The organism is Sphingobium sufflavum (assembly GCF_021403115.1).
Lineage (GTDB): Bacteria > Pseudomonadota > Alphaproteobacteria > Sphingomonadales > Sphingomonadaceae > Sphingobium > Sphingobium sufflavum.
In genome coordinates this window covers 228,680-317,998 of record NZ_JAJSSH010000004.1, presented here as the reverse complement: position 1 = coordinate 317,998, position 89,319 = coordinate 228,680, and the positions used below count along the sequence as shown (strand labels likewise).

General features: G+C 65.3%; 73 protein-coding genes (1 of these 73 running past the window's edge). 36 read left to right on the top strand and 37 right to left on the bottom strand.

The features are described 5' to 3' along the window. Nucleotides 1-269: 269 nt before the first annotated feature. A complete protein-coding gene (locus LWE61_RS09070) occupies nucleotides 270-800 on the top strand; it encodes a hypothetical protein (protein ID WP_234149736.1) in 531 nt (176 codons plus the stop codon). Between the two features lie 273 nt (nucleotides 801-1,073). Here the strand turns inward: LWE61_RS09070 and LWE61_RS09065 are convergent, their stop codons facing one another. Both LWE61_RS09065 and LWE61_RS09060 read right to left on the bottom strand, forming a co-directional pair. Continuing rightward, a complete protein-coding gene (locus tag LWE61_RS09065; protein ID WP_234149735.1) occupies nucleotides 1,074-1,907 on the bottom strand; it encodes a flagellin N-terminal helical domain-containing protein in 834 nt (277 codons plus the stop codon). Nucleotides 1,908-2,182: 275 nt separating this feature from the next. Next, on the bottom strand, nucleotides 2,183-3,127 hold the full coding sequence (locus LWE61_RS09060; RefSeq protein ID WP_234149734.1) for a LysR family transcriptional regulator: 945 nt from the start codon (nucleotides 3,125-3,127) through the stop codon (nucleotides 2,183-2,185). Between the two features lie 158 nt (nucleotides 3,128-3,285). On the opposite strand from LWE61_RS09060, the gene LWE61_RS09055 reads away from it, so the two are divergent. Continuing rightward, the gene (locus LWE61_RS09055; protein WP_234149733.1) at nucleotides 3,286-3,846 is read left to right on the top strand and encodes a UGSC family (seleno)protein; all 561 of its coding nucleotides are present in this window, start codon (nucleotides 3,286-3,288) and stop codon (nucleotides 3,844-3,846) included. Next, nucleotides 3,843-5,006 carry a hypothetical protein gene (locus LWE61_RS09050; RefSeq protein WP_234149732.1) on the top strand — a complete coding sequence of 388 codons (1,164 nt, stop codon included), beginning with the start codon at nucleotides 3,843-3,845 and terminating at the stop codon, nucleotides 5,004-5,006. The genes LWE61_RS09055 and LWE61_RS09050 overlap by 4 nt, the downstream gene beginning before the upstream one ends. 101 nt (nucleotides 5,007-5,107) lie before the next feature. Here the strand turns inward: LWE61_RS09050 and LWE61_RS09045 are convergent, their stop codons facing one another. Together LWE61_RS09045 and LWE61_RS09040 are read right to left on the bottom strand one after the other, a co-directional pair. Further along, nucleotides 5,108-6,487, bottom strand: coding sequence for a TonB-dependent receptor domain-containing protein (locus tag LWE61_RS09045; protein WP_234149731.1), 1,380 nt, complete (start codon nucleotides 6,485-6,487; stop codon nucleotides 5,108-5,110). Continuing rightward, nucleotides 6,376-7,455, bottom strand: a complete 1,080-nt coding sequence (locus LWE61_RS09040) for a TonB-dependent receptor plug domain-containing protein (RefSeq protein ID WP_234149730.1) — start codon at nucleotides 7,453-7,455, stop codon at nucleotides 6,376-6,378. The genes LWE61_RS09045 and LWE61_RS09040 overlap by 112 nt, the downstream gene beginning before the upstream one ends. Nucleotides 7,456-7,859: 404 nt before the next feature. Between LWE61_RS09040 and LWE61_RS09035 the strand changes: the two genes are divergently transcribed. Beyond that, complete coding sequence (locus LWE61_RS09035; protein ID WP_234149729.1) at nucleotides 7,860-9,308, top strand: MATE family efflux transporter; 1,449 nt, start codon at nucleotides 7,860-7,862, stop codon at nucleotides 9,306-9,308. 997 nt (nucleotides 9,309-10,305) lie between these two features. On the opposite strand, the gene LWE61_RS09030 is transcribed toward LWE61_RS09035, so the two are convergent. The 3 genes from LWE61_RS09030 to LWE61_RS09020 all read right to left on the bottom strand — a co-directional run bounded on the left by LWE61_RS09030 (nucleotide 10,306) and on the right by LWE61_RS09020 (nucleotide 14,134). After that, the gene (locus LWE61_RS09030) at nucleotides 10,306-11,577 is read right to left on the bottom strand and encodes a replication initiator protein A (RefSeq protein WP_234149728.1); all 1,272 of its coding nucleotides are present in this window, start codon (nucleotides 11,575-11,577) and stop codon (nucleotides 10,306-10,308) included. Between the two features lie 218 nt (nucleotides 11,578-11,795). Continuing rightward, nucleotides 11,796-12,854 (bottom strand): ParB/RepB/Spo0J family partition protein, encoded by a 1,059-nt coding sequence (locus LWE61_RS09025; protein ID WP_234149727.1) that lies wholly within the window; start codon nucleotides 12,852-12,854, stop codon nucleotides 11,796-11,798. A gap of 83 nt (nucleotides 12,855-12,937) precedes the next feature. After that, nucleotides 12,938-14,134: an AAA family ATPase gene (locus tag LWE61_RS09020; protein WP_234149726.1), complete on the bottom strand. Its 1,197-nt coding sequence runs from the start codon at nucleotides 14,132-14,134 to the stop codon at nucleotides 12,938-12,940. Nucleotides 14,135-14,628: 494 nt separating this feature from the next. Between LWE61_RS09020 and LWE61_RS09015 the strand changes: the two genes are divergently transcribed. Continuing rightward, nucleotides 14,629-15,738: a hypothetical protein gene (locus LWE61_RS09015; protein ID WP_234149725.1), complete on the top strand. Its 1,110-nt coding sequence runs from the start codon at nucleotides 14,629-14,631 to the stop codon at nucleotides 15,736-15,738. Between the two features lie 288 nt (nucleotides 15,739-16,026). After that, nucleotides 16,027-16,452, top strand: a complete 426-nt coding sequence (locus tag LWE61_RS09010) for a hypothetical protein (RefSeq protein ID WP_234149724.1) — start codon at nucleotides 16,027-16,029, stop codon at nucleotides 16,450-16,452. A gap of 106 nt (nucleotides 16,453-16,558) precedes the next feature. Here LWE61_RS09010 and LWE61_RS09005 read toward each other — a convergent pair whose 3' ends face one another. The 8 genes from LWE61_RS09005 to LWE61_RS08980 form a co-directional block, all read right to left on the bottom strand. Next, a complete protein-coding gene (locus tag LWE61_RS09005; protein ID WP_234149723.1) occupies nucleotides 16,559-16,921 on the bottom strand; it encodes a response regulator in 363 nt (120 codons plus the stop codon). A gap of 130 nt (nucleotides 16,922-17,051) precedes the next feature. After that, nucleotides 17,052-17,255 (bottom strand): rhodanese-like domain-containing protein, encoded by a 204-nt coding sequence (locus LWE61_RS20945; protein ID WP_407696217.1) that lies wholly within the window; start codon nucleotides 17,253-17,255, stop codon nucleotides 17,052-17,054. Continuing rightward, a complete protein-coding gene (locus LWE61_RS09000; RefSeq protein ID WP_407696216.1) occupies nucleotides 17,224-18,087 on the bottom strand; it encodes a rhodanese-like domain-containing protein in 864 nt (287 codons plus the stop codon). Before LWE61_RS09000 ends, LWE61_RS20945 begins: the two co-directional genes overlap by 32 nt. Before the next feature lie 3 nt (nucleotides 18,088-18,090). After that, entirely contained in the window at nucleotides 18,091-18,258 is a 168-nt protein-coding gene (locus tag LWE61_RS20940) for a rhodanese-like domain-containing protein (RefSeq protein ID WP_407696215.1), read from the bottom strand. Further along, entirely contained in the window at nucleotides 18,255-18,872 is a 618-nt protein-coding gene (locus tag LWE61_RS08995) for a cysteine dioxygenase family protein (protein ID WP_234149722.1), read from the bottom strand. The genes LWE61_RS20940 and LWE61_RS08995 overlap by 4 nt, the downstream gene beginning before the upstream one ends. Further along, on the bottom strand, nucleotides 18,869-20,359 hold the full coding sequence (locus LWE61_RS08990; RefSeq protein WP_234149721.1) for an amidase: 1,491 nt from the start codon (nucleotides 20,357-20,359) through the stop codon (nucleotides 18,869-18,871). The genes LWE61_RS08995 and LWE61_RS08990 overlap by 4 nt, the downstream gene beginning before the upstream one ends. A 19-nt stretch (nucleotides 20,360-20,378) precedes the next feature. Further along, nucleotides 20,379-21,647, bottom strand: a complete 1,269-nt coding sequence (locus LWE61_RS08985; protein WP_234149720.1) for an MFS transporter — start codon at nucleotides 21,645-21,647, stop codon at nucleotides 20,379-20,381. Next, nucleotides 21,644-24,013: a TonB-dependent receptor gene (locus tag LWE61_RS08980; RefSeq protein WP_234149719.1), complete on the bottom strand. Its 2,370-nt coding sequence runs from the start codon at nucleotides 24,011-24,013 to the stop codon at nucleotides 21,644-21,646. Before LWE61_RS08980 ends, LWE61_RS08985 begins: the two co-directional genes overlap by 4 nt. Nucleotides 24,014-24,433: 420 nt before the next feature. Between LWE61_RS08980 and LWE61_RS08975 the strand changes: the two genes are divergently transcribed. Genes LWE61_RS08975 through LWE61_RS08965 form a run of 3 tightly spaced genes read left to right on the top strand, consistent with a single transcriptional unit; the run spans nucleotide 24,434 to nucleotide 28,381 of the window. Further along, nucleotides 24,434-25,993 (top strand): pyridoxal phosphate-dependent decarboxylase family protein, encoded by a 1,560-nt coding sequence (locus LWE61_RS08975; RefSeq protein WP_234149718.1) that lies wholly within the window; start codon nucleotides 24,434-24,436, stop codon nucleotides 25,991-25,993. After that, nucleotides 25,990-27,774, top strand: a complete 1,785-nt coding sequence (locus LWE61_RS08970) for a phenylacetate--CoA ligase family protein (RefSeq protein WP_234149717.1) — start codon at nucleotides 25,990-25,992, stop codon at nucleotides 27,772-27,774. Before LWE61_RS08975 ends, LWE61_RS08970 begins: the two co-directional genes overlap by 4 nt. A gap of 34 nt (nucleotides 27,775-27,808) precedes the next feature. Beyond that, nucleotides 27,809-28,381 (top strand): cysteine hydrolase family protein, encoded by a 573-nt coding sequence (locus LWE61_RS08965; RefSeq protein WP_234149716.1) that lies wholly within the window; start codon nucleotides 27,809-27,811, stop codon nucleotides 28,379-28,381. Here the strand turns inward: LWE61_RS08965 and qhpR are convergent. From qhpR to LWE61_RS08940, 5 genes are all read right to left on the bottom strand, one after another. Beyond that, nucleotides 28,370-29,377, bottom strand: coding sequence for an AraC-like transcriptional regulator QhpR (gene qhpR / locus LWE61_RS08960; protein ID WP_234149715.1), 1,008 nt, complete (start codon nucleotides 29,375-29,377; stop codon nucleotides 28,370-28,372). The genes LWE61_RS08965 and qhpR overlap by 12 nt on opposite strands. A gap of 432 nt (nucleotides 29,378-29,809) precedes the next feature. Beyond that, entirely contained in the window at nucleotides 29,810-32,263 is a 2,454-nt protein-coding gene (locus LWE61_RS08955; RefSeq protein ID WP_234149714.1) for a TonB-dependent receptor, read from the bottom strand. Between the two features lie 200 nt (nucleotides 32,264-32,463). Continuing rightward, nucleotides 32,464-32,967: a MarR family winged helix-turn-helix transcriptional regulator gene (locus LWE61_RS08950; RefSeq protein WP_234149713.1), complete on the bottom strand. Its 504-nt coding sequence runs from the start codon at nucleotides 32,965-32,967 to the stop codon at nucleotides 32,464-32,466. 266 nt (nucleotides 32,968-33,233) lie between these two features. Next, nucleotides 33,234-34,541, bottom strand: a complete 1,308-nt coding sequence (locus LWE61_RS08945) for an NtaA/DmoA family FMN-dependent monooxygenase (RefSeq protein ID WP_234149712.1) — start codon at nucleotides 34,539-34,541, stop codon at nucleotides 33,234-33,236. Nucleotides 34,542-34,640: 99 nt separating this feature from the next. Beyond that, nucleotides 34,641-35,690 (bottom strand): ABC transporter substrate-binding protein, encoded by a 1,050-nt coding sequence (locus LWE61_RS08940; protein WP_234149711.1) that lies wholly within the window; start codon nucleotides 35,688-35,690, stop codon nucleotides 34,641-34,643. Nucleotides 35,691-35,888: 198 nt separating this feature from the next. Between LWE61_RS08940 and LWE61_RS08935 the strand changes: the two genes are divergently transcribed. The 3 genes from LWE61_RS08935 to LWE61_RS08925 all read left to right on the top strand — a co-directional run bounded on the left by LWE61_RS08935 (nucleotide 35,889) and on the right by LWE61_RS08925 (nucleotide 39,653). Beyond that, entirely contained in the window at nucleotides 35,889-37,163 is a 1,275-nt protein-coding gene (locus LWE61_RS08935) for an acyl-CoA dehydrogenase family protein (protein WP_234149710.1), read from the top strand. 111 nt (nucleotides 37,164-37,274) lie between these two features. After that, entirely contained in the window at nucleotides 37,275-38,306 is a 1,032-nt protein-coding gene (locus LWE61_RS08930) for a LysR substrate-binding domain-containing protein (RefSeq protein WP_234149709.1), read from the top strand. A 294-nt stretch (nucleotides 38,307-38,600) separates the two neighbouring features. Then, nucleotides 38,601-39,653: an aliphatic sulfonate ABC transporter substrate-binding protein gene (locus tag LWE61_RS08925; protein ID WP_234149708.1), complete on the top strand. Its 1,053-nt coding sequence runs from the start codon at nucleotides 38,601-38,603 to the stop codon at nucleotides 39,651-39,653. A gap of 79 nt (nucleotides 39,654-39,732) precedes the next feature. On the opposite strand, the gene LWE61_RS08920 is transcribed toward LWE61_RS08925, so the two are convergent. Beyond that, nucleotides 39,733-40,179: a MarR family winged helix-turn-helix transcriptional regulator gene (locus LWE61_RS08920; RefSeq protein WP_234149707.1), complete on the bottom strand. Its 447-nt coding sequence runs from the start codon at nucleotides 40,177-40,179 to the stop codon at nucleotides 39,733-39,735. Nucleotides 40,180-40,284: 105 nt separating this feature from the next. Between LWE61_RS08920 and LWE61_RS08915 the strand changes: the two genes are divergently transcribed. Then, nucleotides 40,285-41,865: an alpha/beta hydrolase domain-containing protein gene (locus tag LWE61_RS08915; protein WP_234149706.1), complete on the top strand. Its 1,581-nt coding sequence runs from the start codon at nucleotides 40,285-40,287 to the stop codon at nucleotides 41,863-41,865. A 393-nt stretch (nucleotides 41,866-42,258) separates the two neighbouring features. Then, nucleotides 42,259-44,655 carry a TonB-dependent receptor gene (locus tag LWE61_RS08910; protein ID WP_234149705.1) on the top strand — a complete coding sequence of 799 codons (2,397 nt, stop codon included), beginning with the start codon at nucleotides 42,259-42,261 and terminating at the stop codon, nucleotides 44,653-44,655. Between the two features lie 174 nt (nucleotides 44,656-44,829). On the opposite strand, the gene LWE61_RS08905 is transcribed toward LWE61_RS08910, so the two are convergent. The 3 genes from LWE61_RS08905 to LWE61_RS08895 all read right to left on the bottom strand — a co-directional run bounded on the left by LWE61_RS08905 (nucleotide 44,830) and on the right by LWE61_RS08895 (nucleotide 47,903). Continuing rightward, nucleotides 44,830-46,491, bottom strand: coding sequence for a pilus assembly protein TadG-related protein (locus LWE61_RS08905; protein ID WP_234149704.1), 1,662 nt, complete (start codon nucleotides 46,489-46,491; stop codon nucleotides 44,830-44,832). Further along, nucleotides 46,488-46,931, bottom strand: coding sequence for a TadE/TadG family type IV pilus assembly protein (locus LWE61_RS08900; protein ID WP_234149703.1), 444 nt, complete (start codon nucleotides 46,929-46,931; stop codon nucleotides 46,488-46,490). Before LWE61_RS08900 ends, LWE61_RS08905 begins: the two co-directional genes overlap by 4 nt. A 255-nt stretch (nucleotides 46,932-47,186) precedes the next feature. Next, nucleotides 47,187-47,903, bottom strand: a complete 717-nt coding sequence (locus LWE61_RS08895; protein ID WP_234149702.1) for an alpha/beta fold hydrolase — start codon at nucleotides 47,901-47,903, stop codon at nucleotides 47,187-47,189. 130 nt (nucleotides 47,904-48,033) lie between these two features. On the opposite strand from LWE61_RS08895, the gene LWE61_RS08890 reads away from it, so the two are divergent. The 3 genes from LWE61_RS08890 (at nucleotide 48,034) to LWE61_RS08880 (ending at nucleotide 49,772) form a co-directional block, all read left to right on the top strand. Beyond that, nucleotides 48,034-48,660 carry a TetR/AcrR family transcriptional regulator gene (locus LWE61_RS08890; protein ID WP_234149701.1) on the top strand — a complete coding sequence of 209 codons (627 nt, stop codon included), beginning with the start codon at nucleotides 48,034-48,036 and terminating at the stop codon, nucleotides 48,658-48,660. Next, a complete protein-coding gene (locus tag LWE61_RS08885; RefSeq protein WP_326490626.1) occupies nucleotides 48,654-49,211 on the top strand; it encodes a pseudouridine synthase in 558 nt (185 codons plus the stop codon). Before LWE61_RS08890 ends, LWE61_RS08885 begins: the two co-directional genes overlap by 7 nt. Nucleotides 49,212-49,319: 108 nt before the next feature. Then, the gene (locus tag LWE61_RS08880) at nucleotides 49,320-49,772 is read left to right on the top strand and encodes a hypothetical protein (protein ID WP_234149699.1); all 453 of its coding nucleotides are present in this window, start codon (nucleotides 49,320-49,322) and stop codon (nucleotides 49,770-49,772) included. 25 nt (nucleotides 49,773-49,797) lie between these two features. Here LWE61_RS08880 and LWE61_RS08875 read toward each other — a convergent pair whose 3' ends face one another. The 5 genes from LWE61_RS08875 to LWE61_RS08855 form a co-directional block, all read right to left on the bottom strand. After that, nucleotides 49,798-50,940, bottom strand: a complete 1,143-nt coding sequence (locus tag LWE61_RS08875) for a cupin domain-containing protein (protein WP_234149698.1) — start codon at nucleotides 50,938-50,940, stop codon at nucleotides 49,798-49,800. 209 nt (nucleotides 50,941-51,149) lie between these two features. Beyond that, nucleotides 51,150-52,178, bottom strand: coding sequence for a DUF2332 domain-containing protein (locus LWE61_RS08870; protein ID WP_234149697.1), 1,029 nt, complete (start codon nucleotides 52,176-52,178; stop codon nucleotides 51,150-51,152). A gap of 58 nt (nucleotides 52,179-52,236) precedes the next feature. Further along, nucleotides 52,237-52,428 (bottom strand): hypothetical protein, encoded by a 192-nt coding sequence (locus tag LWE61_RS08865; RefSeq protein WP_234149696.1) that lies wholly within the window; start codon nucleotides 52,426-52,428, stop codon nucleotides 52,237-52,239. A gap of 206 nt (nucleotides 52,429-52,634) precedes the next feature. Further along, nucleotides 52,635-54,479, bottom strand: coding sequence for a methyl-accepting chemotaxis protein (locus tag LWE61_RS08860; RefSeq protein ID WP_234149695.1), 1,845 nt, complete (start codon nucleotides 54,477-54,479; stop codon nucleotides 52,635-52,637). 102 nt (nucleotides 54,480-54,581) lie between these two features. After that, nucleotides 54,582-54,836: a hypothetical protein gene (locus LWE61_RS08855; RefSeq protein ID WP_234149694.1), complete on the bottom strand. Its 255-nt coding sequence runs from the start codon at nucleotides 54,834-54,836 to the stop codon at nucleotides 54,582-54,584. A 303-nt stretch (nucleotides 54,837-55,139) separates the two neighbouring features. On the opposite strand from LWE61_RS08855, the gene LWE61_RS08850 reads away from it, so the two are divergent. The 5 genes from LWE61_RS08850 to LWE61_RS08830 all read left to right on the top strand — a co-directional run bounded on the left by LWE61_RS08850 (nucleotide 55,140) and on the right by LWE61_RS08830 (nucleotide 60,566). Next, complete coding sequence (locus LWE61_RS08850) at nucleotides 55,140-55,676, top strand: DUF2478 domain-containing protein (protein ID WP_234149693.1); 537 nt, start codon at nucleotides 55,140-55,142, stop codon at nucleotides 55,674-55,676. A 267-nt stretch (nucleotides 55,677-55,943) separates the two neighbouring features. Continuing rightward, entirely contained in the window at nucleotides 55,944-56,483 is a 540-nt protein-coding gene (locus tag LWE61_RS08845) for a nuclear transport factor 2 family protein (RefSeq protein WP_234149692.1), read from the top strand. A gap of 128 nt (nucleotides 56,484-56,611) precedes the next feature. Continuing rightward, nucleotides 56,612-57,367: a trehalose-phosphatase gene (gene otsB / locus LWE61_RS08840; RefSeq protein ID WP_234149691.1), complete on the top strand. Its 756-nt coding sequence runs from the start codon at nucleotides 56,612-56,614 to the stop codon at nucleotides 57,365-57,367. Next, complete coding sequence (locus tag LWE61_RS08835) at nucleotides 57,364-59,163, top strand: glycoside hydrolase family 15 protein (protein ID WP_234149690.1); 1,800 nt, start codon at nucleotides 57,364-57,366, stop codon at nucleotides 59,161-59,163. Before otsB ends, LWE61_RS08835 begins: the two co-directional genes overlap by 4 nt. Then, on the top strand, nucleotides 59,160-60,566 hold the full coding sequence (locus LWE61_RS08830; RefSeq protein WP_234149689.1) for an alpha,alpha-trehalose-phosphate synthase (UDP-forming): 1,407 nt from the start codon (nucleotides 59,160-59,162) through the stop codon (nucleotides 60,564-60,566). The genes LWE61_RS08835 and LWE61_RS08830 overlap by 4 nt, the downstream gene beginning before the upstream one ends. 4 nt (nucleotides 60,567-60,570) lie before the next feature. Here the strand turns inward: LWE61_RS08830 and LWE61_RS08825 are convergent, their stop codons facing one another. From LWE61_RS08825 to LWE61_RS08815, 3 genes are all read right to left on the bottom strand, one after another. Beyond that, the gene (locus LWE61_RS08825; protein WP_234149688.1) at nucleotides 60,571-61,032 is read right to left on the bottom strand and encodes a nuclear transport factor 2 family protein; all 462 of its coding nucleotides are present in this window, start codon (nucleotides 61,030-61,032) and stop codon (nucleotides 60,571-60,573) included. Between the two features lie 171 nt (nucleotides 61,033-61,203). After that, nucleotides 61,204-63,303 carry a hydantoinase/oxoprolinase family protein gene (locus LWE61_RS08820; RefSeq protein ID WP_234149687.1) on the bottom strand — a complete coding sequence of 700 codons (2,100 nt, stop codon included), beginning with the start codon at nucleotides 63,301-63,303 and terminating at the stop codon, nucleotides 61,204-61,206. Nucleotides 63,304-63,426: 123 nt separating this feature from the next. Continuing rightward, complete coding sequence (locus LWE61_RS08815; RefSeq protein ID WP_234149686.1) at nucleotides 63,427-65,244, bottom strand: hydantoinase B/oxoprolinase family protein; 1,818 nt, start codon at nucleotides 65,242-65,244, stop codon at nucleotides 63,427-63,429. A gap of 230 nt (nucleotides 65,245-65,474) precedes the next feature. Between LWE61_RS08815 and LWE61_RS08810 the strand changes: the two genes are divergently transcribed. Continuing rightward, a complete protein-coding gene (locus LWE61_RS08810) occupies nucleotides 65,475-65,795 on the top strand; it encodes a hypothetical protein (RefSeq protein ID WP_234149685.1) in 321 nt (106 codons plus the stop codon). Nucleotides 65,796-65,876: 81 nt separating this feature from the next. Here LWE61_RS08810 and LWE61_RS08805 read toward each other — a convergent pair whose 3' ends face one another. Then, nucleotides 65,877-66,368: an EF-hand domain-containing protein gene (locus tag LWE61_RS08805; RefSeq protein ID WP_234149684.1), complete on the bottom strand. Its 492-nt coding sequence runs from the start codon at nucleotides 66,366-66,368 to the stop codon at nucleotides 65,877-65,879. A 71-nt stretch (nucleotides 66,369-66,439) separates the two neighbouring features. Then, complete coding sequence (locus LWE61_RS08800; protein WP_234149683.1) at nucleotides 66,440-67,258, bottom strand: DUF4198 domain-containing protein; 819 nt, start codon at nucleotides 67,256-67,258, stop codon at nucleotides 66,440-66,442. 157 nt (nucleotides 67,259-67,415) lie between these two features. Here LWE61_RS08800 and LWE61_RS08795 point away from each other — a divergent pair, with 157 nt between their 5' ends. Continuing rightward, nucleotides 67,416-69,512: a TonB-dependent receptor domain-containing protein gene (locus LWE61_RS08795; RefSeq protein ID WP_234149682.1), complete on the top strand. Its 2,097-nt coding sequence runs from the start codon at nucleotides 67,416-67,418 to the stop codon at nucleotides 69,510-69,512. Nucleotides 69,513-69,519: 7 nt separating this feature from the next. Beyond that, nucleotides 69,520-70,344 (top strand): energy transducer TonB, encoded by an 825-nt coding sequence (locus tag LWE61_RS08790; protein ID WP_234149681.1) that lies wholly within the window; start codon nucleotides 69,520-69,522, stop codon nucleotides 70,342-70,344. 120 nt (nucleotides 70,345-70,464) lie between these two features. Here the strand turns inward: LWE61_RS08790 and LWE61_RS08785 are convergent, their stop codons facing one another. Then, complete coding sequence (locus LWE61_RS08785) at nucleotides 70,465-73,863, bottom strand: acyl-[ACP]--phospholipid O-acyltransferase (RefSeq protein WP_234149680.1); 3,399 nt, start codon at nucleotides 73,861-73,863, stop codon at nucleotides 70,465-70,467. 274 nt (nucleotides 73,864-74,137) lie between these two features. Here LWE61_RS08785 and LWE61_RS08780 point away from each other — a divergent pair, with 274 nt between their 5' ends. The 6 genes from LWE61_RS08780 (at nucleotide 74,138) to LWE61_RS08755 (ending at nucleotide 80,704) form a co-directional block, all read left to right on the top strand. Beyond that, nucleotides 74,138-74,365 (top strand): DUF2934 domain-containing protein, encoded by a 228-nt coding sequence (locus LWE61_RS08780; protein ID WP_234149679.1) that lies wholly within the window; start codon nucleotides 74,138-74,140, stop codon nucleotides 74,363-74,365. 121 nt (nucleotides 74,366-74,486) lie between these two features. Next, nucleotides 74,487-76,367 carry an ABC-F family ATP-binding cassette domain-containing protein gene (locus LWE61_RS08775; protein WP_234149678.1) on the top strand — a complete coding sequence of 627 codons (1,881 nt, stop codon included), beginning with the start codon at nucleotides 74,487-74,489 and terminating at the stop codon, nucleotides 76,365-76,367. Between the two features lie 177 nt (nucleotides 76,368-76,544). After that, a complete protein-coding gene (locus LWE61_RS08770; protein ID WP_234149677.1) occupies nucleotides 76,545-77,864 on the top strand; it encodes an Hsp70 family protein in 1,320 nt (439 codons plus the stop codon). Then, on the top strand, nucleotides 77,861-78,322 hold the full coding sequence (locus tag LWE61_RS08765; protein WP_234149676.1) for a GreA/GreB family elongation factor: 462 nt from the start codon (nucleotides 77,861-77,863) through the stop codon (nucleotides 78,320-78,322). The genes LWE61_RS08770 and LWE61_RS08765 overlap by 4 nt, the downstream gene beginning before the upstream one ends. A gap of 64 nt (nucleotides 78,323-78,386) precedes the next feature. Next, nucleotides 78,387-80,219 carry a DEAD/DEAH box helicase gene (locus tag LWE61_RS08760; protein WP_234149675.1) on the top strand — a complete coding sequence of 611 codons (1,833 nt, stop codon included), beginning with the start codon at nucleotides 78,387-78,389 and terminating at the stop codon, nucleotides 80,217-80,219. Between the two features lie 35 nt (nucleotides 80,220-80,254). Next, entirely contained in the window at nucleotides 80,255-80,704 is a 450-nt protein-coding gene (locus tag LWE61_RS08755; RefSeq protein WP_234149741.1) for a YaiI/YqxD family protein, read from the top strand. Nucleotides 80,705-81,452: 748 nt separating this feature from the next. On the opposite strand, the gene LWE61_RS08750 is transcribed toward LWE61_RS08755, so the two are convergent. Further along, complete coding sequence (locus tag LWE61_RS08750) at nucleotides 81,453-82,127, bottom strand: Hpt domain-containing protein (protein WP_234149674.1); 675 nt, start codon at nucleotides 82,125-82,127, stop codon at nucleotides 81,453-81,455. A gap of 95 nt (nucleotides 82,128-82,222) precedes the next feature. On the opposite strand from LWE61_RS08750, the gene LWE61_RS08745 reads away from it, so the two are divergent. From LWE61_RS08745 to LWE61_RS08730, 4 genes are all read left to right on the top strand, one after another. After that, nucleotides 82,223-82,855, top strand: coding sequence for a response regulator transcription factor (locus LWE61_RS08745; protein ID WP_234149673.1), 633 nt, complete (start codon nucleotides 82,223-82,225; stop codon nucleotides 82,853-82,855). A gap of 3 nt (nucleotides 82,856-82,858) precedes the next feature. Beyond that, nucleotides 82,859-85,384 carry a CHASE3 domain-containing protein gene (locus LWE61_RS08740; protein ID WP_234149672.1) on the top strand — a complete coding sequence of 842 codons (2,526 nt, stop codon included), beginning with the start codon at nucleotides 82,859-82,861 and terminating at the stop codon, nucleotides 85,382-85,384. Further along, complete coding sequence (locus LWE61_RS08735; RefSeq protein ID WP_234149671.1) at nucleotides 85,374-85,769, top strand: response regulator; 396 nt, start codon at nucleotides 85,374-85,376, stop codon at nucleotides 85,767-85,769. Before LWE61_RS08740 ends, LWE61_RS08735 begins: the two co-directional genes overlap by 11 nt. 171 nt (nucleotides 85,770-85,940) lie before the next feature. Next, nucleotides 85,941-87,047, top strand: coding sequence for an FkbM family methyltransferase (locus LWE61_RS08730; RefSeq protein WP_234149670.1), 1,107 nt, complete (start codon nucleotides 85,941-85,943; stop codon nucleotides 87,045-87,047). A gap of 110 nt (nucleotides 87,048-87,157) precedes the next feature. On the opposite strand, the gene LWE61_RS08725 is transcribed toward LWE61_RS08730, so the two are convergent. Continuing rightward, a complete protein-coding gene (locus LWE61_RS08725; protein ID WP_234149669.1) occupies nucleotides 87,158-88,480 on the bottom strand; it encodes a methyl-accepting chemotaxis protein in 1,323 nt (440 codons plus the stop codon). Between the two features lie 405 nt (nucleotides 88,481-88,885). On the opposite strand from LWE61_RS08725, the gene LWE61_RS08720 reads away from it, so the two are divergent. Continuing rightward, nucleotides 88,886-89,319, top strand: the start of a protein-coding gene (locus LWE61_RS08720; protein WP_234149668.1) for a diacylglycerol/lipid kinase family protein. It continues 460 nt past the right edge of the window; 434 of the gene's 894 nt are visible here — the first part of the coding sequence; its start codon is at nucleotides 88,886-88,888; its stop codon lies beyond the right edge, outside the window.

Genomic DNA, 89,319 nt, shown 5'->3' with positions numbered 1-89,319 from the left:
TAAGCAATGGCCCGCTTCGCTACGCCCTACGGGCTCCGCTGCACAGGCCATTGCTCAACCCGCGCTCATGCGCAAAAACGATGCCGAGACTCTAATCGCAACCGGATGAAGGTTGGGGGTCAGGTCAAGATGGGTCAAAGATATTTTTTATTCACCGCTCATTCCAAGAGTATTTTAGTGCAATATTCATAACGCGGTATAAGGGTAACGAGAGTTTTAAAGTTCACGACGCAATTTATAGGGCGGGTTTATCAGAGAACGTTGCCCCCATGGTCTTTGAACTTGATCAGGCACAACTTGAGCGTGAATGGGTGCTGCCGGTTCTGAATAACTTCCTAACAAAACATGGCGAAAAGAGCATTGCTCTATGGAATGAAGTTCTATTTGATATCGTGATATCATATAATATCATCAAGACTCCAGACAGCGAGGATGTTTTATTCGGTGGATATGGGTGGGCACCGAATAGCTGGGGTGGCCCTCTCAGAACATTAGCTATTCTATATGGGCTTCCAGTAGATGCAGGCGCTATTATCCACAGCAGAATGTTGAAGACAGAATTTTCTAATTTGTCGGACGCAAAGTTGAAAGGTTACAACTTTCCAGATTCAGTCGTCGAATTGTTCGAAAGTTCGGAATTGAGCATTTCCAACCTCAGTATCACGAATGAGGAAATGGAGTGGGCGATGGCTACCGAAATACCTCAGCGCGTTATGGATGTGATCAATGACCTTCGGCATCTCCAGGTAGAAGTCTCGGAACGGGTGGCACAACGGATGGCTATATCGATATTCGACTAAGATTGTGCAGCCTACGGCATCGAAGTGTTTTATCCGCTATCGACTACTGACGGTTAAGTACCGACGAGCAGTTCTCGTTTAGATTTTCGAACACCTTAAATGGAGCGAATGGCCGGTTGTGGGAAAAGGAATTGCCTTCCGGAGCGGCATTCATTGGCGCAAACCGGCCCTCCTCCCCCACACACACAGAAACGGCGCGTCCTTGCGGCGCGCCGTTCAGCCTGCATCTGTCCCCGTCTAACCGCCGCGCGCCATACCCGCGCCGCCGGAACCTTACCCGCGCAGCAGGCTCATCACGCCCTGCTGGCTCTGGTTGGCCTGCGCCAGCATTGCGGTGCTGGCCTGTGACAGGATCTGGCTCTTGGCCATGCTGGTGCTTTCGACCGCGAAATTGGTGTCCTCGATCCGCGAACGGGCCTCGGTCAGGTTGGTGGTCGATGTGACCAGGTTGTTGATCGTCGATTCCAGCCGGCTCTGGAACGCACCCAGGTTGGCGCGCGCCGTCGTCAGTTCGTTGATCGCGTCATTATACTGGTCGATGGAGATGGTGTTGAGCGGCGATACCGTCGACGTGAAGTTGATGATGCCCGCCAGGTCCGACCCGGACGAGAAATTCTGGATGCTCATCACCACCGTGTCGCTGCTGCCGGCGCCGATCTGGATGCTGATGTCCTGGCTGGTGCCGGCGGTGCCGCCCAGCAGGCTGATGCCGTTGAACTTGGCGTTGTCGACGACATTGATGATCTGATAGGCGAGCTGCTCCTGCTCCGCCTTGATGTTCGCCTTGCTCTCGCTGTCGTTGGTGCCGTTGGCCGACTGCACCGCCAGTTCGCGCATACGCTGCAACATGTTGCCGATTTCGCCCAGCGCGCCTTCCGCGGTCTGCGCCAGCGATATGCCGTCGTTCGCGTTGCGCGCCGCCATGGTCATGCCCCGGATTTCGGAGGTCATCTTGGTGGCGATGGCCAGGCCCGCGGCATCGTCCTTGGCCGAGTTGATGCGCCGGCCGGAGGAGAGGCGCTCCATCGCGGTCTGGAGATCGGACGACGCCTTGTTGGAGGCGTTCTGGGCGCGGACAGCGGCGATGTTGGTATTGATTGCGGTCATGTCTCAGTCCCTTGCCGCTCCTGTTGGCCGTCTTGCCAGCGAGCGTCACAAGCTTCCTTAAAGCGATTTCGTGGTTAAATTTTTGCTAACGGGGGGCATTTTTTTTGCATTTGGGCCTAAACTTTTGCTCTTTGCGGTCGTGGGGGTGCCCAAAATCGCGTTTTTCGGGGTGCAAAATGCCCCAAACCCCGCATCCCGGCGGCTTTCCCCCTCTTTCAAACCACCCTTCCGGTTGGTCATGTTGAAACCATGGAGCAGCGAGGGACGAACCCGCGCTATTCCCCATCGGGCGTCGGATACCCTGCCGCATCCTCATTGCGCGCCTCATGCCACGCCCGAACACGCGCCCGGAACGCTTTCCTGAGCGGCCGGGCCAGCGGCGACAGCGACCGGCGGGCGAGGCTGGTCATCACCACCCGCACTTCCGGCGCGGGCTGGCCATCGGGCCGGGGCAACTCGCGCAGCCACCCCGCCTCCAGCGCCTCCGAAGCGGCAAAGGCACTGGAAAACCAGATGGCATCCGTCGCCGCCGTGATCCCGGCCAGCGAGCTGAAATCCTCGATAACCTGCGGCGCGCCACGCACATGCGCCGCGATCTCCGGCGGCAGTGGCAGGCCAGCCCAACTGGACCGCACGACCGGATAGCGTTCCGCCATCTGCCCATCACCCATGCCGCCGCCTTGCAGCAAAGGATGCCCGTTCCGCACGATCAGGCAGAGCGGAAAATGGCCGAGCAAGTCGATCCGCGCCTGACTGGTATCGGGCAATAGCCCATCCTGACTGACGAAGAATTCGATCTCCCCCGCCAGCAGCAGGCCCCACAATGCCGCCACGTCGCGCACAACCACTTCATGCACCACATCCGGGGCCTCTGTGATCCGCTCCGACAAGACACCGGTCAGCAGCGCGCGGGCAGGCATCGGCGCCATGCCAAAGCGGATGCGACCAGCCCCGCCCTGCGCACTGCGGTGCGATTGCCGCTCCAGATCCTCCGCGTCGGCTACGAGTAGCCCCGCCCGCTCCGCTACCAGCCGTCCTTGCGGCGTCAGTTCCACCCCGCCCCGGTCACGGTCGAACAGCCGCAGATCAAGCTGTCGCTCCAGCGCCTGGATCGACCGGCTCAGCGTCGGCTGGGAAATGCCCAGTTCCTCCGCCGCCCGCGCATAATTCAGGCGGCGGGCCAGCACCGCCAGATGACGCAAGTTGCGCAGCTCGAGCATTTGATACGCCAGACGTATTAAAATGGACCTCCAAATACATTGGACGTTACAGACCACCTCTGCAAGCATGCTGCCACAAGAACAGGCGAACAGCTGGGCGATTGATGGAGAGCGTGATAAAGCCGCCCCTCCCCTGTCGCCCCAATAGGAGGCGAAACATGGCGCTTATCAAAGTTCTCGACCCCACTGCCAAGCGGATGGACGATAATGCCAGCCCCGGTCCCGACGCAGGATCGCTGACGGGCAAGCGCATCGGCTTTCGCCTCGATCAGATATGGCGCTGCTGGGACTGGATCAGCGAAAACTGGGCAGACAAGTTCCGCGAAGCAGGCGCAGAGGTCAGTTTCTGGCGTTCCACCAACCGTTCCGGCGAGGAAGGAGAGGAACAGGCCCGCTCTCTCGACGCATGGCTGAAGAGCGTGGATATCGTTATTTCCGGCCTCGCCAATTGCGGTAGTTGCACCGGCTGGACTATCCGCGACGCCGTTGCCGCCGCGAACACCGGCGTTCCCACGGTTGCGGTCGCGACAAAGAATTTTGAGGATTTCGCTCATGAACTGGCCGCGCGCGGTGGCCGTTCGGGTTTGCGTGTCCATGTCCTCCCCTACCCGCTTAACGAACTTTCGCGCGAAGAGGTCGATCCGGTCGCCGAAGCCTATTTCGAGGGCCTTCTAACCGTCATGGGCGCTTCCCTGACCGAAAAGGAAATTGCGGCATGAGCATCCATCTCATCAAGCCGTCGAACCGCACGACCACCGCTCCCAAGACCCTCGTCAGCCGCGACTGCGGCCCGGCGGGCTGCGAGGTCGACTGGCTGACGAGCAAGCGCGTCGAAGTGGAGGACAGCATCGAGGCTTTTACCGAGGCATCGGTGGAACTGGGCTGGGGCGATGGCCTGCCCCTCATCCCGCCGACCGACGCGCGGGTCCGCACCTTCCTCAGCGAGAATGACCGCTACCCTGACGAACTCATCGCCCGCATGCCGGACAATTCGGAATGTACGGTCGAAAAAATCGTCATCAACGCCGTCATGGCCGGAGCGCCTGCGGAATCCCTCGAACTCATCATCGCCGCCATCGAGGCGATCAGCGAGCCGGATTTCGAACTTTATGGGGTCAATGCCACCACAGCGCCCGTCTACCCCGGCTTCATCGTCAACGGACCGATCCGCGACGCGCTGAGAATTCCCTACAGCTATGGCTGTGCGGGCGGCGTGTCCACACGGGCTAACGCCATCGGCCGCGCCATCCGCCTGATCATGCGTAATGTCGCCGGGCAGGTGGCAGGCGTCACCACCCAGACGACGTTCGGCTCGCCGGGTCGTCTCGGCGGCCTGATCCTGGGCGAATGGGAGGAGAAATCCCCCTGGGCCCCGCTGGCGGAGCGCCGCGCAGGGTTGGCCGGCAACGCCGTTACGGCGTTCAGCACCATGGGCACGATGAACATCCTCGACACCACCTCGTCGGGCGCACTGGCGTTTCTGGAGATGATCGGCAAGTCGGTCAGCTATGCAGGGGCCAACTGCTATTCCCCTTCGATGGAATATTCGGAGATGACGATCGGCATTAACCCAATCTGTGCGGAGATCATTGCCAAGGAACTTGCCACTATCGAGGACGTGCAGGAAGTCCTGTGGAACCATGCCGCCGTCCCCGCCGAATGGTTCCAGAAGCTGCACCGTGACCAGTTGGAAGCACAGGGCCGCGTCCGCTCTGATGGCCGGGTCTATGCTACGCCAGAGCCCAAGGATCTGGTTCTCTTCGTCTGCGGCGGTCTGGGCGGCCTGCACGCGCTGGGCCTGCACAGTTTTGGCAGTTCGCTGGCCCAGACCAAGGGCATAGCCCAGGCCGAACCTGCAGAGGCTCAGGCGGCCGAATAAGATGAAAGCAGGGGATGACTGCGCACGGATGGTGACGCAGCCTCCCCTGCCCTCTGCAGTTACACAAAGGGCCGGGCGCAATAGCGGCCCGGCCCTTGCCATTAGAAATCGAACCGGACCGAAGCCGATGCGGTGCGGGCGTTGATGCCCTGAACCATCACGATGCCGCTGGCGGGAAGCGTCGGCACGGACGCCGCCGAAATGCCCTTGGCATTGAACAGGTTGTTCACATTCAGCGATACAGTGACCCGCGGGGCCGGGCGAACCTGAACGAACGGATTCACGGTCACATAGCCGGGCAGCTTCAACTGGTTCGCATCCTGGGCAAAAAGCGAGGTCAGGCCATAGACATTAGCGCCCAGGCTGAACAATTCGGTGTCCATCATCGGCGTCACAAACCCGAACAGCTTTGGTTGGCCACCCGGCGTCTTGCCATTCATCGTCGGGTTGATCGCGTCCTTTTCGATCTCACCCTTGGTATAGGTAGCGCCAGCGGTAATACTAAAGATATCCGTACGATAGCCGCCCTCGAACTCAAAGCCACAGGTCTTGTACTGGCGATCGATGATCGGGCCGAAATAGACCTGATGCTCCAGCGTGCTGGCCCAGAAAGCGGTCAGTTTCAGCGTCAGGCCCGATTTGCGATATTTCACGCCTGCTTCGGCCTGCTTCACATAGTCGATCAGAGCGCCCGGATTAGCCAGCCCACCATTGACGGTGCTGATCGCGGGGCTGAACAGGAGCCGGTCGGAATTGACGCGCGCGCCGCGGCTGTAGCGGGCAAAGACCGCCAGAGGCTCGGAAACGCGGAAGTTCACGCCTGCCGAGTAGGACATATAGTTATAGGTATAATCGACCGGCGCGCTGCTGGTCAGCGGGATGATGCCGACCTTGCGTTCCGGCGCGGAGATCACGCCGTCGCCGTTGATGTCGCGAGCGACAGAGCCTGAGGCACCATTGACCTGTGAGCTATAGATCGTGCCGTTCGCGCCACCGAAGTCATAGCGCAGGCTGCCACCGACCGAGAAACGGTCCCAGCGATAGTTGAGCGAGCCGAACGCCGCATTGGTATCATATTCGACGTTCAGGCGCTTACGCGGAATGCCACCAAAGAAGGTCGCATCATAGGCATAGACGCCCTTTTCGTTGAGCGGCACACGGGTCGCCGTTGTGACGTTCAGCAAGGCGGCGCTGCCATCGCCCAGCACTTCGCTGATTTGCGACGTGTTGGTGGATACGGTGTCGATCTTCTGGTTGGACTTGTAGAAGCCCGCCGTCGTCGTCAGTTCACCGCTGCCCAACTGCCAGAGCTTGCTGGCGCGCAGGTCGTTGGTGAAATTGTTGAAGCTGCGCAGTTCATTGTCACTGGTTATGATCGCTGCGGCGAGGCCTTTGCCGTTGAGCGCGGCAGGATTGGTGATTGTCTGTCCGGCATTGGGGCCGGTCGCATAGCTGAGCGTCGCCCCCGGTCCGCCGAACATCGGAGCGATCGTAGATGCATGTTTACCACCGCCGGATAAATACCGCCATAGCTGCCGCTGATGTCAGAATAGCGGAACTTCTCGGTCAGAACCCAGCCGCCTAGATCAATCTGCGCCTCGACACCCACCGACTTGACCAGTGAATGTTGTCCCTCGCGAACATCTTTGACGATCGGGCTGTTGTTGCCGTCCAGCATAAGGTTATCGAGGTGATAGCGCGACAGCAGCGTGTCCTTGCTGACATTGAAGCCCGGCAGATATTCGAATTTCGGATCGGCATTGGTGCCCGTCGCACGAATCGGAGCAGGCAGGTAGACCGGGGTGCGATCATCCAGAAATTTGACGTTGAAGCAGATATAACCGCCCGTGAAGGTCTTGGTGATGCTGAACTTGGGCTGGCCGCCCCTGTTACCATCATAGCCGACGCGGCGCGGCCCCTCGCCTTGACGATAGAAACCGCCGATGTGGAAGCGCAGACTGTCGCTGATCTTCGCGCCATAGTCGAAATCGGTGCGATACTCCTCATAGTCGAGGCCCGTGCTGACCATCAGCGATCCCCCCTCGACCTCGCCGGTCTTGGAGATCAGGTTGATGACGCCGCCGGGCGAGTTAGAGGAGAACGTCGAGGCAGAACCTCCCCGGATAGCCTCAATCTGCGACAGGTTGAGGTCTGCGCGCAGGAACTGGTCCGCGCCGCCGGTAATCATGTCACCAAACTCAACGACGGGCAGACCATCTTCCTGGATTTGCAGGAACTTTGCGCCACTGGATGCCATAGGAAGGCCGCGGATGGTGACGTTGGCGCTGGTTTCGCCCGACGTCACTTCGGCGCGAACGCCGGGGATGTTGTGGAACAGTTCGCCCAGCGAGTGCGCTGACAGCTTGCTGATTTGACCTTCACGGATGGAACAGGTGGAGGTGGCGCTGTCAAGGCGATCGCGGCCACGCGCAACGCCTGTCGTCACCATCTCGCTATCGTCCGCCTTCTTGGCGCTGAACGTCGCGCTATCCTTTGCGGGAGCGGCCTCCGCCCCGGCCGATGTCGCGAGTGCGCGTGGTGCAACCGTCAGCAGAAGATGCGAGAATTTCATCGCTATTGCCGAAGGCGGATCAATCCATCCAGCTCCCATGGTCTCCATGGGCCTGCCACGCGAAAGCCGAATACAGACGCAAAGACGTGAGAAGCAAAAATTGCGTGAACCCCCGTGCGTCTCCCGCTAACCGATCAGTACGATACTCTTGCGTAGCCATTCTTGGTCCAACAAGGCTGCAATATGGACGTTTCGGGGTTATGCTTGGGTGCCATTCGGATGCTCTGTAACCCCTGGGTGGGCCATCCGCCTTCTTCCTCTCACAACTGGGCGATAGCAACGTGAACCGGACAAGCACCAAGGCCGCACCCAATCTGATTGAAGGCCCGATCCTGCGGACCCTATTCTTCTTTGCTCTACCCACGCTGGGATCCAATATACTCCAATCGATAAACGGGTCGATAAACGCCGTATGGGTTGGGCAATATCTGGGCGCTGCAGGACTGGCCGCGACCGCCAATGCAAACCTGATCATGTTTATGATGTTAAGCCTAGTGTTCGGCTTTGGCATGGCGACGACTATCCTGATCGGCCAGAATATCGGGCGCCGGGATATTACAGCCATGCGCAGGGCGTTCGGTACGGGACTGAGCCTTTTCTTGATGTTGGGTATAGCCAGTGCTGTTCTGGGCTGGTTGATCTCTCCCGTGCTGCTGCACGTTCTGGTCACTCCACCTCAAGTTTATCCGGGGGCCCTGACATATTTGCGAGTGATGTTTCTGGGCCTCCCATTCGCGCTACTAACCGTTTATTTTGCCATGTCGCTGCGTGGAGTCGGAGACAGCATGACTCCGCTCTATTTGCAAATTCCTGGCATGTTGCTGGATATCATCCTCAATCCTCTGTTGATCCGAGGGATGTTCGGCCTTCCGCAGCTCGGGATAGAGGGTGCCGCTCTCGCCACCATGCTGGCTAACCTCTTCTCCTTCCTGTTGATGATTGTTGTCATCTATCGCCATGACCTAATGGTGCGGTTGCGGGGGGCGGAATGGCGTTATCTGTTGCCGGAATGGACGCTCGTGCGGGTAATATTGGCGAAAGGCATTCCCATGGGCCTCCAGATGATCGTAGTCGCAGGGTCTGCCATCACCCTTTTGGGCTTCGTTAATGCGGAAGGGATGGCCTTTGTCGCGGCTTATGGCGCCACGACGCAGATATGGACCTATATCCAGATGCCCGGCATCGCCGTAGGTATGGCCGTGAGCGCGATGGCTGCGCAGAATATTGGTGCGAGCCGTTGGGATCGGGTCAGTGCCATCGCACGAGCGGGGCTGATTACGAATATCGTCCTGACCGGTATGCTGGTTATCGTCATCGCTCTCTTTGAAGTGCAGATATTGAAGCTGTTCCTGCCAACGGACTTCGAGGCGCTAGAGATTGGCCGCACCATCGGTTTGATTGTTAACTGGAGTTTCGTCCTGATCGGGGCGACTATGGTGTGGACAGGGATTACTCGTGCGAATGGTGCGACGCTTATGCCCTTGCTGATTATCTCTGTGGCCTATCTGCCTGGACGATTAGGTAGCGTGTTGTTGCTAAAACCACTGATTGGATCAGACGCGATCTGGTGGAGCTATCCTATCGGTGGTGTCATTTCCGTGTTGCTGACGGGAAGTTATTACCGTTGGGGTGACTGGCGTGGATTAACTCTGGCAGTATCAGCAGAGGAAGCTGGTGAGATGGTCCAAGCAGAAGCAGACCCTGCGGGGCGGATGCTACCGAACGCATAGAGTTATACGAGAGGATGGAAATGAGGGTTCTGCAAGGTGGAAAGCCCCTCCTCCCTTCCAAGAAAAAGCCAATATATCCTGATAGTTATGAGGTTTATCTCTAAGGTTAAAGAGTTAAGGCACTAGGGATACCTTGCGAATCGCGATGAATCCGCGATTCGGCCCTTCTAGCTCGTTCCTAAAATGTCGAAGAAATGTCCCCGAAATGTCGGTGCTGTCGTTCCTGATGTGTCGGGCCTCCGTTCCCGATGGAGCGACATCCGTTCCTCTTGTGTCGAAGCTAGCCATATATGGTGGTCGAGAGGCGGCGCATTGAATCACTTCACATCAACAGTGAGGCAAGGTGGTTCAATTGCTTGTGGCAAAATGGACGGTTGGAAGGTGGAAGCGGCCGCTGGATCGGAGAGATGCAAGAAACCCGACACTTCAGGAACAGGCCGATATCGTAAAATATAATTCCGGTGAACCAATGGGAATGTCCGACCAAGGACGCAGGATATGAGGGAGGCATACCTTATGAGATTCCTTCCGGCGATGGATGTGGTTGCGCCCCTGCACTGCCCTCTTCGTAAGAAGAAAATTGCCACCGGGCCGATCTTGTTCTGCTGTCCTCGCTTCAGAGGACGCACAGTAGGGCATAGACGGTAATGCTTGGTGAGAAAGGCTGTAAGCACAAGGCTTGGGGACGGCAGGTCTGACGGACGTCAGTCGCAGTCTGAGCTTCTCGGCGGCTATCGCGTTTGCAGGGTAATAAAAACGAAACCGTATAGGCCATGATGCGCTCTTCTGTGTGAGCGTGCAGCAATAGGCCTGCAATTCTGACCGGTATGGGCAGTAGCCGATACGCTAATGTTTGCGCATATAAACCGGTGAACGGGCAAACAGGAGCTACCCACGTTAGGGTGTAAGGGGGAAGCTTGGGGGAGTTCGCAACACCGCAGGCGAAAGAATAAAAAGGGAAAGCACGAGCCGTATGACAATGGCCGATCCGCGCAGGTCAGCGGTGTCGATTCTTTTCATGGAAGCGACGGACAAAGCCGATAAAGGCTTTCTGATAGTTGACTGGGGTGCGGGTAGCATCGCCATCGATCCAGTCGCGAAACTCCTGGTGAAGTGTTTGATAATCCCAGCCCGGACACTCGGCACGCAGGATCGCTAGCGTAGCGTCGGTCATCTCTCCAGCCGTCGCGCGCGTCGCCATTCTGATGACGCTGCGGCGCATCAGGGTGCTGACATCAGCGACGGGCATTGCCTCATCCATAGACGCACGTGGGGAGGGGGCAGAGACGGAGATGGACGCGGCTGATTTGGAATTGGTGGGGAGAGCGGAAGTCGAGTTGGTGGTCGGGGTCTGTAATGAACTGGAGTGCACAGTTGAGGCAGATTTCCGGGCAGAAGCGGTACGCTGTGTGGAAAGTGTACTGCTCCCAGATTCGTCCCGGCGGCGCATGCGGACAGAGGGTTCACGCTTGCCGCTCGCCTGCTCCATCTCAAGGCGATAACCGGGCAAGGGATCGCGCTCTGCAATCTTGGCGATTTCGAACTTGAAGCGACGATACTGCCCCTCAGCCCCAGACTTTTCGAACAAGGTGGGCATGGAAATAGCAAAGCCTGCTTCACCCGCGCCGCCTGCGTGCTTGCGTGCTACTTTGTAAAGCCAGCGTTCGCGTCCGCCGGTCAGGTCGAAATAGGCGCGGTCGATGGACAGGACGCCGCCTTTCATCAGCACGCCCTCATAGAACCAGTTGCTCAGTTCGATGGTCATCCCGCGCGATCGTTCGGTTTTTTCATCGACCAACTGAGTCCAGCCGTCGAGCCAGCTGAAGGTTGCTTCCCGCCGGTTTTCGGCGCGGATATTGGTTTTGATTGTGGTCGAGACGAGTCGGTCGAGAGATTGGCCCAGCAACTCATAAGCACGGCCAGTCGTCGGGCGGTTGATTGCTCGAAGCAGATCATAGGGCATAAGATGCAGCTTGCGAGGAACGTCGTTGAGGCCACGGCGTGCCATGTCAGCCAGCGTCGATGCACAATAAATCAGGATGTCCGCGTCCCAGATAGTCGCCATGCCATAATCGGGATTGGCCGATACATGGACCCATGTTTTCCCGTCGGGGGAGTGATAATCGATCGGTTTCACCCGTTTTGATTTGGCTAGGGAGAAGAAAGGGCGCTCCATCATTTCGCGCTGGTCACGCATGGGGAGGTCGACGACATAGGGCAGGAAAAGGTCGAACTGGTCGTTGATGCCGGGTTTGGAGGAGATGGTCATGGCAGGCGGCATCCGGTCAGGAGAGAGGAATATGGTGCGAATAGGAAAGGGGACGACAACCAAGGAGCAGGGCGATGGCGGCCGCGAACCTGTAGTTTGGATTCAACGTTTCCCCGGGGAAACAGGTCTCTGATGGCACGACCCCACACAATGCCCTTGCCCCTCCATGGTCAACTTCCCACCGTTAAGGAGAAAGACGAGGCGGATCGTGAGTTTCTTCAACGGTGTAGGCCCCGGCCACACTCTTCCAAATGCCGTAGTGCGGCGCGCAGAGCATCGATAATCTCATCCTCGTTTGCCCCGGAACCGGAGTGCAGCCGAATGGTGACGCCTTGCCGATTGGCCGACTGGATAGAGAGCAGGGTACGGCCATGACGGCTGAGGGCCGCATAGGGTTCGGATCGGTCGACCTGGATGGTGGGCGCCGCAAGTAGCCGCTTGAGCACATCAGCGGCTGGAATTGGGGCGTTTTCCTCTTCGCGTAGCGCTTTTTGTTCAACAGCGATACGGCGGGCAACAGCGGCGATGGCCTTGGCCGCTTCCCGGTCGTCTAACGCTTGCGCCAAGGTGTAAGCGGGCTTGAGTTGCACATCGGAGGGAGAGGCGAAGGCCGCGATGACTGCATCGGGGATGCCCGCGACCTTGATCATCTTGGACAGCCAGCCCTTAGATAACTTTAGTCGTTCCGCCATGCGAGTCAGATGACTGCCGTAATGGGCCTTCAGGGCTTCGGCATAATTACGCGCCCTTTCGAGATCCGACACATCTTTACGTGCGCGGTTTTCCAAGTCGGCGAGGCGGAAGGCGGCCTCGTCATCCAGTTGTGCGACTTGTGCCACAAACTGCATATCGGGATAGCTGTGTTTACGCAGCCAACTGATCGACCAGTGACGGCGGGTGCCCGCGATAACTTCGAAATCATGGTCTGGGTCATCCTCCACGCGGCGTACGACGGCGGGGACTTTCTGCCCGCCCTCCGCTACGATGGAGTCGATCAGTTCCGCGCAGTTCTCCGCATTGAGGTCAGCATAATGTCGCGCGTTGCCCGTCCAGATGCGAACGCGTGCCGGGTTGAGGAGCAATTGGGTGACCTGCCGCACTTCGCCCGAGGCAACACGAGCAAGGGCGGATTCGCGGCCAAGCAGAGTGGTTCCGCGCGTCCGTTCCGGGCGGAGAGAAGCCACGTCAGGCGCCTTTTCCTCTGGCACAGCAACGGCGTTTGCGTCCACTTCGTCCGAAAGGAGGGCCGCAAGATAATCGGACTGCTTACGTGCCATGGGAAACCTCCAGATGGGGCAGGGCGCGCGTACCTATGCCATTGGGGTGGCTGTAGGACAGGCTGTTGGATGCCGTGAGGAGGTCAGGCTGCATTGACAATATCCTCTTCTCGCGCTGGGGTAACGCGGCCCCAGCTCTGCCGGACAAGCGCCTCGACTTGACCGAGAGCCTCATCAAGATTGGCACGGCACCGCTTGTGGGTGCGTGGCGTGCCAATCGGTCGTTCCAGTTCATAGACGCTCATCATGCGCAGCGCGGCATGGCTGATTTCCGCGCTTTCTAATATGGGAACGGGAAGGAGGGCGGGGCCGAAACTTTGCTCCAATATGGCGCGGACCATCGCATGGCTGGGGTCATTGGCGTCATATTTGGAACAGATCAGGCGAATGAATTGATAGTCCACATCGATGCCAGCTTGTCGCAACTGGGCTAGCACCTGATCCATCATCGATAGGAACTGCACTGTCGAGCAGAAGTCCGGAGTGGTCGCGGCCAGCGGGACGAGCAGGGCGTTGGCGGCCTGCATCACGGCGAGGCTGATCGTCCCCAGCGCTGGAGGCGGATCGAGCAGCACGATATCATAGTTGCGTGCGAGGTCGGCCAGTCCTTTCTTGAGCTTGCGGAAGCGTGCGGCAAGGACAGAGCCGCCATCGCTGCCTGCCGCCGCCAGTTCATATTCCACGTCGAACAGTTCGAGGTTGGACGGGATGAGGTCGACATTGGGCCATGCCGTATGCTTGACTGCATAAAGCAGGTCCGTCTGGGTTGGGTCGATCGAGAGATATGGGTAGAGAGTCTCCTCCCGCTGGATATTGAAGTGCGGGTTGAATCCGAACAGGGTGGTGGTGGTGGCCTGGCTGTCGCAATCGACCACCAGCACGCGATACCCCTGCACCGCGAAATAATGGGCGAGGTGGCAGGTCACGGTAGACTTGCCGACGCCGCCTTTGAAATTCTGCACTGCGACGATAGCTGGTATGTCGAGCGGCGCACGCTCGGGTGAGGCTCCCAGAACAGATCGCATGTTGAGCAGCTCTTCTACGGTGTAGCCGGGACGGCGGCCATTTTCGGTCGGTGGAGCAGGGGGGAGACGACCATCGTCCTCCGCCATACGAATACGGTTGGTTGAGCAGCCGAGAAGCTGCGCTGCCTCGGCGATGCCGAAGCGGACATTCAACTCCTTGCGGCTTTCGGGTAAGAAAGCCTTGCGTCGGAGGCGCTCGATCATTTTCTCACCCGCTTCCGCGAGATCGCCGATTTGATCTATGACTGCGTTCATTCTGAGCCTCAACGCTAGAATTGAATAATATTATTGCGCCATATCGCAAATTTCATTCAATTTGACAATGGGGGTGATCTTTTTGCCTTGCTTTAAAGCTTCAGGATGAGCATCCTTGATCGATGCTAAGGGCGCATGCCTCTATTTTCGATTTTAAAGGCCGTCAGGCCGTCATGGGTTGGCGAGATACCCACGGGTTACGGATTGCGTATAGTTGCGCTCCTGTGGCGTTTGGCGGGAACGAATTTTTGCCAACTTTGCCATCTGGTCAATGGTAAAGCCACGGTTGGTCGGATCTTCAAAGGAAGATTTTGGCCTCTACGCTCCCGGATGATTCGCAAGTTCGTAAGGGCCATCATCTTGTGGCAAGACCTTTGCTTCTTCGTTCAGGCCTGTTCCATCGGCAAAGCGAAGGTGCGGAGCAGGGCGCATAGGTCGGTCTGACGGCTGGTCGCCCGGCCTCTGGCCCGGATACCACGGGGCTGAAGGCGCTGGTGCTGGCCTATCCCACCGGTACTACGGGGATCGAGCTGGGATTCGGTCCCTATTGCTGGGAAATCGGCTGGGGTTATCAGGGTGCTGGCGATGCGCGCGACGCCGCCAATGCAGACTACACGGAAAAGCGCGACGCGCTCCAATCGGTCGCAGATGGCAATGGAGCGGGTGCGCGACCGAAAAAGCTCGCTGGTGGCACTCGTGCGGCCCGTGCTCGCTGGAAGTCCGCGAACAAAGATGCGACCAAGGCGCGCACGGCGGCCCGCGCGGACATCAAACGGCTGCGCCCTCCGCCCACGTCGCGCCTGTCTGGCGATTATTGGGGGAAGGAGGAAGATGACGGCCTTGACCTGACGGTGCTTGTCAATGATCGGGCGATCGGCTGGTCGGAGTTGAAGCAGCAGTATAAGAGCGCGGCGACGGCTTTGAAATGCGTCAACGACATTCTGCACTTCAGTAAGGGCATCAAGGATAATCTGATGCTCGCCTTTGCATTTCTGAACGATTATTCTCCTTCCATCGTGCGCCCCTCGGCCTCCCTGTCGCTGGAGGTGATGACCATCGACCTGTTCCTGGGCCACAAGCTGACAGGTTCGGATTCGCTCAAGGGCGACCGCTGGCGTGCGCTGCAACCCTATTGGGATGTGGAGGTGGCGGCGAAGCTGCTCGAAATATCGGGCAGCATCGGCGTCACGGTGGGGCGCAGCCTGCTCGGAACGGGCGCGTCGGTGGAGCTTTCGGTAACGGCGACCGGCACCGCGACGGTGGCCTATGAGGCAAAGGGGCGGTCGCTGGCCTTCCCGCCCGCAGGGTTCGAACATGAACTCAAGGCAATCGGCACCATCACCCTGTCCAGCACGCTGATCGGCAAGGCGACATTTCTGTGGTTCGAGGTCGGTGCGGCGGGTGGTGCAGCGGCGGGGGGGGGCGTGCGCTGGCTGGGGTCGTGCGAACCGCGCAACCTGCTGGATTTCGGACAATGGGACAAACGACTGCTCGGTGATCCCATCGTCGCCACTATCTTCTACCGATCCGCGTTCAGCAAGAACAAGACCAAGCAATATGTCTTGTGGGGTGGCACTTCGCCAAAGGATGACGCGTCAGGATGAGCGACCTTCTCTACATGGAGCTGGATTGTGAGGGTCTGGTCGGGGAGGTGCGGATCAACGACATTCCCGTCGTTCCCGTCAAGCCTATGCCGTTCCGGGCCTATCTGCCGGTTCCGTCCTACATTGTGCAGGGCGCGAACCGGCTGGAGGTGCGGCTGCGCGTGGTGGGGCCGCCGCGCCTGTTGCTGCGCATCGCGCTGTTCGACGATGGCGAGGAGTTTTTCGTAGGCGCCGGGCGCGATCTGGCGCGAATAGACCGTCCGTCCCCCGGGCGAGGAGCCGGTCGCCATGACCTTTACCAGCCCGGTTGGCCCGTTGGTCTGGGCCTGGGATACCTGCCGCCGCTGGCCCGGTATCGACGCTGCCATGGATCAGGCACATCCTTATATAGAGCGGGTGGTGGATGCCTGGCGCAACCGCGACGCAGGGTGGCTGATCGCCGCTGCAAAGCCCAAGCATCACGACATGGCGCGGGCTTTCCCCAACCGCACTCTGGCCGCGATAGAGGCGGTGGTCGTGGAGGATATTACCACCCAGTTGCCGATTACCACACTGCGCCCGATTGCAGCGTCGCGTCTTTGCGCCGATGGCAGGTGGTTGCTGTTGCTCGATCCCGCTGGCGAGGATTTGTTGCAGGGGCGTGATGAGGATGGGCCGTTTGGCTGGTCTGCCGCGATCGGTCGCCGGGACGATGGCTGGGCGATCATTCGATAAGAGCATTTTGCTGGCCGCAAAGGGCATCCGTCGCCTCGCCAGCGGGATGCGCACAGGTCATTTGGTAATGTTCTGACGCCGTGACCCTGGCGTCCCACTCGCTCCCTCAATGCTGGGTGATGAGCAACCTCTCGATCTGTTGGGTCAATTGCGTCCAGCGATAGGGCTTGGCGATGAATGCCCCATGATCCGGCAGTTCGTCATCCGACAGGTCGACATGGCCGGATGTCAGTAGCAGGCGGATCGTGGGCCATCGCCCATGCACGCGCGTCGCCAGTTCGATGCCGTCCATCGGGCCGGGCATGCGGATGTCGGTGAACAGCAGGGCGATGGTGCTGCCATGTTCCAATATGTCCATGGCTTCGTCGGCGTCTTCTGCCTCGATCACGTCATAGCCCGCATCCATCAGCACTTCCGCGCCTATTTCACGGATCAGCGGCTCGTCCTCGACAATCATGATCGTCGTCATGTGCCTCTCCTGCACCGCCCCGGAGGACAGAACGGATAAGGTGCACTGCCGTTCCGGCGACAGAAGTCCGCGATCGCTGCCGGTCGTGAAAAGTGGGCGTCATATCCCACCGCATGTTTCGCCGCTGCCTTCAGGCGATGATCCGGAATCCATGCGTGCCGTCACGGGCAAGCTGCGCGACCAGCCCATATTCCCAGTCGAGATAGGCCTGCATCGCCTCCGCCCGATTGTCCGTCCCTTCATAGGGGCGCTTGTACCGCCCGTCCAGGCCGCGCGGCGGCGGTGCGTCGTCGGGGCCGGTTTCAAGCGCCGACGGCCAGTCGGCCTCCAGCACGAATATGTCCCAGCCCTGTTGGGCGAGCCAGGAAGCGGTCATCGTGGCGCGTGGCCCCAGATCGTCCGACAGGATGATCCGTGCGCCCCGGACCGGCGCGAAATGATCCGTCTCCTGCACCAGTTGCCCGCCCGGCGCATGGCGAAATCCGGGGCGGTGCCCGGCGGCATAGGGCGCGGGCTGGCCACGTCGTAGAGATAATGGGTGCGGGTATCATCCGCCCGGATGCGGGCCAGTTCCGCGCGGCGGACCGCGCCGCCGCGACAGACGCCGGATCGACCGGGCCATGGCCGCGCGCCTGCCCCCTCTCCAGCGCCTGCCCGGCGAGGGTCCAGCCGATGGTGCCGTTGCGCAGCGCAAAGACCGGATTGGGCACGCCCGCGTTGACTAGCGATTGCGCACCGATGATCGACCGGGTGCGGCCCGCGCAATTGACGATGATAGTGGTGGTGGGGTTGGGCGCTATGGCGCGGGCGTGCAGCACCAGCTCCGCGCCCGGTACGCTGGTGGCGGTCGGGATGCTCATGACCGTATATTCTTCCGGCCGGCGGGCGTCGACGATCCGGATGTCAGCCCCCTCCCGGATCAGCGCCTGCACGGTTTCGGCGGGCAGGGAGGGGGTGTGGCGGACATGCTCGACCAGTTCGCCAAAAGCCTTGGCATAGCTGTTGACGTCCGCAAACAGTTCCTGGCCCGCATCGCGCCAGCCGGACAGGCCGCCCGCCAGCGAGAAAAGGCGGGTAAAGCCCAGCGTCGCGAACGCCGCCAACGCCGGTGCCACCAGCCCTTCGCCATCGTCATAGAGGATGACGGGCACATCCGGCCGGGGCATGCGCTAGCGCGCCTCCACCGCGATGCGGTCCAGCGGAACCTGCGCAGCAAACAGGGGATGGCCCAGCGCAAAGGCCGCCTCGTCGCGCAGGTCGATGAGCGCCAGTTCCTCACCCGCCAGCAGCATGGCGCGGACCTCCGCCGGGGAGAGGGTGGCGACGGAGCCGCTCATGCGCTGGGCGCCCAAAGGTTGGGCAGCCGGTCGTTGCTATAGCCGGAGACGAAGGGTTTGGGCGTGCCGTCCGGCTGATAGGTCGCGCGTTCGACCCGGCCGATATTGCCGCCATAGACATGGATGCTGATTGCGGGCGTATCGGCGCTGGCGTTGGCGACCCGGTGGAGCTCGCCCGCGTCGCCGGGAACGAAGCTATCGACCCGCCCCGCCTCCAGCCGTTGCAGTGAGGTAGGGTGCAGGCGGCCATCGGTCCCGCGCCGGAAATGTTCGACCTGTTCCGCGCCGCGCAGCACGCCGACCAGTCCCCAGAGGCGATGGTCGTGGATCGGGGTGGACTGGCCCGGACCCCAGACGAAACTGACGATGCTGAACCGCTCGCCACTGTCGCAATGGAGGAGATAATGCTGGTAGCGGTCGGGATCGGTGCGCGCATAGGCGTCGGGCAGCCAGTCGGGCGCGGCGAGCAGGGCGGCCAGCAGCGGCGCCCCCCGCGTGACGGTCGCCTGGTCGTCCAGCCGCTCGTCCAGAAGGGCAGCGAAGGCGCGGATAAAGTGGCGGAGCGGGGCGAGGCCGGTCGTTGCCGCCTTCCTTTCTGCGATACGGGTGTTCATGGCTGGCCGAGCGATTCCAGCGGGCGCGGCGCCTGTCCCGCATCGGCGATCAGGGGCCGCCGGTCGGCCCATGGTCGCGCCGCCTCCAGCTCCGCGGCGACGCGCAGCAGCCGTCCCTCCGCCCCCAGCGGCCCGGCGATCTGCACCCCGATGGGCAGGCCGTCGGTCCAGACCAGCGGCACCGTCGCGGCGGGCAGGCCCGCGCAATTATAGGGGGAGGTGAAGATGGTGTGGTTGTACAGAATCTCGAAATAGGCGTCGAGGTCGGGCGACTGCATGTCGATGGTGCGCAGCGGCAGGGGCGGGTCGGCCAGCGTCGGGGTCAGCAGCAGGTCATAGCGTTCGAAGAACTGGCCAAAGGCGCGCGAGACGCGGTGGATGGTGGTTATCGCCCAGGCCAGATCCTGCCCCGTATAGACGCGGCCCTCCGCCCCCCATGCCCAGGTGACCGGCTCCACATCGGTCTCCGTCGCCGGGCGGCCCAGCGCGATGCCGCGCGCGGCCAGTCCATTGGCGGTGTTCGACGCGACGATGATGCGGGTCGCCTGTTTCAGCGCGGACAGGTCGATGTCTGGGCGGGCCTCCTCCACCTCATGCCCCAGATCATTGAGCAGAGCCGCGACATTGCGCGCGGCGACGGTGGGGAGGGGGTGCACTCCCTTGCCGTCATGGCCGACCGTTTGCAGCGCGATGCGCAGCCGCCGGGTCGGGCGGTCCAGCGCGTCGAGGAAGCTACCCGCCTGCGCCGGGACGGAATAGGGGTCGCCCGGTTCTGCGCCATGGGTGGCGTCGAGAAAGGCGGCGCTGTCACGCACGCTGCGGGTGATGACATGATGGACCGACAGGCCGTTCCAGCCCTCCCCTATGTCGGGGCCGAAGGGGGTGCGGCCCCGGCTGGGCTTAAGCCCGAACAGACCGGTGTTGGCGGACGGCACGCGGATGGAGCCGCCGCCGTCGGTGGCATGGGCGGCGGGCACGATCCCGGCGGCGACGGCGACCGCCGCGCCGCCGCTCGACCCGCCGGGGCTGTGCGCCGGGTTCCAGGGGTTGAGCGTCGGGCCATGGGCGGCGGGCGCGGTTTCGCTGGCCAGCCCGTTTTCGGCGGTGTTGGTAAAGCCCAGCAACAGCAGCCCCGCCGCGCGGTATCGGCGCGTGATCGTGGAATCCCGCACGGCGACATGGCTCTGCCAGAAACGGCTGCCGTTGGAGCTTTGCTCGCCACCAACCTGTATGCTGCTGTCCTTGACCAGGAAGGGCACGCCCGCAAAGGGCCGTACCCGGCCATCCTCGCCATAGAGGTTGAGGCGCAGCGCATCCCGCCGCGCGCTGTCGTAGAGCGTATGGACGACGGCGTTCAGCGCGGGATTATGCGTCGCAATCCGGGCGATGGCACTTTCCAGCACCTCCGTCGCGGAGACGCTGCCGGTGCGGATCAACCGGGCGAGGCCCAGCGCATCATGGCGGTCATAGTCAGCAAGGATGGACATGGGGTGGCTCCTTGAAAGGTCAGGCTTTGGCGGGCCGGGATTCTGGGGAGGGCCGGGGTTCGGGCTGGGAGCGGGGCTGCCCAGTGTCGGATTGACCGATGCCGGGTTGAGGAGCGCGGGACGGGGCCAGAGCCAGAAGCAACAGCGTCGAACCGAGCAGGAAGAACAGGGTCAGGCTGATCATCGCGGGCAGGCCGCCCGCATGCTGGATCACGCCACCCGCCAGCAGCGGACCGATGGCCAGACCGCCGCCGATCGCCATGTTTGTCAGCCCCATCAACCGCCCGCCGGGGTCGAGGGCGGCGACCCGGCCAAGGATGAAGGGCAGGGTGAAGGTGGACGCGCCCTTGAGCAGGCAGGCCGCCGCCCCAAAGCGCAGCAGGGACGGTTCGTGCAGCAGGAGCGCGACCGACAGGCCGATCAGCGCATAGCCGATGACGAGCACCGCCTGCCCCTTGCGCGCCGCCAGCAGCGTGGCAAGGAACGCGCCCGCGATGCCGAACAGCGAGCCGATGGCCAGCACCGTGCCGCTGGCGATGGCGTCCGACCCGCCCGTGCGCGCGATGGCCGCCATGAACGGCCAGACGCCGCCATAGCCGATATAATAGAGGAGAATGCCGCCGACGCCGATGGCGATGAGGCGCGGCGCGGTGCGTGCGCCCTTTGCCGCCGGTCCGTCGGGGGCGACGGTCGCCGGCAACTGGCGCAGCAGAAGGCTCGCCGCCGTCATCAGTCCGGCGAGGAGGAGATAGAGGGCGGCCAGGCCGAATAGCGCGAAGAGCCGGGGTAGCAGGGTGAGGAGCGCCGCGCCCACCACCAGTTGCCCTAGCACCCACAGGCCGAACAGCCGCTCGCTCTGCCGCGACCGCCCGGCCAGCGTCATGCTCAGCACCATCAGAGATCCGCCCGACAGCGCCGAAAGGGCGCGCAGCGGCAGCAGCCATGGCAGGCTGGTCACCTGTGTGGACAGGAGGTTGGCGAGGATGAACAGCGCCATGGCGACCGCCGCCGCGCGCCGCCATGGCACCTGTTTCAGCCACCACAGCGCGGGCAGGGTGGCAAGGCACATGCCCCCCTGCTCGACCGTGAAATAGAGGCCGATGGCGGACGGGGACAGGCCCCAGCCGCTGGTGAGTTCCGCCGCGATGGCGGGCGCGGCGAGCAGGGCGGTGGCGGTGATTGCCGCCAGCCCCACCACTGGCGCGGTGTCGGGTGGCAGGCGCCAGCGCGGCTGCCACCCTTCGCCATATTGTCTCGCCGTTGAGTCTCCGGCGACAGGCCCCGTCACAGGGCGACGCTCATTCGCACGCCAAAGGTGGCGGGCGACCCCACGACGCGCAGGTAATTGCTGTTCCCGCCGATCCCGGCATAGTTGTAATAATATTTGTCGAAGATATTCCGGCCCCACAGGCCGAAGTGCCAGGCTCCGTCGCGGTCGCCCAGCGTCAGTTGCGCATTGACCAGGTCATAGCCGGGCGTCTGCTGGAAGACATTGCCCGCGCCCGACGTGCTGGACCGATAGAGATAATCGACCCCCGCCTTGACGAACAGGCTGGACCCCACCTCCACCCGATAGCTGGGCGAGACGTTGATCGACCAGCGCGGCGTGTTGGGCAGGGCGATCCCCGCCGCATCATAGGTGCGCACGGTGGGGAAGCCGCTGAGCGGGCTGACCGCCGTCCAGCGCAGGATTTTCGATTCCAGCCATGTCCCGCTCGCCTCGATCGACGCACCGGGCAGGGGTGTCCAGCGCAGCAGCGCGTCCACGCCATAGATGCGCGATTTGGGGATATTGGTGATGCCGGTGATATTGCCGACAAAGGTGACGGCGGTACCGTTGGTCTGCTTGTTGCGATAATCATAATAGAAAGCGGACGCCTCCGCATAGAAGCCAAGGTCGCGCAGGGTCGCCTTCACGCCCGCCTCATAGGCGATCAGACGCTCGGCGCGATAGGCCGACTGCTGGCTCTTCAGATTGGCGTTGGCGCCGTTGAACCCGCCCGATTTGAAGCCGGTGGAGACATTGGCGTAGAGCAATGTGCCGGGCGCGGCTTCATATTCCACGCCGCCCTTGCCCATCCATTTGGTCGTAGCCGCCCGCTCTTCTGCATCCGCGAAGGTGCCATAGGTGGGGGAGCCGGTCCGGTCGTCATAGACGCTGCACCCGCCCGGCGGGATGTTGGCGGGCACGGGCAGGCCTTGCCCCCGGATGACATTGGGGATCAGGATGGTGTTGACGAAGCCGGTCAGCGATCCGTCGAGATCATAGGTGCAACCCGCAAAGCGCCGCGTCTCCCGTGTGACCCGCACTCCACCGATCAGGGTCAGCCCCTGCGTCACACGCGCTTCGCCATGGGCGAAGCCCGCCAGGCTGGTGGTCTTTTGCCGATAGCGGGTGTTGAGCGCGTTGATCCCCAGTACATTGCCGAAAAAGCTGTCCGGCATGAAGAAGCGATAATCCTCCCGCACCCGGTCGCTGCTGTAATAGCCGCCGAGGATCCAGCTCAGCCCGTCCTGTGCATTCTGGTCGGCGAGGCGGACCTCCTGGGAGAAGGCGGAAATGTCGCTGATGTTGCGGGCATTGGAGTCGCTCTGGTCCGCGCCGTCGAAATCGTTCGTCTCATCCCGCTTGAAATGGTCATAGGCGGTGATCGATGTCAGCGTCAGGCCGCCCAGCGCCAGGTTGAGCGTGCCGGACACGCCCTCCTGCCGGTTGTTGCGGTGGGGGCGAAAGGCCGGGGTCCAGTCGGCCACGCGATTGTCGCCGCTGGAGAAGCGGACCGTGCCGGTGGTCGCGCGCGCCTGCGCCCCCGCTAGTCCGATCTGGTGGCCATCCACCGGGGTCGGCGCCACATTGTCGCTGTCATCGTCGATCCAGTAGCCGCGCAGCAGGAGGCTGCTGTCCGGCGCAAGGTCGATATTGACCTGCCCGCGCAACGAGATCTGGCTCTTGTCACCCAGTGGCTTGTCATTGGGCCGGGACAGGCTGCGCTGCCACCCGCTGGAGATGTTCGCTGCGCCCGCCAGACGCACCTGCACGCCGTTGCTCACCGGGCCGCTGACGAACCCTTCCGCATTGGTGGTGTAGAAGCTGCCATATTCGATGGACGCGCCCGCGTGGAAATCGCGGGTCGGCTTGGCGGCGATCAGGTTGATCTGTCCCGCCGTGGTGTTGCGGCCATACAGGTCGCCCTGCGGCCCCTTCAGCACCTCGATCCGTTCCAGGTCGAAAAAGGCGCCCCGGCTCATCACCGGATAAGGAATGGCGACTTCGTCGGCGTACAGGCCGACGGTGCTGGACGAATTGACGAAGTAATTTTCGAACCCGACGCCGCGCAACGTGTAGTTGGGCACGCCATAGCCGCTGTCCTTGACGAACAGGCCGGGCATCACCTGCCAGAGCTGGTCGGCGGTGGTGATCCCCTTTTCGGAGAGGGTTTCGCCGGAAATGGCGGTGATGGCGATGCCGATGCTGCTGGCGGTCTGGCTGCGCCGCTGCGCGGTGACGATGATGTCGCCGCTGGCCTGACCGCCTTCCACAGCGGTGGCATCCGCCGTTTCCGCCGTCTTCGCATGGGCGACAGCGGACAGTGCCAGCGCGGCGGCCGTCAAGGCCCAGCGCGTCAGGCGCGTGCCGCGCGTCCCTGTCGTCATTCCCCTCGGTCGTACATACTCGTCATTCACCACGTCCATGTCCCCCGTCTGACGCCGCGGCGCCGGTTGTTCGCAGGGCGAGCGCCATTGCGCTGCATCCCGCCGGACAGACCATGGCGGGACGGCGGGGGCGTGACTTGACATAGCTGGCCAAGATGTTGCGCCTGCGTTGACCTTGGAAAAAGCGCAGCCTAATCCTGTGCTTACTCCACGGGGAGCCGGATTTTTGCACGACCCGCAACAGGGTGGAGCTGCCTTTCCCGCCTTTTTGGGCCGCAGATCCACGAATCCACGATCGAAGGTGGATGCTCGCGGGCCGCATCCTGAACCAGTTCAGCCTTGCATGCCGACCGGGCCTGTGCGGCGCCCCGATGGGCGTTCGTGGTGCGGTGCAGCATGTCCTGACTAAGGGAGATCGCCATGAACAGCATGCCTTTCGCCATCCGTGCCCATAGCGCAACGAACCCTGCTTCCTGTTCCTCCGCGCCGCAGGGTGCGACCGGGGCCTTCACCGATGCCTTCGGTGTTGATCGGCTGACCGAAGCGGTGGGGATCGCCACGGACAAGCTGACCCGGATGCTGGATTCTGACGCGCTGGAGGGGGTCAGCCTGGAACGGCCGCAGGATTTGCTGGCGGAGGCGCGGGCGTTGATGACCACGCAGGAGAGCGACAGCTTCGACGCGGAACGCTTCTCCGACATCCTCGACCTGTACATCCGCACCGGCGTCAAGCTGAACAGCCGGGGCTATATGGCGCGGCAATTCTCCTCCGTCGCGCCTGTCACCGCTGCTTTCGACCTGGTCAGCGCCATGGCTCCGCAACCGGCGTCCTTCTATGAGGTGGGGCAGCTCGCGAATGTCGCGGACAAGATCATCGCGGAGGAGTTCGGGCGACGCATCGGCTGGGAGACCGGCCGGTTCGATATGGTCAGCACGTCCGGCGCGTCGCTGGCCAACATGACCGCCGTGCTGGTCGCCCGCAACCGCCGCCTTGCCGATAGCTGGAAGGCGGGGGTTGGAGACGGTGCGGGCGGTCGCCCGGCCATCGCAATGGGGGAGGATGCCCATTTTTCCGTCAGCCGGATCGGCGGCATCATCGGCATTGGCGAGGACCAGATCGTCCGCCTGCCGCTTGATGCCCGGCGGCGCATCTGCGCGAAGGGCGCGGCTGCCGCGCTGGATGCCGCTGCGGCGCGCGGGCTGGACGTCTTCTGCATCGTGGCGGCGGCGGGCACGACCTCCGTCGGGGCCAATGATCCGCTGGAGGCGCTGGCCCATCTGGCGCGCGAACGGGGGGCGTGGCTGCATGTCGATGCGGCGCATAATGGCGCCTTCCTGCTGTCCGACCGGCTGCGCGGGCGGCTGGCGGGGATCGAGCTGGCCGACAGCTTCTGCCTCGACGCGCACAAGACGCTGTTCGTGCCCGCCATGTGTACCTTGCTCTTCTATCGCGAGCGGGGGCTGGCGGCGACGGCCTTCCCGCAAAAGGCGAGCTATGTCCTCGACCCGCAGGAGGATGAGATGAGCCGGTTCGAGAGCGGTACGCAGAATTTCGAATGTACCAAGCGGCCCGCCATCCTCAACCTCTGGCTGGCATGGGCGTTGTTCGGGCGGCGCTTCTTCGAGGAGAAGCTGGACTATCTGACGGAGCTGACGGATTTTGCACATGACCAACTGAATGACCTGTGTGATTTCGCCGTGGCGCACCGGCCGGAATCCAACATCCTGTGCTTCACCCACCGGCCGCCGGGGGTTGCCGCCGCCGATCTGGGCCGGTTGCAACTGGAACTGCGCAACCGCATCCGCGCGGACGGGCGCTATTTCATCTCCAAGGTCGATCTGGACGGTGAGACGGTGTTGCGCATCGTGTTGATGAACCACCGGATCGGCCGGGCCGACATCGCCGGGCTGGTCGAAGAGATCCGCCAGCAGGCCGCCGCGATCATCGCCGACTGGACGCGGCAGGGGGTGGCGGCATGAGCGGGCTGTTGAACGTGGGTGCGGGCGCAGATGCCGGTGCCGGTGCGGGCTCGGGCGCAGATGCCGGTGCGGGCGCAGAGGCGGGCAGCGCCGCGGCCTCCCATGCCTCCCATCTCTCCCATGCGGCCGATCCCGTGCCTTCCCACCCCGCTTCCCCCACCGCCATGGCGGGCGACCCCGCATCCTCTCATCCGGCGTCTTCCCCTGCCATGCCGGGCGATCCCCCACCGCCCCCGTCCGCCGCGCCGCATCCCGCCCCCGCCGAACTGGTGCGGGAAGCGGCGCGGGCGTTGGCGGAGGCGGTGCTGCCCGACGCGCAGCTCCAGCCGCGCAGCGTCGACGATGTGCTGGCCCTGCCGACGTTCCTGACGGCACTGCACGCGGCGGAGAAGCGGACGAACACGCCCATCGACCGGCTGTCCCTGCCCGTACAGCAGGCGCTGGTGCAGCGCAGGCTCCGCCAACTCGTGGCGATCAGCCGGGTCAATCCGCTGTGGCGAGACCGGATCGCGGGCGCGGTCGGCACCGATCCCGTGGCGGATTTCGATGCCTTCCAGTCGCTGCCCCTGACCGACAAGGAATTGTCGCGCATCTATTATGCGGAGGACCGGCCGGGGCTGGTCGTGCCGGTGGAGCGGGGCGGGTACCAGGTCGCGACCAGCGGCGGCACGGCGTCGGGCAAGCCGAGCGAGATCGTCTATCCGCTCGACGAACTGTGGGACACCTATGCATGGGCAGGCGCCTTTCTGGGCCGCCATGTCGTGGCGCCCCACATGCCCGGCGATGGTCCCCACTGGGTCGCCACCACGCTGGCCGACCATATGATGTGGAGCAGCAGCACCATGGTCGGCGGGGTGTTGCAGCGGATACCGGGCATCAACTTCATCGGCGCGGGCGCGATCGACCGCCATGTCTTTGGCCGCATCCTCGCCTATCCGGGGGCCAAGGCGATCATGGGCACCAGCCGCAGCATCGCGGATCTGGTCAGCCACGCCAACCACCTGTCGCCGGAGGAGCGGGCGAGCTTCCGCGTCGCCCTCTATGGCAGCGGCGAGATACAGCCGCGCGTGCGGGCCGACCTGAAAGCCGCCTATCCCAACCTGTCCATCCTCAGCTTCTTCGCCGCGATGCAGGCGGAGACGATCGGCCTGCAACTGGAGGTGGACTCGCCCGTGCTGACGGCGGTGCCGGGCCTGCATCTGGTGGAGGTGGTGGACGAACAGGGCCGATGGGTGGACGTGGGGGAGGAGGGCGAACTGGTCGTCACCCGCCTGTTCGGCCATGGCGCGCCCGTCCTGCGCTATCGCCTCGGCGACCGGGTCGTCCGGCGGGAGGACCGGCAGACGGCGGCGCTGAACGCGGTGCAATTCGAATATGTCGGGCGTAGCAGCGACCGTTTCGCCATCGGCCCGCTGGGCTTTTTCGCGACGGACGCGCTGGGAGGCATTGCCGTCAACCTGCGCCGCCGGGGCCTGCTGGACATAGAGGGGGAGGCGGAGGATGTGCAGATCCGGCTGGACCATGCGGCCCGCACGTTCCGGCTGATCGTGGTGACGCCCAACGCGGAGTCACTCGCCGGGCAGGCCGCCAGCGTCGCCGCGTCGCGCGCGCTGGTGACGGGGCTGGTCCGGTCGCTGGGCGCGCGCTGCGATGCCGCCGGGGCGTTGAACGCGCTGATGAACGGCGGCTATCGCTTCACCCTCTCGCTCCTGACGCCGGGTGCGCCCGGCCTGCACCTGACGGAGGTCGGCAAGGTGCCGCTCCTCGTCGAAACCCGCTGAACATCCAAGAGACAATCCAACAGAAAGGCAGACCATGGCACAGCACGCCCTCATCCTCATCGACCTGCAACAGGATTATTTCCCCGGCGGCCGCTTCCCGCTGGTGGATGTGGAGGCCGCGGCGGGGCAGGCCGCCAGCCTGCTGGATGCCGCGCGGCGCAGCGGAACGCCGGTCATCCATGTCCGCCATGAATTTCCCGGTGAGGATGCGCCCTTCTTTGTCCGGGGGACGCCGGGCGTGGCCATCCACCCCCTGGTCGCGCCGCAGGGGGTGGAGCCGGTCATCACCAAGGCTTTCCCCAACGCCTTTCGCGACACCGACCTCCAGACGCTGATCGACGATCTGGGGGTGGAGGCGGTCGTGCTGGCGGGGGCGATGGCGCATATCTGCGTCGATTCCACCGCACGGGCGGCGGCCGATCTGGGCCTCTCCGTCACCGTCATCCATGATGCGGTGGCGACGCGCGACCTGAGCTTTGGCGACGTGGAGGTTCCGGCGCGGCAGGTCCATGCCGCCTTCCTCGCCGCGCTGGGTTTTGGCATCGCCGCCGTCCAGTCGGCACAGGAGTATCGGGAGAGCCTCTCCGTCGCCGCCTCAGAAGGCTGAGGCGACGCTGCGTCCCGCCTGCTGGAAGATATGCGGCGGCATGCCGCTCCAGCGGGAAAAGGCGCGGGTGAAGGCGCTGTGCTCCGAATAGCCGAGGCGCAGCGCCATGTCCGCGATGGACACGGTGCGGCGCAGGCTGAATTGCAGCGCCGCCTGCCGCATCCGGCAGGCGTAGAGGATCTGCTGGAAGGAGCTGTTCTCCTCCGCCAGCTTGCGCCGCAGGGTGCGGGTGGACATGCCCAATTCCCCGGCGATATGCTCCTGGTCCAGTGTGTCGGACCCCAGATGACGATAGACGGCGGTCCGCACCCGCAGCTCGATGCTCATCGCCCGGCGCTTGCGCACCATGTTGCGGTTCAGCGCGCGATAGTCGGGCGGGATCACATCGCCGCTGGCGACCAGCGGCAGCGCCATGAAATGGGCCGGAAAGCGGATGCTGTTGCTGTCCGCATTGTCGGAACAGGCGACGCCAGTGCGGCGGCACAGCTCCGCGGCGATGGCCGGGTCGTCGCTTTCCAGCGCGACCTGCACCTGATCCCAGCCAAAGCCGATGGCCCGGCGCAGCAGTTGCGCGATGATCGACAGGGTGAACAGCGCGTCCTGCTGGCGCGGCCAGATTTCGGGGTCGAGGATGCGATAGCTCAGCACGACCTGATCGGCATCCTGCCGCAATTCGAACTCGGCGGCGTCCTGCATCAGGCTGAAATAGTCGATGATGCGCCGCAGGCCGCTGCCCAGCGTTGAGGCGGAGAGCATGGCGCTGCCCACCTCGCCCAGCAGGCGCAGGTCATAGCGTTCGCCCACCGACCAGCCCAGATCGCGCAGGGACGCGGTGGTAGCGATGGTTTCGAGCGCGCTGACGAACTGGCCCAGCGGCACAACCCCGTCCTGCGCCTGCGCCATCAGCCGGTCCGCTTCGCCATGGCTGACGTGCAACTGGTCGCAGACGGTCGCCCAGGATTGCAACGCGCTCACACAGACAGTCAGCTTGTGCATGGTCGATTCCCTCACCATCCGTCGCGTATGGGCGACCCATGTAATATCTCTAGCATATTGGTAGAGTCACAGGGGGCAAAGTAGAAAAACTTCGCTTCCGCCAATCATTACAATGGGGTGGGGCAGGCTAACCTGCTGTCGCGGGGGACGGGGCGGCAGGATCCTCTCCTGCACCCTGCAAAAAGACGGCCGGTGGAAAGTCCGCCGGCCGCTTCAAGTCAGGGAAAAAGGGATGCCGGGGGCATGATCCGATCCGCAGGGGCCGGACCATGCTTCCGTCGTCTTGTGCGCCTGCGCCCTCCGGGGGGGCAGGCGCACAGGAACTGCGCCTGGAGCCTTTGCGGAGCGGATGGAATCCTCTGCTGACTGGGCCAACGCGGCCGATCAACAGTCCAGAGCCGTCGAGCCGATGCGATCGGATCGGACCCCGCTCTAGCGCGAACCGAAGGCGAAGCGGGCGGTCAGGCCGAACTCACGCGGGCCGACGAGGCCGGGCGAGCTGGGGTTGCCCAGGCCGATATATTCGGACGTGGCGGTGGTGGTGCCCACTGTCGTGAACATCGCGCCGTTGGTCGTGGCCAGCACCGTGTCGTTGCGGAAGATATTCTTGCCGTACAGCGTGAATTCCCACGCCCCATTCTCCGCCCGGACACCGGCATAGAGGTTGAGGCGGCCATAGGAGCCATAATCGTCGTAGATGTTGGCGGCGTCATTCTGCGAACTGCCGCTGTAGGTGAACAGGCCGCGGACAAAGGCGTCCGCGCCGTTGCTGACCGGCAGCGAATATTCGGCCTGCACGTTGGCGCCCCATGGGGAGGCGTTGGACGAGCGGAAGTTGACCTTGCAGACCGACACATTCTGGCCCGTCCCGGTCGGTCCGACCACCGCACCGAGCGCCGCCGCCGAGGGCGCGCCGCCCGTGTCGGGCACGCCATCGCCGTTGAGGTCGAGGCAGGGCACATTGCCGTTCTTGATCTTGCCCAGCGCATAGGAGCCGTTGAGCGTCAGGTTGAAGCGCTTGCTGGGGCGCCAGTCGATCTCCGCCTCCACGCCGTTGACCTGCACGGGCACGGGCGCGACGAAATTGCTCTGCGCGACGCGCGGATTGCCGGCCACTGAGTCATAATGCAGGTAAAAGACGCCCGACGAGGACCGATAGGGATAGTTGACGAAGTCCTGCCGATAGGCCGCGACGTTCAGCTTGAGCGTGTCGCGCAGGAATTCCGACTTGAAGCCGATTTCATAGGAGTTGGACGTTTCTGGCGGGGTCACGAGGAAGCTGGTTTCCAGCGCGGAGGTGCGGGCGCTCTGCGGGAAGCGCACGACATTGTTGCCGGGCCGGAAGGACGTGCCGAAATTGGCATAGACCATGAAGTCGTCGCTGAAGCGATGCTTGGCGTTGGCGGAATAGATCCACTTCTTGAACGTGCGCGGGTTGGGCGCGCCGAACAGCAGTTCGATCGGCGTGCCGCTGGTGATGAGCGGGCGCAGGTCGGTCGCGGTGGTCAGTTGCGGTGCGGTGGTGCCGGCGGGCAGGACGACGGTGAACAGGCGCGAGTCGCTGTTGACCTCGATATGACGGGCACCGCCGGAAAATTCTGTCCGCTCGCCCAGATGCAGCACCACGTTGCCGAAGAAGGATTCTTCCTTGACCAGCGAGGTGCGCAGCGTGGGCGAGAAGGCGAAGACCGGAGCATCCGCGGTGCCGCCGGAAACCCGGCCCGTGACCAGATAGCTTGGCGTGTTCGCCTTATATTTGAAATAGCCGACGACATAGTCGAACAGGCCGAACACCAGTTCCTCGTTCTGCAAACGCACTTCGTGCGTGTCCATCTTGGAATCATTGGTGGTGCAGGTGCCGCAGAAGACGCCGTTGACCTTGTTGGCGTCGTCGCCGATCCCAAAGCTGTTGATGAATTGCCGGGTGTGCTGGCCGGCATAATAGAGCCGCTGTCCGGCAAAACCGGCCGACGCCTTCCAGGTGAAGATGTCGTAGATGCTCCGCGTAATCTGTGCGCCCTTCTGGATGCCCAGACGGTCCTCCGGCCGGATCGTCACCGGGCAGGCCGGGGCGGCGGCGGAGAATTGGTTGAAGCAGGCGGCCTGGTTGAACTGGCGCGCGCTCTGTTCGATATGCTGGTACACGGCCTCGCCGTTCAGCCAGTCGGTCGGTTCGGCGCGCAGGAAGACACGGCCCGCCGTGGAACGGGCATAAGGGGACAGCGGGCTATTGATGCTGCGGACCCGGCTGCCTTCATCGCGCGAGGCAAGGCCCGCGACGCGGATCGCCAGCTTGCCGGGAATGATGGGCAGGCTGACGGCGCCATTGACGTTCAGCCCGTTGATGTCGGTGACGGTGCCCATGACATAGCCGCCGGCATCGTACAGATGCGGCTTCTTGTGCTGGATGGTGATGGAACCGGACGGCGACGCCTTGCCGCGCAACGTACCCTGCGGGCCGCGCAGTACCTCGATCTGGCCGATGTCGAACAGCGCGTTGAAGATCGCGCCGGAGGTCATCGGCGTGTCGTTGAGATAATATTCGATGGTGCCGAAGGCGCCGCTGGCGTTCACGTCGAAATTGACGCCGCGCACCGACGATGTGGTGCCGATGCCATTGCTGTTGCTGGTCATCGCCAGGCCGGGGACGACCGACTGAATATCCTTGAAGTCGCGCAGGTTGAGCTGGCTGATCTTCTCCGACGTCACGGCGTTGACCACCAGCGGCACGTCCTGCGCGCTTTCGTCGCGGCGGCGGGCCTCCACGATGATGGTTTCGGTTTCGACGGTTTCGCCCTGGGCCGGACCCTGGGTCTGGGCCGATGCAGCGGTGTTGAGCGCGATCAGGCTGACGCTCGCAAAGGCGAGCCTGGTAATCAGGTTCATGACATCCTCCCCAATGTCGGCTGGCCTGTGCCAGTCCGAATTTACAGGGCCGGTGAATTCCTATACACCCAGCGGGAAGGGCATCCCCGGCCTCTGAAGGAAGCTTCTCATCCTCAGTTGAAAAGTTCAACCATTATTGGAGCGATGGTGCATTATTTTGTGCGATCTGTGCCGTAATGGCCACAGATCGCCGCGTTTCCCTAAGATTTTGGCTGGTTTTTGAGAAAGCTGACGCAGGAATGATGCATTTTCTGGAGGAGGTGGAAGAGCTGTTCCAGATCCTGCGGGGTCACGCCGGCGAGCATCCCGCCCTCCAGCTCGCGAATATCCCGCGCCAGCTCCTCCAGCCGCCTCTCCCCCTCCGCCGTGGGGCGCAGTTCGTAGCGGCGGTGATCGACCTTCGACCGGGTGCGGGTCGCCCAGCCGCGTTCCTCCAGACTGTCGATCAGGCTGACGATGATCGACTTGTCCCGCCCGGTGCGCGCCGCAATATCCTTTTGCGAGATGCCGGGATGGGCGACGATCAGGCCGAGGCAGGAGATCATGCCGGGACGCAGGTGCATGGCCTTGGAGACATGCGCGAAGCCGCGTAGCAACAAGGTGTCGACCCGGCGCAACTGCACGCTGGCAAGGCCATCGAGCACGCCGATGCCCTCCGCCTCGTTGATGACGAGCTGGGTGGGGTTGGACATCTGCTTCTTCACGCGCCGTCTTTCACGCACAATCTCTCCGCCTGCCCCTTATCCCTTGCGGTCGGGCCTGTCCGGACGGCGCCGGACGGCCAAGGCATATTGCATCCGGTCACGGTTGCAAGGGGCGGTGGTGAGACAGTTCGCGCAGAAAGGGCGCGCAAAAAGGGGGTAGGCAGAAAGAGACCGGAGACGGGCGCGTGGGCGTGCCCGGTCCGGGGGAGAGGCCCGCCGCCGGTGGCGGGCGGCCTCCCCGCGCCGCCGCCGTCCGTCGGATGGGGTCAGGCCGGGTGGGGCAGGCCGTAGCGTTCGCGGATGGTGTCGCCCACATATTCGCGCGGATAGACGCCGCGGTCCTGAAGGATGGGGATCACCTTGTCGACGAATTCGATGATGTCGTCGGGCGCGCGCGGCGGCTGGAGCGTGTAGCCGTCGACGGAGCCATCGGCCCACAGGTCGATGATCTGGTCGGCCACCTCCTCCGCCGTGCCGAGGAGGAGGCGGTGATTGCCCTCCGACCGCCGCACGGCCTCCCGCGCGGTCAGGCTATCGTGGGTAAGGAGATCGACGAGGCCGAGGGTGAAGCCCAGCGCCTGCTGCCGGTTGGGATCGGGCACGAAGTCGGCAGGGTTGAGCGGCGCGTCGGGATCGAAGGTCGCGGGGTCCAGCCCGTGCGCCTCCACGAAGCGGGCGAGCAGGCCGTCCTCCGACCCTGCGCCGCTGAACAGTTCATGCTTGCGCAGCGCCGCCTCCCGGCTGTCCGCGACGATCGCGACAAGGCCGGGCATCAGGCGGATGGAGGACGGATCGCGGCCATAGGTGACGGCGAGATCGCGCACCTTCTTGCCCAGCGCATGACCGGCCCCGCGCGACAGGACATTGGCGTAGAGGACTTCGCCATGGCGGGCGGCGAGGTCGATGCCGCCCTCCGACGCGCCGGCCTGTGCGATGACGGGGTGCCCTTGCAGGCTGCGCGGCACGTTGAGGGGGCCGCGCACGTAGAAATGGGCGCCGTCATGGTCGATGGTATGGGCGGAGGAGTCGTCCCAGAACTGGTCGTCCGGCACTTCGCCCTCCCGGCTGCGGTCCCAGCTTGCCCACAGTTTCTTGGCGACGTCGACGAACTCGACCGCGCGGGGATAGCGCACCTCGCGCGGGGGCAGGGGATCGCGGCCGAAATTGGCGGCGACTTCCGGCACGAAGTTGGAGACGATGTTGATGACCAGCCGCCCGCCGGACATGATGTCCACCGACTGCGCCCGCCGCGCCAGATTATAGGGCGAGTTGAAGGTGGAGGAGACGGTCGCGACAAAGCCGATGTCGGGCACCTGCGCCGTCAGCGCGGTGGCGAGGATCAGCGGGTCGATGGTCTGCCCCGGACGGGAATCCCGGCCCAGCCGCAGGAGCGGCATGTCCGACACGAACACCGCGTCGAACACGCCGCGATGCGCGATGCGGGCGAGGCGCAGATAATGGTCGGGATTGGCGATGTCCTTGACGCTGCCGGACCGATATTTCCAGGCGTTCGGCAGATAGCCCGTGGGATTGATGCCGACGTTGAGATTGAGCCGGCGGTGGGACGTCGCCATGGGCGGCCTTTCGAATGGATGGGATGGGAAAGAGGGAGCGCCGCCGCAGCGACGGGTCGCAGTATCGCCGCGACGGCGCTCTGAGGTGGAGGCCGGGCGTCAGGCGGCTTGCAGGCGTCGCGCGGCCTCCAGCGGACGGGGGTCGATCCACGCCGCCGCATCGAAATCGGCGGGGATGAACCCCCATTCGAGCAGGAAATCCTTGAAATGGGCGAGGGCGGCCACCTCCTCCTCGTCCAGCGTCAGGCGCAGGTGGCGATGCACGTCGGGACCGTTGGCGGCCCAGATCGCCTGTTCCGACACGCCGATTTCCCGCGCGATGAAGCGGACGGCGTCATCGGGATGGGCCTGTGCCCAGTCGCCCACGCGCGCGACCGTCTCGACCAGATCGGCGACGAGGTCGGGCCGCTCCTCCAGGAACAGCGGGTCGACGGTGAGCGGGCGCGGCGTGCCATTGTTGATGCGGATCTTCGCATCCGGGTGAAAGCCGAAGTCGGACACGATGGTCGCGCCGAACTGGCTGGCGAGGACCAGCCCCTCCGCCCCCTTGACGAAGAAGGCGTCGATCTCGCCCCGCGCCAGCGCCAGCAATTCGTCGCCATAGGGATAGCGACGGTTGAGGCCATGATAGCTGTCGCCGCCGCTCTGGTGCAGGCCCGGAAGCAGGGGCGCGCGGTTGGTGTCGATATAGACCAGCTCCACATCCTGCGCGGTCAGCCCGGCGAGGGAGAGGGCGGAGACGATGCCCTTGGTCGCGGTGATCCGCTGAAAATCCACGATCGGCCCGGCGGGCTTGCGTGGGATGCCGATGCGGCGCCCCTTCAACCGCTCACCGCTGGCGATGCCGGAGGAGGGCAGGGCGAGGATCGCCTGAAACTCGTCCGTCCGGGTGATGCCGACGATGCGCGTCTCCCGCCCGCCGGACCGCGCCCAGATCGGCGGGATATTGCCGCCCTGCCGGAAGGACCAGTCGAGCGCATGGGTGTAATGGCTGTCGCGCACCGCCGGGTCGGCGCTGTCGCGGATGGAGGTGACGCCCACGCCATGCGCGGCAAAGCTCTTGTCGATCCAGCCGAGCTGGACCGCCAGCGAGAGCGGGGTGGGGGCGGGGCAGCGGGTGTACCAGACGGCGGTGGGCGTCGTGCTCATGGGATCGGCCTCCGAGGGAGTGTGAGGGAACGGCGAGAAAGACATCCGGGGCCTTGGCGGGCACCGGAGGGAAAGGGGAGACAGGGAGGGAGGCGAGTCCATCCGCGCCTTGTCAATTTCAATAGTCTATAATACAGCTAGGAAATATGTGTAAATATCATCTGGCGGTCGACGGGCCGCCCCCGGAGAAGAATTTCGATGCCGACCGAGCTTTTGGAACCCGTACCCGCCGCTTCCGCTGCTGCCCCCGTTACGCCTGATTCGGCCCCTGCGCCGCGGCTGAGCCGGGAGGAGATATTGGCGGGCCTGCCCGCCGTGGCGGCGCGCGTCGCGGAAGGCGCGGCGGAGCGGGAGCGGGAGGGGCGCCTGCCGCACGAGCTGTTCCGCTATCTGCGCACCACCGGCATCACCTGGCTGCGCGTGCCGCAATCGCTGGGCGGGCCGGGCGGCAGCACGTCGGACCAGATCGAGGTGACCTGCGCCATCGCCGCCGCCGACTCCGGCGTGGCGCATGCGCTGCGGGGCCATTTCGGCTTTCTGGAGTCGATCGGGCTGGACCCGGACGGCGACACCAGCCGCCAGTTCGCGGGCGAGGTGCTGGCCGGCAAGCTGTTCGGCGGCGCGAACATGGAGATCGGCACGCCGCGCCCCAACATGATCCGCACGACGCTGCACCGGGAAGGCGACCATTACCGCCTCAACGGCCATAAATATTATGCCACCGGCGCGATCTTCGCCGACTACACCAGCTTCAGCGCGGTGGACGAGGAGGGCAAGCCGACCGGCGTCCTGATCCCCGCCGGGCGCGAGGGGGTGGAGATACGGGACGACTGGGACGGCATGGGCCAGCGGCTGAGCGCCAGTGGCAGCGTCTTCCTGAACAATGTGCGGGTCGAGGCGCATGAGGTCGGCGCGCGCCGGGGCGCGGGCAGCCCCTTCGTCAAGCGGCATGGCGCGGTGCGCGCGCAGCTGCACCTTTATGCCGTGGTGGCGGGCATCGCGCGTAACGTGCTGTCGGACGCGATCGCCTATGTCCGGGGGCAGGCGCGCTCGGCCAAACATTCGGCGTCGGCCACGGCGGGCGGCGACCATTTCGTGCAGTTGGCGGTGGGTGAGATCGCGGCCCTGTCGCACACCATCGACGCGCTGGTCGCGGAGACGGCGCGGGGGCTGGACGCATCCGCCGCTGCGATCCTCTCCAACGCGGCGGACATAGAGGATGTCGTGTTCGCGATGCAGCTGGCCAACAGCAAGGGGCAGTTCATGATCGGCAAGCTGGCGCTGCGCGCGGCGGAGTTGCTGTTCGACACGGGCGGCGGATCGGCGACGGCGCGGGGCCGCAATTTCGACCGGCACTGGCGCAATGTGCGGACGCTGTGCAACCACAACCCCGCCTCCCTGCGGGGCCGGGTGCTGGGCGATTATTACCTCAACGGCGTGCGCGACGACTTCGACGAAGGCCGGGTATTCTGACGCCGTTACGGCGCGCGGGCCGGCGGTCCATCGGCGCGGTTCGGGCGATCGTCCGGGCCGACGCCGGGACGGGAGCGCGCGCCGCCTTGCCGTCATCCACAGGGGATGGGGATGAATTTCCAGCAATTGCGATATGTGCGATCCGCGATCCAGAACGGCCTGAACCTGACGGAGGTCGCCAACACGCTGTTCACCTCCCAGTCCGGGGTCAGCAAGCAGATCAAGGAGCTGGAGGCCGAACTGGGCGTCGAGATCTTCGTGCGCCGGGGCAAGCGGCTGGTCGGCCTGACCAAGGCGGGGGAAGATGTGGCGGGCGTGATCGACCGGCTGCTGGCGGAGGCCGACAACCTCAAGCGCCTGTCGGAACACTATAAGCAGAGCGACAAGGGGCGGCTGGTCATCGCGACCACCCATAACCAGGCGCGCTATGCCCTGCCGCGCGTCATCGCCCGCTTCACCCGCCTGTTCCCCGACGTGGAGGTGGAGTTGCGGCAGGGGACGCCCAAATATGTGGTGCAGACGCTGCTGCGCGGCGTCGCGGACGTGGGCATCGCGACGGAGACGGTGGAGGACAGCCCGGAACTGACCACCTATAGCTGCTATAGCTGGGAGCATGTCGTGGTGGTGCCGCCGGGCCATCCGCTGACGCAGTTGCCGACGCCGACGCTGCACGACATCGCCCGCTATCCGCTGGTCACTTATAATGCCGGTTTTTCGGGCCGGTCGCAGATTGACGCGGCGTTCGAGGCGGCGGGCATCGTGCCCGAAATCCGGCTGACCGCGATGGATGCGGACGTTATCAAGACCTATGTCGGCATCGGCATGGGGGTCGGCATCGTCGCGGAAATGGCGGCGGTCGCGGACCCGTGCGACGATCTGGTGACGGTGCGTGGCTCCAACGCCTTTTTCGCGCCCAAGGTGACGAAGATCGCGGTGCGGCGCGGCGCTCTGCTGCGCAATTACAGCTATCGGCTGATCGAGATGCTGGCCCCGCACCTCGACTATGCGGTGCTGACCGGGACGGCGCGGCGGCCTGCGGCGGACCGGGAACCGCCGGTGCCGCGCTTTGCCGACCGGGCCGATCTGCACCGGGCGGAGGAGGAGCCTCCCCGGCTGGCCGCGCAGGGTAGCGGGGCGTCCTGAATCTGTCCGGTGCCTCCCGCCGGATGGAATCGCCGCGTGCCAATCCGGGTCTGGCAAAGTCCGTACCCGCCTATCCATGCGACGGCATATTCGTTGGTGGCGAAGGGTGCGCGATCTAGAACAGGTTCCGATCCGATTGCATCGGTTCGGCTGTTTCAGTCTGTTGATTTGGCACGTTTTCCGAGTCCGCGGATGATCCCATCTGCTTCGGAAACATAATGGCCTTATTCCCCTCATCCGGCGGGCCGCGCGGCGGCGCCATCGGTTCATCGTCCCCCAGAAAAGGAAGCTGTCATGTCTCAACCCGATACGATCTGGTACACGCGCTGCGGCGTTCCGACGACATCCGGCGTCGCCCAGCATTATCGCTGGCTGCATCAGGAATTCGCCCGGTCGGGCATCGCGGTGGAGTCGATCCGCGCGTCGGACGACCCGGCGGTTCGCCTCTCCCACTTTGACCATAATGTCGCCAACAGCTTTCGCGAGGGCGGCAATGTCCCGCCGCTGTGGGCGCGCGGCAATGGGCAGGATACGGTGCTGGTCGGCATCACCTGGATCGACGAGGAGCAGTTGATCTTCGTCCGCGACGACAGCCCGATCCGGTCGGTCGATCAGTTGCGCGGCGCAAGGCTGGCCATCCCGCAGCGGGGCGGGCAGGTGGTCGACGTCGGCCGGGCGCAGGATCTGCGCGGCCTGCTGACCGCGCTGCAGATTGCCGGGATCGGCCGTGACGAGGTGACGTTCGTGGACCTGACCAACGAGCGCGCGCCCGACCTGCGCGAGGCGGCGAACGCCAGCCTCTCCCACTGGACCAGCGCGGTGGCGCAGTCGCTGCTGGATGGCACCAGCGATGCCATCTATGCCAAGGGCGCGTTCAGCGCGACCCTGATCGAGCGGCACGGTTTCCGCCCGATCCTGGACATCAACGAGCAGGCGGACCCCATCCTGCGCGTCAATGCCGGCACACCGCGCCCGGTGACCGTCAGCGGCGAGCTGGCCCGCAACCACCCGGAGATTGTCGCGCGCTATCTGGCGGTGCTGCAAAAGACGGCGGCATGGGCGCTGACCCATCCGGCGGAGGTGGTGCGCGCCATCGCGGCGGAAACCGGCGCGACGGAGGCGGCGGTGAAGCGCGGATTCGGTCCCAGGCTGCACGAACGGTTCAGCGTCGCCCTCTCGCCGCTCTATGTGCAGGGCCTGCGCCACCAGAAGGATTTTCTGGTGCAGGAAGGTTTCATCACCGACTTCGACTTCGACAGCTGGATCGACGAGCGGCCGCTGACGCTGGCGGCCGATCTGGTGGACGCGGTGACGCTGGACGAGGCCGCACCAGCGGCGGCGGCCTGATCGCGGTCTTGTGACGGGAGGGGGCGGGGCCATCGGTCCTGCCCCCTTCGTCGTTCCGGGGCGAGCGTTCTGCGCCGCCCTATTTCAGCGGCCTGTCCCGAATCCGCTGGCATAATTGCATCAGGACGGCGCGCTCCGCCGCGTCGATGTCGCCGAAGAAATGCTCCTCATGCGCGCGGGTCGCCGCGTCGATGCGCCCGTGCAGCGCCACGCCGTCGGGCGTCAGGTGCAGGGCATGGGTGCGGCCGTCCGCCACCTCCCGCCGGACCAGCCCCGCATCCACCAGACCCGCGACGACCGGCACCATATTGGTGCGCGTGACGCCCAGCGCCCGGCCGATCTCCGCCTGGTTGCAACCGGGATTGGCCTCCACGAAGCGCAGGATGATCGCCTCCGTCAGGCGCACGCCCAGCCCCTCGAACGCCTCATTCAGGCCGGTGAGCGTGTGCATCGACGCCCGGCGGAGCTGATAGCCGAGAAGATGGTCGAGCGGGTCGCGGAGCGGCGGGGAAACGGGGGCTTTCATGATTCCGCCTTATCCCCGCACAGCCATATTGCAAACAAATGGTAATCAATATACCAATCGGGGCGACGGCCATGAAGCTGTCGCGTGGAGAGGAAGGATAGTGCGATGCAGGACCGATGGACTCGGATGCTGGGGGGTGCCCTGTGTGGTGCGGCGTGCGGCGCGGCGTTGACCCTGTCCCTGACGGCGGCGCAGGCGCAAACTCCGCCCGCCCCCGCAAAGGCCCCCGCCGCACAATCCCCCACGGTCAAGGCGGTTCCCGGCAAGCCGGTCCTGCTGATCGGCGGCTATGACCTGTCCGCGCTCGGCTATCAGGCCAGCGAATATTTCGTAAATGGCACGGCGACCTCCTATCGCCTGCCCGGTGCGGCGACCGGCGATGGCCAGTGGGACGTGACACCCGCCGCGAAAGCCGATTATGCGACGCGCATCGTGGTGATCCTGCCCACCGACGCGGCGAAATTCAACGGCACGGTGCTGGTCGAATGGCTGAACGTGACGGGCGGGCAGGACACGCCCGCCGATTGGATGGTCGCGCACCGCGAGATCGTCCGCAAGGGCTATGGCTATGTCGCCGTCTCCGCGCAGAAGGTGGGCGTCGAGGGTGGCGACACGCCGATGCAGGCGGGCGGCAAGCCACTGAAAGTCTCCAGCCCCGAACGCTATGGCAGCCTGTCACACCCCGGCGACGCCTTCTCCTACGACATATTCTCGCAGGCGGGCGCCCTGCTGAAGGCGCCGGGCGCAAGCGGCCTGCTGGGCAGCCTGATGCCCCGGCGGGTCGTGGCGCTGGGCGAGTCCCAGTCGGCGGCGTTCCTGACCACCTATGTCAATGCGGTGGACCCGCTGGCGAAGGTGTATGACGGCTTCCTGGTCCATTCGCGCTTTGGCAGCAGCGCGGCGGTGGACGGCAGCCGCATGATCGAGGGACCGGGCGCGATGCCCAAGCATGTGCGTTTCCGCCGCGACCTGCGCGTGCCGGTGCTGACCGTGATTACGGAGACGGACCTGCTGGGCGCGCGCCTTTCCGGCTATCATGCCTCGCGCCAGCCCGACACGGACCGGCTGCGGGTCTGGGAAATCGCGGGTGCGGCCCATGCCGACGGCTATCTGTTCGGCGGGTCGTTCATCGATTCCGGGTTGCGCAGCAACGCGGAGCTGGCGCGCATCTTCGTACCCTCCACCCGGTCGATGGCGGGGGCGATGGACAAGCCCTATAACCCCGGCATGACGCAGCATTATGTGGTGCAGGCGGCGCTGGCGGGTCTCGACGGCTGGCTGCGCAGCGGCAAAGCCCCGGCGAGCACGCCCCGGCTGGAACTGGCGACCGGCGGTACGGAGGGTGTGGCGCCGACGCTGGCCGTGGATGCCAACGGCCTGGCGAAGGGCGGCATCCGCACGCCATGGGTGGACGTGCCGACGATGCGGATGACGGGCTATGGCAATAGCGGCTCGTTCGTCGCGATGCTGGCCGGCGTGGGTGAGGCGTTCGACGCGGCGAAGCTGGCGCAGCTCTATCCGCAGGGCAAGGCCGACTATGTGGGGCGTTTCGACAAGGCGCTGGATGCCGCGATCCGTGCGGGCCATATCCTGCCGGAAGACCGGGCGGAGATAGCGGAGATCGCCGCGATCAATTTCGGAGCGCAGCCCCAGTCGGGACCGGCGGCGACGCCCGCCGCGCACTGACGGGATGACGGGACCGGCTCGCCGCGCGATGGTGCGGCGGCGGGCCGGTCCTGCATCGACCCCAAATCAAGGGGTGGTGGCAACTGAACCGAAAATGGCACAGTGGGCCGAAAATCATGCACCATGTGGCTCATTACGGTCCGAACGAGGCCAGGCGGCGTTGACATGCCTGTCGGTTCGCCGCAGAATTTGGAAGCAGGCACGACCGACCGGCGAAGAAACGGCGGTTGTGCCCGGACAGTCAAGAGAATGACGTCCATAGGGAGGAGTCGCCGATTGCATGGCGTGCAAAACGATCATACTCATATGATGTAAGTAAGATGCGCCGTTCAGGCGACGCATCGGCGAAATTTATAATAAAAATACTACAATAATGATTTCAGGGAGAGTGATATGAAGAAGATAGCCGTTCTGGCTGCCCTTTCTGGCGCCAGTATCATGGTCATGACTGCCGCAACGCCCGTGATGGCGCAGCAGTCCGGGGCCACCGTCGCCGAAGACATCATCGTTACCGCCCGCCGCAAGGACGAAACCGCGCAGGACGTGCCGCTGGTCGTCAATGCCGTCACGGCGGATACGCTCCAGAAGCTGAACATCCGCGATTTTCGCGACATTTCGACCGTGGTGCCCGGCCTGCAACTGAGCACCAACGCCAATGGCATCGGCACCACTTCGTCGGTGCGCGGCGTCAATTATGATGTGAACGCCAGCGGCAACAACGGCACCATCGAATTCTACCTCAACGATGCGCCGCTGGCGTCCGGCATCCTGTTCCAGTCGATGTTCGATGTCGGCCAGATCGAGGTGCTGCGCGGGCCGCAGGGCACGCTGCGCGGTCGCGCTTCGCCGTCCGGCTCCATCACCGTGACCAGCCACCGGCCCAATTTGCAGGAACTGGGCGGTTATGTGTCGGCCAATATCAACGACCTGCACGGTGCGAACCTGAACGGCGCGCTCAACATCCCGATCATCAAGGACGTGCTGGCCATCCGCGTCGCGGGCATCGTGGAGAAGAATGAAGGCAACCGCATCCGCAGCATCAACGACCCGGCCTTCGTCCCCTATAACCGCTTCTCCGCCTTTGCCAGCTATCAGGGGATGGTGGTCAACAGCCGCATCTTCGACCAGCGCGAGTCCGTCAATGTGGTGGACGGCACGCAACCCGCCAGCCCCGTGACGATCCGCGCGGAAGACCGGCGGGGCGTGACCGATGCGCCGCGCCGCATCCGGCAGAAGTTCGACATCTACAACTGGCAGGGCGAATATCGCTTCGCCGGGCAGAAGGTGAATTATGTCGGCTCCTACACCAAGCAGCATCTGGTCTCGTTCCAGCCCAGCGACACGGGCGATTTCTTTGGCGCGGCCTATCCGTCGTCGCCGCTGAACTTCCAGACCTTTGGCCAGGCGACCGACACCTACAGTATGCAGGAGTCGCACGAATTGCGGCTGTCGTCTGACGAGCAACTGTTCGGCATGGTCGACTATGTCGTGGGCGGTTTCGTCAACCGGCTGGAATCGCCGACCAACCTGACCACGCAGACGCCGTTCTTCGCGGCCTTCGCGCCCTCTCCGGCGGCGGCCACGCCGACGAGCTGCCTTGCGCCGACGACCTGCTCCAGCATCATCACCACGCCGATCACGCGCGGCGGGCGGACCATCGAGCGGTCGCTGTTCGGCAACCTGACCGTGCATCTGGGCGATGCGACGGAAATCTCCGGCGGCCTGCGCTACATCAACTACAAGTCCTACGCTTTCCTGACCATCAACGGGGCGATGATTCCCGACGCGAAGGAGGACGTGAATTTCAACACGGTCATCTACTCCGGGTCGGTGAAGCATAATTTCACCGAGAATCTGATGGCCTATGCCAGCATTGGCAGCAGCTGGCGCCCCGGTCTCAGCGTCACCGGCGATTTCAGCCTCAACCGCACCGCGCTGGAAAACAGCTTTCTGATCCTGTCGCCGGAAAAGTCGAAGTCCTATGAAATCGGCTTCAAGTCGAGCTTCCTCGACAAGCGGCTGCGCCTGAACGTTTCGGCCTTTCACCAGGACTTCCAGAATTATCCGTTCCGCGTTCCCGGCAGCGGCGTATTCTATGTCAGCAACGACCTCAGCCGCACGGGTCCGGTGGACTCGGTCAAGAGCTTCAACTTCGTCGGCGCGGTGCCGGTGAAGGTGGACGGCGTGGAGGGCGAGCTGGCCTTCCGGGCTTCCGACGCCTGGAACTTCGGCGTGCAGGCGAGCTATGCGCGCGGCAAGGTGCAAAATGGCCTGGTGCCGTGCAACGACTATAGCCCGCGCGACGGCGTGCCCGACAGCAACAGCTCGGTCCCGACGGTGCAGGGCATCCGTACCGCCACGGGCGGCGACAATATCTCCGGCTGCCGGACCAATGTGCGCTCCTCCTACGCGCCCCTGTTCTCCGCCAATCTCCAGTCGGAATATTCGCTGCCCGTCAGTGGATCGGCGGATGGCTATCTGCGCGGCCTCGTCACCTATTATGGCGACAGCCAGAACGACCCGACCAACGCCGTGGACGATGTGAAGGCCTATGCGCTGGTCAACCTCTACGCCGGTGTCCGGGACAATTCGGGGGCGTGGGAAGTGTCGATTTATGGCAAGAATATCTTCAACACCCAGCGCGTTCTGTCGCGCAGCAGCACGGCGCTGACCACCTCCTATGCCACGGCATTGGGTGGCCAGACGGGCACCACCAGCTATCGGGAGATCTCGATGACGGCACCGCAGGAGTTCGGCGTCAATCTCCGCTATGCCTTCGGTTCGCGCTAAGGCCCTTTGACGGGGACCGGCCGGGTTTCGCGCCCGGCCGGTCCCCGCTCTTTTCCCGGATGTGGAGGATGCGCCCTGCGGGGCGCTTTTTTGGGGGAAGGGCGGGCGAGGGGGCGTCTTGGCCAATGGTGGGAGTCGTGGGGGGGGGGCGGCCCGACGCAGCCTTGCGCGCCTCTACGCCACCAGTGCGGGGACGCCGCATCGTATCTGGTCCACGCGCACATCGGCGGACCCGACCTTGACCCCCAAAATCCCTGTCACTTCGTTCAGCAATGTGTCGAGCACCGGCGTCAGCGACAATAATTGCCCGACGACCGCGCTGACCAGTGGCCCGCCGTTCAGGGTGATGCCCAATGTGGTGACGCTGACCTGCACATTCTGGGCGAGGGAGGTGGCGAGGCCGGCGGTCAGGTCGTTGGTGGTGACGGTGCGGGTGCGGTGGGCGGCGATGTCCGCCTTGGTGAAATTCACGCTCTGCGCCGCCATGCCGCCCAGCGCGATATTGGCATAGGCGTTGATGCGCGTGCCGAGGATGTTGACGAGGGTTGCGACCTGCTTGGTCGGGACGATCGCGAAATTGGGGACGGCGGCGGCGTCCACTTCCGCCAGCGCGACGGACCCGACGGAGGGGGTGACGGCCAGCGTCACGCCGTCGCTCGACGGGGTGCCGCAGCGTATGTCGGACAGCCGCGCCTCCGCCGCCGCCAGTTCGATATAGAGCGGGATGTTGAGCGAGGCGATGCCGGGCAGGATGACGTTCGCCCGGACGTCGAGGTAGATGCGGATCGCCGCCGTGCGGACCACCACATCCTTTGACCGGGTGACGGTCAGCCAGGGGGAGGAGACGCTGCTGCCCCCCGCCAGAATCAGCTTCACCCCCGCCAGCCCCGGCACGGTGAGGTTGAGCGTCGAATCATACGAGCCGCCCTTCGCATCGCCCAGAACGGAGCGCAGGAAGGAGAAGAGATCGACCTGCAACAGCCCGGCGTTGGTCCCCGCCGCCGTGGCGTCGCCGATCGGTCCGAGGTCGATGAGGCGTGACAGGCGGGTGGTCGTGTTGGGCAGGACGCCCGCGATGCCGTTGAGGATGGTGGCGGTGTAGCCGTCCGGCGCGGCGTCGGCCATGGCGCGCACCACCTGCGCCAGTGGGATATGCGCGCCGAACAGGTCGGCATAGCTGGACCCCTGCATGTTGAGGCGCAGGCGCAGCGCATCGGCAAAGCGCAATATGTCGACATTGGCGGAGGCAAGCTGCCCCGTCTCGATCAGCGACAGGTTGAGGTTGACCCCGGCGAGGGAGGACAGGAGCTGGTTGGCGACCCCGCCGGACAGGCCGACGAGGCGGGTGCCGATGGTGAAGGCGGCCATGTTGACCCGCGCCGCCGTCGCCTGTGTGCGGATGACCAGCCCGGACTTGCCGGTCAGCAGGCGACCGAAGAAAAGGGGGACGGTGCGCTCCACGGTCACGCGGGTGGCGGTCGGCGCGCTGGTGCCGGGGACGAAGCGGGCGCCGGTGTCGACCGCCACGTCGCGCGCATATTGCCCCGGCGTGATCGCGGCGAGGGAGACGCCCGGCACACCGCTGCGGTCGATCAGGGCGCGGGCGGACAAGGAGCCGCCATCGTCGAGGTCGCCCTGCGCCGCCGCCAGCGCCGCCGCATCGGCCACGCCCTGAAGCTGGCGCTTGGCCAGGAACAGCGACCCCACATCCACCGCGACCGCCGCCGCCCCCGCCAGCGCCATCAGCGCGGCGGCCAGCAAGACGACCGCCGACCCGCGACTGTCCCGCCACAGCGCCGCCCGTCGCAGGCGGGAGAGGGTGGCAAGGCGCCTCATAGCACGCTCAGCTTGACCACCGACGCACGCCGGATCGGGCCGGGCGGTAGCGGGATGAGCGAGGAGCCGAACAGGGTGGAACGCGGCGCGTCATAGGTGACGGTCACGGTATAATAGCCGTCGCTGGTCTGGGTCGCGGTGGCGACGAGGGCGGGGCTGACCAGATTGGTGCTGGCGCCGAGGCTGCGCGTCACCGTCTGGGCGACGATGGTGGTGCGCTCCCCATCGGTCAGGCCCGCCAGCGCGGCGCGCGCGCCCTCGTTCGCGGCCTGCTGCACGACATGGGCGGCCATGAACCATGTGCCATAGGTCAATATGCCGATCAGGAAGAGGACGAGGATCGGCAGGGTCAGCGCCGCCTCGATCAATATCGCGCCCCGCGCATCGGCCAGCAATGCGGGGCGTCGGGCGCGTGCGGCGGGGGTGGGGGACTTCGGCATTGGGTCATCATAGACGCCATGGTCAAAGCCCTGCCTAGCAGGCGAAAGGGGCGATCCGCGCAAACTGCGTAGTTCGGATCGGGCGCGGCGGCGGCCATCGGCAGGCGCCGCCGCGTGCGGGCAAGAGGGTTAACGGGTTCCTAAAGATGGGGCGGTCCCGTTTCGCCAATAATGTGCAAAAGGCACCGGGCGGCGGAGCCGGGCCGTCGGATCGCTCCCCGGTCCATCGAGTCTTTTTTCGACGCCGGGCCGCGGTCACCCCATGGATGCGGCGACCTTCTCCAGCTTGTCCGCCACCCAGTCCGGTTCCGACAGCATCAGGTCATGGCCGGTGTCCACGTCCCACACGCGCCCGTCCGATCGGGCGTGCATCGCCTCCATGTCGCGGCCGGGCTTGGTGATGGAACAGATGATATGGCTTTCGGGGATGGCGCGCATGACGGCCTCGTTGCGAAAAACCAGCTTCTGTTCGAAACAGGCCCAGGGGTGCGGGGTCAGGCGCGGCGCCATCCACGCCTGCACCGCCGGATCCTGCACGCCATAGAAATGATGCTCCGAATCCGGGAAGAGGAACAGCTCAATGCCGTCCACGATGCGCGATTGCCGGCGCGCCTCGCCCACCATCGGCGCGATCTCCGCCAGCGCGTCGCCGTCGTTCGGATAGGCGGCGTCGAGGTAGACGCGGTGTCCGACCCGGTCCGGCGCGCGGTCGGCGACCCCGGTGATGACCATGCCGCCATAGCTGTGGCCGACGAGGATGACGTCGCGTAGATCCTCATAATGCAGCAATTGCACCACGTCGTTGATGTGGAAATCCAGGTCGATGTCGGGGCGCAGCAGGTGCGACCGTTCGCCGAGGCCCGTGAGCGTGGGCGCGTAGACATCATGCCCCTGCCGCGCCAGCAACCGCGCGACCGGCTGATAACACCAGCCGCCATGGCCGCCGCCATGCACCAGAACAAAGGTCGCCATCATTATCCTCCCAATATGTTGTCAGGTGAAAACGTAATGGAAGGGCAGACGTTGTCAACTGACTACTTTGTGTTCTGTCCCTGTGCGAAGGGGGCTTGCGGTGAGGGCGGGCCGCCGTCTAACTGCGTCCATGGAAGCGGCAGAAACCTCCCCGCGCCGGAGGGATTCCGTCGCCACCAAGGCCCGGATACTGGCCGCCGCCAAGCAATGCTTCGCGCAGGTCGGCTATGCGGGCACGGGCATCCGCGACATCGCGGCGCGGGCGGGGGTCAGCTATACGCTGCTGGGCCGCTATTATGGGTCGAAGGCGGGGCTGCTGGAGGCGGCGCTGGTCGACAGCATCGGCATTGCGCCGGTGATGGCGGCGGAACGGTCGGGCTTCGGAGAAAATCTGGCCCGGCTCATAACCCAGAGTCTGGACGATATGCAGCCCATCGCCATGACCATATTGTCCGCCGCCGATCCCGATGCGCGGCTGATCGCGACGCGGGTGGTGGATGCGCTGGTGGTGGAGCCGCTGGCGGCGTGGATCGGCGCGCCCCATGCGCGGGAGCGGGCGGTCGCGATCACCATGCTGGGCGGCGGCTTCGTCATCTATTCGCGGCAATTGCCGTTGCTGGGCGGTCCCGTCGGCATGGATCACCCCTCCGCCCGCTGGCTGGCCCGGTCGGTGCAGGATGTGGTGGACAGGACTGAGGGATGGGACGGCGCGGCGACGGTCCTGCCCGGTGTCGCGGGCGGCCGCGCGCCATGCTGATCCTGTTCAACAAGCCCTATGACGTGTTGTCGCAGTTCACCGACCGAGGGACGCAGACGGGGGGCACGCCGACGGCGCGTCCGACCCTGTCCGCCTTCATCGCCGTGCCGGGCGTCTATCCCGCCGGGCGGCTGGACCGGGACAGCGAGGGGCTGTTGCTGCTGACCGACGACGGGCGATTGCAGGCGCGGATCGCGGACCCGAAATTCAAGATGCCCAAGACCTATCTGGTGCAGGTGGAGGGCGATGTGCAGGCGGCGGCGCTGGAGCGGCTGCGGCGGGGGGTCGAACTGAACGACGGCCTGACCCGCCCCGCTCTGGTGGAGCGGATCGACCCGCCCGCGCTATGGCCGCGCGACCCGCCGGTGCGTTTCCGCAAGAGCGTGCCGGATTGCTGGCTGCGCCTGACTATCCATGAGGGGCGCAACCGGCAGGTGCGGCGGATGACCGCGGCGGTGGGGCATCCCACGCTGCGGCTGGTGCGGTGGAGCATCGGGGAATGGACGCTCGACGGGATAGAGCCGGGGACGTGGCGGGAGGCGACGGGGTAGGGGAGAGGGATGGGGAGGCTGGTGTGTGGTATCGAACATTTTTGGACGTTCGTCTGCCATTTGCCGCCGCTCACTTGCAGACATTCGCACGTGAAGTAGAAGGAGGAAATGATTGAACATCCTCCATCATCTTTTGGCCAATTTGCTGAATGGCTGGGAGCCAAGATCGCCGTCGTTGGCGCGATCTGTATTTCAATTGCGCTTTTGTCGTCACCATTGGGCTTGGCATACAGCGTCCCACTCTCTCTAGCCGCTGCTGTTATGTTTCTGATCGCCCAGATTTTCATAGTGCGTTGGATGTTTGGTGCAGGGATGAAGTCGACCAAGGACTTAGGGTTTGGTTCGAACCGGCAGGCGTTAAAATATGGGCTGTTCATGAAAGGGTTAGATTGGCGCCTTTCTGCTGTCGCAATTTACGGACTCGTCTCCTCTCTCGTACTCGGCTTTTTTGGCATGGGGCAATTTGTGTCAGGCGCCATGCTCCTTTCATTTGCGACTTTCGGGGCGGTAACTCAGGCGATGCGCCTCAACCGCTTTTGGCCTGTTGACACCAAAATCTGACAGTCCCCTTCCCCCGAACCCCGCCTCAATCCTCCTCGCCAAACGCCAGGCTGCCCTGGTTGACAAGGTCTGCGATCAGGTCGAGCGCCCTGTCGGACAGGTCCGCGCCCGGCGTCACCCCATCCCCTGCGCACACCGCCTCCGCCAGAGCCGCCGCGTCGCCGGTGCAGTCGAACGTCTCGCCATCGACGAACAGCAGGACGCCCTCCGCCTGCCGGATGAAGGCGAAGCGGCTGGCTGGGTTGCGGCAGAGCGGCTGACCGTCGGAGAGGGCGTCGCGCACATCGTCTGCGCCGATCCATTGCTCCGGCTCCCAGTCCACATCGGGATATTTGGGCGTGCTGTTATATTCGCCGAACCAGCGGGCGAAGGCATCCCGGTCCTGCAACCGCTCCGTCACCATCGCGTGCAGCCGGGCGAGGGCGTCCGCGCCGATCTCCCCCGGATTGGCCTGCCGCGCGAGGCCGGGGTCGCCATAGCGATCCTCCTCCTGCAACTCCGCGAGCAGATGGTCGCACCAATGGGCCATCAGTTCGGTGCGCGCGGGGGCGCGAAAGCCGATGGAATAGGTCATGCAGTCGTCGCCCACCGCCACGCCGTCATGGGCGAAGCGCGGCGGGACATAGAGGATGTCGCCGGGGCCGAGAACCCATTCGTCCACCGCCTCGAACTCCGCCAGCAGGCGCAGGTCGTCGTGCGGCAGGAGGGGGCTGGCATGGTCGCACAGCGGCCCGACGCGCCAGCGACGCTGGCCCAGCCCCTGGACCAAGAACACGTCATACTGGTCGAAATGCGGCCCGACGCCGCCGCCGTCCGCGGCATAGCTGACCATCACATCGTCGATGCGCCAGTTGGGGATGAAGCGGAACGGGTCGATCAGCGCCGCAACCTCCGGCACATGATGATCGACCGCCTGCACCAGCAGGGTCCATGCGCTCTTGCCCAGCGTGGCGAAACGATCCTCCGCCAGCGGTCCCTGTTCCAGTTTCCAGTCGCCGCCCGCCTGCGTGACCAGCCGCGATTCCACCCCGGCCTCGCACGCCAGCCCGGCCAGTTCGTCCGGGTCGAGGGGGTTGTGCCAGTCGGCCCAGGGGTTGCGGATCAGCAGCGGCTTTTGCTGCCAATAGTCGCGCAGGAACAGGTCGGTGTCGAAGTCGGTCAGTTGCATGGCACTCACGCGGCATGAGGAAATGCCGGGCGATGCGCCATGCAGGATGGCAGGACCGGGCCGCGCGGGGATAGCGCAAGCGGCGCGGCGGGGCTAGGGCCGCTTTGGGTCCGACTGTCTGATCTGCCGCCTTGTCCGGGTCAGCGTCCGGGTCAGCGTCCGGGTCGGCGGAGGGCGTACCTCCGCTGCGAAAACGGTTCCCGCCCCTTTCAGTCGAGCCACTGCACCCAGTCGCCATAGGGGTGGCAGGTCGCCAGATGGCGGGTCGCGCCGTCGGGCCAGCAGGTCAGCAGCAGATGGACCTCGCGGCGGTCGCGCGTCCATTCGAAGCTGATCCAGGCCAGCGGGCGCTCCGCCGTGGCGCGCTCACCCGCGCGGCGGATGCTGCTCTCCACGATCATCCGGTCGGTGTCGTTCAGATATTGCAGGACCATCGAATGGAAGACGGTGCGGCACTCGCCCGCCTGTTGCGGCTGGGCCAGTTGCCGGGCGATCCAGCCGACGGCATTGGCGCAGTCGACCTGTGGCGGGAATTGCCGCGCCAGGTCGAGCGCATGTTCGAGGCGCTTGGCCCGTTCGCGCTGGTCCGCCCAGATGAAGGACAGGAGCCGCTCGCGCGTCGCCGCGTCGAGGGGGTTGAGCGGGCTGAGGTCGACGCCGCGTGCGCGGGCGACCTCCACCGGGGCAAAGGGCGGCGGGCTGCCGCGCCACGCCGGGGCGACATGCACCGGGGAGGTGGGCGTGCCCGCGATCACCCCGCCCAGATCATAGGCATATCGGGCGAGGTTGAGGTTGAGGCCGCAACTGGACCCCAGTTCCAGCAGGTCGAAGGTGCAGCCGGTCGCCCGCTGCGCCACCATCAGCGCGGCGAGGATGGCGGCGGCGCGGCCGACCTCGTTCGTCTGCGGCGGGTCGAGCATCCAGGTGGCGATGAAGCCGTCGGCGGCGGACAGGGCGTTGCCGATGGCGCCATCGAAATCATCATGCTCACGATTGTAGAGGGCGCTGAGCGACGGCAGCCGACCCTGCCGGGCGAGCGCGTGGAGCGCGCCGTTGAAGCGCATGGCGATGGCGGCGGCGGCGGGGTTGCCCGGCCAGTTGGCGATCAGGGCGGCGGTCTGCGGCGCGTTGGGCAACTGGCGCTGCCCCGCTTCCAGCACCGCCGCGACGAACGGCGAGCCGAGCATGCGCGTGACCTCGGCCTGACGCAGCAGTTCGGCATTACTGATTTTCGCCATCATATTCATTGTGCGTATCTTTCGGCGCGGATTGCGGACCCATGCATGTCGTATCAGGTCACCCGGTCCGGCGGGTTGCCCCTCCGGCGACTGCCTGCGCCGGTCCGTCCGGTCGCGTCACAGCCTCTGCGATGACATTCATCCCCTCCCGATGAATTGCTGCCTTTGACAGGCTATTCTTGCCCATTCCCGCCACCCGGTCGTCGCCCGTCTTGCGGGGCGTCCGTCCGAAACGGGCTGTGCGATTCATTCGTAGGTAGACATCCTTAATCTTGGGTTAAATCAGCGACATGGCTTTACGGCGGCCGGACGGAAAAGCGCGGTTTTGCGTCCGGCCGCGCAAGACAGGGGGGCTGGGGCCGTCACCCAAAAAAAAATCCCTCCCGGCATGACACCGGGAGGGATAGAGAAAACCGTTCCTGCGCGAGGGGTGATACCCAACCCCCCACGACGGGATCAGAATTCGTTCCAGTCCTCGTCCTCGCTGGCGGACAGGGCGAGATTGCCGCTGACCTGGGGCAGGGGACGGGGCGCCGCGGCCCGTGCGACCGGAGCCGGGGGCGGAGGCGCTGCGCGGGTCGGCGCACGATGCTGCGCCCTGCCGAACTGCGCGGACTTGAGCTGGAAGCGATCGACCAGCAGCGCCAGCTCGTCGGCTTCCGCCGCCAGGTTGCGCGCGGCGGCCGTGCTTTCCTCGACCATGGCCGCATTCTGCTGCGTCATCTTGTCCATGTCGGTCACGGCGCTGTTGACCTGGCGCAGGTTGGTGGCCTGCGTTTCCGTGCCATTGGCGATGTCCGCGATCAGCGTGTTCACATCGCCGATCTTGGTGCGGATGCTGTCGAGCATCTTGCCGGTCTCACCGACCAGGCTGACGCCGTGCGACACCTGCACCGAGCTTTTGGTGATGAGATCCTTGATGTCCTTGGCCGCGTCGGCGGACCGTTGGGCCAGCGCCCGGACCTCGTTGGCGACGACCGCAAAGCCCTTGCCCGCATCGCCCGCTCGCGCCGCCTCGACGCCCGCGTTCAGGGCGAGGAGGTTGGTCTGGAAAGCGATGCCGTCGATCACCGTGATGATCTGGCCGATTTCCTGCGAGCTTTTCTCGATCGCGTCCATGGCGTTCACAGCCTTGGTGACGACGGAGCCGCCCTCGGTCGCGTCCTTATGGGCGGAGCTGATCGCGCCGCGCACTTCGGCCGCACCGCGGGCCGTCTCGCTGACCATGCCGGTGACCTGATCCATCGCGGCGGTTGTCTCCTCCAGGGAGGCGGCCTGCTGCTCGGTCCGGCGGGAGAGATCCTCCGACGCGGACCGGATTTCGGTCGAGCCGCTGTGGACGCTCTGGGCGGAGCTGGCGACGCGCGACAGGCTTTGCTCCAGACCTTCCACCGTGCGGTTGAACGACTGGCGCAGCCGGTCATAATCGCCCGCGAACGGCTGGTTGATCGTATAGGTCATGTCGCCGGAGGCGAGCGCCTCCAGGCCGGTGCCCAGTGCTTCGACCACATGTTCCTGCACCGTGTCGGCCTTGGACTTGGCGACGGCGGCGTCGCGGAAGACGAGCACGGCGCGGGCCATGTCGCCCAGTTCGTCGGCGCGGTCGGCGTCGGGCACGTTTATGGAATTATGACCGGCGGCCAGTTCGGCCATGGCGCTGGTCAGGCCGCTGATCGGGCGTGCGATCATCCGGCTCAGCATCATCGCCAGCGTGATGGCGATACCCATCAGGGCGACGCCGCCGATGACCAGCACGATCATCGCTGTGGTGATCGCGGTTTCCTGGCGAACGCCATTTTCCTCGATCAGCTTCGTCTCGGCGTCGCGGATACCGCGCAGCGGCAGCACCGCCGCGCTGACCAGAACCGCCTTGCCGGCGGTGCGAACCGCTTCCTGCGCCTCGTCACGCTGGCCGCTGCGGACCTGTGCGATCAGCCGGTCGCCCCAGTTCTTGCGCCATGCAAGGGTTTCCTTGCGGGATTCCAGCACCAGCGCCTTCTTCTCCGGGTCGGTGATCAGACTCTCCAGTTCCGCGGAGGTCTTGTCATACTCGTCGCGGCCCTCGTCATAGGATTTGAGGTAGCTCGCATCGCCGGTGACGAGATAGCCACGAAGCTGGCTGTTCTGGCGCAGGATCGCCGTGTCCAGCGCCAATGCCTTCGCATGGATGGACTGGCTGAGGTTGTTACCGTCGGTCGCCGACTGGATCATCGTCATGTTCGTGAAGAACACGATCATCATGACGGCGGCCGAAGCACAGATGACGAAGAAGGCCAGGCCCAGCTTCCGGGGAATGTTCATAGATTTGAACATTGGTTTCGCTTTCGCATTAGGGGGTATCACTATGTCCGGTCCGGCAGGGATCACGCCGACACTTGTCGGACCGGGGCTACTTTTGTTTGCCTAGAGGATGAACCTCATGGGCGTCGGGGTCGTGCGGTCCGGGACGGAGGGGTCCGCCACGGTGAGGAAACGGCTATGGTCCGGCCGGTCGCGGTCACGCGCCACGGCGAAAGAGGCGGGATCATCCGCGCGCAGGGTCTGCGTCGCCACGATCCGGCCCTGCCCAGCGCTCGCGAACACGGCCGCTATACGGGCTTGCGCCGGTGCGAGGAGGGCCAGTGGTGCGACACCAAAAAGAAAATAGGCGAATTTCATGATCGTCCCTGCGCTCTCGTATGATTTCGAGATTAGACAGTCAGTAGGGGGGATTGGTTAAATAACCCCTTACCGTAAGGGGTTGTGCGCGCTGAAAGCCGCCGAAGGGGCATTTTTCGGAATGAAAAGAGGCGGCTTGCGCGCGGGGAGCGGGCCAGCCGCGCGGGCGCGCGCAACGGCCCGGCGCGCCATTCCCGGCGGCGGCGGCGCTGCCGGTGGAGCGACCCGGCAGCATTGGCGATCCGCGCCGCGACCGCTATGGCGGGGTCTGACGCCGTCCCGTCCGGGCGGCAGGAGCGAAGGATGGACGGTTCCACCAGGCCGATTGCAGTCGTTCAGGGCGCGGAAGGCGCGGTCATTCAGCGGATTTTCCGCAGATTGGCCGACCGCTGGATGCCGGACCTGCGCCTTGTCGGGGTGGTGGAGGAACCGCCGGTCGAGGACGGGCCGAATCGCGGTCCGGGCTATTTGCGGACACTGGCCGACGGCGGTCATTATCCTCTGTTCCAGCATCTGGGCGCGGCGGCGACGGGCTGTTCGCTCGATCCGGCGGGGGCGGTCGCGGCGGGCGAGGCGGTGCGGCGGCACATCGCGATGGGGTGCGATCTCGTCCTGCTCAGCAAGTTCGGCAAGATGGAGGCGGAGCAGCGGTCCGGCCTGCTGCCCGCCTTTGTCGACGCGGTGGAGCAGGGCATCCCCGTGCTGACCTCCGTCGCGCCGCGCTATGACGACGGCTGGACGCGCTTCGCCGACCCCTTCTTCGTGCGCCTGCCCGCCGACGAAGGGGCGATCGAGGCGTGGTGGGCGGCGGTGCGCCAGCGGCCGGAGCAGGCCGCATAGGGCCAGTCGGTATCCAGTGCGGACGGCCCGCACATGGCCGAGGCTAGGCCGGTGCCTTGCTCCAGAACTCTTGGAAAACCGACGTTTTCGGCGTGTCATCTTCCGAATGGCGATCCGCCCCAATCCTGTCCGTCCTCCTGATGAGAGTCAGTGTGACGGGGTTGGAAGGACTGCGCCCCCAAGTCTCCGCTCGATACCGCCTTCAGGGGTTGACCGGGCGCCGCCGCTGGTCTTCTCCTGCGCGCAGGATCTGGAGAGAGGACGCCGATGGACGCTGCACTGGAAAGCCGCCTGCGCGACATGGCGGACCGGGAGGAGATCTGGCAGGTGCTGCTGCGCTATGCGCGTGGCCTCGACCGGATGGACGCCGAACTCGCCCGATCCTGCTATTTCGACGATGCGATAGAGGATCATGGCCGCTTCATCGGCGCGCCGGACGATTTCATCGCCTGGGCCGACCGGGTGGCGCTGATGTATCGGTCCACCCAGCACAGCATCACCAACCATTTTTGCGAACTGGATGGCGAAAACGCCTGGTGCGAGACCTATTATCTGTTCACCGGGGTCAGCGAGACGCCGCCGCATTTCCTGTCCACCGGCCGCTACATCGACCATTTCCAGCGGCGCGGCGGGGAGTGGCGGATCGCCAACCGGGTGTGCATCGTGGAGGGGACGTTCGACCTGCCCGACGCGGCGGCGGCGGCTGCGCTGCCGCCAGCCTATGGGCCGGGCGAAACCTGCCCCGCCAGCCGCGACCGCAGCGATATCAGTTACCACCGGCCCCCCATCCCACGCCGCCCCCGCTGAGGCCGGTTTCCGGCATTTTCCTGTCGTTTCCCGCCGTTTCTGCGGCGGTGCAGCAATTTTTCGGGAAACTTTCGTCCGTTCCGCTGGTTCAATGATCGGTGCCCGGTCACAGAACATTGGAGAAGCGCATGACGACGGAGGCGCAGGCGACCCGCCTGCCACCGCCAGAGCCGGTCGATGTCGGCCGATCCAGCCTCCTCCTGGATTTCGACGGCACGCTCGTTTCCCTTCAGGACGACCCCCATGCCGTGGTGGTGGATGCCGGACTGGCCGGGCTGCTCACCCGGCTGGCGGCACGGTTCGACGGGCGTGTCGCCATCGTCAGTGGGCGGTCGCTGGCCGACCTCGACCGGTTGCTGGGTCCGGTGGGCCGGTTGCTCGCCCTGAGCGGCAGCCATGGGTGCGAGCATCGCTGGGAGGGGGTCGACGCCCGGCCCGTCCGTCCGCCGACGCTGGAGATTGCCGCCGCCCGCATGGAGCGGTTCGCCAGCCTCCATCCCGGCGTCCTGCTGGAACGCAAGAGTTTCGGCGTCGGCCTGCACTATCGCCGCGCGCCGGAGCATGAGGATGCGGCCATCGCCCTCGCGCAGGGCATCGCGGCGGAGACGGGACTGGCCTATCAGCCGGGCAACCGGATGGCGGAGGTGCGCGTGCCGGGCAGCGACAAGGGCGTGGCCGTATCGCTGCTGATGCAGCACGCGCCGATGGCGGGCACGATCCCCATCTTTCTGGGCGATGACGAGACGGACGAACCGGGTCTGGCGGCGGCGGTGGCGCTGGGCGGCATGGCCGTCGCTGTAGGAACGCGGCGCTCCGCGAGCGCGCGCCACGCTCTGGCCGATGTGGAGGCCGTGCGCGGCTGGTTGAAGGAATTATGTCTATGACAGCGTCGCTGGAACTCTGGCCGATCGGCAATTGTCAGGTGTCGGCACTGGTGGACCGGGCGGGGCGCTTTGTCTGGGGCTGCGTGCCACGCGTGGATGGAGAGCCGGTGTTCTGCTCCCTCCTCGACGACAGGCCGGCGGGCGGGGCGGAGGGTGCACGCGGTTTCTGGGAAATCGACCTGGAGAATGGCGTTTCGACCGAGCAGCATTATGAACGTAACACGCCGGTCCTGATTACCCGCCATGCGGATGCGGACGGCAATGCGATAGAGGTGGTGGATTTCTGCCCGCGCTTCTCCCGCATGGGGCGCATGTATCGGCCGGTGGCGATGGTCCGCATCGTGCGGCCGGTCAGCGGCAGCCCGCGCGTTCGCATCCGCCTGCGCCCCGCGCGCAAATGGGGCGGGGCGGATGCCACGCACACGCGCGGCTCCAACCATATCCGCTATGTGATCGACGAGATGGTGCTGCGCCTGACCACCACCGCCCCCATAGGCTGGGTCGAGGATGAGCGCATGTTCCGCGTCGAGAAGCCGCTCTATTTCTTCCTTGGCCCCGACGAGAGTTTCTCCGGCGACATCCAGCGGGGGGTGGAGGAGATGCTGGAGCTGACCATGAAGGAATGGCGGCACTGGGTACGCGGCCTCGCGACCCCGGTGGAGTGGCAGGAGGCGGTGATCCGGTCGGCCATCACCCTGAAACTGTGCCAGCATGAGGAGACGGGCGCCATCGTCGCGGCGCTGACCACCTCCATCCCCGAACATGCAGGGTCGGGCCGCAACTGGGACTATCGCTATTGCTGGATACGCGACGCCTATTTCACCGTGCAGGCGCTGAACCGGCTGGGCGCGCTGGACGTGCTGGAGGGCTATCTGGCCTTTCTGCGCAATATCGTGGACAACGCGAAGGGCGGGCATATCCAGCCGCTCTATGGCGTGGGCGGGGAAGCCAGCCTGCCCGAATGGATCGCGCCCGACCTGCCCGGCTATCGCGGCATGGGGCCGGTGCGCGTCGGCAACCAGGCGGCGGAACAGATACAGCATGACGCCTATGGCCAGATCGTGCTGTCCAACGCGCAGGCCTTTTTCGACCAGCGGCTGTATCGCATGGCGGGCCTCGATGATTTTCGCGCGCTGGAGAAGGTGGGCGAGCGCGCATGGGCCGCGCGGGAGGTGGCCGACGCGGGCCTGTGGGAATTGCGGACCAAGAGCCATGTCCACACCTATAGCGTCGCCATGTGCTGGGCGGCGTGCGACCGGCTGGCCAATGCGGCGGACGCGCTGGGGCTGGCCGACCGGCGCGATTTCTGGCGGGAGCGGGCGGAGAGCATCCGCGCCCTCATCATCGACAAGGCATGGCGGCCGGATACGCGCCGCATTTCCGCGACATTCGGCGGGGACGACCTCGACGCCAGCCTCATCCAGTTGCTCGACCTGCGCTTCCTGACGCCGGAGGACGAGCGGTTCCGCGACACGCTGACCGCGGTGGAGGAGGGGCTGCGCCGTGGCCCCTATATGCTGCGCTACGCCAGCGAGGATGATTTCGGCCTGCCCGAAAGCGCGTTCAACGTCTGCACCTTCTGGCTGATCGAGGCGCTGCACGCGACCGGCCGGGATGCGGAGGCGCGGGTGCTGTTCGAAGAGATGCTGCACCGGCGCACGGCGGCGGGCCTGCTGGCGGAGGACATCGACCCGGCCAATGGCGAATTGTGGGGCAATTACCCGCAGACCTATTCTCTGGTCGGTCTCATCAACTGCGCAGCCCTGCTGAGCAAGCCGTGGAGCGCGGTTCGGTGAGCAGGCTGATTATCATCTCCAACCGTGTTTCCCCGGCGACGGGGGAAGGGGGCGGCAATCAGGGCGGGCTGGCGGTCGCCCTGTCGGCGGCGCTCCGGGAGAGCAACGGCCTGTGGTTCGGATGGTCGGGGGAGGAGACGGAGACCTTCACCGGCGCGATCAATTTCCAGCGGGCGGATGGCGTGGCAACCGCGACCATCGACCTGGAAGCGCAGGACATCGACGAATATTACAATGGCTTCGCCAACCAGACGCTGTGGCCACTGTTCCATTATCGCATCGACCTGGCGGAGTTCGAGCGCGGTTTTGCTGGCGGCTATGAGCGGGTCAATGCGCGCTTTGCCGACACGGTGTCGCCATTGCTGGACAAGGACGACCTGATCTGGGTCCATGACTATCATCTGATGCCGCTCGGCCGCGAACTGCGCCGCCGCGATTTCGCCAACCGCATCGGTTTCTTCCTGCATATTCCGTGGCCGCCGATGCGCCTGCTGGTGTCGCTGCCCAGCCATAGGGAGCTGGTGGAATCGCTGTTCAGCTATGATGTGGTGGGGTTCCAGACGCGGGATTCGCTGGAGGCCTTCATCGACTATGTGAACGGCCAGATGGAACTGACCGTCGACGCCGACGGCATGGTCGAGTTTCAGGGGCACAAGGTCCATCTGATCGCCTGTCCCATCGGTGTGGACTGCGAACAATTCCGGCGGGCGTCGGAGGGTGAGGCCGCCGCCGCGATGCGCGCGCGCATGACCGCCAGCGCCAACGACCGCACGATGATTATCGGGGTCGACCGGCTGGATTATTCCAAGGGGCTGGCTGAGCGTTTCCTTGGCTATGAGCGGTTCCTGTCCGCCCGCCCGGAAATGCATGGCAAGGTCTTCCTGCTCCAGATCGCGCCGCCGTCGCGCGGGGACGTGACCAGCTATCAGGAGATACGGTCGTCGCTCGACAATCTGTCGGGGCGGATCAACGGGGAGTTTTCCGACGCGGAATGGGTGCCGCTGCGCTATGTTAATCGCGGCTATCCGCGCGACGAGCTGGCGGGCATGTACCGGGCGGCCCGCATCGGCCTCGTCACCCCTTTACGCGACGGCATGAACCTGGTGGCCAAGGAATATGTGGTGGCGCAGGATGCCGAGGACCCCGGCGTCCTGATCCTGTCGCGCTTTGCCGGGGCGGCGGAGCAGTTGCTGGACGCGCTCCTCATCAACCCGCACAGCCCGGAGGAGATTGCCGACGCCATCGCGCAGGCGCTGGCCATGCCGCTGGCCGAACGCCGCCGCCGCTGGCAGTCGCTGTTCGAGACGGTGTGCAGTCAGGACGTGATGTGGTGGTGGCGCGAGTTCACCCGCGTGCTGGAGGCGGTGCCGCAACCCTCACCAAGCGAGGCGGCGGAGGGCTGACGCCCTATCCGGGGCGGCGATAGATGGTGAAGATGCGCTTGCTGAACAGCCAGACGCCCGCTTCCTCCCGAAAGCTGTCCTGATATTCGCCGAACACTTCCGCGCCGGCGGGCCATGTGCGGCTGCTCATCAGGCTGGTGGCGGTCGCGGTGTCGCCGTCCACGTCGATCAGCAGGTTGCGGATCATCGGGAAGACGTGGAAGCCCGCCCGCGTCGATCCCATCACATAGGCGCGGATCGCATCCCGCCCCACGCTGCGCGCGCGCGTGGTGAAGTCGGTGGGGGCGCCGGGGTCCGTGTCGCGGATCAGGAATTCGCCATCCGGCGTGAACAGCGCGTCGCACGCCTCCGGCTGGCGCGCGCGGATGTGGAGCGCGTAACGATGGACCAGATCGGCGATGGCGCCGCGCGCCTCCAGCAGGCGGATGCGGGTCGCAAGATCGGATGGGCTGCCGGTGTCGGCCATGGCTGTCTCTCCCTCCCTCCGATGGCTAGACGGCTGGGCGGGGGCGGTCGAGAGGCAAGACGGCGCGCGCCGCCTTGATCGTTCGTGCGATATGGCAAGCCGGATCAGGGGCCGGTCCGACAGGTGTCGGCTGGGTTGCTCCAGTCTCTTGACCCACCTCACAAGCGCGCTTCACGGAAAACCCATCACGCCCAAGGCATCGAGTTTGACCAGCCGATAGTCCCCCGCATCGTCCAGCCGCGCCTGCCAGCCGGGATAGACGGCGATGGTGGTGAAGCTTTCCTCGATGATCGCGGGGCCGGTGACATGATGGCCGGGTTTCAGGTCGGGACCGGCGAAGATGCCCACCGGCTCATAGCCCCGGCCAAGGTTGGCGCGGCGTTGCCGGGCGGGAGCGGCGGCGACGGGCGGGGCGGTGAAGCCCGCGACCACCATCGGCGACGGCGTCTCGACGGAGGTGGTGAGGCGGATGCCCGTCACCTCCGGCATCTCATCCTCACGGACATGGCCATATTCCGCCATATGCCGTTCGTTGAAGGAGCGGATGGCGAGGTCGCGGAGCGTCTCGTCGACGAAGGACAGGTCGTCGAGGCCCTGCGTCACCCGCGCGTCGAAGCTGAGCGACCAGTTCTGCCCCGGATAGCGCATGTTCATCTGGTAGCGCGCGGTCACGCTGTCCGCCGGGAAACCGGCCTGCGTGAAATAGCCCTTTGCCCGCGCCGCGAGGTCGGCCCACAGGGTACGGACCCGCGCGATGTCGAGCGTGTCTGCGGCCGCGATATGGGAGCGTTCCTCGTCGATGCGCGGGTCCGCGACCAGCGTGCCCAGCGCGGAGAAGGTGGGGGAGGCGCGGGGGACCAGCACCGTCTCTATGCCCAGCTCGTCCGCCTGCGTGCAGGCGAAGGCGGGGCCGTTGCCGCCATAGGCCAGCATCACCATGTCCTGTGGCGCGATGCCCTTGCCCGCCGTGATGCGGCGCACGCCCAGCGTCATGTTGGCGTTGACGATGCGCCAGCAGTCGAAAGCGGCGTCCTCCGCTCCATAGCCCATGTCGGCGCCGATGGCGGCAAAGGCGTCCTCCACGCCGCGGCGGGTCAGGGAGAAGCTGCCCCCGGCAAACACGGCCTCGTCCGACAATATGCCCAGCATCAGCAGCGCGTCGGTGATGGTCGGTTGCGACCCGCCCCGGCCATAGCAGATGGGGCCGGGCGATGCGCCCGCCGACGCGGGACCGACCGCGATCTCCCCCTTGTGCACATGGCAGATGGAGCCGCCGCCCGCGCCCAGCGTCTCCACCTGCACCATCGGCACGCCGACGAGGTAGCGGTGATGCATGTTCCAGCCCGCCACGGCCGGGGCCGCGCCGTCCAGCACCATGGAAATGTCGTAGCTGGTGCCGCCCATGTCGACGCACAGGATGTTGCGATGCCCCTTGGCCGTGCCGACATGGGCGGAGCCGATGACGCCGCCCGCCGGTCCCGACGCCAGCACGCGGATGGGCGCGCCCTGGATATAGTCGCGCGTCATCACGCCGCCGGACGCCTGCATGACCATCAACTGTTTCGCATAGCCCGCATCGCGCACCCGCCTGACGAGATTCTCCAGATAATGGGTGACGCGCGGCGCGACATAGGCGTTCACGACCGTGGTGCTGGTGCGGTCATATTCGGGCGCGCGGGGCAGCACCTCATGGCTTTTCGACACCTGCACGCCGGGCAGCTCCTGCGCGACGATCTGCGCCACGCGCTGCTCGTGCTGCGGGTTCACGAAGGAGAAGAGGAAGCTGATCGCGACCGATTCCACGCCCTGTTTGGCGAGGCGGCGGCACTGGGCGCGCACGGCCGCCTCGTCCAGCGGCTGGTGAACGGTGCCATCGTGCAGGATGCGCTCCGGCACGGTCAGGCGGCGGCGGCGCGGCGTGATCTGCACCGGCGGGGCCAGGCGCAGATCCCATATATCCTCCTTATACCCGCGCCGATATTCCATCTCGTCGCGGAAACCCTCCGTGGTGATGAGGCCGGTGACCGCCCCGTTCATCTCGATCAGCGTGTTGTCCGCGATGGTCGTGCCATGGACCACCGCATCGCACGCGCCGAGGAAGTCCGCGAGGGGGAGATTTTCCATCTCCGCCAGCTTCGACAGGCCATTCATCACGCCGATGGAGCGGTCCTCCGGCGTCGAGAGATTCTTGAATAATGTGACCTCGCGGTCCTTCAGCAGGGCGAAGTCGGTGAAGGTGCCGCCGATGTCGATGCCGACCCTGTAACCCATGCGAATCCTCTCTGAGCCATTGATGCCCGCTCCCGTTCCGGGAGGGGTGGGATGGGGTTTGCAGCTTCAAGGGGACAGCCCCCACCCCCGGCCCCTCCCCATTGGGCGGGGTGAATGAAATGGCTATTCCGCCGCCACCGCCATGCTCATGGCGTCGCGGCGGGCGCGGGTGGCGGCGGTGTCGACGGCGAGGTCATACTCCTCCACCGTGCCGGTGAAGACGACGCCATAGCGGTCGCGGGCGCGGGCGACGGAGATGATCTCGTCCAGCACATCCTCGCGCACCGCCTCCGGGTCGCGGTCCGTCGCGGGGCCGAAGCCCGCGCCGCCACCATATTGATAGGCCATCACCGACCCTTCCGGCAGTTGCGCGGTGGCGGACAGGTCGATGCGATATTCGTCGGGCGCGCCGACGCGAAACCGGTTGGAGTAGGGGCTGGCGTCGTCGCCGCCGCACAGGCCGCGCAGGGGATGATCGTGCGTGACCATCCATGTCATCGCCATGACGGGCTGTGTCACCTGCTTGGAATTCAGGCTGCCCGGCTGGCCGCGCCAGCGTCCGGCACCCTCCGAATCCTGCGTCATTTCGCGGCTGATGTTGACGATGGGGAACCGGCTTTCGGCATCCTCCACCTGGGAGAGGAGCAGGTTGCCCAGCGCGGCGGGGCAACTGCCCCAGCCGTCGATGCCCTGCACCGCGCTGGTGTCGCAGGTGCGCGAGTCCACGCCCTGATCCATCCACATCCGGCCCTGCGGGTCGAAGCCGATGACGGCGTTGGGCATGCCCATCTTGTACACCTGCGGCGCGGAGCGGTCCGGCACGATGGCGGACAGGGCGACGCAGACCGCCTCCGTAATCTCGCACGCGGGGTGGAAGCTGCCGAGCGCGGCGGGCTTGTTGGGCGGGGGCTGGGCGATGCAGCCTTCCGGGATCAGCATATCGACGGCGTGGAAAAAGCCCTCATTCTTCACGATGGTCGGGTCCATCGCGGCCACCACCTGCGTCATGATATAGGAGCGGCTGTTGCCGAAGGTGTTCCACACGCCGACAAGGCTCTGTCGGTCGTCGGTGCCGGTGAGGTCGACGGTGAGCTGGTCGCCCGCGACGGTGCAGGCGACATGGACGCGAATGTCCTTCGTCCCTGCCGTGTCATGGTCGATGAACACGTCCGCTTCATAAACGCCGTCGGGCCAGCCCGCGACCACCTCCCGCACGCGCTTCTCGCTCTGGTCGATGCTGTGGTTGATCGCGGCGCGGATCGCGTCCGCCCCCCATTTGGCGACCAGCCCCTGGAGCAGCCGCACCGCATATTGCACGCCGGAGATCATGGCGGCGAGGTCGCCCGCAAAGCTGGCGAAGCGATTGTTGCGCGTCACCAGCTTGATGACGTCCTTGCGATGCTCGCCCCTGTGGACCAGCTTCAGGCAGGGGATGGCCAGCCCTTCGGTAAAGATGTCGGTGGCCTCCAGCGTGAAGCCGCCGGGGTCTTTGCCGCCCGTGTCGCCCTGATGCGCCTGAAGGCACTGGACGAGCAGCAGCTTGCCGCTCTCGTCGAACACCGGGGCATAGACGTTATAGTCGGGCAGGTGGCCGCCGCCATAGTCCGGGTCGTTGCCCAGGAAAACGTCGCCCGGTCCCCAGTCGAACTCGTCGAACATCTCCAGCCCGTACCGCACCGTCATCTGGCTGACGAAGGTCAGGTGCGGCGTGCCGATGGCGGACCCGGCCAGGCGGCCATGCGCGTCCACGATGCAGGCGTTGCGCTCGTTCGACTGGTTGATGATGGGGGAGGATGCGGCGCGGCCGAGATGGGTCGCCGCCTCGAAACAGATCGTTTCCATCCCGCCGCGAATGATGCTGGCGGTGACGGGGTCGATATTCGCCTGCGTGGGCAGGGGCGGGCGGTGCGCGGCGAGCCGTCTGTTCAGTTCGAAAGACATGGGTGCCGCTCCTCCTCGCCGGTCGCCGCCGCGCTCTTGCGGTGCGGGGCATCATCCGAACCTCACCATAGAGGCGCGCGGCGGGCCGTCTGGACAGAAGGCGCGGCGCGAGTGGCAATTGGCGAAGGGGGCGGGGCGGTCAGCGGGCGGCACAGGTGCGGGATGGCCGTAGTAAGGTCGCCGCCCGATGGGAAAGCCGGGCTGGCATCCGCAGGAGCGTCGATCTACCCATGGGACAGAACCGGGCGGAGGCCGCGATCATGGATGATGGTTATAACAGCCGCTATCGCAATGGCGGGACGGCAGGAGGGCTGCTGGGTTGCCTGTCCGCTGTCCTTGTCGGCATCCCGTTGATGGGTGGGGCCTTTGTCGCCAGCATCATCGGCGACTGCATCCCCGAAGCGCCGTGCCACAAAGCGATCGACTGGTTCCTGATGGGACCGGCCATCGCGATCACGATCGCGGTCGGATTTGGCAATCGCTGGCTGGTCAACCGGCTGGTGCGTTGGTGGCGCGACCGGGGGCTGCACCGCCCCGATCACGGCGGATAGAGCGCGCACCAGCGGTTCGACTCCGCCCGGACCGGCGCGGAGTGGTGCGGCGGTCCGGGCGAAGGGGGGCAGGCCGGGGCCTTATTTCTGGTCGCGGTTCTCGCGCGCGGCGAGCTGCTTGGCGGCGGTCGCGGTGGCGTCCGCCTGCGTCACGGTGCCATTCTTGTCGTCGTCCTGCTGGGCAAAGGCGCGCGCGCCGGACGCATCATATTCGGACTGCTGGATCTTGTTGTCCTTGTTGGTGTCGAGGACGCCGAAACGGACATGGGCCTGGCGGATCTGGCGCTGGCGCTCCTCCGTCTTGCGGTCCTCGCTGTCGGTCGAGGCGGCCAGTTCCTTCTCCAGACGGGCCGAATATTCGCCGACATATTCCTCCTCGGAAACCGTGCCGTCCTTGTTCGCGTCGGTCGCCTTGTACCGGACGGCGCGCTCCGCATCGAACTCGGCGCGCGAGACGCTGCCGTCCTTGTTCGTGTCATAGTCATGGATGAAGGCGCTGCCGCCGTGCGGGGCGGCGGTGGCGGCGGTGGCCGACAGGGCGGCGACGGTGGCGAGGATCAGAACGGTTTTCATGATGAGTCTCCAGAAGTGAGGTCAGGATGCAGGGCGGCACGGTCGCCCGCAAGAAGGAAGGGCGCAGGCGGTCAGGCCGCGTCGAACGCCAGCGTATAGCTATAGCTGCGCCACGGCGTCTCCGCCCCAGCGGGGGCCTGCGCCCGGTGGCGGACGAGGAGGAGGTAGGTGCCCGCATCGCCCGGCTTGACGGTGAAGCGGCCTGCGGCGTCGCTCTTGACCTGCCCGGCGATCTTGCGCCCGTCATGCACGCCCGCCGAACGGAACAGGGTCACGTCGACGCCCGCCAGCGGCTTGCCGTCGAACAGCAGGACGAAGGTGGCGTCCGACCCCGCAGCGATGCCGTTGGGATGGGTCACGGGCTGGACCTCCAGCGCCTCGCCGCGCGGCTTGAGCGCGCCCGTGCTGGGCGCGCCGCGCGTCACATAGGCGTCGGCCAGCGTCATGCTCTGCACCGCCACTTCCTCACCCGCGGGCTTGGCCGCGCCGGGGGCGACAGGCGCTTCGCCGCCCATCACCCATTTGTCGCCCTGGCGAATCATCTTGCCCTTGCGCCCGCCGCGCTGGCCGGTGCTGATGCGATAGGTGCCGTCCGCCTTGATGTCCGCCTCGAAGATGGACAGGTCGCGCAGATAGGTGACGGCGCCGGTCGACAGCTTTGCGCCGTCCGGGCCGATCAGGTGGAAGGGCGCGTCGCGCATCGCGACTTCGGGGACGAAGGCGTCCTCGGCAAAGGCGGATTCGACCGTGATATGGTCGGCTTTCTCCGTCAGGTCGAACTGGGTCGGCAGCACATAGGGCATGTGCGCGCTGGCCATGGTGGCGCCCGCGATCAGGGCTGCGACCGAGACCCCCATGCGTGCGACGCGATGTTTGCGAACGATTGTCATTATAGTCTCCCCGATAAATTCTGGCCGCCAGATAGCGATATTGAGAATCACTTGCAAACTTAAATTGTTTCGCTAGGTGACGGGTTATCGGCGGCGAACCGGCCGCTCCACTCGCCATTCCAATCGCAACGAAAAAAACTTCGGGGGCCTCTCAGATATGACGAACTGCAAACGCCTGGCACTTCTCGGCACCGCGCTCCTCTCCGCGCCCGCCCTGCTGCACGCGCAGGAGACGGCCGCCGCCGACAACGGGCAGGCGCAATTCTCGCTCGACAAGCTGGTCATCTCGGCGGGTCAGGAGAAGATCGCGCGGGACACGCCGCAGGCCGTCACCACGCTGGATCAGGAAGACATCGACCAGACGCAGGCGAACACCATCGGCGACCTGCTGGAGGCGATGCCCGGCGTGAACGTGCAGGGCGGCGTCAGCCAGTTGGGGCAGGGCTTCAACATCCGCGGCCTGGGCACGGCGATCGGCGATTCGGACAATCGCGTCGTCATCACCGTCGACGGCGTCCAGAAATTCTACGAACAGTATCGCATGGGCGCCTTCTTCTCCGAACCGGAGCTGTACAAGCGCGTCGAGGTGCTGCGTGGCCCCGCCTCCTCCACCCTCTATGGCGCCGGTGCGCTGGCGGGTGTCATCAACTTCTCGACCAAGGACGCCTCCGACTTCCTGTCCTCCCCCACCGACGCCATCGCCGTCCGCCTGAAGGCCGCGACGGAGACGAATTCGGAGGCCAAGACCCTGTCCGGCATCGTCGCCTTCCGCCCGGTGGAGAGCATCGAACTGCTCGGCACCTATAATTTCCGCACCAGCAGCAATTATCGCGACGGGCGCAACCAGATCGTCGAGGCGTCGAAGACCGAGGCGGACAGCTGGCTGGTCAAGGGCCGCGTGACCATCGCGGGCAACAGGAAACATGCCATCTGGGCCTCCTATCAGGACTGGGTCAGCGACACGCCGCAGGTCTATGACCAGGTGACGGCCAGCACCGGATCGGCGCTGATGCGCCGCAAGGTTCGCGACAAGACCGCCGTGGTCGGCTATGAAAATGACTTTGGCGGGTCCAAGCTGTTCAATGTCGAGGCGCAGGTCGCCTATTCCGACACGCTGACCCACCAGACGGAAACCACCTTCCTCGGCGCGCTGGCCTATTCCGATTTCCGCTATGAAAGCTGGCAGGGCAAGCTCCAGAACGTCAGCGAGTTCGATCTGGGCGGCGACTGGACGACCTTCCTGACCGTGGGCGGCCAGTGGAGCCAGCAGAAGCGCCGCAATCCGCGCGTATCGCTGACCGGCGTGGTCACCCCCGGCGCGGGCACGCACCCGGAGGGGCAGATGACCCGCACCGGCTTGTTCGGCCAGCTGGAGATCGTCTGGTCCGACAAGCTGACCATCATCCCCGGCGTGCGCGTCGACTGGACCGACCTGGAGCCGGGCGATACCCGCGCGGCGGGCGCGGCGGTGCCGCAACGCACGAAGCATAACGGCGTCTCGCCCAAGATCGCGGCGCTGTACAATGTCGCGGACTGGTTCGGCGTGTTCGGGTCGGTCGCGCATACCGTGCGCCTGCCCAATGTGGACGAGACCTTCACGCTCAGCGCGGCCCGCTCCTACAGCCCCGACCTGCGCCCGGAGAAGTCGGACAATTATGAGGTCGGCTTCACCCTGTCCTTAGACGGCCTGCTGGGCAAGACGGGCCGGTTCCGCGCCAAGACAACGCTGTTCCAGAATGACGTCAAGGATCTCATCATCACCAACAGCGCGCCGTCCGGCGTGGCGGGCAGCACCAGCTATTTCGTCAACATCGGCCGGTCGCGGCTGAAGGGTGTGGAGGTCGAGGCGGAATATGGCATCGGCGGTTTCTTCGCACGGGGCAATGCGTCCTTCATCGACGGCAAGAACCTGCTGACCGGGCAATATCTCAACACCATTCCGGCGAACGACTATCGCCTGACGCTGGGCTATTCGGACCCGGTGACGGGCCTGTCGGGCGGCTGGACCGGCGAATTTGCGGAGGCGCAGAACAAGGTCGGCGGTTCCAACTTCGGCGCGGGATCGGGTGCGCCGACAGCGGGCTATGCGGTGCATAACCTGTTCCTGACCTTCCGCCCGCTGAGCGGCGCGGCCAAGGGCGTGGAGTTCCGTATCTCCGCCGACAATATCTTCGACCGCTATTATCGCCGCCACCTCTCGTCGCTGGCCGGGGAGGGGCAGACGTTCAAGTTCACCGTCGCCAACACCTTCTGACATGGCGATGGCGGCGAACAGGGCCATGGGGACCGGCGGGACTATGGCGGGGCGCTTTGCGGACCGGTCCGGCCTGTTGCGCCCCAGCGTCCCGGCGGCGGCGTCGCTGGCGGTCAACGGGTTGCTGCTCGCCGTCCTGCTCACCATGGGCGCGGCCCGGCAGGAGCGGTTTGCGGACCACTCCCTGAACGTGCTGTCGCTGGCCGCGCTGAAGGGCAGCGACGAGGGTGAGGAGAGCGCGCTGACCGCCGATGCGGCGGCGCCTCCCTCTGTCCAGCCGGAAAAGGCGGTGCAGCCACCGGTGCCGCCCGCGCCGCCGGTCCCGTCGGCCGCTGCCGCCCCGCCGCTGCCGCCATTACCATCACAGGTGGCGCAGCCGTCGCAGCCGAAAGCCGCGACGGCGTCGCCCGCCGCCCCCTCCGCCGCCCCCTCCACCGCATCGAGCGCCAGTGCGGCGTCCAGTGCCGCCGCCGCAGGGCAGGGCGCGACCCCGCCGCGTCGCGGGCTGGCCGAGGGGCTGGACGCGGACGCACCCGCGGGCACCAGCCTGGCCTATGCGGCAAAGGTGCGGTCGTGGCTCTACGCTCATAAAATCTACCCCCGCCGCGCGCTGATGCGCAAGGAGCGGGGCATCGTGCAGGTCCGTTTCGTGATCGACCGGGCGGGCGTCCTGCTGAACGGGGAGATTGTCGCCAGCAGTGGCAAGCCCGCGCTGGACGAGGAAGCGCAGGCGATGATGCACCGCGCCTCCCCCTATCCCAGCGCGCCCGCCGCCATCACCAGCACCCGCATCCAGTTCACCGCCCCGATCGAGTTTTTGCCGCCGGTTTAGGGGCCATCGTTCGGTCGGAGCCTGTCTGGATGGTTTGCGGATATGCCCCTTCGTCATCCCGGATCAGGTCGGGAGTGTCGTGGATGGGACCGGCAGGGATGCTGCAACTTTGAGCAGACCTCACCCCGCCGCCATCGTGCCCAGCGTCACATAGTCGATCTTGCCCGTGCCCAGCACCGGCAGCGCCTCCACCACGCGGATGTCGCGCGGGATGGCCAGTTCCGTCACGCCATTGGCGCGGCCCCACGCCTGCAACGCGCCATGCTCCGCCGCCTTGTCGGTGGTGAACAGGACGAGTTGTTCCCCCTTGCGCGGGTCGGGGCGGGTGACGACGGCATGGTCCGCGCCCGCCCAGACGGCGGCGGCATAGCCTTCGACGGCGGGTAGCGAGACCATCTCCCCGCCGATCTTGGCGAACCGCTTGGCGCGGGCGCGGATGGTGACGAAGCCGTCCGCGTCGATGGTCACGATGTCGCCCGTGTCGTGCCAGCCGCCCTCCGGCGGTTGCAGCACGCCGGGTGCGTCCGCTTTCATATAGCCGGCCATGATGTTGGGACCACGGATGAACAGGCGGCCGCCCTCCGCGATGCCGGGCACCGCGTCCAGCCGCCCGGTAACGCCGGGCAGCAGCCGCCCGACCGTGCCCGCGCGGAAATGCATCGGCGTGTTGACCGCGATCACCGGCCCGGCTTCCGTCGCGCCATAGCCTTCGAGGATGCGCAGGCCGAACTTCTCCGCATAGATTGTGCGTGTCTCGTCCCGCACCCGCTCCGCCCCCGCAAAGATGTAGCGCAGGGAGTAGAAGTCATAGCCATGCGCCATGCGGGCATAGCCGGACAGGAAGGTATCGGTGCCGAACAGGATCGTCGCGTTGCTGTCATAGGCCAGCGCGGGCACGATCCGGTAATGCAGCGGGCTGGGGTAGAGCAGCGTCTTCACGCCATGCAGGATGGGCAGCAAGGTGCCGCCGGTCAGGCCGAAGCTGTGGAAGACGGGCAGCGCGTTCAACACCGTGTCGGCGGCGTTGAAGTCGATCCGCGCGGCGAGTTGGCGGCAGTTGGACAGCAGGTTGCGATGGGTCAGCACCACCCCCTTGGGCAATCCCTCCGACCCGCTGGTGAACAGGATGACGGCGGGCGTGTCGGGGGAAAGGCGCGCGCCCTCCTGCCGCCCCGCGCCGAATCGGCTGGCGGTGGCGGCGCGCAGTTTTGCGCCCGTGCCGATGGCCGCGCCCACATCCTCCAGCCAAACGATGCGCAGCCCGTCCGCCTCCAGCGCCGCGACCGTCTCGCCCAGCTTCGCCTGCGCGACGAAGGCGCGGGCGGTGACGATTGTGCGGACCTCAGCGGCGGTGCAGGCGGCGCGCAGGTTGGTGAGACCCGCGGTATAGTTGAGCATCGCGGGCACGCGCCCTCGCGTCTGGAGCGCGAAGAAGGCGACGACCACCGACGCGACATTGGGCATGAGCAGGCCGACGGCCTCGCCCCGCGCCGTGCCCGCCGCCAGGGGACGGCCCAGCGCCAGCGCGCCGGTGACGAGCCGGTCGTAGCTCAGCGGTTCGCGCTTCACATCCTCGACCACCGGCGCCGCGCCGCCATGGATATGGCGGGCCTCCAGCAGGGCGGAGAACAGCGTGCCATCGGTCGCCGACGTGTCGAAGATCATCTGGCTCATCACGTCGTACAATTGCCGTCCCGCGATGGCGCGGCGGGCGCGGGCGGTCAGCGCCTCGCCCTCGATGATAAAGCGGCGGGGCGGCAGGATGGTCAGGCGGATTTTCGGGAACAGGCGTGTGCGGACCTTGCCCTTCAGGCGGGACAGGGGCGTGAACTGCGCCCCGTCGATCCGCACGGGGACGATGGGGGCGTCCGCCTTGTCCGCGACCATCCCGGGACCGTCGAACACCTTCATCAGCGCGCCGGTGACGGTGATGCGGCCTTCGGGGAAGATGACGAGGGTCGCGCCCTCCCGCACCGCCTTCACCATTGCCTTGGCCGACAGGGGGTTGGTGGGGTCGACGGGAAAGGCGCGGAACAGGCCGAGGAAGGGCTTCACCCACCACATCTCCACCACCTTGCTATGCACGGCAAAGACGGGCGTGCCGGGCAGGAAGGCGGCGAGCAGCAACCCGTCCAGCCAGCTTACGTGATTGACCACCACGACCGCGCGCTCGCCGGGGCGGGGCATATTCTCCACGCCCGCGACCTCGATGCGATAGAGGAGTTTCAGCACGCCGCGGATCAGGCTCTTGATGAGGGTTTCGGGCAGCAGCCAGCAGGAGATGAAGGCGATGACCAGCGTCGCCAGGCCCATCGCCCCGATAACGCCCGGAACACTGGTGCCGTTGGCGAGCAGGATGGTCGCCGCCGCCACCACGATGACCGCGACGATGGCGTTGACGATATTGTTCGCCGCGATGGTGCGCGATCGCTCCTCCGCCGGGCTGCGCGTCTGGAGGATGGCGTAGAGCGGCACGATGAAGACGCCGCCCGCAAAGGCGATGCCGACGAGATCGATCATGATCCGCCAGCTTCCCGTGGAGGTGACGAAGGTGGCGATGTCCGCGCCCGTCACGGCGGGCACGAACGCCTCCGCCGCGAACCACAGGTCGATCATGAAGCCCGCCAGCGCGAGGGCGGAGATGGGGACATAGCGGGCCGAAACCTCACCCTTGAGCAGCGTGTTGACGAGCAGCGAACCCAGCGCGACGCTGATCGAGAAGATGAGGAGAAAGAGCGTGGCGACCGATTGCTGCGCCTTCAGAACCCCGCCGACCAGCGGCGCGAATTCGGACAGCAGCACCGCACCGACCGCAAAGAACCAGCTTATGCCGAGGATGGAGAGCCAGACGCCCGGCCCGTGCCGCGCCGCCTTCAGGATGCGCCATGTGCTGGCGAAGACATTGGCGTCGACCTTCAGGCCGGGCGCGGTCGCGGGGGCAGGCGGCACTGTCAGCGCCGCGACGAAGCCCGCGACGGCCAGCGCGGTGGCGATCAGCCCCGCCTCCCACGGCTGCACCATGCCCGCCAGCAATTGCCCGCCGAGGATGGCGAGGAAGGTGCCCGCCTCGATCAGGCCGGTGCCGCCGACGACTTCATCCTTGCCCAGATGCTGCGGCAGGATCGAATATTTGACCGGGCCGAACAGGGTCGAATGGACGCCCATCAGGAATAATGCGCCCAGCAGCAGGGGCACGCTGTTGGTCCAGAAACCGATCAGCCCCAGCGCCATGATGGCGACCTCCGCCCCCTTGACGATCCGCACCAGCTTCGCCTTGTCCCACGCATCGGCAATCTGTCCGGCCAGGGCGGAGAAGAGGAAATAGGGGGCGATGAACAGGCCGGTGGCGATGGTCGCCAGCATTTCCGCCTTGCCCGGCTGGTTCTGGTACAGATGAAAGTTGGCGAGAAAGAGCAGCGCGAACTTCAACAGATTATCGTTGAAGGCGCCCAGCAACTGCACCACGAACAGGGGCGCGAAACGACGCTTGGTCAGCAGGCTATATTCTGGTGCGGACATGCGGTCTTCCCCTGTTCGATTGAATCCCGATTATGATCGAAATCTCTCGCGACTGTTAATGCGATCCGTTGTCAGCAAGGATTTTTCCCAAATCCCCGTCCGTCGGGCTGCATTTCCGCCCTATCGCATAAATATACAGTGTTCAATTATAAATTATACGCCGTTCAATAAAATTTTTCCCGGTGTGGCCAGAATCTTCGCAGGGGGCTGCATCCAAATGCGCGACCGACGATTGTTGCGAGGGCAGATTATTCGCCAGCAGGGAGTGCAGCCGATGAGCCAGGACAAAGACGCACAGATCAGGGCGCGCGCCCATGCCCTGTGGGAGGCGGAGGGCAAGCCCCATGGCCGCGATGCGCTGCACTGGGATCAGGCGACCCGCGAACTGGACGGTTCCGCCGCTGCTCCGCAGGACGCTGCGGAAGAAAGCGCGCAGGACGCCATCGACGTGATCGAGGACGCCAAGACCGCCGTCGCGGCCAAGGCACGCAAGAAGAAATAAACGGCTCCGCGCGCGCCTCCCGCGTGGCGCGCCAGCCGCGCGGAGCGGGCCGCGCCGAATACGGGACAGGTTGCGCCAGCGCCCCATTGGGTTCTGGCGTCATTGGTGCTAGGCGCGCGCCATGCTGAATATCACCGACATCACCGTCCGCCTGGGTGGACGCACGATCCTTGACGGCGCGACCGCCAAACTGCCGCCGCGCGGGCGCATCGGCCTGATCGGCCGTAACGGCGCGGGCAAATCGACTCTGGTGCGCGTGATCGCGGACATGCTGGAACCCGACACCGGCTCCATCGACATGCCGCGCGGCGCCCGCCTCGGCTATATCGCGCAGGAAGCGCCCGGCGGCGACGCGACCCCGTTCGAGACGGTGCTGGCCGCCGATACGGAGCGGGCCGCGCTGCTGGAGGAGAGCGAGACCAGCCACGACCCCGACCGTCTGGGCGAGGTGCATGACCGCCTGATGGCCATCGACGCCTACACCGCGCCCAGCCGCGCGGCGCAGATCCTCGTCGGTCTCGGCTTCGACGAAGCGGCGCAGCATCAGCCTCTGGAGAGTTTTTCGGGTGGCTGGCGGATGCGCGTGGCGCTGGCGTCGCTGCTCTTCTCCGCGCCGGACCTGCTGCTGCTCGACGAACCGTCGAACCATCTCGACCTGGAAGCGGTGCTGTGGCTGGAGGATTTCCTTATCAGCTACCCCGCGACCATCCTGCTGGTCAGCCATGAGCGCGACTTCCTCAACAATGTGGTGGACCATATCCTCCACCTGTCGGGCGGCAAGCTGACCCTCTATCCCGGCGGCTATGACGCGTTCGAGCGGCAGCGCGCGGAACGGCAGGCGCAGCTTGCCTCCGCCCGCGCCAAGCAGCAGGCGCAGCGCGAGCATTTGCAGGAATATATCGCCAAGAACAGCGCCCGCGCCTCCACCGCCAAGCAGGCGCAGAGCCGGCAAAAGGCGTTGGCCAAGATGCAGCCGATTGCCGAGCTGATCGACGATCCCTCGCTCAGCTTCAACTTCCCCAACCCGGACGAGCTGCGCCCGCCGCTCATCACGCTGGACCTCGCCTCCGTCGGCTATGCGGAGACGCCGATCCTGCAACGGCTCAACCTGCGCCTCGACCCGGACGACCGCATCGCGCTGCTGGGCCGCAACGGCAACGGCAAGACGACTCTGGCCCGCCTGCTGGCCGCGCAGTTGAAGCCGATGGACGGCGCGATGAACGCATCGGGCAAGATGCGGGTCGGTTACTTCACCCAATATCAGGTGGAGGAACTGGACCGGACCGAGACGCCGCTCCAGCACATGACCAGCCTGATGAAGGGCGCGACGCAGGGCGCGGTCCGCAGCCAGCTCGGCCGTTTCGGCTTTTCGGGGGACAAGGCGACGACGATGGTCGGCAAGCTGTCGGGCGGCGAGCGCGCCCGCCTCGCGCTGGCGCTCATCACCCGCGACGCACCGCACATGCTGATCCTCGACGAACCGACGAACCATCTGGACGTCGACGCGCGCGAGGCGCTGATCCAGGCGCTCAACGATTATTCGGGCGCGGTGGTGATCGTGTCCCATGACCGCCACATGCTGGAGATGACGGCGGACCGGCTGGTGCTGGTCGACAAGGGCACGGCGAAGGAATTCGACGGCTCCATCGAAACCTATATCCAGATGATCCTGTCCAAGGACGGCGGTGATGCCAAGGGTGGCAAGGGCGAGAAGGGCGGCGGCAACAAGAAGGACCAGCGCCGCGCCGCCGCCGAAGCGCGTGAGAAATATCAGGCGCTGAGCAAGGTCGCGAAGAAGGCGGAGCAGGAACTGGCGAAGCTGACCGAGGGCCGCACCGTGCTGGACAAGGCGATGTTCGACCCCTCCACCGCGCCCGCCGCCCTCGCCAAATTGTCGATGGGCGAGATGATGAAGCGCCGCGCGGAACTGGACACGCAGATCGAGGCCGCGGAAGCGGTGTGGATGGAGGCGAACGAGGCGCTGGAGACGGTGAACGGGTGAGGGGGGTGATGGCGTAGCCGGGATTGCTCAGCCTTCGCTGGCATGACGATGCTGTGGCGGGGATGCTATCGCAACCCTTGCCACCCGCGCCGGGCCATTGCACTATCCCGCCCGCGCTGCCATAGGCGCCAGCCCCGCGTGGCGCCCACGCGGCTCCTCCCATCTGGAAGCCTCCCCATGACCACCCCCGCATCCGTGCGCTCCATCGGCATCGACTTCGGCACGACCAACAGCGTCGTCGCGAGCGGCTTTGAGGATGGCCGGGCGGACCTGATCGACTTTGCCGCGCCCGACGGGATCAGCCCGGTGTTCCGCTCCGCGCTGTGCTTCTGGCAGGATGACGCGGTCAAGGGCGGCATCGGGCATGAGGCGGGACCGTGGGCGATCTCCGAATTCCTCGACTTCCCGCAGGGGTCGCGGTTCCTGCAATCCTTCAAGTCGGTCGCCGCCAACCCCGGCTTCGAACATGCCACCATCTTCGAAAAGCGGTTCCGGTTCGAGGAACTGGGCCATGTCTTCCTCGGCCATCTGCGCACCCACGCCGCCGATGCGCTGAAAACGCTGCCGGAGCGGGTCGTGATCGGCCGCCCGGTGCGCTATGTCGGCGCGCGGCCGGACGCCGCCCTGGCCCGCCAGCGGTACGACCTGATGTTCGCCGGGCTGGGGCGGGAGGTGCATTATGTCTATGAGCCATTGGGCGCGGCGTTCAGCTTCGCCAGCCGCCTGACCGAACCGGCGACATTGCTGGTGGCGGATTTCGGCGGCGGCACCAGCGACTTTTCCATCGTGCGGATCGAGGCGCCGGGGACCGCGCGCCGCTGCACGCCGCTCGCTTCCACCGGCATCGGCATCGCGGGCGACCGGTTCGACTATCGCATCATGGACAAGCTGGTGCTGCCGATGCTGGGCAAGGGCGGCACCTATCGCTCCTTCGACAAGACGCTGGAAATCCCCGCCGGTCATTTCACCGATTTCGGCGACTGGTCGCGCCTCGCCCTGATGCGCAACCGGCGGACGCTGGAATCGCTGGCGAAGCTGCGCAAGAGCGCGACCGATCCCGCCGCCATCGACCGCATGATCGCGGTGGTGGACAATGAACTGGGCTATCCGCTCTATGATGCGGTCGGCAAGCTGAAGCGCGGCCTGTCCAGCGACGACAGCGCCCATTTCCACTTCGACCAGTCCGGCCTGACGGTGGAGGCGGACGTCGCCCGCGCCGATTTCGAAAGCTGGATCGCGCCCGACCTCGCCCGCATCGCGGAGACGGTGGACGCGGCGCTGGTCAAGGCGGGGCTGACGCCGGACGGCATCGACCATGTCTTCCTGACGGGCGGCTCCTCCCTGATCCCCGCCGTGCGCGCCATCTTCGAGGCGCGGTTCGCCGCGCACAAGATCGACAGCGGCAACGAACTCACCTCCATCGCCCATGGCCTTGCCCTGATCGGGCAGGAACCCGATCTTGCGGAGTGGACCGTGGAGGAAGAGGAAACAGCATGAGCGTGGCCTTTCGCCGGGAGAGCGACGAGGAGCATCTGGAACCGAAGTTCGAGATCCCCATCCCGCCCGGCCCGAATCTCGTCACCGCGCGCGGCCTGCGCCAGATCGAGGCGAAGGTTGCGGAGTGGGAGGCGACCGTCGCCGCCATCACGGAGGAGGAGCCGCGCAAGACGGCGCAGCGCGACTTGCGCTACTGGCGCACCCGCCTTGCCACGGCGCAGCCCGCACCTGTGCCGACGGGGGCATCGGTCGCCTTTGGCTGCACCGTCACCTTCCGCCTCAACGGTGCGGTTCGCACCATCACCCTGGTCGGCGATGACGAGGCGGAGCCGACCGCCGGCCTCATCGCCTTCACCGCGCCGCTGGCCCGCGCGCTGATCGATGGGGAGCCGGGCGACCTCCTGTCCTTTGCCGGAAAAGAGGATGCCATCGAGTTACTGGAGATTTCCGTCACTTGATGCTAAGGGCCTCCCACATATTGCGCGGCTCCTTTGTCGCCCCCTCTCTTCACAAGCAGAACACATGACGTTCAATACCCAATTCCCGCTTCTGGCCGAGGCGCTCACCGAGCGCGGCTATGCCGACCCCACTCCCGTTCAGGCCGCCGTGTTGGAGCCAGAAGCGGAGGGTCGCGATCTCATCGTTTCCGCGCAGACCGGCTCTGGCAAGACCGTCGCCTTCGGCCTCGCCATGGCGCCGCAACTGCTGGACGAAAATGGCGCGCCGCGCATCAGCGTGTCGCCTTTCGCCCTCGTCATCGCGCCGACGCGCGAACTGGCGTTGCAGGTCAGCCGCGAACTGGAATGGCTGTACAAGGCCGCCCGTGTCCGCGTCGTCACCTGCGTCGGCGGCATGGATGCGGCCAAGGAGCGCCGCGCGCTCTCCGGCGGCTGCCACATCGTCGTCGGCACGCCGGGCCGCCTGCGCGACCATCTGGAGCGGGGCGCGCTGAACCTTCAGGGTCTGGCCGTCGCTGTCCTCGACGAGGCGGACGAGATGCTCGACATGGGCTTTCGCGAAGACCTTGAGGAACTGCTCGACGCGACGCCGGAAAACCGTCGCACCCTGCTGTTCTCGGCCACCATGCCGCAGTCGATCGTGGCGCTGGCCAAGCGGTATCAGCGCGACGCGCTGCGTATCTCCACGGTCGAGAAGGACCGCGGCCATGGCGACATCAGCTATCAGGCGATGGCCATTGCCCCGTCCGACATTGAAAATGTCGTCGTCAACCTGCTGCGCCTCCATGATGCGGAGACGGCGATCCTGTTCTGCGCCACGCGCGACAATGTCCGCCATCTGCACGCCAGCCTGACCGAGCGCGGCTTTGCCGTCGTCGCCCTGTCCGGCGAGCATAGCCAGAATGAGCGTAACCAGGCGTTGCAGGCCCTGCGCGACCGCCGGGCCAAGGTGTGCGTCGCGACCGACGTCGCCGCGCGCGGTATCGACTTGCCCGGCCTGTCGCTGGTCGTCCATGTCGAGATTCCGCGCGATGCGGAAACGCTTCAGCACCGTTCGGGCCGCACCGGCCGCGCGGGCAAGAAGGGCACTGCCGTCCTCCTCGTCCCCTTCCCCCGCCGCAAGCGGGTCGAGGGCATGTTGCGCGGTGCGCGTATTCCGGCGGAATGGGTCAACGCCCCCTCTGCCGCGGACATCCGCAAGGCCGACAGCGCCCGCCTGATCGAGGGTCTGCTCGCCCCCGTGGAGGTCACGGACGAGGATCGCGAGCTGGCGACCCGCCTGCTGGCCGAGAAAAGCCCGGAGGACATTGCTGCGGCTCTGGTCTTCGCGCATCGTTCGCGCCTGCCCGCGCCGGAGGAACTGCTGGGCGCGGACTCGCCGCAGGCCGATCGCGGCCCCCGCGCCGGTTTCGAGGACAGCGCCTGGTTCCGCGTCAATTGCGGTCGCAACCAGAATGCCGATCCGCGCTGGCTGCTGCCCCTGCTGTGCCGCCGTGGCCATCTGGGCCGGGGTGAAATTGGCGCGATCCGCATCGCCGCCGACGACACCATGTTCGAAGTGGCCGGGCCTGTCGCCGCGCGCTTCTTCGCCGCCGTGCGCCGCACGCAGGCGGAGGAGGATGACGGCGTGTACATCCTGCCGGTCGAGGGCAAGCCCCGCGACGAGGCGCGCCAGAACCGCCGCGACAACAGCCGCCCGACCATTCACGCGCCGCGCCCCTACAGCGCAAAGCCCGTCGGTGGTCCCGGTGGCGGCTTCGGCATCCAGAAGGAGCGTAGCGGTGCGGGTGGGCGTCCCGGCGGTCCCGGTGGCCGTCCGGGTGGCCCCGGCGGTCGTCCCGGTGGTCCGGGCGGCGCAAAGCGTCCCCCGTTCAAGGGTGGCCGCAAGCCGGGCTGACCCCGTCCATGACCGCGCCTGTCCCTGCGCCCCCGATCCGCATCCTGGTCGATGCCGATGCGTGCCCCGTGAAGGAGGAGATCTACAAGGTCGCCTTTCGTCACGGGGTTCCCGTCACCATCGTCAGCAACAGCCCCATCCGCATCCCGGCGCATGAGCTGCTGGACCGGGTGGTGGTCAGCGACGGCTTCGACGCGGCCGACGACTGGATCGCGGAACGGGCGGGTGCGGGGACGGTGTGCATCACCGCCGACATATTGCTGGCGGATCGCTGCCTGAAGGCGGGGGCGACGGTCATCTCGTCCAACGGCAAGCCCTTCACCCACAGCAGCATCGGCAGCGCCATCGCGGTGCGCGCGATCATGGCGGACCTGCGCGCGGGCGGCGACGCCATCGGCGGGCCGCCGCCCTTCTCGAAGACGGATCGGTCGCGTTTCCTCCAGACGCTGGACGAGGCGCTTTCACGGCTGAAGCGCGGACGGTGAGGCGCGCGGAGACGCCCCCGTCGTCCTGAACCGGGATCCGCTTCTCCCGCGTATCGCTCTCAGAACAGCAGCACCCTCGATCACGTCGGTCATTATCCCGCTTGAGCAAGCCGGACAGACAATGCCGTTCGTCCTGATGCTGTCGAAGGACCGTTCTTCTTCGGTGCTCCGCGCTTCAAGGAAGTGCAGCCCTTCGACAAGCTCTGAACGAGAGGGGGGGCAGGTTCCAGCGGGATAATGGCCGATCGGGTCCGGGGTGACGAAGGAAACCAATCCCATCCCTTGGCGGCATCGCCTCGCCCGAACATCATCGCGAAAGCCGCAGTGCGGCAGGCGGTCGAATCCGACCAATCCGCAACACCCACAGATAGCGTCAACACCCACAGATAGCGTCGCAACCTTGGCAACGGCGGGTTCATGCAGCCTTCTGCATCCGCATACGGATCGGGAAATGGGTTGCGATGCCGGTGGCGGGATCGTCGTCCCGTTTCCACCGGCATCGCGTGCGACCCACAGGGCGGCTGCCTGACCGGCGCCGTGGTCCGTGAGAAAAGGGGAGAGGCCGAAGCCTCTCCATGCCATCGCGTTTCTGTTTCGAAGGGACAGGGGGCAACCTCTTCGATCCCGCGACGGAAACCGTCTTGCGAGGACCACAAAGCGCCCCGCCGGTTAATTTTGTTTAACCCGCTGGGAACAAAGGGGGAAATTTGCGACCAAAGTCCCATGGTCGACGGCGATTTCCGGCCAGTTATTCCTTGGAAAACAGATATTTCAGCGATTGGATGGTGGCGCGGGTGGCCGCCCGCGCGGCATCGGGGTCATCCGATTCGTCGCGCTCGATCGCGGACCATGCGGCGCTCAGTGCGCCAAAGCCCAGCGTGCCGGCGAGGCCCGCCAGATCGTGCGCGGCCCGCTTCACATCCTCGCCCGCGTCCATCCGTGCCAGCGCCGCCTCGGCATGGCCGGCAAAGCTCAGCAGCAGCCGTGCGGCGCTCTCCTGCCCGGCCAGCCGCACCAGCCGGTAATGGGGTGCGGACAGGTCGCGAAAGCCATGATCGTCCAGCGGTCCCGTCCAGTGCGCGATCAGGGCGATGGCCCGCTCGCGGTCCGGCGGCGTGTCGATCCGGCCCGACACGCCCTTCACCCCGGCATGGCCGGGCGGGGCGAGCAGCAGCACCGGAGTTCCGGCCGCAGGACCGGCGGTCGCCCGGATCGCCGCCAGATGCCCGGCCAGCCTGTCCCCGTCGATGGCCGCATCCATCAGGACAATTGCTGGAGCATCGTCGGGAGAAAGGCGCAACTCCTCGTCCGTGTCGCGGAAATCGCAAACCCATCCATGCGGCTCCAGCCATTGCCGAAACTGCGCCTTCAATATGTCATCGGCCAGCAATAGTATCGCATGACTGCCCCGGATCGCCTGCATTGGGCCTGTCGCTCCGCTGTTGAAATGTTTCTACTCGATAATGGATTGAACATCTCGCAGCTTATGCGCTAACCCTCTATCAAGAGGAGGGAAAAATGGCACAGTTACGCATCCTCCTCGCTGACGATCACCCGCTTGTGCGGGAAGGCCTGGCCATGGCCATTCGCTCCCGCCATCCCGACATCATCCTCGATTTTGCGGACAGCATCGCGGCGGCGGAGGTGCTGGCGCGGACACATCAGGGCTATGCGCTGATGCTGCTCGATTATCGCCTGCCGGATGCGGATGGTTTTTCGGGGCTGTTCCGTATGCAGCACGCGCTGGGCCACACGCCCATCGCCGTCGTGTCCGCCTATGACGAGCCGCAGATCGTCACCGCCGCACGGGCCATCGGCGCGGCGGGTTTCCTGTCGAAGAGCCAGCCGTTCGATGCGCTGGCCCAGTCCATCGACGAACTGCTGCACGGCCGCACCGTCTTCCCCCCGGTCAGCGAGGATGTGCCCGGCCTGTCCGACCTGCGCGACCGGCTGAAAAGCCTGACCACGGCGCAGATGCGCGTGCTGACCGCGCTGGTGAAGGGGCATCTCAACAAACAGATCGCGGGCGACCTCGACCTGTCGGAGGCGACGGTGAAGGCGCATATGACGGCGATTTTCCGCAAATTGGGGGTCAGTAACCGGGTGCAGGCGGTGCTCGCGGTCGGTCCCCTGTTCGACCTGCAAAGCTGAGGCATGGCCGCATCGCTCCCCGCCGAACATCGCCCCGCGCCGCGCCTGTGGCGGGTGCTGGCAATCGCCGCGCTCATCCCGCTGGCGCTCATCACCATCGCGCTGTGGCTGACCAGCAATTTCGACAGCCTGCTGAAGGGGCAGCACGACATCGAGCAGGCCTATCGCCGGGAAATCGCCATCGCCGCCCTGATTTCGGAGATCAAGGACGCCGAAACCGGGCAGCGCGGCTATGTCATCACCGGCAACCCCAGCTTTCTGGCCCCCTATATGGACGCGCGCGAGCGGGTGGGTGCCAAGATGGCGCAGGTCGACCGCCTCTTCGCCACCCAGTCGGCGGATGTGCGTGGCCATGTCTCCCGTCTCCGCGCGCTGGTGCCCCGCAAGTTCGTGGAGATGCAGCTGGTGCTGGACGCGCGGGAATCGCGGGGGGTGGATGCGGCGGCGGCCATCGTCGCGGCGGGCAATGGCAAGCGGCTGATGGACGATATTCGCACGGAAGTCGCGGCGATCGAGGTCCATCAGAATGGCGATCTGGCCCGCGTCGTGGCACAGGGGATCGCGCGGACGGAATATGGACGGCGCGCCTATCTGATCGGTGTCAGCCTCGTCACCCTCATCGCCTTTCTCGCCGCCTATTTCATCTGGCACGGGCGGCGGTCGCGGTATGTGGCGATGCAGGAGGCGCTGAACCACAGCGCCCGGCAGGATGCGATCTTCAACAGCGCGATCAACGCCATCGTCCTCATCAACCCCAGCGGCAGCATCGAGATCATGAACCCGGCGGCCGAGCGGCTGTTCGGCCATAGCGCGACGCATCTGCTGCGCCGGGACATCGCCACCATCGTCAACATCGCGCCGGGGGAGGGGCCGTTCCTCGACCGCCTCGGCCTGGGGCCGAACGGCCTTGCCGAACCCTTCCGCCCGCTGCTGCCCGCCCGCACCGCCAATGGGGAGACGGTGCCGGTGGAGGTCGCGCTGGGCCTCATGCCGCTGGAGGATGGCATGCACATCGTCGCGGTGTTCGGCGACGTGTCGGAACGGGAGAAGGTGGAGCGGATCAAGGACCAGTTCCTCTCCACGGTCAGCCATGAACTGCGCACGCCGCTGACCTCCATCGTCGGGTCGCTGGGCCTGTTGCGCGCGGGCACGTTCGAAAGCCTGTCGGACCAGTCGAAACGGCTCGTCACCATTGCGGAGAATAACGCCAACCGCCTGATCCGCATCGTCAACGACCTGCTGGATGCCGAGAAGCTGCAATCGGGCGAGATGGAATTCGCCATGGCCCCCATCGACATGCGCGATGTGGTGGCCGGGTCGGTGGAGGGGATGGGCGGCCTTGCGGAAACGCATGGCGTCACCCTGCGCTTCGAACCCGGTCCCGATCCGGTGATGGTCCATGGCGACAGCGACCGGCTGGTGCAGGTCGTCGGCAACCTGCTGTCCAACGCGATCAAATTCTCGCCAAAGGGGGAGGAGGTCGTCCTCTCGGCCCTGCCGTACGGCGGGCGCTGCCGGGTCGCGGTGGCGGACCGGGCGGGTGGGATTCCGCTGGAGCTGCGCGACCGCATCTTCACCCGCTTTGCACAGGCGACAGGCGCGTCCACCGCCAGCACGCCGGGCACCGGGCTGGGCCTCAGCATCTCGCGCGACATCGTGCGCCATCATGGCGGCAACATCGGCTTTCAGGACAATGACGAGGGCGGCACCACCTTCACCTTCGACCTGCCACTGCATGGCGTCACGCCGGGGACCACGACCTCCTTCGACGGGCTGAACGGCCAGTCCTACCTCATCCTCTATACGAACAAGAGCGAGGCGGGCTGGCTGACCGAATGGTTCGCCAGCCGGTCGATGAAGACGGACGTGGTGGAGACGATCCCGGAGGCGCTGGCCGCCATTCATCAGCGGCGCTACATGGCGATGATCGTCGATGTGCAGTTTGCGGACGGCGACGCGCCCGCCCTGTTGCAGACGGTGCGCGGCGTGCCCAGCGGGCGGGCGTTGCCGGTGATCGCCATCGCCAATGAAACGCTCGTCTCCGACCCTGGCGATCTTGCCGCGCTCGACATTGTCGACTGGCTGGCGAAACCGCTGGCGACGGAGCAGCTGGGCGACGCCGTGGCCGCGGCCATCGCCCGCGCGGCGATGGACATGCCGCTGATCCTGCATGTGGAGGATGACCCGGACACGCTGGACATCACCGCCACGGCCCTGTCCGGCCTTGCGCGCGTGTCCCATGCCACCAACCTGGCCTCCGCGCGGGCGTTCCTCGACAATTTCCAGGTCGACATCATGATCGTGGACATCGCGCTGCCCGATGGGTCCGGGCTGGACCTGGTGTCGGAACTGTCGGCGCGCGACGGCCCGACCCCGCCCGTCATCATCTATTCCGCGCAGGATTGCGGCGCCAGCGACGTGCGGGAGGTGGAGGCCGTGCTGACCAAGTCGAAGCGGTCGCTGCCCAATCTGGTGGATACCATCGTCGCGATCCGGGATCGCCAGGACCGGGAGAAGCATGGTGCGTGACGTCCTCAACATCCTCTATGTCGATGATGAGGCGGACATCAGGACCATCGTGGAACTGTCGCTGGGCCTCGACCCCGACCTGATCGTGAAGGTCGCGGATTCGGGCATGGAGGCGATGGAGGTGCTGGGCCGCGACGGCTGGCTGCCCGACCTGATGCTGATCGACGTGATGATGCCCGGCATGACCGGCATGGAATTGCTCGCGACCCTGCGCCAGCGGCCCGACACGGCGGCCATCCCCGCCCTGTTCTGCACCGCCAGCGCCCGCTCGACGGAGGTGCAACGCTATATCGACGCGGGCGCCATCGGCGTGGTCAGCAAGCCGTTCGATCCCCTGCGCCTCGCGGGGTTGGTGCGGCGGCATTATGAGGGGGTTAAGGGGTAGGGCCTGCTCTCCTGACGGACCAGCCTGCATATTGGCCAGAAATAGCGGGAATTTGAGGCCGGATGGCTATGTCTACGATGGCCGATTGAATTTGCGAGCGGCGCGCAGTACGCGACCGCAATAGAATGCGCTGGCCCATAGGTAAGCGCAGGCATACCGGGAGATCGTCATATGCTTGAGACCCTGCTGAAGACGACCGGCAAGATTGATGCGTTTCTCGATAGTGCCATGGTAGATCCCGAAATCGTCCTGTACGGCGCGGGATTTGCGTTGGCCGATATCCTGAAGACGGTGGAACGCCATGGATTTTCTGTCATGGCAATCTGCGATTCGGACCCGGCGAAGCACGGCAGCAAATTTCGCGATAGATATCCCGTCATGGCGCTTGGAGATGCGGCGGCCCGCTTTCCTGGTGCGCGCTTCCTGATTTCCAGTCCAACCTACTTCGATGATATCGAAAAGCTCCTCAGGGAGAAGCTGGCTGCAGGCCGGGTATGTAACGTCGATCTAACCTGTGCCTATTTCTTCGACAAAGGTGAATTTCGCAATTTTCTGGCGTCAGAACTTGGCCAGTTTGAAGAGGTTTCCGCCCTGCTTCACGACGATCGGTCGCGTGAAACCTATGCCAGAGTGATACAGGCTCATCTCAGTGGGGATCGCGCCGATTTTGAGCGAGCGTCCACGGGGACCGAAGACCTCTACCTGTTTCATAGCCTGTTGAAGCCGTCCGCCGATACCGTCTATGTCGATTGCGGCGCCTATGACGGGGACACGGTCAACCTGTTCATCGAAGCGGCTGACGGAGGCTATGCCAGAATCTACGCCTTCGAACCCGACCCGACGATGCAAGAAAATTTGCAGGCCGTGGCCGAAGCGCAGGATGGTCGGGTGGAAATCATAGCGACCGGCGTGGCGGATCGTGATGGAACGATCAATTTCGCTGTCGATGGTGTGTTTTCGGCTATTGTCGCGGATGACCTCGTCGGCGCTGAAGGTGTGATCTCCATTCCCGTCACAAAACTGGATAGTTTTTTGGTCGATGAACCTGTTTCCATCATAAAGATGGACATTGAAGGTGGGGAATATGATGCGCTGAAAGGCGCGGCGCAGTTGATCCGAAAATATCGACCAAAGCTGGCGGTTTGCCTCTATCACAGGGTCGATGATTTTATTCGTATCGCAAAGTTGATACGGGACATTGTCCCAGAATATAAGTTACGCCTTGAGCATCAATCCAACAGCTGCACTGACACCGTTCTCTTCGCGACTCTGGAATGAAGGCGCTTGGATCGCAGCGATGTGCATGATGATCATTTCTTGAATTTTGCGCGCTGTACCAGGCCATCCATTCGTCCGTTGGGCCGCTGTTACTTTGCGGCCCAAACCCCTCACCCCCCCACAACAAACGACCACCGCTCCTCCACTCCTGCGCTTCCCGCTCCCCCTGTCGATACCCGGAATGTCGCGACCATATTGGCGAGCTGCTCCGCCTGACCGGCCATGGATCGGGCGGCGGCGGTGCTTTCCTCCACCATGGCGGCGTTCTGCTGCGTCATCTTGTCCATGTCCGATATGGCGCGGTGGACATGTTGCAGGCTGTTGGACTGGCGACCCGACGCATCGGATATGCCGCCGACCAGTTCGTTCACCTCGCCGATGCGGTTGACGATGGTGTCCAGCACCCGGCCCGTCTCCCCGACCAGATTGACGCCCAGCCGAACCTGCTCCGAACTTTTGGTGATGAGATCCTTGATGTCCTTGGCCGCGTCGGCGGATCGCTGCGCCAGCGCCCGCACCTCGTTGGCGACCACCGCGAAACCCTTGCCCGCATCGCCCGCCCGCGCCGCCTCGACGCCTGCGTTCAGGGCGAGGAGGTTGGTCTGGAAGGCGATGCCGTCCATCAGCGTGATGATCTGCGAAATCTCGCCCGACGAGCTTTCGATGGCGCCCATGGCGGAAATCGCCTGCGTCACCACGCTGCCGCCGTCGCTGGCCTCCTGATAGGTGACGGAGATCGCGCCCTTGGCCTGTCCCGCGCCCGCCGCCGTTTCCTGCACCAGGCCCGTCACCTCGGTCATGCTGGCCGTGGTTTCCTCCAGCGAGGAGGCCTGCTGCTCCGTCCGGCGCGACAGGTCGTCCGACGCATCGCGGATCTGGGCGGAGGCGGCCAGCACATTCTGCGCCGAATCCGCGACGTTGGTCAGCAACTGCTCCAGCCGCTCGCCCGCCTCGTTGAAATTGCCGCGCAGGCTTTCGTACCGGTGGGGGAAGCTCTGGTGCAGCCGGACGGTCAGGTCGCCCTGCGCCAGCGTGGAGAGCGCATCGCCCAGCGCGCTGACGGTGGCGTCCACTTCCTCGGCGGAACTGGCGCGCATCGCATTTTCGCGGAACACGGTCATCGCCCGCGTCATCCGGCCCACGCAATCCTTGTGATCGGTGAAATCGACCGGCGTGGTCAGGTCGCCCGCGGCCAGCTTCTCCATGCGGACCACGGTGCCGACATAGGGATCGCAGATCAGCCTGCCGCTGATGACCACGGTCAGCATATGCGCGACCAGCGCCGCAATGCCCATGGCCAGCCCCGCGCCCGGCGACCCTTGGGCGGTCAGGATGACGCCGCCCACCGCCACGACGCCCCACAGCATGTGCACGCCCAGCAGCACGGAAAATTTGCGCCGTATCGGCGCGTCCTTCTTGAACCAGTTGATCATCCCTGCCTCCTGCGACCCCGCGTCACTTTATCATGCGGCCTTGGGATTGTTGCCCGCATATTGCTATGTTTAGAACGAAACGGTTGCCCCGGCATTGAGGATAATATCAGCGAAAATATGGAGTTAGCGTAGTTTCGGGACCGTCCTGAACCATGGTCCCATGGTCGGGATCGGCAGCAATTGCGGATTTGTGCGGCCTGCGCGCACCCGTCGCCGCAGATGCTGACAAAGGATGAAGGGCCACGGCGCGCCGCGTCCGCGCCCGGACCTGCATTTTGCGCGATATGTGGATTTTCGCCGCCACCGGGCGGCCACCGGGCCGCCACCCCGGCACCGGTATGGGATTTTCCGTCGCACGACCGGCCCGGCCCGGAAACTTATGACCGGCCGGGGGTTAGTTGCGGCATGGAAACAAGCTCTCTGCCGCGCGAGGCCGCGCTGATCGTCAATGCCCAGTCGCGCAAGGGCGAGGATTTGTTCGAGGCGGCGCGGGCCAAGCTGACGGAGGCCGGCGTCACCCTGATCGCGGCGCATCCGGTGCGCGACCCCTCGCAACTGTTCGACCATGTGCGGCGCGCGGTGGCGGACGGCGCGCCGATGGTCATCGTCGGCGGCGGCGACGGCTCCATGTCGGGGACGGTGGATGCGCTGGTGGGGACGAACTGCGTCTTTGCGGTGCTGCCGCTGGGCACGGCCAACAGCTTCGCGCGCACGCTCGACCTGCCGCTCGACCTGGACGGGGCCATCGACGCCATCGCCCATGGCCAGCGGCGGCGGATCGACCTGGGCATGATTGACGACGATTATTTCGTGAACGCCGCCTCGCTCGGCCTGTCGCC

Coding starts and splice junctions, on each gene's coding strand:
- LWE61_RS09070 (WP_234149736.1), top strand. CDS start 270: ATGGTCTTTGAACTTGATCAGGCACAACTTGAGCGTGAATGGGTGCTG.
- LWE61_RS09065 (WP_234149735.1), bottom strand. CDS start 1,907: ATGACCGCAATCAATACCAACATCGCCGCTGTCCGCGCCCAGAACGCC.
- LWE61_RS09060 (WP_234149734.1), bottom strand. CDS start 3,127: ATGCTCGAGCTGCGCAACTTGCGTCATCTGGCGGTGCTGGCCCGCCGC.
- LWE61_RS09055 (WP_234149733.1), top strand. CDS start 3,286: ATGGCGCTTATCAAAGTTCTCGACCCCACTGCCAAGCGGATGGACGAT.
- LWE61_RS09050 (WP_234149732.1), top strand. CDS start 3,843: ATGAGCATCCATCTCATCAAGCCGTCGAACCGCACGACCACCGCTCCC.
- LWE61_RS09045 (WP_234149731.1), bottom strand. CDS start 6,487: ATGTTCGGCGGACCGGGGGCGACGCTCAGCTATGCGACCGGCCCCAAT.
- LWE61_RS09040 (WP_234149730.1), bottom strand. CDS start 7,455: ATGGTGACGACAGGCGTTGCGCGTGGCCGCGATCGCCTTGACAGCGCC.
- LWE61_RS09030 (WP_234149728.1), bottom strand. CDS start 11,577: ATGACCATCTCCTCCAAACCCGGCATCAACGACCAGTTCGACCTTTTC.
- LWE61_RS09025 (WP_234149727.1), bottom strand. CDS start 12,854: ATGGCACGTAAGCAGTCCGATTATCTTGCGGCCCTCCTTTCGGACGAA.
- LWE61_RS09020 (WP_234149726.1), bottom strand. CDS start 14,134: ATGAACGCAGTCATAGATCAAATCGGCGATCTCGCGGAAGCGGGTGAG.
- LWE61_RS09010 (WP_234149724.1), top strand. CDS start 16,027: ATGACCTTTACCAGCCCGGTTGGCCCGTTGGTCTGGGCCTGGGATACC.
- LWE61_RS09005 (WP_234149723.1), bottom strand. CDS start 16,921: ATGACGACGATCATGATTGTCGAGGACGAGCCGCTGATCCGTGAAATA.
- LWE61_RS09000 (WP_407696216.1), bottom strand. CDS start 18,087: ATGCCCCGGCCGGATGTGCCCGTCATCCTCTATGACGATGGCGAAGGG.
- LWE61_RS20940 (WP_407696215.1), bottom strand. CDS start 18,258: ATGAGCGGCTCCGTCGCCACCCTCTCCCCGGCGGAGGTCCGCGCCATG.
- LWE61_RS08995 (WP_234149722.1), bottom strand. CDS start 18,872: ATGAACACCCGTATCGCAGAAAGGAAGGCGGCAACGACCGGCCTCGCC.
- LWE61_RS08990 (WP_234149721.1), bottom strand. CDS start 20,359: ATGTCCATCCTTGCTGACTATGACCGCCATGATGCGCTGGGCCTCGCC.
- LWE61_RS08980 (WP_234149719.1), bottom strand. CDS start 24,013: ATGACGACAGGGACGCGCGGCACGCGCCTGACGCGCTGGGCCTTGACG.
- LWE61_RS08975 (WP_234149718.1), top strand. CDS start 24,434: ATGAACAGCATGCCTTTCGCCATCCGTGCCCATAGCGCAACGAACCCT.
- LWE61_RS08970 (WP_234149717.1), top strand. CDS start 25,990: ATGAGCGGGCTGTTGAACGTGGGTGCGGGCGCAGATGCCGGTGCCGGT.
- LWE61_RS08965 (WP_234149716.1), top strand. CDS start 27,809: ATGGCACAGCACGCCCTCATCCTCATCGACCTGCAACAGGATTATTTC.
- qhpR (WP_234149715.1), bottom strand. CDS start 29,377: ATGCACAAGCTGACTGTCTGTGTGAGCGCGTTGCAATCCTGGGCGACC.
- LWE61_RS08955 (WP_234149714.1), bottom strand. CDS start 32,263: ATGAACCTGATTACCAGGCTCGCCTTTGCGAGCGTCAGCCTGATCGCG.
- LWE61_RS08945 (WP_234149712.1), bottom strand. CDS start 34,541: ATGGCGACGTCCCACCGCCGGCTCAATCTCAACGTCGGCATCAATCCC.
- LWE61_RS08940 (WP_234149711.1), bottom strand. CDS start 35,690: ATGAGCACGACGCCCACCGCCGTCTGGTACACCCGCTGCCCCGCCCCC.
- LWE61_RS08935 (WP_234149710.1), top strand. CDS start 35,889: ATGCCGACCGAGCTTTTGGAACCCGTACCCGCCGCTTCCGCTGCTGCC.
- LWE61_RS08930 (WP_234149709.1), top strand. CDS start 37,275: ATGAATTTCCAGCAATTGCGATATGTGCGATCCGCGATCCAGAACGGC.
- LWE61_RS08925 (WP_234149708.1), top strand. CDS start 38,601: ATGTCTCAACCCGATACGATCTGGTACACGCGCTGCGGCGTTCCGACG.
- LWE61_RS08920 (WP_234149707.1), bottom strand. CDS start 40,179: ATGAAAGCCCCCGTTTCCCCGCCGCTCCGCGACCCGCTCGACCATCTT.
- LWE61_RS08915 (WP_234149706.1), top strand. CDS start 40,285: ATGCAGGACCGATGGACTCGGATGCTGGGGGGTGCCCTGTGTGGTGCG.
- LWE61_RS08910 (WP_234149705.1), top strand. CDS start 42,259: ATGAAGAAGATAGCCGTTCTGGCTGCCCTTTCTGGCGCCAGTATCATG.
- LWE61_RS08905 (WP_234149704.1), bottom strand. CDS start 46,491: ATGAGGCGCCTTGCCACCCTCTCCCGCCTGCGACGGGCGGCGCTGTGG.
- LWE61_RS08900 (WP_234149703.1), bottom strand. CDS start 46,931: ATGCCGAAGTCCCCCACCCCCGCCGCACGCGCCCGACGCCCCGCATTG.
- LWE61_RS08895 (WP_234149702.1), bottom strand. CDS start 47,903: ATGGCGACCTTTGTTCTGGTGCATGGCGGCGGCCATGGCGGCTGGTGT.
- LWE61_RS08890 (WP_234149701.1), top strand. CDS start 48,034: ATGGAAGCGGCAGAAACCTCCCCGCGCCGGAGGGATTCCGTCGCCACC.
- LWE61_RS08885 (WP_326490626.1), top strand. CDS start 48,654: ATGCTGATCCTGTTCAACAAGCCCTATGACGTGTTGTCGCAGTTCACC.
- LWE61_RS08880 (WP_234149699.1), top strand. CDS start 49,320: ATGATTGAACATCCTCCATCATCTTTTGGCCAATTTGCTGAATGGCTG.
- LWE61_RS08875 (WP_234149698.1), bottom strand. CDS start 50,940: ATGCAACTGACCGACTTCGACACCGACCTGTTCCTGCGCGACTATTGG.
- LWE61_RS08870 (WP_234149697.1), bottom strand. CDS start 52,178: ATGGCGAAAATCAGTAATGCCGAACTGCTGCGTCAGGCCGAGGTCACG.
- LWE61_RS08865 (WP_234149696.1), bottom strand. CDS start 52,428: ATGAATCGCACAGCCCGTTTCGGACGGACGCCCCGCAAGACGGGCGAC.
- LWE61_RS08860 (WP_234149695.1), bottom strand. CDS start 54,479: ATGAACATTCCCCGGAAGCTGGGCCTGGCCTTCTTCGTCATCTGTGCT.
- LWE61_RS08855 (WP_234149694.1), bottom strand. CDS start 54,836: ATGAAATTCGCCTATTTTCTTTTTGGTGTCGCACCACTGGCCCTCCTC.
- LWE61_RS08850 (WP_234149693.1), top strand. CDS start 55,140: ATGGACGGTTCCACCAGGCCGATTGCAGTCGTTCAGGGCGCGGAAGGC.
- LWE61_RS08845 (WP_234149692.1), top strand. CDS start 55,944: ATGGACGCTGCACTGGAAAGCCGCCTGCGCGACATGGCGGACCGGGAG.
- otsB (WP_234149691.1), top strand. CDS start 56,612: ATGACGACGGAGGCGCAGGCGACCCGCCTGCCACCGCCAGAGCCGGTC.
- LWE61_RS08835 (WP_234149690.1), top strand. CDS start 57,364: ATGACAGCGTCGCTGGAACTCTGGCCGATCGGCAATTGTCAGGTGTCG.
- LWE61_RS08825 (WP_234149688.1), bottom strand. CDS start 61,032: ATGGCCGACACCGGCAGCCCATCCGATCTTGCGACCCGCATCCGCCTG.
- LWE61_RS08820 (WP_234149687.1), bottom strand. CDS start 63,303: ATGGGTTACAGGGTCGGCATCGACATCGGCGGCACCTTCACCGACTTC.
- LWE61_RS08815 (WP_234149686.1), bottom strand. CDS start 65,244: ATGTCTTTCGAACTGAACAGACGGCTCGCCGCGCACCGCCCGCCCCTG.
- LWE61_RS08810 (WP_234149685.1), top strand. CDS start 65,475: ATGGGACAGAACCGGGCGGAGGCCGCGATCATGGATGATGGTTATAAC.
- LWE61_RS08805 (WP_234149684.1), bottom strand. CDS start 66,368: ATGAAAACCGTTCTGATCCTCGCCACCGTCGCCGCCCTGTCGGCCACC.
- LWE61_RS08800 (WP_234149683.1), bottom strand. CDS start 67,258: ATGACAATCGTTCGCAAACATCGCGTCGCACGCATGGGGGTCTCGGTC.
- LWE61_RS08795 (WP_234149682.1), top strand. CDS start 67,416: ATGACGAACTGCAAACGCCTGGCACTTCTCGGCACCGCGCTCCTCTCC.
- LWE61_RS08790 (WP_234149681.1), top strand. CDS start 69,520: ATGGCGGCGAACAGGGCCATGGGGACCGGCGGGACTATGGCGGGGCGC.
- LWE61_RS08785 (WP_234149680.1), bottom strand. CDS start 73,863: ATGTCCGCACCAGAATATAGCCTGCTGACCAAGCGTCGTTTCGCGCCC.
- LWE61_RS08780 (WP_234149679.1), top strand. CDS start 74,138: ATGAGCCAGGACAAAGACGCACAGATCAGGGCGCGCGCCCATGCCCTG.
- LWE61_RS08775 (WP_234149678.1), top strand. CDS start 74,487: ATGCTGAATATCACCGACATCACCGTCCGCCTGGGTGGACGCACGATC.
- LWE61_RS08770 (WP_234149677.1), top strand. CDS start 76,545: ATGACCACCCCCGCATCCGTGCGCTCCATCGGCATCGACTTCGGCACG.
- LWE61_RS08765 (WP_234149676.1), top strand. CDS start 77,861: ATGAGCGTGGCCTTTCGCCGGGAGAGCGACGAGGAGCATCTGGAACCG.
- LWE61_RS08760 (WP_234149675.1), top strand. CDS start 78,387: ATGACGTTCAATACCCAATTCCCGCTTCTGGCCGAGGCGCTCACCGAG.
- LWE61_RS08750 (WP_234149674.1), bottom strand. CDS start 82,127: ATGCAGGCGATCCGGGGCAGTCATGCGATACTATTGCTGGCCGATGAC.
- LWE61_RS08745 (WP_234149673.1), top strand. CDS start 82,223: ATGGCACAGTTACGCATCCTCCTCGCTGACGATCACCCGCTTGTGCGG.
- LWE61_RS08740 (WP_234149672.1), top strand. CDS start 82,859: ATGGCCGCATCGCTCCCCGCCGAACATCGCCCCGCGCCGCGCCTGTGG.
- LWE61_RS08735 (WP_234149671.1), top strand. CDS start 85,374: ATGGTGCGTGACGTCCTCAACATCCTCTATGTCGATGATGAGGCGGAC.
- LWE61_RS08730 (WP_234149670.1), top strand. CDS start 85,941: ATGCTTGAGACCCTGCTGAAGACGACCGGCAAGATTGATGCGTTTCTC.
- LWE61_RS08725 (WP_234149669.1), bottom strand. CDS start 88,480: ATGATCAACTGGTTCAAGAAGGACGCGCCGATACGGCGCAAATTTTCC.